Source organism: Candidatus Methanoperedens sp., from assembly GCA_012026795.1.
GTDB lineage: Archaea > Halobacteriota > Methanosarcinia > Methanosarcinales > Methanoperedenaceae > Methanoperedens.
In genome coordinates, this window is sequence record VEPM01000015.1 from 1 (window position 1) to 98,009 (window position 98,009).

General features: G+C 41.4%; 83 protein-coding genes and 1 rRNA gene. 50 read left to right on the plus strand and 34 right to left on the minus strand.

Going from position 1 to position 98,009, the window contains the following annotated elements; translation table 11 throughout:
- The first annotated feature begins 228 nt into the window (after positions 1–228).
- Positions 229–350: ribosomal RNA gene (gene rrf / locus FIB07_08525) — 5S ribosomal RNA — on the plus strand.
- Positions 351–395: 45 nt separating this feature from the next.
- Here rrf and FIB07_08530 read toward each other — a convergent pair.
- The 3 genes from FIB07_08530 to FIB07_08540 all read right to left on the minus strand — a co-directional run bounded on the left by FIB07_08530 (position 396) and on the right by FIB07_08540 (position 1,974).
- Complete coding sequence (locus tag FIB07_08530; GenBank protein NJD52896.1) at positions 396–1,058, minus strand: YkgJ family cysteine cluster protein; 663 nt, start codon at positions 1,056–1,058, stop codon at positions 396–398.
- Between the two features lie 83 nt (positions 1,059–1,141).
- Positions 1,142–1,780: a hypothetical protein gene (locus tag FIB07_08535; protein NJD52897.1), complete on the minus strand. Its 639-nt coding sequence runs from the start codon at positions 1,778–1,780 to the stop codon at positions 1,142–1,144.
- The gene (locus FIB07_08540; GenBank protein NJD52898.1) at positions 1,777–1,974 is read right to left on the minus strand and encodes a hypothetical protein; all 198 of its coding nucleotides are present in this window, start codon (positions 1,972–1,974) and stop codon (positions 1,777–1,779) included. Before FIB07_08540 ends, FIB07_08535 begins: the two co-directional genes overlap by 4 nt.
- 83 nt (positions 1,975–2,057) lie before the next feature.
- Between FIB07_08540 and FIB07_08545 the strand changes: the two genes are divergently transcribed.
- Entirely contained in the window at positions 2,058–2,519 is a 462-nt protein-coding gene (locus FIB07_08545; GenBank protein NJD52899.1) for a hypothetical protein, read from the plus strand.
- Between the two features lie 467 nt (positions 2,520–2,986).
- Here the strand turns inward: FIB07_08545 and FIB07_08550 are convergent, their stop codons facing one another.
- The 3 genes from FIB07_08550 to FIB07_08560 all read right to left on the minus strand — a co-directional run bounded on the left by FIB07_08550 (position 2,987) and on the right by FIB07_08560 (position 4,277).
- Positions 2,987–3,469, minus strand: coding sequence for a hypothetical protein (locus tag FIB07_08550; protein NJD52900.1), 483 nt, complete (start codon positions 3,467–3,469; stop codon positions 2,987–2,989).
- 1 nt (position 3,470) lies between these two features.
- Positions 3,471–3,779, minus strand: a complete 309-nt coding sequence (locus tag FIB07_08555; GenBank protein NJD52901.1) for a ribbon-helix-helix protein, CopG family — start codon at positions 3,777–3,779, stop codon at positions 3,471–3,473.
- Positions 3,780–4,025: 246 nt separating this feature from the next.
- On the minus strand, positions 4,026–4,277 hold the full coding sequence (locus tag FIB07_08560; protein NJD52902.1) for a hypothetical protein: 252 nt from the start codon (positions 4,275–4,277) through the stop codon (positions 4,026–4,028).
- A gap of 174 nt (positions 4,278–4,451) precedes the next feature.
- Between FIB07_08560 and FIB07_08565 the strand changes: the two genes are divergently transcribed.
- A complete protein-coding gene (locus FIB07_08565; protein NJD52903.1) occupies positions 4,452–5,084 on the plus strand; it encodes a class I SAM-dependent methyltransferase in 633 nt (210 codons plus the stop codon).
- A gap of 67 nt (positions 5,085–5,151) precedes the next feature.
- Here the strand turns inward: FIB07_08565 and FIB07_08570 are convergent, their stop codons facing one another.
- From FIB07_08570 to FIB07_08580, 3 genes are read right to left on the minus strand one after another with little or no spacing between them, the layout of a single operon-like run.
- On the minus strand, positions 5,152–5,406 hold the full coding sequence (locus tag FIB07_08570) for a nucleotidyltransferase domain-containing protein (GenBank protein ID NJD52904.1): 255 nt from the start codon (positions 5,404–5,406) through the stop codon (positions 5,152–5,154).
- On the minus strand, positions 5,396–5,629 hold the full coding sequence (locus FIB07_08575) for a type II toxin-antitoxin system HicA family toxin (GenBank protein ID NJD52905.1): 234 nt from the start codon (positions 5,627–5,629) through the stop codon (positions 5,396–5,398). Before FIB07_08575 ends, FIB07_08570 begins: the two co-directional genes overlap by 11 nt.
- The gene (locus tag FIB07_08580) at positions 5,626–5,853 is read right to left on the minus strand and encodes a type II toxin-antitoxin system HicB family antitoxin (GenBank protein ID NJD52906.1); all 228 of its coding nucleotides are present in this window, start codon (positions 5,851–5,853) and stop codon (positions 5,626–5,628) included. Before FIB07_08580 ends, FIB07_08575 begins: the two co-directional genes overlap by 4 nt.
- An 881-nt stretch (positions 5,854–6,734) precedes the next feature.
- Between FIB07_08580 and FIB07_08585 the strand changes: the two genes are divergently transcribed.
- Complete coding sequence (locus tag FIB07_08585; GenBank protein NJD52907.1) at positions 6,735–7,001, plus strand: hypothetical protein; 267 nt, start codon at positions 6,735–6,737, stop codon at positions 6,999–7,001.
- On the opposite strand, the gene FIB07_08590 is transcribed toward FIB07_08585, so the two are convergent.
- Positions 6,964–7,422 carry a hypothetical protein gene (locus FIB07_08590; protein ID NJD52908.1) on the minus strand — a complete coding sequence of 153 codons (459 nt, stop codon included), beginning with the start codon at positions 7,420–7,422 and terminating at the stop codon, positions 6,964–6,966. The two genes, FIB07_08585 and FIB07_08590, sit on opposite strands and share 38 nt — an antisense overlap.
- Positions 7,423–7,513: 91 nt before the next feature.
- Entirely contained in the window at positions 7,514–7,735 is a 222-nt protein-coding gene (locus FIB07_08595; protein ID NJD52909.1) for a DUF4158 domain-containing protein, read from the minus strand.
- A gap of 555 nt (positions 7,736–8,290) precedes the next feature.
- On the opposite strand from FIB07_08595, the gene aspS reads away from it, so the two are divergent.
- From aspS to FIB07_08620, 5 genes are all read left to right on the plus strand, one after another.
- Positions 8,291–9,589: an aspartate--tRNA(Asn) ligase gene (gene aspS / locus FIB07_08600; GenBank protein NJD52910.1), complete on the plus strand. Its 1,299-nt coding sequence runs from the start codon at positions 8,291–8,293 to the stop codon at positions 9,587–9,589.
- A gap of 95 nt (positions 9,590–9,684) precedes the next feature.
- Positions 9,685–10,371 carry a hypothetical protein gene (locus tag FIB07_08605; GenBank protein NJD52911.1) on the plus strand — a complete coding sequence of 229 codons (687 nt, stop codon included), beginning with the start codon at positions 9,685–9,687 and terminating at the stop codon, positions 10,369–10,371.
- A complete protein-coding gene (gene smc, locus FIB07_08610; GenBank protein ID NJD52912.1) occupies positions 10,371–13,883 on the plus strand; it encodes a chromosome segregation protein SMC in 3,513 nt (1,170 codons plus the stop codon). The genes FIB07_08605 and smc overlap by 1 nt, the downstream gene beginning before the upstream one ends.
- 169 nt (positions 13,884–14,052) lie before the next feature.
- A complete protein-coding gene (locus FIB07_08615; GenBank protein NJD52913.1) occupies positions 14,053–14,277 on the plus strand; it encodes an antitoxin in 225 nt (74 codons plus the stop codon).
- The gene (locus FIB07_08620) at positions 14,274–14,657 is read left to right on the plus strand and encodes a type II toxin-antitoxin system VapC family toxin (GenBank protein NJD52914.1); all 384 of its coding nucleotides are present in this window, start codon (positions 14,274–14,276) and stop codon (positions 14,655–14,657) included. Before FIB07_08615 ends, FIB07_08620 begins: the two co-directional genes overlap by 4 nt.
- A 56-nt stretch (positions 14,658–14,713) precedes the next feature.
- Here the strand turns inward: FIB07_08620 and afpA are convergent, their stop codons facing one another.
- Both afpA and FIB07_08630 read right to left on the minus strand, forming a co-directional pair.
- Positions 14,714–15,271 (minus strand): archaeoflavoprotein AfpA, encoded by a 558-nt coding sequence (gene afpA, locus FIB07_08625; protein ID NJD52915.1) that lies wholly within the window; start codon positions 15,269–15,271, stop codon positions 14,714–14,716.
- An 80-nt stretch (positions 15,272–15,351) separates the two neighbouring features.
- Positions 15,352–15,780: a peptidylprolyl isomerase gene (locus FIB07_08630; GenBank protein ID NJD52916.1), complete on the minus strand. Its 429-nt coding sequence runs from the start codon at positions 15,778–15,780 to the stop codon at positions 15,352–15,354.
- A 283-nt stretch (positions 15,781–16,063) separates the two neighbouring features.
- Between FIB07_08630 and FIB07_08635 the strand changes: the two genes are divergently transcribed.
- From FIB07_08635 to FIB07_08645, 3 genes are all read left to right on the plus strand, one after another.
- Positions 16,064–23,635, plus strand: coding sequence for a hypothetical protein (locus tag FIB07_08635; protein NJD52917.1), 7,572 nt, complete (start codon positions 16,064–16,066; stop codon positions 23,633–23,635).
- A 290-nt stretch (positions 23,636–23,925) separates the two neighbouring features.
- Positions 23,926–33,099 (plus strand): hypothetical protein, encoded by a 9,174-nt coding sequence (locus tag FIB07_08640; GenBank protein NJD52918.1) that lies wholly within the window; start codon positions 23,926–23,928, stop codon positions 33,097–33,099.
- 118 nt (positions 33,100–33,217) lie between these two features.
- On the plus strand, positions 33,218–33,538 hold the full coding sequence (locus FIB07_08645) for a DUF2551 domain-containing protein (GenBank protein NJD52919.1): 321 nt from the start codon (positions 33,218–33,220) through the stop codon (positions 33,536–33,538).
- On the opposite strand, the gene FIB07_08650 is transcribed toward FIB07_08645, so the two are convergent.
- Genes FIB07_08650 through FIB07_08670 form a run of 5 tightly spaced genes read right to left on the minus strand, consistent with a single transcriptional unit; the run spans position 33,525 to position 37,503 of the window.
- Positions 33,525–34,064: a TIGR00295 family protein gene (locus FIB07_08650; GenBank protein NJD52920.1), complete on the minus strand. Its 540-nt coding sequence runs from the start codon at positions 34,062–34,064 to the stop codon at positions 33,525–33,527. The genes FIB07_08645 and FIB07_08650 overlap by 14 nt on opposite strands.
- A complete protein-coding gene (locus FIB07_08655) occupies positions 34,061–34,579 on the minus strand; it encodes a transcription factor (protein NJD52921.1) in 519 nt (172 codons plus the stop codon). Before FIB07_08655 ends, FIB07_08650 begins: the two co-directional genes overlap by 4 nt.
- A gap of 35 nt (positions 34,580–34,614) precedes the next feature.
- The gene (locus FIB07_08660; GenBank protein NJD52922.1) at positions 34,615–35,718 is read right to left on the minus strand and encodes an ATP-grasp domain-containing protein; all 1,104 of its coding nucleotides are present in this window, start codon (positions 35,716–35,718) and stop codon (positions 34,615–34,617) included.
- The gene (locus tag FIB07_08665; GenBank protein NJD52923.1) at positions 35,715–36,248 is read right to left on the minus strand and encodes a tRNA (cytidine(56)-2'-O)-methyltransferase; all 534 of its coding nucleotides are present in this window, start codon (positions 36,246–36,248) and stop codon (positions 35,715–35,717) included. Before FIB07_08665 ends, FIB07_08660 begins: the two co-directional genes overlap by 4 nt.
- A gap of 28 nt (positions 36,249–36,276) precedes the next feature.
- On the minus strand, positions 36,277–37,503 hold the full coding sequence (locus FIB07_08670; GenBank protein NJD52924.1) for a hypothetical protein: 1,227 nt from the start codon (positions 37,501–37,503) through the stop codon (positions 36,277–36,279).
- Between the two features lie 460 nt (positions 37,504–37,963).
- Here FIB07_08670 and FIB07_08675 point away from each other — a divergent pair, with 460 nt between their 5' ends.
- The 4 genes from FIB07_08675 (at position 37,964) to FIB07_08690 (ending at position 44,600) form a co-directional block, all read left to right on the plus strand.
- On the plus strand, positions 37,964–41,737 hold the full coding sequence (locus FIB07_08675; protein ID NJD52925.1) for a PAS domain S-box protein: 3,774 nt from the start codon (positions 37,964–37,966) through the stop codon (positions 41,735–41,737).
- Positions 41,738–41,847: 110 nt separating this feature from the next.
- Positions 41,848–42,261 (plus strand): sirohydrochlorin nickelochelatase, encoded by a 414-nt coding sequence (cfbA, locus tag FIB07_08680; protein NJD52926.1) that lies wholly within the window; start codon positions 41,848–41,850, stop codon positions 42,259–42,261.
- Positions 42,261–43,640 (plus strand): coenzyme F430 synthase, encoded by a 1,380-nt coding sequence (gene cfbE / locus FIB07_08685; GenBank protein ID NJD52927.1) that lies wholly within the window; start codon positions 42,261–42,263, stop codon positions 43,638–43,640. Before cfbA ends, cfbE begins: the two co-directional genes overlap by 1 nt.
- A 39-nt stretch (positions 43,641–43,679) precedes the next feature.
- Positions 43,680–44,600, plus strand: a complete 921-nt coding sequence (locus FIB07_08690) for a deoxyhypusine synthase (protein NJD52928.1) — start codon at positions 43,680–43,682, stop codon at positions 44,598–44,600.
- Positions 44,601–44,614: 14 nt separating this feature from the next.
- On the opposite strand, the gene FIB07_08695 is transcribed toward FIB07_08690, so the two are convergent.
- A complete protein-coding gene (locus FIB07_08695) occupies positions 44,615–45,166 on the minus strand; it encodes a glycerophosphodiester phosphodiesterase (protein NJD52929.1) in 552 nt (183 codons plus the stop codon).
- 100 nt (positions 45,167–45,266) lie between these two features.
- On the opposite strand from FIB07_08695, the gene FIB07_08700 reads away from it, so the two are divergent.
- The 4 genes from FIB07_08700 (at position 45,267) to FIB07_08715 (ending at position 49,366) form a co-directional block, all read left to right on the plus strand.
- Positions 45,267–45,695, plus strand: a complete 429-nt coding sequence (locus tag FIB07_08700) for a DUF61 family protein (protein ID NJD52930.1) — start codon at positions 45,267–45,269, stop codon at positions 45,693–45,695.
- A gap of 343 nt (positions 45,696–46,038) precedes the next feature.
- Positions 46,039–47,370 (plus strand): type I glutamate--ammonia ligase, encoded by a 1,332-nt coding sequence (glnA, locus tag FIB07_08705; GenBank protein NJD52931.1) that lies wholly within the window; start codon positions 46,039–46,041, stop codon positions 47,368–47,370.
- A gap of 23 nt (positions 47,371–47,393) precedes the next feature.
- Positions 47,394–48,389 (plus strand): DUF128 domain-containing protein, encoded by a 996-nt coding sequence (locus FIB07_08710; protein ID NJD52932.1) that lies wholly within the window; start codon positions 47,394–47,396, stop codon positions 48,387–48,389.
- Between the two features lie 2 nt (positions 48,390–48,391).
- Complete coding sequence (locus FIB07_08715; protein NJD52933.1) at positions 48,392–49,366, plus strand: radical SAM protein; 975 nt, start codon at positions 48,392–48,394, stop codon at positions 49,364–49,366.
- A gap of 82 nt (positions 49,367–49,448) precedes the next feature.
- Here FIB07_08715 and FIB07_08720 read toward each other — a convergent pair whose 3' ends face one another.
- Positions 49,449–51,728 carry a PAS domain S-box protein gene (locus FIB07_08720; protein ID NJD52934.1) on the minus strand — a complete coding sequence of 760 codons (2,280 nt, stop codon included), beginning with the start codon at positions 51,726–51,728 and terminating at the stop codon, positions 49,449–49,451.
- Between the two features lie 365 nt (positions 51,729–52,093).
- Between FIB07_08720 and FIB07_08725 the strand changes: the two genes are divergently transcribed.
- Positions 52,094–52,513, plus strand: a complete 420-nt coding sequence (locus FIB07_08725) for a M67 family metallopeptidase (GenBank protein ID NJD52935.1) — start codon at positions 52,094–52,096, stop codon at positions 52,511–52,513.
- A gap of 44 nt (positions 52,514–52,557) precedes the next feature.
- Here FIB07_08725 and FIB07_08730 read toward each other — a convergent pair whose 3' ends face one another.
- Together FIB07_08730 and FIB07_08735 are read right to left on the minus strand one after the other, a co-directional pair.
- A complete protein-coding gene (locus FIB07_08730; GenBank protein NJD52936.1) occupies positions 52,558–54,012 on the minus strand; it encodes an ATP-binding protein in 1,455 nt (484 codons plus the stop codon).
- Between the two features lie 335 nt (positions 54,013–54,347).
- Positions 54,348–55,748 (minus strand): hypothetical protein, encoded by a 1,401-nt coding sequence (locus FIB07_08735; GenBank protein NJD52937.1) that lies wholly within the window; start codon positions 55,746–55,748, stop codon positions 54,348–54,350.
- A gap of 61 nt (positions 55,749–55,809) precedes the next feature.
- On the opposite strand from FIB07_08735, the gene FIB07_08740 reads away from it, so the two are divergent.
- From FIB07_08740 to FIB07_08750, 3 genes are all read left to right on the plus strand, one after another.
- Positions 55,810–56,442 carry a YggS family pyridoxal phosphate-dependent enzyme gene (locus tag FIB07_08740; protein NJD52938.1) on the plus strand — a complete coding sequence of 211 codons (633 nt, stop codon included), beginning with the start codon at positions 55,810–55,812 and terminating at the stop codon, positions 56,440–56,442.
- A complete protein-coding gene (gene mqnE / locus FIB07_08745) occupies positions 56,442–57,533 on the plus strand; it encodes an aminofutalosine synthase MqnE (GenBank protein ID NJD52939.1) in 1,092 nt (363 codons plus the stop codon). Before FIB07_08740 ends, mqnE begins: the two co-directional genes overlap by 1 nt.
- A gap of 192 nt (positions 57,534–57,725) precedes the next feature.
- A complete protein-coding gene (locus FIB07_08750) occupies positions 57,726–57,935 on the plus strand; it encodes a TRAM domain-containing protein (GenBank protein NJD52940.1) in 210 nt (69 codons plus the stop codon).
- Between the two features lie 19 nt (positions 57,936–57,954).
- On the opposite strand, the gene FIB07_08755 is transcribed toward FIB07_08750, so the two are convergent.
- The gene (locus FIB07_08755; GenBank protein NJD52941.1) at positions 57,955–60,147 is read right to left on the minus strand and encodes an ATP-dependent DNA helicase; all 2,193 of its coding nucleotides are present in this window, start codon (positions 60,145–60,147) and stop codon (positions 57,955–57,957) included.
- A gap of 199 nt (positions 60,148–60,346) precedes the next feature.
- Between FIB07_08755 and FIB07_08760 the strand changes: the two genes are divergently transcribed.
- The 7 genes from FIB07_08760 (at position 60,347) to FIB07_08790 (ending at position 66,863) form a co-directional block, all read left to right on the plus strand.
- Positions 60,347–60,775 carry a DUF356 domain-containing protein gene (locus FIB07_08760; GenBank protein NJD52942.1) on the plus strand — a complete coding sequence of 143 codons (429 nt, stop codon included), beginning with the start codon at positions 60,347–60,349 and terminating at the stop codon, positions 60,773–60,775.
- A 231-nt stretch (positions 60,776–61,006) separates the two neighbouring features.
- Positions 61,007–61,384, plus strand: coding sequence for a tRNA CCA-pyrophosphorylase (locus tag FIB07_08765; GenBank protein NJD52943.1), 378 nt, complete (start codon positions 61,007–61,009; stop codon positions 61,382–61,384).
- Positions 61,384–62,682: a formylmethanofuran dehydrogenase subunit B gene (locus tag FIB07_08770; protein ID NJD52944.1), complete on the plus strand. Its 1,299-nt coding sequence runs from the start codon at positions 61,384–61,386 to the stop codon at positions 62,680–62,682. Before FIB07_08765 ends, FIB07_08770 begins: the two co-directional genes overlap by 1 nt.
- 1 nt (position 62,683) lies before the next feature.
- A complete protein-coding gene (locus tag FIB07_08775; protein ID NJD52945.1) occupies positions 62,684–64,396 on the plus strand; it encodes a formylmethanofuran dehydrogenase subunit A in 1,713 nt (570 codons plus the stop codon).
- A gap of 1 nt (position 64,397) precedes the next feature.
- Positions 64,398–65,156: a formylmethanofuran dehydrogenase subunit C gene (locus FIB07_08780; protein NJD52946.1), complete on the plus strand. Its 759-nt coding sequence runs from the start codon at positions 64,398–64,400 to the stop codon at positions 65,154–65,156.
- 348 nt (positions 65,157–65,504) lie between these two features.
- Entirely contained in the window at positions 65,505–66,317 is an 813-nt protein-coding gene (locus FIB07_08785; protein NJD52947.1) for a hypothetical protein, read from the plus strand.
- Between the two features lie 99 nt (positions 66,318–66,416).
- Positions 66,417–66,863 (plus strand): carboxymuconolactone decarboxylase family protein, encoded by a 447-nt coding sequence (locus FIB07_08790; protein NJD52948.1) that lies wholly within the window; start codon positions 66,417–66,419, stop codon positions 66,861–66,863.
- A gap of 175 nt (positions 66,864–67,038) precedes the next feature.
- On the opposite strand, the gene FIB07_08795 is transcribed toward FIB07_08790, so the two are convergent.
- Positions 67,039–68,268 carry a methanogenesis marker radical SAM protein gene (locus tag FIB07_08795; GenBank protein ID NJD52949.1) on the minus strand — a complete coding sequence of 410 codons (1,230 nt, stop codon included), beginning with the start codon at positions 68,266–68,268 and terminating at the stop codon, positions 67,039–67,041.
- Between the two features lie 85 nt (positions 68,269–68,353).
- Between FIB07_08795 and FIB07_08800 the strand changes: the two genes are divergently transcribed.
- From FIB07_08800 to FIB07_08825, 6 genes are all read left to right on the plus strand, one after another.
- Positions 68,354–68,665 (plus strand): DUF2098 domain-containing protein, encoded by a 312-nt coding sequence (locus FIB07_08800; protein ID NJD52950.1) that lies wholly within the window; start codon positions 68,354–68,356, stop codon positions 68,663–68,665.
- Positions 68,666–68,964: 299 nt separating this feature from the next.
- Positions 68,965–70,269 carry a coenzyme-B sulfoethylthiotransferase subunit beta gene (mcrB, locus tag FIB07_08805; GenBank protein NJD52951.1) on the plus strand — a complete coding sequence of 435 codons (1,305 nt, stop codon included), beginning with the start codon at positions 68,965–68,967 and terminating at the stop codon, positions 70,267–70,269.
- 14 nt (positions 70,270–70,283) lie between these two features.
- Positions 70,284–70,805, plus strand: coding sequence for a methyl-coenzyme M reductase operon protein D (mcrD, locus tag FIB07_08810; GenBank protein NJD52952.1), 522 nt, complete (start codon positions 70,284–70,286; stop codon positions 70,803–70,805).
- Positions 70,806–70,860: 55 nt separating this feature from the next.
- A complete protein-coding gene (mcrG, locus tag FIB07_08815) occupies positions 70,861–71,610 on the plus strand; it encodes a coenzyme-B sulfoethylthiotransferase subunit gamma (protein NJD52953.1) in 750 nt (249 codons plus the stop codon).
- Between the two features lie 10 nt (positions 71,611–71,620).
- The gene (gene mcrA / locus FIB07_08820) at positions 71,621–73,309 is read left to right on the plus strand and encodes a coenzyme-B sulfoethylthiotransferase subunit alpha (protein NJD52954.1); all 1,689 of its coding nucleotides are present in this window, start codon (positions 71,621–71,623) and stop codon (positions 73,307–73,309) included.
- A 110-nt stretch (positions 73,310–73,419) separates the two neighbouring features.
- On the plus strand, positions 73,420–73,677 hold the full coding sequence (locus FIB07_08825; GenBank protein NJD52955.1) for a hypothetical protein: 258 nt from the start codon (positions 73,420–73,422) through the stop codon (positions 73,675–73,677).
- A 75-nt stretch (positions 73,678–73,752) separates the two neighbouring features.
- Here the strand turns inward: FIB07_08825 and FIB07_08830 are convergent, their stop codons facing one another.
- On the minus strand, positions 73,753–74,061 hold the full coding sequence (locus tag FIB07_08830; protein NJD52956.1) for a hypothetical protein: 309 nt from the start codon (positions 74,059–74,061) through the stop codon (positions 73,753–73,755).
- A 128-nt stretch (positions 74,062–74,189) separates the two neighbouring features.
- Between FIB07_08830 and FIB07_08835 the strand changes: the two genes are divergently transcribed.
- Together FIB07_08835 and FIB07_08840 are read left to right on the plus strand one after the other, a co-directional pair.
- A complete protein-coding gene (locus tag FIB07_08835; protein ID NJD52957.1) occupies positions 74,190–76,352 on the plus strand; it encodes a radical SAM protein in 2,163 nt (720 codons plus the stop codon).
- A 66-nt stretch (positions 76,353–76,418) separates the two neighbouring features.
- Positions 76,419–78,224, plus strand: a complete 1,806-nt coding sequence (locus FIB07_08840) for a KamA family radical SAM protein (protein NJD52958.1) — start codon at positions 76,419–76,421, stop codon at positions 78,222–78,224.
- On the opposite strand, the gene FIB07_08845 is transcribed toward FIB07_08840, so the two are convergent.
- Entirely contained in the window at positions 78,205–79,947 is a 1,743-nt protein-coding gene (locus FIB07_08845; GenBank protein NJD52959.1) for a CBS domain-containing protein, read from the minus strand. The genes FIB07_08840 and FIB07_08845 overlap by 20 nt on opposite strands.
- Before the next feature lie 133 nt (positions 79,948–80,080).
- Between FIB07_08845 and FIB07_08850 the strand changes: the two genes are divergently transcribed.
- A complete protein-coding gene (locus tag FIB07_08850; GenBank protein ID NJD52960.1) occupies positions 80,081–81,133 on the plus strand; it encodes a mechanosensitive ion channel family protein in 1,053 nt (350 codons plus the stop codon).
- 250 nt (positions 81,134–81,383) lie between these two features.
- On the opposite strand, the gene FIB07_08855 is transcribed toward FIB07_08850, so the two are convergent.
- Positions 81,384–81,644 carry a MarR family transcriptional regulator gene (locus FIB07_08855; protein NJD52961.1) on the minus strand — a complete coding sequence of 87 codons (261 nt, stop codon included), beginning with the start codon at positions 81,642–81,644 and terminating at the stop codon, positions 81,384–81,386.
- A 478-nt stretch (positions 81,645–82,122) separates the two neighbouring features.
- Between FIB07_08855 and FIB07_08860 the strand changes: the two genes are divergently transcribed.
- From FIB07_08860 to FIB07_08885, 6 genes are all read left to right on the plus strand, one after another.
- The gene (locus tag FIB07_08860; GenBank protein ID NJD52962.1) at positions 82,123–82,854 is read left to right on the plus strand and encodes a tetrahydromethanopterin S-methyltransferase subunit D; all 732 of its coding nucleotides are present in this window, start codon (positions 82,123–82,125) and stop codon (positions 82,852–82,854) included.
- Between the two features lie 139 nt (positions 82,855–82,993).
- Positions 82,994–84,124, plus strand: a complete 1,131-nt coding sequence (locus FIB07_08865; protein ID NJD52963.1) for a DUF1646 domain-containing protein — start codon at positions 82,994–82,996, stop codon at positions 84,122–84,124.
- 357 nt (positions 84,125–84,481) lie between these two features.
- Complete coding sequence (locus FIB07_08870) at positions 84,482–85,342, plus strand: universal stress protein (protein ID NJD52964.1); 861 nt, start codon at positions 84,482–84,484, stop codon at positions 85,340–85,342.
- A 25-nt stretch (positions 85,343–85,367) separates the two neighbouring features.
- Positions 85,368–86,618 carry a hypothetical protein gene (locus tag FIB07_08875; protein NJD52965.1) on the plus strand — a complete coding sequence of 417 codons (1,251 nt, stop codon included), beginning with the start codon at positions 85,368–85,370 and terminating at the stop codon, positions 86,616–86,618.
- A 34-nt stretch (positions 86,619–86,652) separates the two neighbouring features.
- Positions 86,653–87,591: a calcium/sodium antiporter gene (locus tag FIB07_08880; protein NJD52966.1), complete on the plus strand. Its 939-nt coding sequence runs from the start codon at positions 86,653–86,655 to the stop codon at positions 87,589–87,591.
- A 70-nt stretch (positions 87,592–87,661) separates the two neighbouring features.
- Positions 87,662–88,255, plus strand: coding sequence for a DUF1614 domain-containing protein (locus FIB07_08885; GenBank protein ID NJD52967.1), 594 nt, complete (start codon positions 87,662–87,664; stop codon positions 88,253–88,255).
- Between the two features lie 19 nt (positions 88,256–88,274).
- On the opposite strand, the gene FIB07_08890 is transcribed toward FIB07_08885, so the two are convergent.
- From FIB07_08890 to FIB07_08900, 3 genes are read right to left on the minus strand one after another with little or no spacing between them, the layout of a single operon-like run.
- Positions 88,275–88,853, minus strand: a complete 579-nt coding sequence (locus FIB07_08890) for a TrkH family potassium uptake protein (GenBank protein NJD52968.1) — start codon at positions 88,851–88,853, stop codon at positions 88,275–88,277.
- On the minus strand, positions 88,795–89,403 hold the full coding sequence (locus tag FIB07_08895; GenBank protein NJD52969.1) for a hypothetical protein: 609 nt from the start codon (positions 89,401–89,403) through the stop codon (positions 88,795–88,797). Before FIB07_08895 ends, FIB07_08890 begins: the two co-directional genes overlap by 59 nt.
- Entirely contained in the window at positions 89,295–89,597 is a 303-nt protein-coding gene (locus tag FIB07_08900; GenBank protein ID NJD52970.1) for a hypothetical protein, read from the minus strand. The genes FIB07_08895 and FIB07_08900 overlap by 109 nt, the downstream gene beginning before the upstream one ends.
- 251 nt (positions 89,598–89,848) lie before the next feature.
- Between FIB07_08900 and FIB07_08905 the strand changes: the two genes are divergently transcribed.
- From FIB07_08905 to FIB07_08915, 3 genes are read left to right on the plus strand one after another with little or no spacing between them, the layout of a single operon-like run.
- Positions 89,849–90,709 carry a universal stress protein gene (locus FIB07_08905; protein ID NJD52971.1) on the plus strand — a complete coding sequence of 287 codons (861 nt, stop codon included), beginning with the start codon at positions 89,849–89,851 and terminating at the stop codon, positions 90,707–90,709.
- A gap of 23 nt (positions 90,710–90,732) precedes the next feature.
- Positions 90,733–91,104 carry a hypothetical protein gene (locus FIB07_08910; GenBank protein ID NJD52972.1) on the plus strand — a complete coding sequence of 124 codons (372 nt, stop codon included), beginning with the start codon at positions 90,733–90,735 and terminating at the stop codon, positions 91,102–91,104.
- Entirely contained in the window at positions 90,957–91,322 is a 366-nt protein-coding gene (locus FIB07_08915) for a hypothetical protein (GenBank protein NJD52973.1), read from the plus strand. Before FIB07_08910 ends, FIB07_08915 begins: the two co-directional genes overlap by 148 nt.
- Before the next feature lies 1 nt (position 91,323).
- Here FIB07_08915 and FIB07_08920 read toward each other — a convergent pair whose 3' ends face one another.
- Genes FIB07_08920 through FIB07_08930 form a run of 3 tightly spaced genes read right to left on the minus strand, consistent with a single transcriptional unit; the run spans position 91,324 to position 95,513 of the window.
- On the minus strand, positions 91,324–93,300 hold the full coding sequence (locus FIB07_08920; GenBank protein ID NJD52974.1) for a 4Fe-4S dicluster domain-containing protein: 1,977 nt from the start codon (positions 93,298–93,300) through the stop codon (positions 91,324–91,326).
- A gap of 3 nt (positions 93,301–93,303) precedes the next feature.
- Positions 93,304–94,665, minus strand: a complete 1,362-nt coding sequence (locus FIB07_08925) for a 4Fe-4S dicluster domain-containing protein (GenBank protein NJD52975.1) — start codon at positions 94,663–94,665, stop codon at positions 93,304–93,306.
- 35 nt (positions 94,666–94,700) lie between these two features.
- Positions 94,701–95,513 carry an electron transfer flavoprotein subunit beta/FixA family protein gene (locus tag FIB07_08930; GenBank protein ID NJD52976.1) on the minus strand — a complete coding sequence of 271 codons (813 nt, stop codon included), beginning with the start codon at positions 95,511–95,513 and terminating at the stop codon, positions 94,701–94,703.
- 323 nt (positions 95,514–95,836) lie between these two features.
- Here FIB07_08930 and FIB07_08935 point away from each other — a divergent pair, with 323 nt between their 5' ends.
- The gene (locus FIB07_08935) at positions 95,837–96,511 is read left to right on the plus strand and encodes an HAD family phosphatase (protein ID NJD52977.1); all 675 of its coding nucleotides are present in this window, start codon (positions 95,837–95,839) and stop codon (positions 96,509–96,511) included.
- On the opposite strand, the gene FIB07_08940 is transcribed toward FIB07_08935, so the two are convergent.
- A complete protein-coding gene (locus FIB07_08940) occupies positions 96,478–97,758 on the minus strand; it encodes an ATP-binding protein (GenBank protein NJD52978.1) in 1,281 nt (426 codons plus the stop codon). The two genes, FIB07_08935 and FIB07_08940, sit on opposite strands and share 34 nt — an antisense overlap.
- Positions 97,759–98,009 lie beyond the last annotated feature (251 nt).

Here is a 98,009-nt window from a genome sequence, read left to right on the forward strand (position 1 = left end):
CTTGAAACCTCACCTAAAAAGAGACCTCTTAAGGACTCTCGTAAAAGACGAGTTTGATAGAGTCGGGGTGTAAGCACCAAGGTGACGAGGTGTTCAGCCCGTCGACTACTAACGTCCAGGCTAGATTTTGCTTCACTGCATTCGGGCGATATCCAGGATTGCGCATTTTATACATGGTCTTAATCAGTCCCCGGACTTAAGCCCGGGGTCTTTACCGTCATAAGCGAGTATAGCGGCCAAAGCGGCGGGGAAACACCTGTACCCATTCCGAACACAGAAGTTAAGCCTGTCAACGTTTTACACTGTACTAAGATGTGCGAACTCTCGGGAACTGTAAAAAGTCGCTATGCTCACTTATTTCAATTAAATTTTTTAAAAAATTATATAATATAGTATTAAAATATTGATATTCTACATTTTGTAATATTTTCACCATCAAAAACAATTACATTACCAGAAAAATTATCAGGCAGCGACTTCATACTGTCAATATTTAACTTTAACTTATCCCCTATTTGTTTTATTATTCGGATATAGCTACGAAGTTTCTCAATCTCATAATGCTTTAGAGCCCTGCTAATTTTCAAGGCATTTTCATGTACCGTTATTTCCTTTAAATTATTGCAATACATAATTTCAATTCCGCTCTCACCCATAAAAAAAGGATAACATCTACATATCAATGGACGACAACTGTATATAGTGCACAGGCCATTCCTGTAAAATACGCAACTATTCCCATTATCTTTTCTGCGCTTAAGAATCCATCCCACCACAACATTCTCCTTCTCTAAAACACATGAATATATATCCGGTTCTGCCACTTCATCCCATTTGCACCCGGTCATTTTGATTATGCGCCTTATATCGCTCGGAAAGATCGATATCGCATTGGAAGGGCGTAGAATATTCTCAGTAATCCTGATATTGAAATTCCTGCAACAGCACCATCCACAGCAGGCGCAGGCAAAACCGGATTTCTCAATTTCAGGGATAAGCGATGAGGAGGGCGTATGGACAAGGCGATCTATCCTTCTGCGCAGAGAAATAATATCCATGGATAGACATTAGAGAAGAGGAATATTAATGCTATGGCCTCAATAGGACTTCTGATTTATTTAATAAATTATATATCACTATTTTATCCTCCAAGGGCTATGACAACGGCTGTAATTGCAATGCCGACAGCCAGCATAATAACACCAGTCTGAAACCTGCTTCTCCCCACATAGCCTCCCCACCTGTAGCCGATGGCAAATAGCATGATAAAACCAATAATGCGGGAAAGTCTTAATGCCCAGGTGTCATCAAGAAACAAAAACGGTAAAAGGGGAGGTATCCCTGAAATGAAAACAAGTGTGCCAGCGGCGATCCCCCCGAGAATATCCTCCTTTGTCGCATGCGTATGATTCTCGACTGGCTTAAGGCGAATCAGAATGTGTTGTGCTACTTCATGTCTTTCGCGTTCACTCAGGGTATCCACGATCGTGCCTTCAAGCTCTTCTTTTACCTTTCTGAGATCGCATCCTTCCCCTGTGCATGTGGAAGCTTCCTGTGCAGCCAGCGCAATCCTGCCTCTCTCAAGGAGGCTGCCGTATACATAAATTATACCGTCCACAAGCCCCCATGCAATGCATGCGCCTATCCCGGCACTGATAATTGCCATTCTGGAACCTGTTGCGAGCTCTACCGTTCCTATTATTGTCAGCACCATGATTAGCCCGAAAAGTATCTCAGAATGACGGTCTGAAGGCGAAAGAAGAGAGCGAAATTTCATCATATTGATGCACTACTGCGCCTGGAATAATAATGGCTGCGTTTTTCAGGGAGGGCCATATCCTGCATTTTTGAAATCCGGCTTAAACTTCCTGAAATCGTAAAAGGAGCAAAGCCTGATAGGGCAGGAGGTGATGTTGCGGCTTTTATGAATGCAATGGCATCCAGAGCTGATAAAGTAGTAGAGACCAATATCATTTATGAAGTTTTGAAATCCGAAATTAAATCGTAACATTCAAATAGAATAATCCATACCAAAGGGTTTTGTGGTGATATAATATATGAATTTAAAAGTAGCACTATTATTTCTGTTAACATTGATAATTCTTGTAGGAATACCTGAGACTTTTGCACTATCTCAGTATGTTACAAATCTCAGTGAAGTGTATGGCAATGGCTCATGTAATACTTGCCATCTTAATGGCGCAAGCGACGGACCACGTACCGCTTACGGAATATTATTTGAGAACCAGCCGAACCATGCTAATGATCCCGGTGCAGCCCTGAGAGTTATTGGAGCACCAACCACAAACCAAAGCCCGGTTATCACACCGACCCCGGCAGCCACAAATCTGGTGAACAATATCACAGACATAGACGAAGCAAATGAAGACGAAACAAATACAACGGAAATTTCAGATGAAATTCCAGTATCGACTACTAAGTCATCATCTGGATTTGGATTAGTAATGGCTATAATGGTCGTCCTATCGGTAATATATCTATCTGGAAAAAGAAGGTAAAATAAGAGAAACATACTGCTGATCTTTTAAAGTTCTACGTATCTCTTTTATCACAAATTCATTTACAGAAAGTGATATCAATCCTCGAAAAAAATATAGAAAATCACTGACGATCTTATCACCCTCAAGCCAGAGGTCTACATTTTCTTTTTCCCCATGGCTCGGTCAATCTCCTCAGGTATCCCTATCATACGCCTTCCTCCGCTTACGGTGACCTTATGTTTGAAATCGCCGGTCTGCGGAATTTATTTGCGATCTCAAGGGATTTTTCGCTTGAATCGGCATCCAGTTATTCCTCTTTGCACACCGGACAGCGTGAGCCGGTAAGACCGGTTATTACTATCTCTCTTCCATCCACTGTTGTGGAAACTATGAAAGCAATCTGGATGTTTCTGCTTTCCTGGTTCCATCCCCACAATGTGTATCTTATATCTCCATACTCATCGGTTTTCTGTTTATACTACAATTCAGAAGCGTTCGATTTTTTCTCGTGCCCAAAGATAAAGTTCCAGGCTCATTCTAAAGTCTCCCGAAGATAGTTTACTGATTGTCTCTAAAGCGAGCTCCCTTGTTATTTTCTTAGTTCCTGCGGCAGCAACAATAAGTCCAAGTAAACCGGTGAACTTTAATCCTTTTGATTCAGCAAACCTTCTCGCATTTGCTTCATCAAGAATAAGCCGATCATTAGCTTGCGCTGCAAGGAATAGACTTGCTTCCCCCACATCCAGCCCATATTTTCTAAACTCTTTTGGCTTCCCTTTGTAATCAATAATATTGATCCAGCGATTAATAGCATCTTTAAAAACTTCCGTCTCCGGAAAATCTTCCCTGAGAATTTCTTCCTTAATTACTGTAGTGATATATATCTCTTTGAAAATAATCTCAAGTATGTTGAGTTTGCCTATCTTTGCCAGAGCGATGAGGGTGGATGAATCAATGAGTACACGCATTTTATAGCCAGTTTTTTGCCTCTATTACATCCCTTTCGCTCTCTTCTACAGTTTGCTTAAAAAAGGGAATACCTCTTTGGGCCAGGTATTTTGCCATCTGCTGTATAGATACATTGGAAAATTCTGCTGCTCTGCATAATGAAAATTCTTCATCAATGTATTTCTCCATAGCAATTTTCATACGCAATTCTTTGATACCCCCGTCTATTATCCTTCGTATAACTTCAGATCTTGATGAACTGAGCATTTGCGCAAGTTCATTCAAATCCTTCATGTTTTTTTCATCGATTCGTATCTGTACACTTTCCATGATTGTACATTGTAATTATGTGTAATTAATTTTTTCGTTTTGGGTATTTAGGTGTAGATTTTAGCCTGCTTGAATATTTTGATTATATTTATTAAACCGAAAGATGTTCCTTTATTTCGCAGACGGTTTCTTGGGTGCGCAGAAATCGAATCGCCCACTGTCAACCGGGAATGTGACCGCGATCATAAAGCGCTGGGCTGGGACAGCAGGGAACCTAAAACGTGCATATTTCAAATTCCAATGCCATTATTTACAGCCTTTTTCTTTCCAGTCTTTGTCATACTTAAAGCCCCAGGAAGTCCACATAACTCCGAGAATCACTGTCGCCACGAGTAAGGCAATCAGAATAACAGCAATCTGCTGAAAAAGGCTGAAGGATGAAGCGAAAAATGCAACATAAATTATTGCAAAAATCAACAAGCCAAAGAAAACTATTATTGATACAACGACTCTTGATGTGAGTCCGGGTGGAGTTTCCAGATTTTCATTCCCATTCATATTCAATATACCTCCCAATTTCGGTTGATGGTTAACCACTTCCCTCTTATGATTAATACTTAATTCTGATACCTTATAAAAGTAACTCAAATCTATTTTTTCAAAACAGTTATTTATTCGTGATATAATTGTATTAAGAATGATACTTTCCGCTAAATACGCGGGGGAATAAAGATGAACACCTCAATTAAAGAACACTGGAATGAAATTTATGAGGCATTGGATCCGGATGAGCTAACCTGGTATGAAGAAATTCCTGAACCGTCTATAAAATTACTATCCAGATGCAATATTAATAAAGATGAACCTATATTAGATGTGGGAACAGGCGCATCAACATTTATTGATTATCTTGTTGACCAGGGATTTAAAAATATCATTGCTGCTGATATCAGTGAAATAGCTCTGGACAAGCTGAAAGAACGATTGGGTAAAGAAAAAGCCTCCTTAGTGAAATGGATCGTGGATGATATTACCCGGCCAATCCATATCCAGAATTTAAGAGATGTTGCGGTGTGGCACGACAGGGCGGTTTTACATTTCTTATTAGAAGAAGACCAGCAGCAAACATATTTATCCACACTGAAAAAAGTGATCAAAAAAGGCGGTTATGTTATTATCGCTGCTTTTTCATTAAAGGGGGCAAAAAAATGCAGCGGTCTGGATGTTAAGAATTATGACCAGGATATGCTTGCGAAATTCCTGGGAGAGGATTTCAGGTTGCTTGAATATTTTGATTATACTTATTATATGCCTTCGGGTAAGCCGAGGCCGTATGTATATGCTTTATTCCAGAACAGGTGTTAATTCCTAATCGGAATATATAATATTGTTCTATTTCATCGGAATACAATCGCGCTTTCCGGTATTTGAATCATTTGCCGAATAGTATTTTATGATGTCGATAAAAGATATTCATAATAACAGAATTTGCCACACCCATGGCATTTACCAGTTTTTCACCTGTATAAATAAGGAGATCAAAAATCCCGTGTCTGTCAAGATCAAGAATGATCACATCCCTTTTGCGCCAGTCCTGGGGAAGTTCATCTGCAATAATAAGAACATCAAAGTCTGAATATTTCTTTGCTGTTCCACTTGCGCGAGAACCAAAGAGTTCATATTTCATTCCTCAATTTCTCGTAATCTTCTCTTGATAATTCAACCTGTCTCATTATTTCTTTGATAAGCCCAATACTAAGTTCTTCGTTTCCATGAACCGATACTACAGTTCTCCTGCCATCGGAATGAACATATCTGACATGGCTTCCCACCTGATGGATTTTCTTAAAACCGAGCTTTTCTAGAATTTTACACATCTCCTTTCCAGAAACGGGAAGGAGCCTTGTCATACTTTGACCTCTAACTGCGCCACTCCAATGAATTTTAATGGTGTAATTTCTTCTTCCCTGTCGGCTTCAATGCAAACCTGTATCGCTTCTTTAATGCGCTCCATAGCCTGGTCTATGGTCTTACCCTGCGTATAACAACCTCTGATGTCGGGTGCTTTTACAATATACATGCCATCCTCATCTTGTTCGATGATCACACTGAAGTTTAACAATTTATGTTTCATGTCAATCTAAGGAGTACTTATGCGATTGGTATTTAAATATGATTCGAGATGAACCAATTTTCATTGATGCAAATGGTTTCCATATGATAAATATGCGATGATCATTTCCGCTTTATCTTGAAACTACGCTAAAACATAATGCGATCCTCATATGTATGGATGATAAAGATTTCTTAATGAGAATAAAAGGAAAGGGTGGGATAAAAGTATGTCACCCAAAAGATTTCCCTTAAAGTAAGGTATTCTTACCGGCCTGCGGTGTGGCATGACAGGGCAGTTTTACATTTCTTATTGGAAGAAGACCAGCAGCAAATGTATTATCTACCCTTAAAAAGGTGATTGAAAAAGGCGGTTATTATCGCCGCATTTTCATTAACGGGAGCAAAAAAATGCAGCGGCTTGGATGTTAAAATTATGACCAGAATATGCTTGCAGAATTCCTGGGAGAGGATTTTAGGCTGCTTGAATATTTTGATTATACTTATTATATGCCTTCGGGTAAGCCGAGGCCGTATGTATATACTTTGTTTCAGAACAAGGGATGAGCGTGCCGCTATTTTCTGAAAGGGTATGATAAAAACCAAAAGAATCGCTGATTTATACGCAGTTTTTAACAGGCATTTACAAGAAAACAATAGCCTAAAGACGAGATTATCAACTCTCTCTTATATTGTCTATAATGGTTCCATAAATGAGCTATGAACGATTATTTTCTTAGGGGAAGGTTTAGATTTTTGGATTGTGCCGTTCAAGTATAAGCAACATAGAAACATTTAAACCCAAATAGTAATTTATTCACATGTTTTAGGATTGAACCATTATTGATTTCAATAATAGAATGGTTGTAATAATGTAAATTCTTACGTACTAGGAGAGAAATAATGATGGCTAAAAATATAAGAGAAAGTAAAAAACAAAAATCTGAACCCAAGAAAAATAATGATCCAACTGATAATCAAAAACCTTGTGAGAAAAAGGATGATGGTTGGGGCAAACCCACCCCTACAGAAAAAATAGAGCATAATAAGTGGGTGCCTATTCAGACTGTACAACTGCAGGAGCATAAAGCACTAAATCATACAGCTCTTGAGTCAGAGAATGAAAAAGAACTCAGAAATGGAAGAAGACAGAAAGTGAATAGAGAATAAGTAAAAATACACTAAAGCCTAATGCATATATTGCATGTCTGAGATCTTTTGCTTTGGAGTTTGCAGCCATCCTTAAGGTATTTTCCGATACTGCTATAGTATCAATTATACCTTTTAACTGGTGTTCTTTTTCCCTATTTTTTATATCATTAACTAAATTACTGGTTGAAACTGCTTCGGTATATCTCGTTTTTATTGTAAAAACGCAAAATAAAATAGTGACCAAAAAAGAAAGAGCGGTCAATAAAAAAATAATTGTACTTATTTTTCCAGAATCTGCCGATTTCATAAGGAAAGTGATCAAAATGCCAGTAATTGTTATTATTCCTAGGACCTTAGTATCAATATCCTTGAAGCGATTAGCCTCACTTTCCAAATTTTTACAAGCAACTATTAGCAAAGCATCTTCAAAATCCTTCATAACAATTTAATTAACATTTAGAGTAATAAATCTTTGTAAGGGTATCGCCACGATTCGTCCGTAAAGTACCAATAAGACATTAATTAAATAATTATCTCACCATATCTTTATTGAGCTTATATTCCTCATATAAAATAACATTACTCCATGCAATTGGACTAATGTGAGAAAGCAGCATAATATCAATACCAACTTGATAAGCAAATCCCAGTTTGTTCTGCATTCCTCTATTTTCATTGACCCTTTTGATATCACTATCAGACAATTTTGCAACTTGAGCTAACTGTTCCTGTGTAAAACGTGGTTTGTTCATAGGAAAGTCGTGTAGTACCAAACCCATTAAAAAAAGCAGTGGTTACGAGTTTGAGGCGGAAATCACTCAAGACAGAACAAAAATAGGGAAGATCGCTAAGCTTAGCTGCAATTTATTGCTTGGTGAATACAAGCTCAATAATAATATCATATGATAATTATTTAATTACTGTCTTATGGACACTTTACAGACGAATCGTAGTGGTACTCTTAATATCTATATTTTTAGATCCATAAATTACTCAACAACATTTTCATAACTAACTGCATATAAGGCTAAATTAGATGCAAAATACTTTCTTTATTCTTTTACAATGAACCCATTCCGCGGAAGAAGGGATTTTCAAATACTTCGTCTATGAAAATAAGTTACATATTTAAAAACCTATGAATAATATATAATTTATATTTATACTCTCTGGATTTTTATAAGTAATAAGAATTTCGTCTGTTTTATTACCAGATATTAACATCAGATTACTCTCTCCAGGCACTTCTTCGCCTCACTTCCCGATATATTAATAATCCTCCTGCTCATTAAAGCCCCCTGATACCAATGATAAGAACTCATTACTCAAACCAGATAACCCCGGAAATGAACGCAAACACAGTCACCGTTTGCGGATGGGCGCATGAGATACGCGATCTTGGCGGGATTATGTTCCTTGTTGTGAGGGACAGGGAAGGACTTATACAGGTCACGCTTTTTAAGAAAGCTATTGATAAGGATGTGCTTGAGATCGTTAAAGGCATAAGCCGCGAATCGGTCGTTTGTGTTACTGGAACTGTCAAGAAAGAGGCAAAAGCGCCAAATGGCTATGAAATAGTCCCGACAGCCGTTACTGTACTTGGAAAAGCCGAATCACCGCTGCCTATGGATACTACAGGCAAAGTGGAGGCAGATCTTGATACCCGCCTGGATGTGCGCTTTATGGACGTGCGCCGCCTCAGGACAACATCTATATTCCGCCTTCGCAACCTTCTTCTGAAAAGTATCCGCGAATATCTTGACAGGGAAGGTTTTGTGGAGATCACAACCCCAAAAGTAGTAGCTACAGCCACTGAAGGAGGAACAGCGCTTTTCCCGATCACTTATTTTGAACGCGAGGCATTCCTTAACCAGAGCCCGCAATTATTCAAGCAGCTTATGATGTCTGGAGGACTTGACCGCGTTTATGAGATAGGCCCGATTTTCCGGGCAGAGGAACATGATACAAGAAAACACCTGAATGAAGCTACATCTATTGATATTGAAGCAAGTTTTGTTGACAACGAAGATGTAATGGTGATACTTGAGAACCTCGTAAATTATGTTTACAAATACATTGCGGAAAATGGCCAGGTCTATTTGAAAAACCTGGGAGTTGAAATAAAAATACCGCAGCTTCCTTTTAAACGGATAACCTATACTGAAGCCGTTAAGATCGCAAAAGACAATGGCGAACAGATCGAATGGGGCGACGACCTTTCCACTGAATCCGAACACTCAATAGGAAAAACGATCGGTGAGCATTATTTCATCACTGACTGGCCTTCTAAGATCAAACCATTCTATGCTTTGCCGTATGAAGATAAACCCGAATTATGCAGGGCATTTGATATGATGCATCCGCGCATGGAGTTATCCTCAGGGGCGCAGCGCGTTCATGATCCTGGATTATTACGTGAACGGATTACTGCCCAGGGACTTAATGCCGATGGTTTTGATTTCTACCTCAAGGCTTTCAAATACGGCATGCCGCCCCATTCCGGCTGGGGAGTCGGGGCAGAACGCCTGCTAATGACAATGCTGGGGATTGAAAATATACGCGAAGTCGTATTATTCCCGCGGGACAGAAGGCGTTTATCTCCATAAATTATTTAACTTAAAAGTATGTTTATAATGCGAAGAGTCAAGATTTACCAAAAACTATTTGACCATTTTGACCGTTAAGAGAAAGAGGGATTAAGATGAGCACTGAAAGGGATATCATAATAGAGAGGCTTGAACAAAAACTGGCTGCCAGGGATAAAGAGTTCACACAAATGCAGGAAGCATTGCGGGAGTCCATTGTCATTGAAATGGAAAAACGTTTTACTGATAAAATAAAGCTCCGGGAATCGACACTTGAAGACCTGAGGACAAAATTTGGCGAAAAGATCAATGAGATAATCCAGATGAATAAATCCCTGCGGGATTCGGTCATGGAGAAAAAAAGCACTGAAACAAGCACACTGCGTAACTATGAGACCCGTATGGAACGAATGGAACGCAGGCTCATCGAGCTTAATAGCGCTTATGATGGTGTCATGAAAGAGCTTCTTGACCAGAAATCAATAATCCAGGAATTAAGACCTCCCAAACCGGAGGTAAGGGTAAGACAGGAGGCCAGGCCAAAAGAAGAAACAAAACGTAAAGAAGAGGCAAAGCCTGCTGAAAAGGAAAGGCCAAAGACCCAATATATCATAGCAGATAATTATGTTCCCAGGGAAAAAAGAAAACAAGCACCAATAATTGAAGCTGACGAAAAGCCAATTGATGCTGATGAAAAGGCAAGAGAACAGCAGAAAGAACAATTTAAGAAACCGGCATCAAAGAAAAGTGAAAAGATAATGGAAGGAGTGGAAATAAGCGAGACCTTGAGAAGAGGTAAATAGTGCATATCAAAGAGATAGAGCTTCAAAATTTCAAATCCTTTGGAAAAAAAGTAAAAATACCTTTCTTTGATGATTTCACGACCATTTCCGGCCCGAACGGAAGTGGTAAATCAAATATAGTCGATAGTATCCTGTTCTGTCTTGGCCTCTCAAATTCCAGGGTTTTGCGGGCTGAGAAACTTACAGATCTTATATTTAATGGTGATACAAAAGTAAAAAGGGATTTTGCCCAGGTCACTATCCGTTTTGACAATACCGACAGGGAAATGCCTGTGGATTCAGACATTATCGAAATAACCCGCAAGATTAGACGCACGGAATCAGGTTATTACAGTTATTATTATTTCAATGAAAAAGCAGTAAGCTTAAATGATATCCATAATTACCTTTCAAAAGCAAAGATAACGCCGGAATGTTATAATGTGGTCATGCAGGGAGATGTCACAGCTATAATCGAAATGACCCAGACTGAGCGGCGAAAAATCATAGATGAGATAGCAGGCGTTGCTGAGTTCGATGAGAAAAAAGACCAGGCTCTGAATGAACTGGATATCGTCCGTGAGAGAATTGAACGGGTGGACATCATTCTTGCTGAAGTCGATGACCAGATGAGTAAACTAAGGCAGGAACGCGACCAGGCTTTAAAATACCAGTCGCTTCGTGATGAAAAAAGAAAATATGAAGGTTATATTCTTCTTGCAAGGCAAAAAGATGCGAAAAAGGAACTGGAAAGACTTGGCGGGGAATTGCAGGATAAAGAGACAAAAAAAATAGATGTCATAAAACAGATTGAAGATCGCAAAAAGGAGCTTCTTGATATCGAAGAAAATCTTTCAACATTAAATTCTCTAATAGTCCAGAAAGGCGAGAACGAACAGATAACCCTCAGGAAAGAGATCGAAACAATAAGGGGTGAAATATCCCGCTGCATGAGCGCGATCGAACTTGCGGAAAATGAGATAAATGATATCGACTCCCGGAAAAGGAAAGCTTTCCTTGATGTAGATGTTGTCCAGGGTAATATAAAGGAATTTGATGCCAGACTGAAAGAAGAGACCCAGCGCAATGAAACCATTAAAGGAGAAATCAGCAATAAAAATACACAACTTCTTATTTTAAAGAGCAAGATATCGGAAGTTGATGCAAAGTTTGTTGAGATCCGCGACAGGCTAACAGCCGCAAAACTTGGTCTTGAGACCCTGAAGAATGAAAAAAATGAACTGATGCGGGAAGAAGACCGCCTGCTTGATTCTGCGCGCAGGAAGTCATCAGAAAGCAGGGACAGGGAGCTTGAGATTGAGGATGCCGTATCCAAGATGAAGTCTGCTGGTCTTGATGCTACAAATGCAAAGGCGGGAATCGAAGAAATAAGTGGCAAGAAACGCGAGCTTTCGCGCGACCTGATCGATCTTGAGAAAAACAGGGTGCAGATAAAAAGTGTGATTTCAGACATTGAAAATACCCTCAGGACGTTCCACCAGGAGTATGCAAAATCAGAGGCAAGGATCAGGGCTGCTGCTGAGATCAGTTACAGCGGGCCTGTTGATGCAATCCTGAGCGCCCGGAAGAACAGGGAATTGCCGGGTATTTATGGCACAATAGCAGAACTTGGCAAAGTGGATAAGAAATATTCTGTTGCCCTTGAGATAGCAGCAGGCGCGCGTTTACAATCCGTTGTGGTTGATTCTGATGAAGATGCCGCCCGGGCGATCAATTACCTGAAAGAACGGCGCCTTGGCAGGGTGACATTCCTTCCCCTTAACAAGATGGAAGTAGCGCAAAAAATGTCAAAAACAGAAAAAGAAGGCATTATCGATTATGCTATCAACCTCGTGAATTATGATGCAAAGTTTGACCCCGCGTTCTGGTATGTATTCCGGGATACCCTTGTTTCGGAAAATCTCACGACTGCAAGGCGGCTTATGGGAAATAAGCGGTTGGTGACTCTTGATGGTGAACTCCTGGAAAAAGGCGGGGCAATGACAGGCGGTTCGATAAAATCAAGGCTCTCGTTTGCAAGCGGTGAAGAAGACAATATCAAGAAAATCGCAGAGCAGATATCAGAATACGAAGGCAGGCGAAAATCCGCTGTAAAGAAACTTGAAACACTGGAAGAACATCTTTCAGGGATCAGGTCAGAATCTGCTGGTTTTGATAATGAGGTCACAAGGTTAAAGATGCAATTAGCTGAAATCGAGGGACGCGGCACCCGTTTAACTGAAGTGATCGAAACGAGGAACAGGGAACTTAAGGAGATCGAAGCTGCCCGCATAAAGATCAAAAGTGATATGGATAATGTGGAAAGCCAGAAACGAGAGAAAGATGCAGCGATCAATACGATACTTGAAGAAATTGGTAAGATCGAATTGTTGCTAAAAGGTTCTGAGGTTCCTGAACTTAACAACAGGGCAACACAGGTCGAAGAGGAGATCCAGAGGCTTGAGAGCAGGATCAGGGATATTGAAGCAGGGATCAATGCAGTAACACTTGAGCGTAAATATGCACAGACAAAGATCGATGAGACCCGTCAGAGGCTTCTGGAACTTGATACAAAGAAAGAAGAACACCGCTTGAAGGTCAATGGCTTGAAGGAAAACATCAAGTCTTTTGAATCAGACCTGGATCTTAAGAGATCAAGGGAAAAAGAATTGGGCGGGGAACTCCTGGAGCTTCAGGATAAAAGGGCGCTGGTACAGAAAGAACACTTATCCTTGAAGGACAGGCTAATGGATGCCGAAAGGCTGAAAATCGATATTGACAGGAATTTGCAGGCATTATATTCCACGAAAGACGCATTGACAGAGCAGATTATCAGGCTTGATAATGAAATTGCAGGGCTTGGAATAGAACGAAATGAAGAGATACCGTCATCTGAAGCGATCACCCAGAGATTACAGGCGCTTACAAGGGCGATGGAGAAACTTGAACCTGTGAATATGAGGGCGATCGATGAGTATAACGAGGTGGAGAACAGGCAAAAAGACCTTAAATCAAGACGTGACATACTGTTCAATGAAAGGGAAGAACTGTTGATCCGCATTAAGAAATATGAGGAACTCAAGAAAGAATCATTCATGGAGACTTTTAATGGTGTCAATGAGCAATTCAAGCAGGTCTTTGCAGAATTATCCGAGGGAACAGGCTCGTTATTCCTTGAAAAACCTGATGAGCCATTCACAGGCGGATTAACAATAAAAGCCCAGCCCTCTGAAAAGACATTACAGCGCCTTGAAGCCATGTCCGGCGGCGAGAAGAGCCTGACTGCATTATCGCTGCTTTTTGCTATCCAGCAATACAGGCCAGCGCCTTTTTATGCGTTTGATGAGATTGATATGTTCCTTGATGGCGTAAACGCTGAAAGGGTGGCAAGGCGCATCCAGAAATCCGCAGGCAATGCGCAGTTCATAGTAGTGTCGCTGAGAAAACCAATGATAGAGGCAGCCAAACGCACCATCGGGGTTGCGATGCAGGAGAATAACATATCGAGTGTAACGGGGATCAAGTTGAATTGATATTATAGAATTAATAAGGTTGCCAGGACCATTCATTGAGAACTCGCTAAAAAAATAAAAACCCAGTCATCCGAGAAGACATTACAGCGCCTTTTTACGCATTTGATGAGATCGATATGTTCCTGGATGGCGTAAATTATAAATACACGTAAGAATACACTTAATTTCAATGTCACATAAAACACTTACAATTTCAGAAGAAGCTTATGAGGCACTGGCAGATCTCAAAAAAGAAGGGGAGAGCTTTACTGAGCTTATTAAGCGCATTACCCAACCTTTCAGGAAGAAGAAACTGAGCGAATTTGCAGGTATCATAAAAGATGAAGATTTTGAAAGAGCAGCGCTTGAAATAAGGCACCTGAAGAGTAAAAAATTAAACAAGGTAAAACTATGACCGTTCTGGATACAAATTTTTTAATAGATTTACTCAAAGACAAGCCGGGCACTTCAGAAATAGCGGATTCCATAGAGCATCCAAAAACAACAACGATAAATGCATTTGAATTATATTATGGAGCAAATAGTTCTGCAAGACCGGAAGAAAATATTTCAAAAATCAACTATTTACTAAAATCCATAGTTGTACTCGAATTTGATAAAAATGCTGCTTTGAAAGCAGGAAATATTCAGGCAAAATTAATGAAACTGGGAAAGCCAATAGACCCTTATGATGTTCTTATAGCAGGTATTGTCATGGCAAATAATGAAGAGATTATGACCCGGGATATTAATCATTTCAATCGCATACCAGGTCTTAGATTTAGGTCATGGTAGTTCCTTTTCCCGAAGCGTCTTCTGCCGCCTGCCCGGGTTCATTTATTGGCTTGGAATTATTTCTTGCTCTCGATATGTTTTTGCACTATCTCTCTTATTTCATCCGGATTCCTGAGCACAGTTATCCCCCTCATTTTCCGCAGTTTCTCCACGGCATCAAGATCAATATCCCGCATCGTAAGCGTCAATTTCTTGCCTCCGGGCAGGTCTGTGACAATATCCCCCTTAGTCTGGTCAGCCGGGAAAATATATACAGGCACTTTTGCTTTCATAGCCTGGGCAGCAGCGTTTGAGAGCAGGGTATCCGATATTCCTGCTGCGATTTTTGCCACTGTATTGGAAGTGGAGGGTGTGATTATGATAAAATCATACTTCCCGAGCTGCAAATCCCCCACAAGGAAGGGGACATTGGGGGATTTTTCAGAATACGTTCTGGGAAAACTCGTTTTTAAGTCATTAAAGAGCTTGTACCATTTTACGACCATCTCGCCTGCCTGGGAAAGAAACACCCTGACATCAAGGTCATATTCAAGCGTCAGCTCTTTCATTATATCGAAGCTTTCTTTGAGATAATCGCCGCAGCCTGTTATTCCCCATGCGATTTTTATAGTCATATAAATAATAAATATTTAAAGAACCGCAGATGAACGCAGATGAACGCAGATTTGTTCATCAGGCATCTGCGAAATTAAGGTTATTGTATTGTGACTTTTATGATCTTGTCGCCTTTTTTGATGCTTTCGACCACGTTCTGGCCTTCTGTTACCTGTCCGAACACAGAATGTTTCCCATCAAGGTGGGGTTGTGGTGCTTCTGTGATAAAGAACTGGCTCCCCCCGGTATTCGGACCTGCATTAGCCATAGATACAGCACCTTTTGTGTGTTTTAATTTTGGATGAAATTCATCACGTATCATATACCCCGGACCGCCTGTTCCATCTCCTTTAGGACACCCGCCCTGAATCATAAAACCGCGTATGACCCTGTGGAACGTAAGCCCGTTATAGAACCCTTTTTGGGCAAGATCTATGAAGTTCTTTGTAGTGATCGGTGCTTCTGATTCCTTAAGTTCGAATTTTATAATTCCCTTCGTGGTCTCTAAGATTGCAGTTCTGTTTGCCATATTTATCCTTGTAGCTTAGTGGAGGTCATGGTATAATTGCTTTTTGCCGGGACTGCATATCGGGAAAATTTAAGGTTACCGGAAAGCTGCATAACGTTTTTTCGAAAGATTTAAGTAATAAAAGAATATTGATAATAATCAATAACTTACGTGAAAAACGGGGAAAACGGGATTTAACCAGACAGAGATTATCCGGATTAAGAAAACGGGATTTAACCAGACAGGGATTATCCAGATCAGGAAAACGGGGATTGACCAGCAACGGGGAAATCCAAAAACATGCATGAGCCCATGCAAGACCGATAATAAATTAGTAGAGGATAGGATAGGTATGATAGCTAAATCAGTATATAAAATCTCGTATCGAATAAATATAAATAATATATATACAAAATTTTATCTTTATGCATTATTGATATTCCTTTTATCAATAACCCTTATGCTGGCCATTAATCCATCATCAGCAGCCCCGGCTTCAACCGGGGATAAATGGAAGATAGTTTTTGACCAGGGTACTGATCTGCCATATAATTATTCGGCTTCATTCAGGCCAAAGATATGGCTTTATAACCAGGCTGATATCCCTGTATCAAGTGGTGTCACAGTCTCCTACAGTTATGTTAATGTCAATACAGGAGGCACAATATCAAGCGGAACCGCTACGAGTAATGGGGACGGCTCATATACCGGCGGTACCATCAACATGCCTTCCAACGATAAGAATTATATAAACATAAAATTTTCCGTTCCTCAGAATTCCAATATAATTTCAGAGCAGCATGTGGTGTTTGCAGGTACGGTAGAAGCATCAAAAGGAGCTATCTGGAAGATTGTTCCTTTCAACACTTCATCTGGTCCTTCATGGGACCGCAACCAGAAGCAGAATATATACATTATCCTGTACTCGGATGCCCGGACGCCCATAAAAAACCAGCAGGAACAGCCAACCATAACTATAAAAAATTCAGCCGGTACAGTAGTCAATAGCAGTTCCATGACATACCTGGATAACGGTATATATAATTATACCCTGCCTGCCAGTTCAATAACTTCAGACGGAGAATACTATTTTGAAATAACCAGCAGATGGTCATCCAGGAAAGTAACAGGCGGAAAGTCAAGATACACAACCGCGATAGCAGGATTCAATATCGAAGCTGTGGGAAACCAGGGGGATGAATCACCTCCAGATTTACTTAACTGGAAACAGACCCCTAATTTCCCAACCCCGATCGATAATGTAACATTAAGCGCAGAGGTTTTTGATAATGTGAATGTCTCTTCAGTTACAACTTATTACAGTGTAAATAACGGTACTATACAAACAATACCGGTGGAAAATGGTATGTTTACTTACCGGGGCATAATCAGCAGATATTTGATGGAAGACCATATCAGATATTGGATCTCGGCAAGCGACGGGATTAATATGAAGAACAGCTCAATAAATGATTATGTAGTGACTGAACCTGCAGGAAGCCCGAATACCTCATTTTCATACATGAACCATCCTGTTTACTACTTTGGTTATTCGAGAGCAGGAACTGCAAACGATGCAGGCGGGGACACCGGTTATGATGGGACATGGACGAGCGGTGAAAAAGATGGCGTTTATTATATGCAGGCAAATCCCCAGGTATATACATTTTTCAGGGACATGACCACGATCAAAATAAAAACAATGATCCTTGACTCAAAGGGTAAGCCTGTCCGGGGTCTTAAGAATGTGAAAGCATGGCTCCAGGAGAATAAAACCCAGCCATCCGGCGCGAGAAATGCGAATAAGACCATGACAGAAGTTGAAGGTGAGGATGGAATATACATTGCTGCATGGGAAGGGTCCCCTGCAATGAGTGGCACATCGGTAACATGGAATGATGATGCAAAAGTCATCTGGGGAAAATACGACAGCGGACAAATATACAGTGCGTATGTGGACTTTAATAATGATAGTGTGGCGGATGAGAATATCACCTGGCTTGCATATACTTTCATGGATACATTCGTAGGTTCTTCCCAGGATGGAAAAGGTCTGCATGGCAGCAATATCGAAGCTTCAAACAATTGCGGCAGGGCATGCCATCAGGGCATGGTGGGCTCAACAAGCAGGGTGGATGCAGAACCCACCTGTCCGGACTGTCATGGTGTTGAAAAGACAGCAAATGGAGGTTCATGGCCAATTTCCGGGAATACTGATGCTACCGACAGGATACTATACGGCAATAGCTCATCTCACTCACGATTAAATACATCAGGGAATTCCACTTATTGCGGTGACGAATCATGCCATAATTCTCTATGGGGAGCAACTCCGGTCAACCCTGCGCCAATACCAGGATACAATCCAGGCGATCCTCTTGAAAATATGTTCAACAACTCAGGCTATCCGGTGCCTGCGCAATGCGGTGAATGTCATACATACAAAAACGGCACAATACCTTCAGTTGACGGGCATAATGCGATGATAAATTGTAAGTTCTGCCATGGTTCATATCACAGGCAGCACAGGATAACGGATTACATTACTTCTCCTGTAAAGGATGATGTAATAAGGGGAACTCCCGGCTATGTTGGAACAGGAGGAGAGAATGGAAGCGGGAACTATGCAGGAAACTGCTATAAGGACTGCCATAAGACACAGGTCGAGCATTCGCTCGTGGGAAGACAGGGAAATCCGGTAAATGAGATAGTACCATGTGATGAATGCCATAAGAATTTTGATAAAGCATCCATGCATCTTGATGATGTTGGACCTTATGATGATAGGGATACCTGCGGGGGATGCCACCAGGTGAATGAAACAATAACGCATAACGTATCTTATTCGATGAATCCGCCAGTAGTCACAGATCCGGTACGACATTCTGAGAACATTATCGGGAATAAATGGAACAGGACAGGGACGCGTCCCTTCTGGTCTGAATATGAGAACTCGTGCAGGTTCTGCCACGGCAGGTCATACAATGATGCATACGGTCTTGGCAGGAATCTGGATCATATGGGTACAAACAGTATAAACGGTACCATCAATTCCACAAGTTATTGGTGTGCGTCATGTCATGTTGATACATACAGGAGTGGGAATACTACATTTGATGACATGGTCAAAACTTATAATGACTCCTTTGGAGTAGTTCCTCCTGAGATCACAGGAAATGCCACCTGGAAGTCAGATCGAAATGGTTATATTGACCATCAAGCGCGGGAGTTTACTGACAGGAACAATTCAAGCACATTTTCAGATGATATATGTTATGAATGCCATGGCCGCCTTGCAAATAGTACATCTATGACAGTTTTCATGCATAATGTCGATCTTGGCCAGGCCAGGGGAGCCGGGCCGGACTGCATAAGCTGTCATGATACTGGCAAAACAGAATCAGGATATCACATAAATAATACTGCAATGAGCACAGGTGTCCATGCCAATCTCAATACGAACGCCACAAATACATCGTGGGTGCCTGCAGCCAACAAGAAATGCTGGGGATGCCATGATTCAAACGGGACCCAGCCTTCTAATACCAGTAAGGGAAGCAGGTTCGATAACCCATACAAATGCTATGAATGCCATAATTCAACGAACAAGCCCTACGCCAGTGTAAGTAATGCGCCGAACGTGAGTGAACATTTTAAGGGCGGTACCAGTATAAGGGCAGCAACAGCGGCGACTGACAATTCATCATCCTGCATAGTATGCCATAATATTACAGAGATGAAGGTGACGTATTCTGAGGACGATATATATAATTCCAATTATTCATTCCCATCCCATTATGGTAAGAAAAGAACTGATCTTCGGATATGGGATTCGGGAAAATCAGCAAACTGTAGCTACTGCCACCAGAACTCAAGCACAGCCTTTTCAGGAGCAATGGTAAATGAAGCACACACATCCATCCAGAACCACACAAATGCCAGCTCACCGACCTGTTATAACTCAACCTGCCACAACACAGGATGGATACACAATTCGTCATTGGCAAAGCCAGATATGACATTGCCCAACACCACATTCTGTCAGAACTGCCATGCAGACAAACAGAAACATAACAATATACAGGACTGCAGCAACTGTCATATCAACACAAGCAGCAGCGATACCATTCATCCTATAAAGTTCATCCAGACTACTGGCACATATGATACAACAATTACCCAGGCAGCCAACTGTACGGACTGCCACCAGGCGGAATTGCCGGGATTTACAGCAGCCCCGATAATCCCGGCTACGTTGAAACACAGCTCAAATATTTCCAATGGTACAATATGGGGGATATTCTGGACATCCGGATCAGATTCATGTTATTATTGCCATAGTAATACAAAACACAATGCGACCGCACTTGGCAGGATAAACGCTCTCAATAACTCTAACAACATCAGGAATGGTAACCTGAATACTACGGGCTGGTGTGCGGACTGCCATTACAATGCGTCGTTTAATACCAATTACATAGGCGATCAGTGGAATCCCATCCCGCCGCTCATCACTTTCAATAATGCGGGTAAAAGCGGATGGGTAGACCACAGTGACTTCCTGAACAGCGGTTACAATGACAGCAACTGCAGGACCTGCCATGCCCTGAACGGGCCTTACGGGGCTACAACATTGAATTATTCGCATAGTTTTGACGCGGGTACGTCAGGAGGTGTGAACTGCACTTCATGCCATAATATTGGCGGTTCGGCAAAGCATGACGTTGATATTGCCAGTATGAACAACGGCGCCCATGCCAGCCTGAACAATCGCTCGCAGTTTACCGGAGGCAATGCCACAAACAGGAAATGCTGGGCATGTCACGGGACCCTGAACTCAAATGGTTTTGCCAATGAAATCGACCAGCCAGCCACATCACACAATACCACAATATACCAGAACCCCAGGGATTGTCCTGATTGTCACAATAACCTTCAATCAAACTCCAATTTCAGCGCACCACAGGTCGCAGAACACAGAGAGGGCGCTCCTTTCGTACCAACAACAGGAACAGGATGTTCCCTGTGCCACAACAATAGCCTTACTGTTATCAATGAGAACGATGGCTTCGGGATCACAAATCCCCGGGAGGCCGCAGCATCCCATTACCTGAACGATGCAAACATTAACCTGATGACCGCCAATAACCATAGCAACGACTGCAGGTGGTGCCATATTCTCAACAATGCTTCACAGGATTGGGGAACACCTTTTGACCCGGCAGGAAGCTCAAAATATGTCCATACCTCACAAAACGTTGCGCAGAATTCCAATTGTTATCTATGCCACGGAGACTTGTCATTGTCTGTTAAACTACACGACCCAGGGATAACCGGAGGAAGTGCGGGAGATAATTGTATAGGGTGTCACACTAACGATACTTTACCATACCCTGCAATCGATCTCACATCATTCACAAATCACAGGAACGTAAACCTCACGAACGGCACTGGCAACCTGGACAATAACGATTGCACAACATGTCACTATAACAGCACAAACATGACCAGAGTCCTGACAAGATCATGTGAAGACTGCCACACAAGCGGTAATTACAATGCAACGGTCATAAGCAACCATAAACAGGGTGGAGCGAACATCACCACAGCAGCATACTGTTCAGGCTGCCATAACAACAGCGTGAGCCAGTACAAATATAGCCAGAATGCAAGTGTTAGCCACTATGGCACAAGAACCGGCCTGATCCCCACAGCGGACTGCACTAACTGCCACAAGGACCCAGCAAACGCCAGTCTCTGGGGCAATGCAACAGATCCGGCCCATAGCGGCACATTCCCGCACAGTATCGCAAATACTCCAGGAGAAGACTGCTATGCATGCCATAATTCTGCTGCCGACTTCCATAACGTCAGTATTTCGAAACCCTCAGTCTCCTCAGTAACATGCCTCGACTGCCATAAGACTACAGCCATCATGGCACACAAGAAGATCGATTCTGGCGTGATTGCATCCGGGAGCCACAAAGACAGGGCATGTGAGAACTGCCACGCCAACGCAACAGACAATAACATGGACAGCTATTCCTTCACTACCGATCCGGCAAAGACATGTACAGACTGCCACACAGGATCGGGAAACTTCAGTGCACCATTAGTAGCAGAACATAACCAGGAAGCACAGCAGATTCTGACCCTCGCAGCATGTACCACATGCCATAGCAACGGCGGCATGTATTTCTCCAACACTGGAACCAACGGTACAGGCAGCGCAATAACACATTACATAAAAGACGTAACAAATACATCAACAAGTCCGTACCAGCACAATGGCCCGATCAATACCTCGAATTGTATCGACTGCCATAATGGTGCATACACCAATAACTCAAGCTGGGGCTCCCCTGTCAACATCACAACAAGTTCAAAGAGAATACATATCGAAACCCTGACAGACCAGTGCGACCAGTGCCATAAAGACAGTACAGTCTCAAGCCTGTCCTTGGTGGATTTCCATAATGCAAGCGTTCAAACGATATCCATGGATAATTGTCTCTCCTGCCATGATACTGGCGGTCAGTATAATACCAGAGTCGATTCGGCATCCCTTGGCATGCATGGAAATATCAACAACACCGATGGTGGAATTACGAATGCTGATTGCGCGACATGCCATTACGATACCACTGATATGGGTTCAAATTATACTGTCCAGGCCGGTGTAAATGTCCGAGTCTGCAATGACTGCCACATGAACCAGAATGTTACCTCACCAATGGTCAGTGAGCACTATCCCGGTGCTAATATTAATGTAACCACAATGAATTGTGAGAACTGCCACAGCAACAGTTTGAATATTCCCAATCCGAATTCGAGTGTAAATACAGCAATGGGAAATGTTACACATTACGGTACAACAACAGACCTTATAACACCAAGCGCAGGAGCTTACAATACCGCATGCAATAACTGCCACAACAGCGCTGTGAATAAGACCGGCTATGGTGTGGTGAATAAGCAGGTAACCGTACCTCATACGGGCGCAGGTACATGTAACGAGTGCCATGTAGATGGCAGTGCATCTGACCTGCATAATAGTTCACTTGGAATGCCGGTAACTGTATCATGCATTGCCTGCCACACAACATATGCATCAAAATATAATTCATCGAACCTTACAGGAACGCCCATGGACGATTATTCAACATGTGGTGGTGGAAATTGCCATGGCACCGATATTTCAGGCAGCCTGGATACCCTGGCAAGGCATAATGTTAGCAGGACCTTTGCAGGTACAGGAGGTTCTACAAATACGGTGTATCTGAATAATAATATTTTACTTACCATCACAAAAGGAACTCCTGTTGAAATAACATCCATGATCAATGATGCAAATGGTGCTGCTTCGCGTGTTGGTGGAGCTGAATATTATCTCGATGTTGATCCTGGCCGGGGTAAAGGAATACCTATGTCAGCAGCAGACGGCCTGTATGATGCAACCAGAGGAAACTGGGAGAATGTAATAGCAACACTTGATACAGGCAACCTCTCAGACGGTAACCATACTATATTTGTCAGGGGTGTTGATATCGGTAAACAGTGGAGCACTCCAAAGAATGCAACGCTAGTTGTCCAGTCCCTGGGATATATCAACGTGACAGTAACAAGCGTAGACGGGCCTGTAGTAAATGCAGATGTATGGATAGATAGCGAAGATATCAAGAAAACAGATATTAACGGTAGCTATTTATTTGCAGTACCAGCCGGAACATACAATGTTACAGTTAGCAAACAGCCCACACACAACGACAATACAAGTACGGGTGTGGTTGTTACACAGGGCAACACAACTCCATTACCGGTATATCTCCAGAAAAAACCGACAGGAACAATCAGCGGCACAGTTACGGATGCATGAGAAAAATCCAAAATCAACATTGTAGCCTATATAGGCTACAGATAAATATCAGGAATCGTTCATCATAATGCTCATTTCATGGAAACGTAGCCTGTAAAACCCGGAATCTCAAGTAAATAAGAACCTTTCGAAAGGTTTATGGTAGAAAAAACTATTGGTATTAATAATAAAAATAGTAAAACGTAGATAAAAACGAAAGAAGGGAAAAACGGGATTAGTTGAGCGGATATCCAATATATTTGCATTAGCTTATATGTTCTAAATTATAGGATAGCAAGGAGAATAGAATAATGGCATCATCAAATGGTTTCAGTCTGGAAATTAGTATTAATAAAGAATATAAAACTGTTTTTCAGCCCGTTAAATCATGTATTATTTTGATTTCAGTTTTAATTATATTGCTTATGAGCAGCGTGGCAAGCGCAGCAGTATACAGGTGGGTTCCAGGAAGCGGGGTAGAGATCGCAACTGGTATCACTACGGACTGGGGTCCATGCGGAACAAACCCTCTTACCAATAGGACAACATTACTTACAGATAACCCGGCTTCAGGCTGCGGCAGTAACAGCATAACGTCTGATATAGCAGATCCCATTGGAGAAACATATCCCCTGGTAGAAATGTTCTTCAATACAGCATATTCCCGGGATACTAATGTTACGGGTGACTGGTATTTTGGAAGAATACACCACGCTGGAATAACCCCCACAACATATACATTCTATCTGATATATGCACTTCCCGATGGCACTAAAATCACCCTGCCGGGAACCGGAAGCTTGACTATAAGCAGTTCCTCCGATCAAAATTATAATGTCTCTTTAGCACAGATAAACGGAGTAGTCCCAAAAGATGCCAAGCTTGGCTTGAAAATCACAAAATCAGTGCAATGGGCAAGATATCTCTGGTTTGGGGATATGGCAGCCAACGGGGGTGTCGCATCGGGATATTTTTCTGTCACCGAAACACTTCCGGGTGAACAAAAATACTCTTTATCAGGTTATATAACCAGCGGCGGTGCTCCTATTGAGGGCGTATCAGTCCGGGCCAATACCGGCCAGTCTGATACTACGGACTCCCAGGGATATTATCTTTTAACAGAATTACCTAATGGCTCATATGTAATCGACGCCAGCCTCCCTGGTTACGTTCCCACCTCTACGAATGCCACAATAAACGGGGCAAATAGGATCAATGTTAATATATCACTGTCACAAGAACCCAAATATCTCTTATCAGGATATGTAAAAGACCAGTCCACAGGGGATGCAATAGCTGATGCATTGGTCACAACAGATACGGATATGTTCACCAACACAAGCGTGACAGGTTACTACAGCTTCCTTCTGAATAACGGCACTTACTTGATAACAGCCAGTAAGTCAGGTTATTACGATGCCTTTGTTGAGAGAACAGTAAATGGGGTGCCAGGGAATAATTCTAATATTTCGATCACTTCACGTCTCCCTGTAGTTTCTAAAATTTTAGTAGCCACGAACCGCTATGTAATACTGGATGACCCGATAGATAATTCAAAAACAGCGCAAACTTCAGCAAATTTTTCACTCCCGCCCAATACCGGCTGGAGTACATCCAATAATCAGTGGAGCGGAACACAAACACAGATCAAAGGTTTTGCATTATTGGTAGATACAAAAGGAAACCCTGTTAATAATACAAACGTTACTTTTACTTTATCGAACTGGAATAACGCAACTTCCGAAACCTCACCTGTGATCACGACAGATGCAAACGGAATAGCAAATTATACATTCGATATGAACGCCCGGAACTATTATGGTAATTGGAACATTATTGTCAATGCATCCGGGAAATCAGAATCCTCCGGCTTTATTTATAACTGGTGGGGATGTAACTCCGGAACCGGCTGTAACCAGAATCATGGAACGGATTCGCCCGGAACCGGAAGCTCTTCGATACAGAACTCGCCTTACACACTGGGACGGGAAACTATTACATATAATTCAAACCATAGGACTATTTCTAACATTCAAAGCAATAATAATTGTGTGGGATGTCACAGGTCATACGGTGGTACAGGCGGGGGAACCTCATTTACAGGACAGCCCACAAAGACCTCTGATGTTCATACAACAGATACATGTTCTTCATGTCATAGTTTAATTTCAACTCATAATAGCAATTCACAGATCAAATCATGCACTGATTGCCATACAAGGACAGACCTTTCGAAAAAGGGCACAATGGCAGGTTCACCTCTCAGGAGCAATTACTCTGTGGCATCATCAGGACACAATCCCAATTCTACAATCCCTTGTATAATATGCCACGGTCCTATGCATAATATTTCAAAACCCGATAAGACCCAGAAGTTAATAAGGAACAATGATACGGAATCAAGCCAGTGTATCATATGCCATGCAAGTTATACCACACATAATGCCAGCAATTCAGGAGGTTTGAATTGCACGTTATGCCACAGCGACGATATTCATGCAATCCAGGTACTGGGGCAGGATGGTTCATATGTAACATATAACAAAGCCAATCCGAATAATGCCAGCGGGAACTGCACTAATTGCCACCAGAACACAACATATTTCAATACCCTGAAATCGCAACCAAAAGCAGGTAACTATTCAGGAAGAAACCCATCCTTCATAAGGAACCCGCAGCTTCACAGCGACGCTCTTGATGCCGGCATAAGATACGGCAACTACTGGTGGATGCAGAACCAGGATGCTTCATGCAGATACTGTCACGGCAAGACAATGCACGATTCTGTTGCTATCGGGACACCATCTCTTTTTAAAGGCAATAACATAATCAATTCCACGATCGCAGATACAACATGGTGCGCTTCCTGCCATTATCCGGGCTATGTGGAATATTCGAACATGACCGCTGCATTCATTAAGAGTGGTGCGAACGTGCCCCCATCAATAATAAAAGGTTCGAACTATTATGTCAAAGGACGTGACCATTCCGTAGATCCCGGCTTTAATGACAGCAACTGCTATACATGTCATAATGGGAGTACACCTTATACAAAAATAACGCCATTTATGCACGAAGTATATATCGGCGGTGGAGGGCCGGATTGTCTTTCCTGCCATGAGATCGGAAGTGCAGGATCAGTACTGCATGTAAATAATTCAGCAATGAAACTTTCATTCCATTCAAACCTGAACAATAACTCTGTTAATCTATATGGTGTTTCTGCGGAAAACAAGAAGTGCTGGGGATGCCACCAGACAGACGGCATCCAGCCTGGTAATACCAGTATGGGTGACAGGTTCAGTTCACCATATACCTGCTATGACTGTCATAAGAACGACGGTAAACCATATCCGAATGTCGAAAATGCAGGAAGCGTGACCAATCATATCGATGTTGATTCTATTATCACCCGGATATATACTCATAATGCAACATGCACAACCTGCCATAACAATAGCGTGAACCTGAACGATGCAAAGATCACAGATCCAAGAATTGTTTCCGAAAAAGAAAGTGTATCTCATTATGGTTCAAAACAATCGCTTGTGGAATCAATAGGGGATTCGAGCACGCAGGGATGCACATATTGCCATTATAATACGACGAACAGGGCTAAATGGGGTAATGCGCATGATCCAAGATTGAATCCGGTGAAGCCGCATACTGCGACCAAGAACGACCAGTGTTATATCTGTCATATCCAGGGTGAACTGCCTGCTGATTTCCACAGTGAATCAATGTATTATGCCGGAAATGGCAAAATAGTCCTGGCAACTAACAGGTATGTGATACTTGATGATCCTAATCCGGGAAAAGCAGAAACAACTGCCGGATTTTCCACTCCACGTAATAATTGGAACTCCAACTACTGGTCAGGCAAGAACACAAGGATTAATGCAACAGCGTTATTTATTGACAGGCACGGAATCCCGCAGTCAGGATCAATAATAAGTTTTACAATATACTGGCCAAATGGGACAGCACTGGCAACGATCAATAGTTCCACAAACCCAAATGGACTGGCTAATTTCAGCTATGATATGAATAACAGGAATTATTATGGGAACTGGAAGATAGAAGCTTCCAGCGGAAGTGTGAAAGCCAATATTACCTTTATGTATAATTGGTGGGGCTGCTCTGTATGTCATGGGTCTGAAAATCCCGGGAGCGGAACTCCTTCTTTAGCAAATTCACCTTATCTATCCGGAAGGGACGTGATTACCAATAGGGAGTTTGATCACCGTGATTCCAGTGTAAAATGCACGTATTGCCACTCTTCATATGATGGCGTACCCGGTGGCGCGGCCTTTACTACCCGGAAAAATAATCCTTCGGATGTTCACAGGAATCTCTCCTGCAATAATGCAAACTGTCACGGTAGTTTCTCACAGCATGGTACCAACCAGCGGATCAATTCATGTTATAATGCAGCATGCCATAACAGGACAGATATAACAAGAAAAGGCACACTTAATGGAGTAAATCTTGATACGGCCCTTAGCATTTATTCTTATGACAATGCTTCATCATTTAATTCCACATTCCATACCCCCAATTCTACTGTTCCATGTATGATTTGTCATGGTCCGATGCACAGTATTACAAAAGCCGATCCTGCACAGCGGTTTATTAAGAATAATGATACGGAATATAACAACTGTATTGCCTGCCACCAGGATCAGGTAAGGCATAATAACAGTGTGAACTGTCCTGTATGCCATAGTGATGATGTACATGCTATCAAGGTTTTAGCACAAAATGCGACTTATGTGACATTGGATCATAATAATCCGAATCCGGCAAGAGGTAACTGCACAAACTGTCACCAGAATTCAAGCTTCTTTAATATTTTAATGTCCCAACCGACTGCGGGAAACTATACCGGAAGGCAATCACCTGTTATCAGGACACCAGTGGAACATAGTGAAGATACCAGGGCGGGAAATATATGGACAGATGAGGGTTACTGGATTCATAATGACCAGGTTTCCTGGTGTGCATACTGCCATAATAATGAAATGCATGCCATAAGCACTCTTGGAAAAATCAAGATGTTCAATGGAGATAATATAGTAAATTCAACTATTGGCAATACCACATGGTGCGCTTCATGTCACTGGCAGGGTTATTCGAATGATTCGACTAAATATATCGACATGGTGGATACATTCACTGGTTATTTACTCCCTGTACCTCCCGAAATTACAGGGCATGCGTTATATGCGCCAACAGGCAAACCGGGGTATTTCAATCATACTCTCTCCACATACTCCGACCAGGACTGCAAGTCCTGTCACAGCACACTTGGTCCGGGTGCAAAAATAACCGAGTTTACACATAATGTTCGTAAGGGCCAGAGCGGAGGTCGGAACTGTACCTCATGCCATTATGAAGGCAGTCCGACAGCGCCAAATGTAGATATAGTCAACATGGGACTCGGCGCCCATGCCAGCCTGAATAATTTTTCTCAATATACAGGCGGCAACATCACGAACAGGAAGTGCTGGGCATGTCATGGGACATTGAATGCAAATGGTTTTGCCAATGAAAGTGATCAGCCTGTCGACTCGCATAATATATCCATATACAAGAATCCCAGGGGGTGCCCCGGCTGCCATAATAACAACCAGATAAATTCTAATCTAAGAGCGCCCCAGGTCGCAGAACACAGGGAGAGATCTCCGGTAATCCCGACAAATGGTACAGGATGTTCATTATGCCACAATAACAGTCTTACTACTATTAATGAGAACGACGGGTTTGGCATATCAGGAGGCAATGCACAAAACGCAACAGCTTCCCATTATCTGAAAGACGCCAATATTAACCTTATGACTGCCACCAATCACAGTAATGATTGCAGGTGGTGTCATATCCTGAACAATGGATCTACGAACTGGGGAACACCGTTTAACCCGAAGAACAGCACAAAATACACTCACTCTGATGAAAATGTAGCGCAGAATTCAAATTGTTATGCCTGCCATGGCAGCCTGTCATCATCGGTCAGGCTTCATGATTCCGGGATCACAGGTGGTGCTCAGGGTGCACCGAACTGTCTCTCATGTCACTATGCCGGCAGTCAGTATCCCAACATCGATATTAACGCAGCCGGTATCAGTGTTCATTCCGGGATGAATAGCTATAATGCAACTTCAAAGGGGTATGCTCCTATCGTTGGGGCATGCTGGGCATGCCACGATAGCGATGGCAATGTCACCAGCGGACATCCTGATAAAAAGGACACACCCAAAGTTTGTGATGATTGCCACGTACAGGGAGGAGCATATTATTCACAATCTGCTGGCTGGGGCGGCCTGACTGTAAATGAGCATTTCAGGGGCGGCACGGATATAAAAGCCGGAAATGCAAGCTCCAATATCGCTTCATGTATAAACTGTCATGAAAATGTAAGTGAGATGATCCTAAACAACGATGACCCTGATACCGGATCATTCGCAGGCGATGGAATGCGCCTCAACGGGGGTAACAGAAGTTATTACCATTATGGCCGGCCCAGGACTGATTTGCGAGGTGTGGATATTTATTTAAATCCGATTGCAAATTGTATATATTGTCACAGGAATGATACTACAGCATTTGAAGGAGCAATGCTGGATCCGGATCAAAATAAATATGTTAATGAACATTCGGATGAACCTAATAATCCTTCCTGTTCTTCTGATAGCTGTCACTCGAAGGGCTGGATCCATAACAGTACCATGACAAAACCGGTTATTAATAATAATGCGTACTGTGGCGAAGGTTGCCACTCAACTAAAACGTCACACAACAGGACTGACTTCTACTGCTGGTATTGTCACCAGGACCCCAGTAATCCGAATAAGACAAATCAAAAGGCTCCTCATGGAATGATGTATCCGAAGACAGATGGAAGTTTCTTAATGTATAATAGGTCTGCATCAAATGCGAATTGTACAACATGCCATATTGATGACCTGGTAAATACAACTTTAAAACCTGTAAAAATACCCTCCCTGAGCCATTCAACAGATCCGGATTCCGGGAAAAAATGGGGCAACTACTGGGATAATACTTCTAAGTTAACCGCCTGCCAGTATTGCCACCAGAGTTCACTTCATTCGTATCAAGATTCTTTAATAGGCAACATTTCGTCAATAAAAGGAACAAATACTTATAAGAATCCTGACTTTGCAAATTCCACATGGTGTGCTAATTGCCACTATGCAGGAGAACCGGAATATAAAGGCAACTTACTAAATCCGGTTCCGCCTGAAATAACAAATTCAAGCCTGGTTGGGAGTGATGGAACAGTCTTCTATAATCATTCTGGCTTTAGCAATTATAATGATAGCAAATGCAGAGTGTGCCATGCTTTGTCAGGTTCTTATCTTGCAACATCTATGAACTACTCTCATAATCTCGGTGAAGGCTCAATGGGAGGAGTAAATTGCACTTCCTGTCATAATACAGGCGGTATAGCTGGTCGGAAGATTGATGCAGTTAGTATGGATAGCAGCTATCATGCAAACCTGAACAACCGTTCACAGTACACCGGAGGTAATATGTCAAACAGGAAATGCTGGGCATGTCATGGTACTTTGAATGCAGACGGCTATGCCAATGAGAGCGATCAGCCTGCTGGAGAACACAACAATACGATGTTTAAGAATCCAAGAAAATGTCCGGACTGCCATGATAATACCCAATCAAGTTCAAATTTCGGCGCGCTGCAGGTGGTCGAGCATCAATCATCATCTCCTGATGTTATAACTGCTGGTGTAAAGTGCTCAATATGCCATAACAATAGCCTGGCATCAATGAATGAGCCAGATGGATTCGGTATAAATGGAGGGGATCCGCAAAATGCAAGCGTTAGCCATTATGGCACGAAGACAGCTTTAATATCAACACAGAATTGCATATTATGTCATAACGGACAATATACAGGTAACTTTAGCTGGGGAACCCCTGTCAATATTAGCACAAGTCCAAAGATGCCACATATCCAGAATCAGACAAGCGAGTGTGACCTGTGTCATAATGACGGAACAGTATCCAGCCTGGCCCTTGTTGACTTCCATAACTCAAGTATCAAAGAAGGAAGTGCAGATAGCTGTATTGCATGTCACGATGTTAGCAGTACGTCATCAGCAAAAACAAGAATAGACTCAGCAGCCATTGGTATGCACAGGAATCTGAACAGGACAGACGGAAACAACAACCTGACAAACAGTGATTGTGAGACATGCCATTACAACACGGATAACATGAATGCAACTTACAAAGTTCTGCCGGGAGTTAATGTTCTTCTTTGCAATGAATGCCACCTGGGTCAGAACTCATCAAGGAAAGTGAACGAGCACTATCCCGGTGCTAATATTAATGTAACCACAATGAATTGTGAGAACTGCCACAGCAACAGTTTGAATATTCCGGATTCGAATTCAACAGTTAATACAACAATGGGAAATGTTACACATTACGGTACAACAGCGAACCTTGTAACACCAAGCGCAGGAGTTTACAATACCGCATGCAATAACTGCCACAACAGCGCTGCGAATAAGAGCAGCTATGGTGTGGTGAATAAGCAGGTAACCGTATCCCATACGGGCGCAGGTACATGTGAAAAGTGCCACATAGATGGCAGCGCATCTGACCTGCATAATAGTTCGCTTGCTATGCCGGTAACTGTATCATGTAAATCATGCCACACAACATATGCGTCAAAATATAATGCATCGAACCTTACAAATACGGCTATGGGCGGTTCCGGTTATACAACATGCGGTGGTGGAAGTTGCCACGGCACCGATATTTCAGGCAGCCTGGATACCCTGGCAAGGCATAATGTTGACAGGACATATCCGGGTACAGGAGGTTCTACCAATACAGTCTATCTGAATAACAATGTTTCACTTAGCGTCACAAAAGGAACTCCTGTTGAAATAACATCCATGATCAACGATGCAAATGGTGCTGCTTCACGTGTTGGTGGAGCTGAGTATTATATCGATACAGATCCTGGCCAGGGCAAAGGAATTCCTATGACGGCAGCGGACGGCCTTTATGATGCAAGGCAAGGAAGCTGGGAGAGTGTAATAGCAACACTTGATACAGGCAGCCTCCCGGACGGGAATCACACAATATATGTCCGCGGCGTGGATATCGGTAAACAGTGGAGCACTCCAAAGAATGCAACGTTAGTTGTCCAGTCCCTTGGATATATCAACGTGACAGTAACAAGCGTAGACGGGCCTGTAGTAAATGCAGACGTCTGGATAGATAGCGCAGATATCAAGAAAACGGATATTAACGGTAGCTATTTATTTGCAGTACCAGCCGGAACATACAGTGTTACAGTTAGCAAACAGCCCACGCATAACGACAATACAAGCACGGGTGTGGTTGTTACCCAGGGCAATACAACTTCAGTACAGGTATATCTCCAGAAGAAACCAACAGGAATAATTAGCGGTACAATTACGAATGTATAAATACAAAGAAAACCTGAACATTGTGTATTATATGCTATAGATTATACATTATTGAGTTTATGTAGAAAAGTATATATATTATAAAAGAGGTTTTTTAGTATAGATAAGGGATATAGGAATGGACTCACTAAAGGTACGAATAAAAAGAAGGCTTGAAGTGTATCTTGAGCTTGATATTGATGGTATCAGGAAATTCATAATCGATATCCTGTTACGATTAAAAAGACTTACTGTTGACCAATTGTTTAAAGAGTTGAATAAGAAATTCAAGATCTCATTCAGCGCTGTTGCTTCAACATTGGGCTATATTCACTCAAAACTGGGGATACTGCACGCGTACAAGGAATCATATAAAACGCCAATAGTATATTCTTTAAAGGAAGAGTATGTGGATATTGTAGAGAATGTATTGAACAAAAGTGCAGCTAAACCATCATAGCTGATATTTCATTGTTTAATACGATAAAACGATCGATAACTCTTTCTTCCAGCTTTTTTTTCCTTAAATTCAGGATAAGTTCGTCAATTGTCCCGATCTCTTTGCCGAAAATAAGGTTGTCTGCGTGAGCAACGATTTTCTCTTCAATAGTCACAGGCATATAATCCTTTTCAGGAAGTCCAAGACCTTTTGCTTCTTCTCTGGGAATCCCTGCGCCGATATGCCGTTCAATGATCTTTACTAATTTTTCATCAAGATCGTTCTCAAGTGCAATTTTAGCACCTGCTACAGCATGACCTATGCCATGCGTCTTTGACCGTCCAATATCATGAAGCAAAGCCCCCGTGAAAACAGCGTCAATGTCGATCTGTACCGGTTGCTTCTCGTGAATTGATTTGTGTGCGGCATTTTCCCGGATATTCAGGGCAATTTTTTTTGCGTAATCCGCTACAGCCTTGCAATGTTCGATAACATCAGCAGAGCATCCTGATCTTATCAATAAATCAATCGCATCTTTTTCATTCAAGCAACTGCACCCGAAGAGGAAGTCAGTTCTTCAAGCTTAATGATCCTTTGTTTTAATGCATCTATTACAGGTTCATTCTCCTCGAAGATCAATTCACCACCACAAAAAGGGCATTTGAATTCCATCTCGGCCGCTATTTCAAACAGGAACCTCCCATCCTGCTTTTCACAGATATAAAATACTTTATCTTCTTCATATTCAAGTTTTGTCTTGAGGTTCTTTAAAAGCTTCTTAGCTTCAAGTTCGAGCTGGCGGTTTAAATTACTCAGGTCAAGTCTCCAGAGGTATGTCAACCAGCCGCTGTCCGTATCCCTTTCCCTGCGGTAACTGGCAAGCCTGTTCTCATATAATATGAAAAGGGTACGCCGAACAATATTCAATAAAACACCGGTAGCCTGGGCTATCTTTTCATCCGTAACCTCACCTGCGGGCATATTCGCAACTACTTTATACCCTTCCTCACCTACAAGATTTATTAGATAGCCTTTAATAACGGGATCGTTTAAATCAACCAGAAAATTCACCACATTATTAATGTTTTATTATGACTTTAAACTTCCGTTCTTCTTTTAATCAATTCGCAGGATTGTCTGATTTTATCAAGAACTGTCATACGGGTCCGGGATGTTGCAAGTAAAGTCATTACGGGCTCATCAGGATGGATCGTGAGTCCCTGCCTGGGAATATCGGCCGCTCCACCTTTATCCATGCATTTTATAAGAATATCCGAGATTTCTTTTGTGATCATCAACTCCTTTTCTGCAAAAATAATGGCCTTTGCAGCAAAACACCTGGATTCTCTTATTTCAGGAAGTTCCCCTTCAAATGATTTTACATGCGCATCGAAAATGTTCAATCCGGTTGAAAGCTCAACGGTATCAAGACTTCCCTGGAAACGCGGATTTATCTCAATGACCTGTGTGCCTTTATCGGTCACAATGAAATCAACACCGTTAGAACCCCTGAGCTTGAATTCAACAGCGATCTGCTCTGCATATTGCATCATTTCTTCTTTGAATTTTGTATGGAATGGCGTGATATTACCGCAATATGCAAATGGCACTCCTGTCAGCCACGGCAGACCTATTAGCTGTTCATTCAGAGCAACAACCGCTGCATCATCCCCTGTGCTTATTAATGAGGCACTGCAGGGTATCCCTTCAATGAATTCCTGGGCTAGGAAATCATGTGTGTCAAAATAATCTTTGAAATGGTTCATTCCAGCTTCGTTCCTGACCAGAATATTTCTCATACCTCCCGATCCCACAACAGGTTTGATCATAAGCGGAAAACCTAGTTCATCTGCTTTATCGATCGGTTTTGTCTCCGGGTGGGGTATTCCCAATGAATCCAGTTTCTCAGGCAGTTTTGATTTATCCCCGGCTTCCCCTGCGATTTTCGGTGTGTTATTCAATGTATTTTTCAAATCCAGGGTTTCAAAACCCGATCCAGTGATTATTGCATCAACATCCCCGAAGGATTCAACCATTTGCTTTAATTCTGACGTATTTTCAAGAAGCTGCGCCTTATTTGCGCATTTTTGCATATCCACATCCCCAAAAAGGTCAAGTGCATAAACAATATATCCTGCTTTTTTTGCAGAGCAGGCGATATTTCGGACGCTGTTGCCGATAATGAGGACTTTCCTGATCATTTTAATTTGCTTACTACCTCTTTTCCAACTTTGTGCGGAATTATTTGACGTTCCCCGCCCGGAAATTGCGTCATCAGTGCGTCTTTACCTGATGCAGCCTGTAGCCTGTCAAGCGTTATTGCAAGGGCCGCAACCTCGGAATGCGGCTGGTTCCCCACGCCAATATTCCAGTCAGCAAGTCCGTATAATTCGGGCGGGACTTTTTCAGCGCCCACCACGATCATCAGGGCATCGGCTGTAATTTCAGGTATTGCATCGGGAAGATTAATACCATACATGGTAAGATGAATTACCTTTCCCCCATCATCTTTCCATTTTTTTATCTCGCTTTTCCAGCCTGTGATCCTCCTGACATAGAATGTGCCGCCCCAGCTGGCTACTGCTTCTTGCAGGCTTTTTTCAATGCCGCTGTCATCAGAATCAAGGAGCATTCCCTCGGCCCCCAGGGCGCGGGCAGTAAGTGCTACATGAGTGGTTATTCTCTGGTCCCTCTGGATGCGGTGGCCGAGCCGCAATATAACAATTCGCATAAGGTGAGGTGAATATACGTTCTGGGATTTAAATTATATCTTTGATTTTTATAAGCCAGGCATCACTATTACCTGCCCCATACGGCTCTGTAGAGCCGGCGAGGATATAACTGTTATCGGAGGTCTCCTTAATAGAGTAACCTGTTTTTAGGTTATATTTATCCATCTCTATCCCTTCCAATACTTTTTTCCACTGGAGGTTTCCATTCGCATCCGTCTTTATCAACCAATCATGTATCTTATCAGTATCATATTTAGCGGAGCTTACAAAGATATAACCCCCATCCGAGGTTTGCCGGATGGAGGAATAAAAAGGTCCCCAGGATTGTCCGAGATTTCTGTTCCACTGCTCATTACCGCTTGCATTGCTTTTTATTAGCCATATATTATAGTTATCACTGTTAAACAGCCTGATGCCTCCATTTAATCCTTCAATCAGATATCCTCCATCTCTGGTCAGTACAATAGACTTCGCTCCTTCCCTTTCTCCCCACCATCCATATGTTTTTTCCCATTGCTGGATGTCATTGGTATCCATCTTTATGACCATGGCGTCAGAGTCACCATAATCCATTAGAGGAATACTTGGCAGGGGATAATAACTATATGAAAGAAACGTATTACCAGCCAGAACATAACCACCATCAAAGGTCTGCCGCACAGACCATAGCTGAAACTCATGGTTTGTTTTTAATGTTAAGTTCCACTGCTCATTACCGCTTTGATCAACTTTTATAAGTCGTGAGTTCCACCAGGGCGAATTATTTGTTGGCGCTTCAACCGCAGCGAGGATGGAACCTCCATCTGAGGTCTCATTCATATCAGTAAAAAAAGTGACATTTTTAACTATAAGTGTCCTGTTCCATTGTTCCTGTCCGCCAGCATCAATTTTCCTCATCCGGAAATCACTGAGATTTGATATACCTCTGAGGATATAACCTCCATCCGGGGTAGTGGAAACCTTTCGTATCAATTCTGCTGGATATGTTCTGTTCCATTGTTCCTGCCCATAACGATCAGTTTTTATGAGCCAGGCATATTGATGACTGCTGTTGTCTTTGGAGTATGTCAAGCCTGCTATAATATAACCATCGTCAGGTGTTTGCTCAACATAGAAGGATTCATCCCAGTATGGTCCTCCAAAAGTCCTGTCCCATTCTACTATGGGAACTGCATCCGAGCCATTTGTAAGTATTAATAAGAGTGCTGTTATTACAAAAGAATGCGCCAGGATTGATGTTTTTCTCGAAATCATTTTACTATTATGTTTTTATTATGTTAATTATTCTATATATAAATAGCGATTATCTATATGATAATATACTATCTGTTCATATTATTGACTGGCAGAAATGCACATAAAATTTCGAGGTTGATCATGAATCCCCTGGCATAGGGAGAAAGTTAATGTCACTAAATGCCCGCCGAATCTATCAGGAAGGAATAGGCACAGAGAGAATTCTCTTGACTATTGAAGATATCACTGAACGCAAGCTGATAGCAGACCGATGAATTGTTATTATTAAAACAACAATATATATATATATATATATATATATTATACTATAAGCGTCATGTTAATATAAGAACTCATCCTAAGAGTTAATAAATCAATGCCTATAAACTGATTCAAGCAAGGTGGGAGATAGACGATTACATCTAAACCTGGAAAACCGGAAAAACCAGAAACTCTGCGCAAGCAGGCAGAGAGAGCATTGAAAGGTCATGCTATAGACCTGAAGAAGCTATCGACAGATGATGTCCAATATCTAGTTCACGAACTGCAAGTGCACCAGATCGAGCTTGAGATACAGAACGCACAACTTCGAAATACACAGAGTGAACTTGAAGAATCACGCAACAGGTATTCTGACCTGTATGATTTCGCTCCCATTGGTTATTTTACTTTTGATAAAAAAGGGCGAATCATAGAAGTAAACCTCACCGGCACCAATAAATTAGGCATAGAGAGAAGATTTTTAATCAATAAACTGTTTTCTCTTTATATAGCTTTTAGCAGTAGGGATGTATTTTATCAACACCTGCATAAGGTTTTTAGAACCAATACCAGTCAAACTTGTGAAATTAAACTTGTAGATAAGAATAAAAATCAGTTTGATACTCGATTGGAGAGCCTGGCAGTACAGGATAGCAAGGGTAACTTCAACCAGTGTCGAACAGCGATAATAGATATCACAGAACTTAAGAAAGCAGAAGAAAAATTGCAAAGAGCGCACGATGAATTAGAGGTACGGGTAGAGGAGCGGACAGCGGAACTTGCACACACCAATGAGGATTTACGTGCCGAGGTTGCAGAGCGCAAGCGGGCTGAGGAAGCGCTGAGGGAGAGTGAGGAGCGCTACCGCGGGATCATAGAGACAGCCGAAGAGGGCATTGCCACTCATGAGCCCGATGGGACCATTACCTATGTCAATCGGCGCATGGCCGATATGCTGGGCTATTCGCCCGAGGAGATCATCGGAAGGTCGAGCCTCGACTTCGTGGATGACGAAGAGAAGAAGAAGGTAATTCAGGCACGTGAAAGTCTGAAGGAACGCGGCAATCTCGACGTCGAACGGAAATTGTGCCGGAAGGATGGCTCTATCCTATGGACGATAAGCAACCTCTCTCCCCAACGAGACGTGGCCGGCAACCTCATTGGCTACCTGGCAATGCACACCGACATCACCGAGCGCAAGCGAGCTGAAGAGGCTCTCATAAAGAGCGAAGCCAGCTTGGTTGAGGCGCAGCGAATGGCAAGGATCGGAAGTTGGGAATGGGATATCAAGACTGATGAGGTGCGTTGGTCTGATGAAATGTATACTATCTTTGGAGTAGATAAGAAATCTTTTATCCCGAATATTACTTCATTCACAGGTTTTATCCATGCGGATGACCTGCCATCCGTAACAGGCGTTATGGAACAGTTAACATCAGAGGGCGGTTCTGGCAGCATCGATTTCCGCACAGTCCTATCCGATGGCTCGATACGGTTTGTACATGCTGAGGGTGAAATAGTAGCTTTCGACGAATCAGGAAAACCATCTTTAATGATTGGCATAGATCAGGACATTACGGAGCGTAAGCGAGCTGAGAAGGCTGTAGAAGAAAGCGAAAAGAAATATCGCGTACTTACTGAGAACACGCCTGGAATCATCCAGCGGTTCGATCGGAATCTGAGAATCTTGTACATCAACCCTCAAGTGGAGGAGGCAACCGGAATACATCCGGAAAAGTTCATTGGAAAAACCAATGAAGAACTTGGAATGCCTCCGGAGCTGTGTACACTCTGGAAAGATCTTTTCCACAAAGTCGAAGCATCGAAACAACCGCAGGAACTTGCTTTTGATTTTCCAGGCCTGAAGGGTATCAAAGCGTATTTGTTGAAGGTTATTCCTGAGTTTGCTTCAGATGGTTCCGTCGAATCGTTCCTTGGAATCTCAACTGACATCACGGAGCGCAAGCGGGCTGAGGAGGCGCTGCAAAAGGCGCACGATGAGTTAGAACAGCGCATTCAGGAACGAACAGCAGAACTTAATGATGCTAATAAAACATTACTGGCTGAAATAGAAGAACGCGAGCGGGCCGAGCAGGCAACACAGGAAGCTCATAAATATGCTACGAACATCGTAGAAACATTACATGAATCTCTTTTAGTTTTAGATACAGAATTGCGAGTGAAGATAGCTAACCAGACCTTTTACAAGACATTCAAGGCCACACCGGAGGAAACTGAAGGGAAATTGATCTATGAACTTGGGAACCATCAGTGGGATGTTCCCAAACTGCGAAAGCTGCTTGAAGAAATCATACCCAAAGACAATCAGTTCCATGATTTCGAGATTGACTACGAATTCCCGGATATAGGGCGAAAAACAATGCTGCTCAATTCCAAAAAACTCTATCAAGAAGGCAATAGCGCAGAGACTATTCTTCTCGCAATTGAGGATATTACCGAGCGCAAGCAGGCAGAGGAGAAAATAAGAGAGCAAGCCAAACTTCTTGATAATGCACAGGAGGCTATAGAAGTCCAAAACTTAGAGCACAGACTCATCTACTGGAATAAAGGCGCTGAGCGTCTATATGGGTGGACAGAAGAGGAAGCTATAGGCAAAAATCCTGTCGTGTTTCTGTTTAAAGATAAAGAAGAGCCACCTCAGCTAATTTCCGCAAAAAGGCTTGTGCTTGAGAAGGGAGAGTGGACAGGCGAGTTGCAGCAGGTAACGAAAGATAGTAGAGAGGTAATTGTTGAAAGTCACTGGACTCTTATATATGATAGCGAGGGTAAACCGAAATCGATACTTATCATCAACACTGACATCACTGAAAAGAAGATGTTAGAGGTGCACTTATTACGAGCACAGCGAATGGAAAGTATCGGCGTTCTTGCAGGAGGTATAGCACATAACCTCAACAATTTACTGACGCCGATGATGATGTCGCTGCATACGTTAAAGCAAAAGTTCAAAGATGAGCAGAGCCAGAAATTGCTTACTATTCTTGAAAATAATTCCCAGCGCAGTGCTGATTTAATAAAGCAGGTGCTGTCATACTCACGGGGTGTAGAGGGTGAACGCGCTCCTCTTCATATAGCAAACATCGTATCTGAAATTGAGAAAATTGTAAAAGAAATATTTCCAAGAAACACTGAAATCCGAACTGATATACCAATTGATATCTGGACCATATCCGGAGACATAACACAATTGCACCAGGTTATAATGAATTTGTGCGTGAATGCACGTGATGCTATGCCGGATGGCGGTATTCTGAGAATATCTGCTGAAAATTTCGTGATTGATGAAAATTACAAGAATGTGCACGCTGAAGCTAAAGTCGGTTCTTACGTTGCCATTTCCGTTTCGGATACTGGAATCGGTATTCCCCCAAAAATAGTTGACAGAATTTTCGAACCGTTCTTCACGACAAAGGAGTTTGGTAAAGGAACAGGACTTGGCCTATCAACAGTACTTGCGATTGTGAAGAGCCATGGGGGATTTATAAACGTGGAAAGCGAGGTTGGAGCCGGAACTACCTTCAGGGTATATTTGCCAGCGATTAAGACCGAAAATGAAATGCAAAATGTAGAGGAGCAGCAGCTTGAATTGCCCAGCGGCCATGGGGAATTGGTTCTCGTTGCTGAGGACGAAGATTCAGTTCGTGAGGTTACTGTCTCGATATTAGAAATACATGGGTATGAAGTTCTTGCAGCCAATGATGGTTCACAGGCAGTAGCATTGTATGCTCAAAATAAGGATAAAATCAATGTTGTTTTAATGGACATGATGATGCCTGTTATGGATGGTCATGCAAGCATCCGGGCAATTCGTAAAATTAATCCTGAAGTCAAAATTATAGCAGTTAGCGGATTAGCAGAGAAAGATAAACTTGCTAAAATTGAGAGCACTCGTGCACAAACTCTTTTACCAAAGCCTTACACTGCTGATAGATTGTTGAAAACTATGCATGAGGTTTTAAGCGCAGGATAGTCACCCCAAACTTATATGGTGTACGATTTGGACAAGGTAATCCAAAAGTGTTATATGAAACCACACCATAAAAACCCAAAATCAACTATCACGATCAAATGAGGATTTTTATGACTGAAAAAATTGGAATACTTGCACTCGGACATGGAAGCAGACACCCGCATAATAAAGAGGTAGTCAGTGGAGTTGCTGAACTGATCGCTAAAAAATATAAGAATGTTGTGGTCAGGATCGGCTTTATGAATATGAACACCCCGACAATGAAGGAAGGGCTTGATGGTTTCAAAGGGACGGGAGTTTCTAAGATAGTGGCTGTTCCCATTTTCCTGGCTCATGGCGTGCATACGATGGAAGATATCCCCCAGATACTTGGTATAAGCAGGGATTCGCGAAAAACCATGATAAAAATTGATGGAAAAGATGTGGCGCTTATTTATTCAGACCCTCTGGGTGTTGATGAACTGGTCGCAGATCTGGCATACAAGAGGGTTAACGAGGCCATTTCCTCGAATTTTAATAATTGATGCTATTTAATAATTCATCCAGAATAGCTGTACTTGACCTGACCCATGGCGGGGCTGTAATAGCCAGGAAATTAAGGAAAATCACCGGATCAGTGACTGCTATAGATGTGTACAGGAAGCTCGGTCATGAATTATTGGATGAACTTGAAAATGAGGATATAAAAACTTCAAGGGAATCCTTGAAAGCATCGGATTTTGATTTTATGGTAGCCCCGGTGCATCTTGATTCTAATTATCCGATGCTTATAGACGCATCAGCGAATAAGATCCCTGTTTTATCCCATCATCAGGCAGTCGGGCAGATTTTATCAGTATCAGGATACGACCTGAAGAACAGGACACTTATCGAACTGACCGGCACAAAAGCCAAAACAAGCACTGCAATCCTGCTGGCAGATATTTTATCAAAGAGAAAAAAAGTAGTGTCACATACAAGCAGGGGTCTTGAGGACTGGAGTACAGGGATAATAATCAGGAAAGGATTAAGCATAACACCGGCAAGCATCCTGACCGCTCTTGATGCTGTTCATGAGGCAGGGATTGAATTCGATGTGTTCATATCCGAGATCTCACTTGGAGGGACAGGTTCAGCCGATGTCGGTATAATTACAACTATTGCCAATGATTATAAGATCGCCAACAATACAAAGCTTGCAAGTGAAGCTAAACGCAGGATGATACTTGATGCCAGACCCGGAAGCGTGCTTGTTGTAAATAATGATGCTTTGAGGTTCTTCGGGGCATGCAGGAGGGATATTAATGTTATCTCATTTACTGATTCAATCAATGCTTCATGCAATGTTTATTATGAGAGCATGGACCGCAAAGGCGGAACAATAGCCTATTTCCTTGGAGATAAACACGGCAGGATCCGTATCCGGGAAGCGGCAGATTACGATATAACTTCTTATAAAACCGCCTTTGTATGTGCAACTGCTGCTGCTCTTGCCCTGGATATCGATCCCCTGGCAATTGAGCGCACATTGCTGGAATTTAGAGGTGCAGAAGGGCGAATGAAGAGGAAAAACCTTGACGGAAGGATACTGATCGACAACTCAAACTCAGGAATGGATATCAGGACAGCCGAAATAGCGCTTGGTTATTCAAAAAACGAGGGCAAAAGAATTGTCATGGTGCTTGGTGAAGAAGCAAAAGAAGTTTGCGAAGGACTTGATCCATCGGGTGTTGACCGATTTATCCATAAGCATATAAATGGACTTGCTGCCATCATACTTGTTGGGGAAAGGATGAAACAATTCGTTGAAACTGACCCGGCAAAAATCCATCATGCAAATGATCTGCCAGGCGGGATCGAGCTTGCAAAATCATTGACAGAGGAAAAAGATATTATTTTATCCTGTGTAAAGTGTTTCAGGTAAAGCGGTAAATCTAAACAATCAAAAGATAACTACTACAATATGGAGCTAAATAAACCAATCATTCCCGCAAGAATAACAGAAAATATGTCTGTTAGCGAGCTTGTAAACTCTTTTTCAGGCTGTGCTTTCGGTGCAGGCCGCATTTATGAGGCTGTTGACATATACCGGGAAATGATAAATGATAAGGATTGCACAAAATTCTTCGGCCTTGCAGGTGCGATGGTTCCTGCGGGTATGAGGCATATTGTAAGCGACATAATACGGGGCCGGGAAATAGACATTCTTGTTAGCACAGGCGCTAACCTTGTTCACGATATAATAGAATCCCTGGGACTTCATCATTATAAGGGAACTGATGTAACAGATGATATCCAGTTAAAACACGATGCCGTCAACCGTATATATGATGTGTTCCTGCCTGAACACCATTTCACTGATCTTGAAGAGAAGATGCAATCAATTTTCAAAGAGATCCCGGAGAAGCTTTCGATTACCGAACTTCTCTCGCATATCGGTAAAAGGCTTGATGACGAGAACTCAATATTAAAAAGTGCATACGATATGGGTGTGCCCGTATATTGTCCTGCCATACAGGATTCTATTATCGGATTGCAGGCATGGCTGTATAAGCAGACAAGGCAATTGAATGTGGATGTGTTTGCCGATATGAGGGGATTGATCGACAGGTGCTATGAGGCAAAACGCGCCGGAGTTGTTATAATCGGCGGCGGTGTACCCAAGAATTTCATTTTGCAATCCATGCTCGTTACCCCGCGTTCTTTTGATTATGCTATACAGCTCACCATGGACAGGCCTGAGACAGGCGGACTTTCAGGCGCAACACTTGATGAGGCGCGCTCATGGGGTAAGATCGGGGAAAATGCAAGGTCAGTGACAGTATATTCTGATGCGACTATCACGCTTCCAATAATCGTGGCTGCTGCAAAAAAGAGAAATTAAAAATCAGATAAAGATCAAATAATCTTGTTCTCTCCCATTAATTTCTGGGTAGCTATCCACAAACATATGACTGTAAAAGGATAGGTCACAAGACCACCCACACCGGCCAGAGCCCCGCCGATACCATTGATCACGAGCAGGATAACCCCAAGTATTATCGAGAATTGAAAATTTTCTCTTCCGATCCTGTAGCTCTTCTTGAGTGAATCTATACCCCCCAGTTTCTCGCTGATCGCGATCGGAATGGCATACTGGAAAAGGAATATTAGTATCATCCCGGGGATAAAAAGAAGAATAAGTCCAACCAGTACCGCCAGGCCGCCGATAATAACAATCACCCAGCTTACGGCGAAATAATCAAAACCTTTGAAAACATCTTTTATTTCCACTTCTTCCCCTTTGATTATTTTCCTTCCCATTATATAGAGACCGAATAGCAGTGGAGGGGCTGTGATTATGAGAATCGAACCTATTGCTGCGACCACTGCTGCAACAATAAATACAGCGAATTGTTTCTTGTAAATATCAAAACCTTCATTTAATATGTCTTCTACCTTAAAATTCAAATGACCAACTCTGAGTTAATATCATCTTCAATAAAATATATAGTTTATCCAGATTGTAATATTCAATTGAAATGTAACAATTAAAGCAGTCAGATTATTCATGTTCAACGAAGACAATTTTGAGAAAAAGATCTCCATGAAGTTCATACAGACGCTGAACAGGCATCTTCCAACAAAAAGGAGAACGCTCAAGGAACTTCTTGCCGAAGACAGGCCAAACATAAAAAACCTGGACAATTCAACTCATTCATTTGACAAAAAAGAACTTGAAAAGATCGCTTTCATGATACCTGAATGGGAGCATGATAAACTGAGACTTCCCATATACCTTGAAATGTCCTCTTCAATGGAAAGAGGCACTATTAAGGTTTCGGGAAGGATAGATTGCATGGTAGTAAACAGAGTCCTGTATGAAGAAGGAGAGATCAGGAAAAAGGAAACTAAGGACTCGATGGTTTTCTACTATCCCCACCTCAGGAAAGTACGAAAAGAGCTTCCAACAACAACACAATTCATGTTTACGATGTAATTAATAGAAAACTATATAAGCCTGCAAACGGTAGCCTATAGTCGGTCAATACATATCCTCATTTGAGTTATCTCAAGTTGGGTAAAAACATTGTAAATGTTGTTTCATTGTAAGCGAATCTGAAAAACCGGATGAGGATATGTGGGACCATAAAATCAAAGGAGAAAAGAAAATGGTAAAATCAATAAAGGATAGGCTTCCGGCTTCGGGTATCATGAAAAGGCAAAATTGGCAAAGCGGGAAAGGTAAAATGGATTTAATCATAGCACAGAATGATTTATAATAACAGATAGTAATAAAGTGAAAAAGATACGAAAAGTGAAAGGATAAGAAAAGATAAGTGATGAATATGGTAATTACAAATGAAGATATATTAAGATCAATAGATGAAAACCAGGTCAGGTTTTTAAGACTCCAGTTTGTTGACATTGGCGGGATGGTTAAGAACGTGGGAATACCCGTATCACAGGCAGAAAAAGCACTTACATCAGGAATAGCATTTGACGGCTCTTCGATCGAAGGATTTGTCAGGATAGAAGAATCTGATATGATCCTGAAACCTGATAATAACACTTATATGATCCTTCCATGGGATATTAACGGCGGAAAGGTGGCACGGATAATATGCGATGTTTACAGGCCGGATGGAAAGCCCTTTGAAGGCGACCCTCGCTATGTCTTAAAGAGGGCAATACAGGCAGCTGCCAAAAAAGGTTTTGTAATGAACACCGGGCCTGAGCTTGAATTCTTTTTCTTCAAGAGAAAAGACGGGCAGGCAACCGTTATCCCCCATGACTTCGGAGGCTATTTTGACTTTCCTCCCATAGACCAGGCTGAAGAGATACGGCAGAATATAGTAGTAGCCCTTGAGAACATGGACTTCAACATTGAAGCTTCACATCACGAGGTTTCCATAGGGCAGCATGAGATAGATTTCAAATACAGCGACGCGTTAAAGACGGCGGATAATGTCATTACCTTCAAGTTTGTTACCAAGACCATCGCGCAGAAAAATGATTTGCATGCATCTTTCATGCCAAAACCAATCTTTGGTATTAATGGCTCAGGTATGCATACAAATATCTCCTTATTTAAGAATGGAAAAAATGCATTCTATGATGAATCAAAGGATATGCAAGTCAGCGATACTTTAAGATATTTCGTTGGCGGCCTGAAAAAACACGTCAAGTCGTTTACTGCTGTCACAAATCCCATTGTTAACAGTTATAAGAGGATCGTTCCGGGTTATGAAGCCCCGGTGTACATCGCATGGTCAGGGGCCAACCGCTCATCCATGATACGCATACCCGCAGCAAGAGGCATGAGCACCCGAATCGAACTCAGGAGCCCTGACCCGTCATGCAACCCGTATCTATCCTTTGCTGTGATCCTGATGTCAGGACTTGACGGTATTGAAAACAAGATCGATCCGGGCGAACCAACAACACTCAACCTGTTCCATCTTGATGATGAAGGACGCAAAAATCATGGGATCGAATCCCTTCCAGGCAGTCTTAAAGAAGCGCTTGATAACCTTGAAACCGACGATGTAGTGAAAGATGCACTCGGAGAACATGTCTATGAAGATTTCATGAGACTTGGAAGGGCAGAATGGGATGCATACAGGATAAGCGTACATGACTGGGAAATTAACCGCTACCTGAATATTATATAAGCAGGAGACATATTACAGGACGAATGAACACAACAACTATAGACTCAATGGTTCAAAGAAAACTCATAGAGATACTGCGGATACTCCATGAGAACCAGGAGCCCATAGGTGCGCGGCTTATTGCTGACAGGATGAATGATCGCGGATACCCCATTGGAGAAAGGGGTGTCCGTTATCACCTGCGCATCCTTGATGAACGCGGTCTCACGAAACGCCAGGGTTATGATGGAAGGATAATCACCGAGCGCGGGACAAAGGAGCTTGGAAATGCACTGGTCGGGGACAGGATGGGTTTTATTATAACAAGAATTGAGAAACTCATTTACGATACTACTTTTGATCTTAAGACCGGGCAGGGAAATGTGATCGTTAATACCTCGATCGTCGATGAAAAAGATCTTGATAAAACTCTTGAGGTCATGCAGCATGTGATAAGTGAGGGTTATTGTTTCAGTCCTTTTGTAAAAATAATGGAGGAAGAGACTTCCAATCCTGATATCAATATCAATATTCCCAAAGGCAAAATTGGAATTGCCACTATGTGCAGCATAACGATAGACGGGGTTTTGCTAAAAAACGGTATTCCTGTTACTCCGAAATACGGAGGATTACTGGATGTGAAAAACAGGAAGCCAACAGGTTTTGAGGATATTATTGTTTATAATGGTACATCTATTGACCCTATGAAGATCTTTATCTCAAGGAAAATGACACATGTGCTTGATGCTGTTGATACGGGTTCTGGAAGACTTCTTGCAAACCTGCGTGAAATCCCGATGTCATCTGTCATGGAAGCTCAAAAAGTTTTGAAATCTGCAATGAGTATAGGGATCGCGGATATTACCCGGATCGGGGAACCAGGAATGTCGGTACTCAATGCCCCTGTTGATTCGGGAAAAGTGGGAGTTGTAGTTTATGCCGGAACGAATATAATGGCAGCTGTTGAGGAAAGCGGAATTAATGTAGCTACATTTCCGATATCGGCGATCATGGATTTCAAGGAATTGAAAGCACTATGAAAATGAATGCGCAAATCAAGGCTGAACTCATTTCTATCGGTGCAATTGATATTGACCCGTCAATTCTGGGAAGGCTGACCATCCCGACAGCAGGACCGGGCGCAGGCGGCAAGGCTTTTTTCTTCAAATCAGGCGGTCACCGTGTGCGGCTCGTTGTAGATGAAGGCTCACCTCTTCGCGCGATAAGAGATAATGGCGAGATCGTAATCCTTAAAGGCGGAAGAGAGTTCGTGAGAGGAACTATCGAGGAAGAACTCATCCACTGTCCTGAGCAGGCATATATTACGATGAGCGAGCGCTGCATTTACGATTGTAAATTCTGCCCTGTCCCGAAATTGAATGGAAAGGTCAAATCTTCAGAGGAATTGCTGGCGCTTGTGGAAGAAGCCTTTAAATTGGGGAAGATGAAAGGAATTTCCCTGACATCAGGGGTTGAAGTGTCACCTGAAAAAGAAGTGGAACGCGCGGCAGAGCTTGTTAAGGAACTGAAAAAATACAATGTCCCGATAGGTGTTTCTGTCTATCCAACAAAGGATTCATCCCGCATATTGAAAGAGGCGGGAGCAAGTGAAGTTAAATATAATGTTGAGACCATGGACAGGGAACTTTATGAAAAATACTGCAAGAAGCCTCCGCTTGATTTCACAATCGAGTGCCTGAAAGATGCCGTTAAGATTTTCGGGAAAAACAACGTTTATACGAACTTTATTGCTGGCCTCGGGGAGACAGACGAAACAATTGAAAAGAATTATGAGGAACTTGCTAAAATGGGCGTGATCCCCATAATCCGGGCTGTGGGTGTACATCCCCTGCGCTTTGGTGAACTGGAGGCCGAGCGCCCGACTGCGCAAAGGCTGCTCAAGCTTGCGAAAATGTCACGCAGGATACTTGATAAATACGGGCTTGACGCGAGTGTTGCGAAAACGATGTGCCTGCCGTGTACGGGATGCGACCTGAATCCGCATGTTGATTTATGATTAAGGGTGTAATTCCCATTAAGATGACTGATTTTAATATATATAGAACTTAAAGGATATTCGATAATTTCAGCAGCGTTCTCTATTTTGTATTCAGGACATCATATATGGTATTCAATAATTTTTCAGCAGTGTAAGGCTTCATTAAAAAAGCTTGTACTTGAATATCATCAGTTTTTGCAGTCTTATCCTTCTCTGTTAATCCACTTACTGCAATAATCTTAACTTCAGGATTGGTTTTATACAATTCCTGAATGCTCACCGGTCCATCCATAACAGGCATCATCATATCCATAAGAACAAGTTTGATTTCTTCCCCGTGCTGCGAGTATAATGCAATAGCTTCTTTTCCATCATTGGCTGTTATTACTCTATACCCGTATGTTTCTAATGTTTTCCTGGTTATCTCACGAATCTGGTCTTCATCATCGACAACCAGAATCGACTCTCCATGCCCTGCTGGCAGTTCATGTTGATGCTCTTGTGCTTTTATTGTTTCAGCTGTTGTAATAGCAGGCAAATAGACTTTAAATGCAGTCCCTTTTCCAACTTCGCTATATGCTGTTATAAATCCGCTGTGGCTTTTCACAATCCCAAGAGCTACAGAAAGACCAAGCCCTGTGCCTTTTCCAGGTTCTTTTGTGGTAAAAAATGGTTCAAAAATCCTGTCCAGTATACCGGGTGGAATTCCAGTTCCGGTATCAGATACCGTGATGACAATATAGGGACCGATTTTCGCATCAATATTGATATGAGCATAGTCTTCATCAATGAGAATATTTTCAGCACAGAAGCGAAGTATTCCACCGTCTGGCATCGCATCACGTGCATTTACGCAGAGGTTCATTAAGATCTGATGCAATTGTGTGGAATCCCCGGAGATATTCCAGATGGCTTTAGGTATATCGGTTCTGATGTCAATATTTCTTGGGAAAGTCTCTTTTGCTATTTGCCTTATTTCCGATATAAGTTGTACTACTTGAAGAGTATTGCGTTCCCCCTCAACGCCTTTTGCAAATGACATCACTTGTTTCATCAAATCAGCCCCACGGTGCGTACTTCTTTTGATTGTACTGAGCAACCTCAGGCTATCTTTATCTGTTAATTGTTCTTGTAATAGTTCCTGCGAAAGCATTATTGGTGTCAGCACATTATTGATATCATGCGCTATGCCGCTGGCGAGAGTACCTATGCTTTCCATCCGCTGCGCCCGGAGCAATTGCGACTCAAGCAGCTTCTTTTGTGTTATATCCTTCACAGTCCCCATGCTTGCCACCCTGCCGCGAAAAGTAATAAATCCAAAGTTCATATTGACGATTATTCTGGTTCTCCCGTTCTTGTGCATCATATGGAATTCGTATTCTTTAGGGATATCCTCCCCTGCCTGCCTTCGACGATAATTATCTACAACCATCTCTAAATCATCGGGTGCAATAAGTTCTCTGAAGTCTTTCCCGATAACCTCTTCCACTGTGTAACCGCCCACGCTGGCAAATGATTCATTGGCAAATTGAACCTTATCGTCCTGAATAATAAAAACGCCATCCTGGATGTTATCTATTAACATCCGATATTTTTCTTCGCTTTCCCGAAGCTTCTCATCCGCACGCTTATGATCGGCAGCACCTTCTATATTAAAAATGTTCACAATTTTCCAGAGAGACCAGGCAATTCCAACCGCAATTAAAGCGCGGAAAATTTGAACAGGAATGCCAAACGAGGAAATAAACCACACAGTATTTATTGCCGAAGCCGGATAAAAGTTCCCTTGTGGGACTATCCAGCCTCCCAATATCGCATAAAGTCCAAATAATAAACTGATAAGAATAAAATATTTTTCAACTTTTGCTTCTCTCAATTTATTAGCTTCACTCTTGTAATATGAGAGAAATCCGATAGCACTTAAAATCGCACCTGGAAAGCCCAAAAAGTATCTTGACGAAATATTCCAGGTATCAAAAGATGCTGCTCCGGATAATACTGGCAACCCAACGAATAAAAGCGCTATTGTAAATGGAAACCAGATGCCGAGTCTTTTTCTCTCACCGATATTAATCATTTGATAACCGAATAAAAAGAGAAATAAGAAGGAGATAAATAAAGCCGAAGCTCCAAGAATTCTCAGGAAAAAAAGTTCCCCTTTAATAAGCATAAACATATCCATAAATTCGTTTATTCCATGAATAAAGCCAAACCAACCCAGAAGCCATAAAATATTACGCAATTTAAATTCGCTCTGTTTGGTAACCCGAAGCTGCATGAAGATAATAATCCCAAGGATTGCAAAAGCAAATCCATATATAAAGAAGACAGCATCCAGGTTTGTACTAAAGAAGTCAGTTAACATTATGCTATCCTCCATAACTTGGTAGATTTCTCAGATTTAATTATCATCGTTTTTTGCTCTTTTTTCACTTAGCTCACATCTTGAGATAGATAATAATTCTAACCAACCATTCTTCGCCTGGATCAATTTTTTAGTTGATTTTTCATAATTGATTTCTGCTAATATTTAAAAATAACGAAAAAAACTTATTTTTATCCCTGCATGGTGGCAGCAGGATTTGTACGATACGGCATGGAATAGAGAACATTTTTATTCATCTGAATATATAAAACAGCAGATAAAAAAAAATCAATCAAAGGTTTCAAGGAGGTGCTGGTAACCACTCATTAGGCACTTATCAAAAAAAATATATATGATACTGCATATTCGTATATTTTGCTTTGATTATTGAAACTCTTATGATTAAGGAATTAGAAATACCACGCACAGAGCTTGATTTGATTCAGGCGGAACTTGAAGCCAACAAACCATATGAAGCCTGCGGGATACTGATAGGTACTATCAATGGAACTACCACAAATGTGGAAAAAGCGCTTCCCATAACAAATATCAAGCGTACTCACAGGAGCTTTGAGCTTGACCCACAGCAGTTCTATAATGCCTGGAACGAGGCTGAAAAAAATGGCCGGGAGGTCGTGGGAGTTTATCATACCCATCCGGTCTCTAGTGCTGTTCCTTCGCTCTGGGACAGGGAAACAATGGAAAACGCTCCCTCAGTATGGCTTATTGCAGGGGCTGATGGGATGAGGGCTTATGTGTGGGAGGGCGGCTTGAAAACGATAAAAATAATGGAAGTATAGGCATTTTCCCTGGGGGGAAACTATTTCAATTAGTTTTCCTGTAACTAATATTCTGTCCATTGAGATTTGAAATCCCCAAGATCAAAAACCAGATAGCCTTTTTCCCTGAGTTTTTCTTTGTCATCAATACTTTTCCCGATGATCCCAAAATATTCAACTCTGTCTTTTACTTTCCACGGAACAAGCCTTGACTTCTTTTTTAAGATATCCAGGATTTTCCGGGCTTCACTGGATTTAAGCTCCTGCCACTTACATTCAATAAAAAGACTTTCCATTGAAGTTTCATTCAGGGCAACGAGGTCGATTTCTAATGTTTTTTTTCCGTCCTCGCCAGGAATATTACCCCACCATCTGCCTATTTTATCAAATCTGAAGGGAAGAGAGCCTGCATAATTCTTTTTCACACAAAAATCTCTTGATATGTCCTCAAAAGCTCCTCCTATAAATGCCCCATAATTCTGGGAAAATATCTTTTTTAACTCATCGACTCTCCCCTGCTCATAGTATGATTCATAACGTTTTATAAATGCAAACCAGAATTTCAGAAAATTATCATTCAGTCTGTAGACTCCAAGTCTTGATTTTCGCGGATCCTCGGTTATTGGAGTTTCCCTGCGAACAAGCTCATATTCGTTTCGGAGAATGTCAAGATATCGGGAAGCTGTGCCACTTTTACCCTCAAATATGTTTGCGATTTCACCAACAGTGGTCTTCCCTGAAGCGATCGCTTCAAGAATCGAAAAATATATTTTGTATTCCCCGCCGAACTCGCTTATCAAAACTGCTTTTCCTTCATCTTTCAAAACAGGCATTCTCTGGTCGAAAAACATAGTATTTATAACATTTTCAAAATCAAGGGTTTTTAAAAGGTCTATATATTCATAATATTTCGGCACGCCGCCAAAAACTGCATAGAATTTGATATTTTCCGAAATATCCTTAACACCAATATCATAAAGCATCTGCATTACCGTGCTTATATCCATAGGGGGAAGTTTCATCATGATATCGGCGCGACCATATAGAGGGTAAGAATAATCGCCAAGTATTTTTTTCATCATTGAAAAACTTGAGCCGCTGACTAGAACCGATACATTTTTTGCTTTATGTTTATACTCATCGATCAATTTCTGGAAATCAGAGTAGATGCTCTTTTCCATATAATAAAAATTCTGGAACTCATCAAAAAAAATATATTTTTTTGTATCAAATAAGTATCTTAGCAAGTCCTGTACAGCAGTGAACTTTGGTATTTTTTCACTTTGTGAAAGCTCATCAAGAAATAAATCCACAGTCTTATCTTTCGGAACGAAAACGTATGCATACTCTTTGCCTGTCATGAACTCCTGGACAAGTCGAGTTTTGCCGATCCTGCGCCGTCCGTAGATGACTATGAATTTGAAACCTCCAGTTGATGTGAGTTTCTTCAGCAGGGAGAGTTCTTCCAGGCGGTCGTAAAATTTCAAATTAGTATACATGGTATGTAATATACATGGCATGTATTTAATATTTTACCATCTCAATTTGAAATTTCGAACTTCATACGAATAGTTGTTCTGCAAGCCTCAAAAAGATATATTTATAATTATTCTGTTTATCTACCACTGAGTCAAGTTTCTTATTTTCTTTTCCGGAGAATTTCGTACTTTTTTCGGGAGTTTTCAACATGAATCCTCAATATATGTCACTTATTTTTAATTCAACAATGTTGAAAAAGATATTAAGCTTTAAATATTCATGCATCTAAAAAAATTAATATAATAATTATTATAATCCTCTTTTAAGTTCTGTTTTATGCTTCCCAGAGAGAAAAAATAAGGAAATTTGTGGGCTTTTATCCCATCGCCCTCTCCAGCCCCTCCATTGCGGTCTTATTCAACCGCTTCGCAATATCCTCTGTCTTTCCCTCTGAAAAAACCCTCACCTTTGGTTCTGTCCCGCTTGCCCTCACAAGGAACCAGCCATCTGCGTAATCCACGCGCACGCCATCTATATCGGACATCCTCTCATAGTCCTTCGGTATCTCGCTCTTTAGCCTCTCAAGTATCGTGTCTGTATTCGTGCCAGCAGGCAGAGTCTTTGCATCCTTTATCTGGTGATATTTCGGATAAGTTGCAACAAGTTCTGAAAAGGTCATTTTTTCCTTCGATAAGATCCCTGCCATCACTCCTGCAAGCATTGGACCCTCGCGGCTCCACTCGATTAGCACCGAGCCATGTTCCTCAAGCCCGACCTGCGCGCCGCATAAAAGTTTTGCCTGCGCCAGATACGGTTCACCAACAGGTGTAAATATAACTTCTGCGCCCAGATTCTTTGCCACATCTTTTATGAGATTTGAGAATGCGATCGTCACAGCGATCTTCTTATCTTTATCCTTGCATTGTCTCAGTAAATGGTCAGCTAATATTGCAGCAGAAACATCTCCCTGTACGAATTTTCCGTTCTCATCAACAAACGCAGTCCTGTCACCATCTCCATCATGCGCAACACCCAGACTTGCGCCTTCCTTGACCACGAGCTTTTTGAGTTTCTCAAGATTTGCATCCGTAGGCTCGGGATTTCTCTCCCTGAACATGCCGTCATATTTACAATTGAATCTTACCACTTCAAATCCCAGGGCTTCAAGTGTCTCCGGCGTCACGGTTGATGCCGATCCACCCCCGCCATCGACCACTATTTTCATTGGCATTACCGGGAACATATTTTTGACATACCGGACAATATGGGCGCGATACCTGTCGCTTGCTCCAGTGTCATTCAATCGTTTCCCTTTTTTTGCTTCTGGTTTCAAATCCCCAAAATATATTTTCTCAAGAGCAAGATCTTCTTCAGGTGAAAATCCCATGCCGCTTTTACTTAAACATTTCATGCCATTATATTCAGGAGGATTATGCGATGCCGTGATCATTACACCTGCATCAGCCTGCCTTCCAACTTCAAGTGACAGCGCATTCGGGGTAATGATCCCCAGGGTGAGCGCATTGCAGCCCTGTTCTATTATCCCTTCGATAAGCGCTTCTTCAAGCATGGGAGATGATATCCTGGGATCTTTCCCTATTGCTATTATTTTTCCGGTGCCCAGGTAATCGGCAAGAGCTGCACCGGTACGTTTTGCTTTTTCAGCTCCCATCCCTTCGTTTACCACACCACGGAAGCCGAATGTCCCGAATAATTTTTTTTGTTTTCGGATCATTTTATAATCATCAAATTTCGACGTAAAATTTTCGCATGACATGCGTTCAAATTTGTTTTGAATATATTAAATACTTTGATAATTTATTAGTTAATCTGGTTATATGGACGAAATACAAACTAAAGTGCTAAAATTAATCAACTCCTACAGGGATATTTCAATTCTTGCAGTTACAAAAACAAGAACATTAGATGAAATAAACTCTGCAATCGGTGCGGGTATCATGCACATAGGCGAGAACTATGTAGAAGAGGCATATGAGAAATACCCGCATATAACTTCAGTGAATGTAAAAAAACATTTCATCGGGCATCTCCAGAGTAACAAAGCCAGAAGAGCTGTCGAAATATTTGATGTGATCCAGACCGTTGACTCGATAAAACTCCTGGAAAAGATCGACAGCTCTGGTAGGAAAATAGATGTTATGTTCCAGGTGAATACTTCCCCGGATTCTAATTATCATGGCGTTTATTTTGAAGAATTTGATGAATTCTATAAAAAGGTCTTGGAATTACAACTTCAAAATGTAAATATCACAGGTCTTATGACCATTGCATCAAAGAATGATCCCAGGGCTTGTTTTAAAAGACTTTATAATATTAAACAAAAAACAAAGCTGGATGTCGTATTATCTATGGGTATGAGTAATGATTATAAAATTGCTATTGAAGAAGGCGCGACAATGATCAGGTTGGGTACAAAAATATTTGGGAAAAGACGAACATGGAGAATTTGATGGAAGATCTATCAACGATAATAAATAAAGTACAATCATCAGAGGAACTTAGTTTTGATGATGGTTTGCTTCTTATGAAATCAAGAAATCTGTCACTTATCGGTGCACTTGCTGACAATGTCAGGAAAAAAACAGCTGGCGATCAGGTCATGTTCGTTACGAACTGCCATATAAACTACAGTAATGTATGTAATTCAAAATGCAAGTTCTGTGCATATTTCAGGGAAGAAGGGCAAAACGGGGCTTTCACACTGAGTATTGATGAGATAATGGAAAAGGCGCAAAAGGCATCAAACATGGGTGCAACTGAACTTCATATAGTTGGATCGCTTAATCCCGGGTTACCGTTTGAATATTATGAGGAGATCCTTATAAAGATCCATGAAAAATATCCATTATTATCACTGAAAGCATATACCGCTGTTGAGATAGCGCATCTGTCCCGGATCTCAGGAATGAGTGTAAGAGAAGTTTTATTGCGACTTAAAAAAGCAGGTCTCACAGGTCTTCCGGGAGGCGGCGGGGAGATATTTAATGAAAAAACAAGACAACAGGTATGTCCGGATAAAATCAGCGGGAAAATTTGGCTCAAAGTCATGGAAACAGCACATGGCCTGGGAATAAGAAGCAATGCCACCATGCTTTACGGTCATATTGAGACCAATGAGGATATCGTTGATCATATCATGAGGATAAGGAAATTGCAGAAAAGAACACATGGATTCCAGGCATTCATACCATTAAGATTTCATCCTGACAATACATATCTTCAAAAAAACGGGATCGTAACAGAAGGACCCACAGGATTCGATGACCTTAAAACAATCGCTGTAGCACGTCTCTTGTTGAATGGATATATCAATAACATAAAAAGTTACTGGGTGATGCTGGGTGAAAAAATGTCACAGATCGCCCTTTCCTACGGCGCTAACGATATTGACGGAACTGTCATGGAAGAGCGTATCACGCATGCAGCAGGGGGCGCTGCGCCTGAGTATATGCCAAAGGACAGGCTCATTCATTTGATCAGGAATGCAGGAAGGATACCGGTTGAAAGGACTTCCAATTATGAGATAATCCGGGAATATTAAATCCCCTATAATACATTTGTCGCAACCGGATTTGATTTGTTTTTACCAAAGTCTTATATATTCTAAAGACAGTTAGAATTAAGATTACTGGCTGTTCTGGCAGCATCATTTACGGCAGTTAAATGTTCATTCTATTTTCTGCAGTTATGTTTGCCCTAGCAGACGGTAATTTAATGTAAGGATGTGTAAAACTTGAGTGAATATCAGGAAAAAGTTGCTCCGGTAAAAGTCGGAGAAAGCTATGATGTATCGATTGATGATATTGCAAAAGAAGGCGACGGGATTGCCAGAGTAGAAGGCTTCGTCATCTTCGTACCGCAGACAAAAGTCGGCGATAAAGTAAAGATAACAGTCAATAAAGTAATGCGCAAATTCGCGATCGCAGAAAAGGTGGCAGAATAATTTTATTCTGCTTTTGCTTTTAATTATAATTTTTTGTTGGTTTTTGCTGCATTTTTCTTATATCATTAAAAAAGTTCATCAGTGAATACTTGACGCGTTCAGGTTCCACATCTATGATCTCTGCTCTTTCTTCTTCAGGGAAGAATTTGAACACTGAATATTTTCCATAACGCTTACCGGATGTGGACGTATAACGCCCATCAAGCAGCACGCGCGCTCCATAATCGCCTGGCGAGCGGACCACACGCCCCAGAGCCTGCCGTATCTTCCTGATCGTGGGGATCTCGATGGCATATTCCCAGCCGTGCCCGAATTCTGCGTCATACGCGGATTCTACGGCGCGTGTACGGTCATTGAGGGCAGGATACCCAACACCCACGATGACAACTGTCCTTCCCCGGTCATTCTTGTAATCAACTCCTTCTGTTAGCGTTCCCCACATATAGGATATCAGCACGGCTTTCTTCCCTGATTCGCCCAGCCTGAAAAATTCCTCCCTGATCTGCTGCGCCGAAACTCCTACTTCATCAAGGAATACCGGATTATCGCATTTTATCCGGTTCTTATACTGGGTTGCTTCATAAAAGCTCGGGAAAAATATAATCACGTTCCCGTCAGATTGTTCAATTATATCAGTAAGGACTTTTGTGATCACTTCTTTTGTCTGCGGGCTGTCCCTGTCCTTTGAAAATAAAGCAGGAACAGATACTGCTATGGTAAGGCGCTTTTCTTTCGGGAAAGTCAGGCCGAAAGATAATTCAAATGTAGGTCGTGAAATGCCGAGTGTGGCTTTAATCGTTTCAAAAGGCGCAAGTGTCGCTGACATAAGGATCGCACTATGAACCGAATTGAATAATGGCGCAGTGACATTTTTAGGAATACAGGTGAATAATTCAAGCCTCCCTGATATCTCGGAATTCTGGCGCTTTACGTTCAGGATCGGGTAATAGCTTTTATCTTTTGAGAATTTAACGTAATTCGAAAGAAAGATTGCAGTGATCAGGCTGCTGCATGTTTTTTTGATCGGGCTTTTCCCTTCATTGAATTGTTTTTCATAAAATGCATCAATAATCAGTCCGAAACTCCTCAGACGTTCGATAGTCTCGTCGAGCTTTTTAATTCCTGCCTTCTCAAAAGCCAGCATTAGTTTCTCACGGAACATATCAGTACGCTCCTGCGGATCTGCGATCCTCAGATCATACCAGTCCCTGCCTACTCTTTCACGTTCCCCGAACTTTTTATCAAGAATGATATTATATGTTGATCGTATTGTATCAAGGAGAACCTGGAGCAATATTTGAACATCCGCTTCCACTGAAGCTGCCTCGTTCCCTTTGACCTCATCAAGCGCCCTTTTTAAAGTAAATTCGGTAAGCGTCATGGATGAATGGGAGCGTGCAGCGGATTCGATATTGTGCGCTTCATCAAAAATGGTAATAACATCAGCAAGACCTTTATCCAGCCACCCAAGTACATTTGTGCGGATATCCTCATTAAGAAAATGATGGTAATTGCATATCAAAAGGTCGGCTTCTTTCATATAGCGTTTTAGCAGTTCATACCCGCATGTATCATTTGATAAAGCCCAGTCTGCCACCTCTTCAGGTGTGCGCACACCATCGAATAGCCACCCGCGGAAATTATCCGTGTCACTTTTAAGTAATTTATGAAGATAGTCGCAGGAGTTTTTCCTTGTATCATGGAGCTGTCTTTCTTCCTTATCAAATTCCTGGCTCAATTCCCTTTGAATTTGTATGAGGCTTGTATCCTTATCCCGTTTTATCTTGTCCCTGATAGACTGCATTTCGTTTTTCAATTGCCCGATATCTTTTTCCTGCTCCGTTAATTTATAGGTATTATCCCTTAGCAAACTGCATGTGTCATAATCCATGTCCGGCTTTGGACACATCAGCATTTTACCTTTAAGGACAACAACTTTTAATTCTGGCTGTTTCTTTTTTATTTCACGTGCCTCTTCAATGAATTGGGCCATCTGCTGGTGGACATTCGTAGCAATAACTACTGTTTTTTTCTCAGTTTTCGCGATATGAAGAGCAGGAGCAAGGGAACTCAGGGTTTTACCGGTACCGCATGCCCCTTCGAATAAAATCACATGTTTTTTTATCAGAGCATCATGAATGGCCTGCATCGCTTCCAGTTGATTCGGATAGCATAATTTTTTGGGAAAATAGCGAAGAAAGTCCTGTTTCATCGGCGACCATAAGATTCGATATAATATAAACAGTACGATTGCAGGATTGAATCTGGAATTTATTTCCGGTCATAACAAAACTATTTTTGGTTATATGAAAAGTATTTTTGTTTATAGTAAAAGACCCAGTAGCACGAAAATGGTCTTTAGTTAGCACCAGTATTTATATCAGTACCACTACGAAGTAAGTATTATAAAAATGGATACGATAACAAATAAGGGGGAAAAAATGAATTCAATGGCCGTAGTTAGAGCAGATGACGCATCGAAAGTGAAAATAGCGCTATATGACCTTGTCAGGTATGCAAATTTGACATTTTCAGACCAGGCAAGGAAATTGGAACCGACTTTTGCAGATAACATTCTTACGCACATAATGAAAAGTCCGCTAAGAGGCTGTTGTTCATCTGCTGCGATAGTTCCTCTTGAAGACCAGGCAAGCGTTGCAATTGGAAGACTTCGAAAAATACATCCGCCTGCGCATGTTATAATTGTAAGCCCGAGGCATGAAATATACCATGAATTAGTAAATTATGTAGATATATTGCCAGAGATAGATGTTAATTTTGAGCAGAATTTCGGGTTTGAAGGAGTCCGTGAAACTGTGAAAGAAACTGTAGAAGCATGAATAGATATTCAATAATTTTTTGATTTTTATTCATTGCTTTTTTATTTAGTTGGAATTCTGTTATTTTCGGATTTTGTTATTTTCTTTTGATTTTGCTTTATGGGACTACGCTAACAAAACCATGAATTCCATCCCTGCTGCCCTTGTTGTGTTTAAGAAAACATAATGAAAACATAAAGAAATGTTTAATACCCCGAAATTCTATCCTCTAATAATAAAAGAGTGTATAAGATGACATTAAATGCAATACTCATAACTGGAAGAACAATAAATCAGGGAGCAACTATCGAGAATAAAACTTCTTCGGACTACCAGGAAGCAACTGCTTATTGTGAATTGAACCCAAAGGATATAGGTATCCTGGGAATAAGCCCAGGAAGCCGCGTATTGGTTAAAACAGATCATGGTGATGTGGTTGTGAAATTGAAAGAAAATAAAGGAAATCCCGATGGGATAGCTTTTATCCCCATGGGTCCGTGGGCAAATGCAGTAGTCGATCCGGATACCAAGGGCTGCGGAATGCCGGGATTCAAAGGTATTCCTGCTCTGATAGAGCCTACGGACAAAAAAGTATTATTAATGAAAGAATTGATCGCGAGGTATAAGTAATGACAATAATAACAGATGCACTCTGCCCTTTTTGCGGCTGCCTGTGCGATGACCTGACAATCGTTGTGGAAGATAACAAAATAACCGATGTTAAACAGGCATGCAAACTTGGCGCGGCTAAAATAATGGGACATCACAGGATAAAAACTCCCATGATAAGGAAAGACAAAAATTCCGAGTTCAAGGAGGTATCTTATGAAGAGGCAATCAACGAAGCTGCAAATATCCTTTCAAATTCAAAAAGACCTCTTTTGTACGGATGGGCATCAGCGGTGTGTGAAGTCCACAAGAAAGGCATTCTTCTTGCTGAGGAACTTGGCGCAATTATTGACAACACAGCAACAGTGTGTCATGCCCCGTCAACTCTTGCAGTTCATGAAAAGGGTCTTCCGTCAGCCACCCTTGGCCAGGTAAAGAACAGAGCGGATGTTATTGTATTCTGGGGGAGCAATCCGGTACATGCCCATCCCAGGCACATGGGACGTTATTCTGTTTTTGCAAAAGGATTATTCTCTGAAAAAGGGAGAAAAGGACGCAAAGTTATTGTAGCGGATGTGCGGAAAACAGACACTGCTAACATGGCTGATGAATTCGTACAATTAGAGCAGGGCAGTGATTACCTTGTGGTTTCGGCTCTCCGGGCAATACTTTCAGGACATGCGGATGTTGTGCCTGAATCGGTTGGAGGTGTTCCGAAAGAGCAGCTTTCAAAACTTGTGGATATATTAAAAACAGGAAAATTTGTCGCGATTTTCTTTGGAATGGGACTTACCCAGAGCAAATCACGGTATAAGAACATTGATAATGCCATCTCTTTAGTAACAGAGTTGAATGCATTTACAAAATGCGTTATTACGCCTATGCGGGGCCACTATAATGTTACAGGATTCGGAAATGTGTGCGCATGGGAGACAGGTTATGCAACCGCCGTTGATTTTGCGCGCGGCGCTCCTTATTACAATCCCGGTGAGACAGCGGCGAACGATGTGCTCACAAGGAAAGAAACAGATGCGGCAATGATAATAGCAGGTGATGCAGGCGCTCATTTCCCGGCTGATTCAGTCCGCCATCTGGCAAGAATTCCGGTCGTACAGATCGATCCTTATTGGAATCCCACGACAGAAGTAGCAAATGTTGTCATCCCTGTAGCAATTTGCGGCGTAGAGGTAGAAGGTACTGCATACAGGATGGACGGCGTATCACTAAGGATGAGAAAAATGGTTGAGCCCACACATCTGCCTGATACCGAGGTCCTTGAAAAAATAACAGAACGAGTGAAAGTATTGAGGGGTGAATAAAATGGAACTTCTTATAAAAAACGGTTCGGTTTATGACCCGTCTAATGGGATAAATGGTGATAAGGCCGATATCTCCATAAAAGACGGGAAAATAGTAGATAAGGTAAGCAGCAAAGCCACAGTGATAGATGCCGGCGGAAGGCTTGTAATGGCAGGCGGCGTAGATGCGCATTCGCATATCGCAGGTGCAAAGGTCAATGTGGGAAGAATAATGCGTCCTGAAGATACGCGATCAGGGATAAAACCCAGGACAAAGATAACAAGACCAACTACAGGTTATACTGTGCCAAATGTCTATGCGATGGGATACCGCTATGCCCAGATGGGTTATACAACTGTCTTTGAGGCAGCGCAGGCAATAATGAAAGCGCGCCATACCCATGAAGAGCTCGAAGAAATTCCCATTATCGACAAAGGCGCTCTTACGTTATTTGGTAGCAACTGGCCCACAATGGACTTTGTGCGGGAGAAGAATATGGATAAACTGGCTGCTTATATATCATGGGGTCTTCTTGCAAGCCGTGGATTCGGTGTTAAATGCGTAAACCCGGGCGGAGGCGAGATGTGGGGCTTTGGCAAGAACGTTACAGGTCTTGATGATGTTGTCCCGAATTTTGACGTAACCCCAAAGGATATAATAGTGTCACTGATGAAGGCCAATGAGATGCTGGGACTGCCGCATTCGGTGCATCTGCATTGCAACAACCTTGGAAAGCCCGGTAATTACAGGACAACGCTTGCAAGCATGGAACTTGCAAACCAGGTCAAAGCCAGCAGGGACAGGCAGGTGTTGCATGTTACCCACCTGTTGTTTAATTCAATGGGCGGAACGAACTGGGGCGATTTTGAATCAAAAGCTGATGAAGTAGCCAATTATCTTAACAATCACGATAATGTAACGGGTGATATGGGACAGATGATATTTGGCAGCGCGACTACCATGACCGCAGATGGCCCTGTGCAGTATGCAAATGCAAAATTACTGCATGCAAAATGGGGCAACGGTGATGTTGAACTTGAAGATGCATCAGGTGTTGTACCATTATATTATGTCAAGCAGGTATCGGTTTATGCTATCATGTGGGCTACAGGGCTTGAACTCGGTTTGCTTACAAAAGACCCGTACAAGATGCTTTTGACCACAGACCATCCCAATGGCGGGCCTTTTGTGAATTATGCGGAGGTCATTGCACTTCTTATGAGCAACAAGAAGCGCCAGGAAGAAATAAAGACAGTTCATGAAGCTGTTCACTCAAAAACAAGGCTTCCGGGAATTGATCGTGAGCTTGATTTCAGTGAGATCGCAATAATGACAAGGGCTGGCACTGCAAAGGTGCTCGGGCTTCTTGATACAAAAGGTCATCTCGGAGCTGGCGCAGATGCCGATGTTTGCATATACGACATCATACCTGACCAGATCGATCCGTCAGTTGAACATGCAAAAATAAAGAGCGCGTTCTCATCTGCCGCATATACAATAAAAGGCGGGCAGGTTGTTGTAAAGGACGGCCAGATCACAGCTACGCCAATGGGAAGGACATACTGGGTGGATGCAAAGGTTCCGGAGGAACATACAAACGAGATGATGAAGGACATAGTTAAGAAATTCAAGAATTATTACTCTATACAGCTTGCAAATTATATGGTACAGGATGAATATCTTACTCATCCTGAAGTTGTGAAAGCAGGAGCGATACAGGTCGAGGTGAGCTGAAATGCAAACAGTTACTATAAAACCAAAGAAAGAGATCAGGATTTCAACTGAAGCAGAGAATATCTCACCTGATAAATTCGCCGGAAAAACAGAAGCAGAGATCCAATCCATGGAGGCATGGTTTGGAAACAAAAAGACGACCATCGGTGAGCTTTTCTCAGTCAAGGTGGAAGGTTCCGGGCCGGCAGCAGATACAAAAATCGTGATGGAAGGCGATTTTTCCCGGGTTAAGAGAATCGGGGAAGGAATGACAGCCGGACTCATAATTATCAATGGCAACGTGGATATGCACCTTGGCGCAAAGATGAGCGGCGGGAAGATATCAGTAAAGGGAAATGTTGACTCATGGGCTGGAAGGGAAATGAAAGGCGGCGAGTTGATCGTGGAAGGAAATGCTGCTTATTACCTTGGCGCCGGATATCGCGGTGAGAGCTGCGGTATGCGCGGCGGGAAAATCACTGTAATGGGAAATGCCCTTGATTTTGTTGGCGAGCATATGTGCGGCGGCGAGATCATTGTTATGGGCAATACAGGAATTCTCCCCGGATTGAGCAACAATGGCGGCAAGATCGTGATCGGAGGCAATACCAGCCGTCCGGGCAGCGAGATGTCCAAGGGAACGATAATCGTTAATGGGACAGTGGATGAGATGATGCCTGTATTCAAGCTTGAAGGCAACGAAGCAGTTGATGGAGTGACGTATAAGAAATATACCGGTGATGTTATAGGTAATGGAAAAGGATTGCTTTATGTAAAATAAGCATCATTCGGTTTTTATTTTTTCTTTGCATATTTCGCGGGTTGACACCGGCACAAGAATCACGGATGGCGCTCTTGACCCGTCGCGTAATGAAGGCTCGGAGTGGAACGCAATGGCATCAGAGTATGCTCAGTTTCGTCTGTCAAAATCCAGAAGGGTTTTTTCGTCGTCTTCGCTAATATAGAATAAGTGTGAAACTAATCATGAACCTCCTAAGGTTCATAGATACTGTATGAAAAATTTCGTTTTTTCATACGAAGTATAAACACATAAAATTACTGTGAAATCTTAACTGTAAATATTATTGTTTTCTATCTTGGTTCAAATAATCTTTAACTCAGGTTTAATATGATGAGGGACTATCATGACTTTGATAGAATGCTTGATGATATGTCGAATAGACTATTGATACTTAGAAAAAGAGGTTTTAAAACATTTTATGACCACCCTTATGAAACAATAATATTATCTTTCGTAATTTCTATTGTATTTAAAAAATTTTTTAATAATTTAAGTATTGATAATAACTTGTATTATTTAATATTAAGTTCAATTTTTCAAGGAATGTTTTCAATTTTGGCATTGGCTGGCCTATTTATTATTTTTAAAACAGAACAATTATCTAATGACATCTCGAAAAGTTATGATATTATTAATCATGATGCGTCTCATTTGTATAACTTTAAACTTAGGAATTTGTGTGGTTCCATATTTACACAGAAAGACTTCTTAGCCATCCGGGAATTATTATCCAATAGAGATAAGAAAGAAACAGAAGAAAATTTAAATAAGATAACTGATAAAATTAAAAATGAAATAAAAATATTTGAGCAAGAAAAAGGAAGCGAAAAATATTGTCTTGAAATAAGACAATATAAGCTAGTTTTGGATGATTATTCAAAAAATATAACGCTTATTTTTAAATGTGAATCCTTAAAATCTGATCTAATAAAATTTTTCAAATTGCCATTATTTCATGGGATGTTAATAATTATCTTAGCAGTATATTTTTTGCCTTTGATCGATTGGAAATCCAATCTGTCATTTCACATTCCAATTACTATAATTATTGGAACATCTGTTTTTCATACTATTATTGTAGTACTAGAAATATTGTATTTAATTAATATGGCAATGTGGGGGAAAATTGAAAATAGTTAGATATTTTATTTAGACCAAACTGCCAACACAAATTGCCATCGTCATCTCAAATACAAATGTTTATTTACTTTAGAATTTAAATCGTTTTATTAGAGCCCCATGGAACTTAAGAAAATAGATAAGATCCTTAATAAGGAACCAAAAGAAGCAGCTGAAGAATTATTGAAAGAGGTTGAAAAAGCATATGGTGAGGTACCTTATATCCTTAATTTCATGAGGCAATCGCCGGAGTTACTGGTCACTAAAGTGCTTTATGATAATGAAATAATCCGGGAATTTAAACGGATGGATGCAAAAACAATAGAGCTTATATCCATAGGGGTTTCGGCAGCTTTGAGATGTGACCATTGCCTGAAAATGCATATCAGGGTGGCGCAGAGGCTTGGGGTTTCAAAAGAGGAGATATTTGATGCGATATTGATCGCAGGGACATTATCCAATGCAGCAGTCCTTGCCGAAGGCACACGCGCGATTGATTCGGAAAAGCAGAATATAGCTGAAAAAGAAAAATGTGAGGTTTGCGGGATACCTGAAGAAAAAATTTAGACAGGATCGACAGGATTTACAGGATTAACTATATAAATCGTATCCTGTCGATCCTGTAATCCTGTCAAAATGATTATGCGCCTTTTTTATGCCGTGCAATTTGATTAATACGCCTCTGCTTAATTATTTTTAAATAGCAAATTTATTTCTGTCTTGTGTGAAATAAGGGATATATCTATACTTTCGGTTTTGTCCCGATAACATTTATCGACTGGATAAGTTCGGTGAAAGCTTCTATTTCTTTTGAAATAACTTCCTCTTTCGTCATTGAAATGCTCATCTCACCGTCAACAGTGAGCATATCAGGCCCTCTTCTTACTAGCCTTTCTTTCCCGTCCATGGCCAGTATTTTCTTGATCTCAGGATCATGAACAAATGCCCTTCCGGGGAAAAATACCGTTTCCTTTATTTGTGATAAATCCAGTGCTTTTATATCATCGATGGTAATAAGGCAGCCAATATCCTTTTTCACTGGAATGACATTTACGAGCCCGCCGAGTTTATCGAAAATCTCCCTTAATAATGGCGCTGCAACTTCGCTTGTTATGATCGTTGCTTCTTTTGTTATTTTGGGTAATTTTAATAATGCTTCGGGTTCATTACGTATTGCAAATGGCGATCCTGTTTCAGGATCATAAAGGGGAGTGCCGGTTACCCGGAAATCAAATTTGCTGTTAATGTCGTCAACTATCGATTTGAACTCAAGGATGGTGTGGGAGGTGATTCCTTCTATTACAGGGGAATTATTAAGAATCAGCCCATGTTCGTTTTCATTGGCAAACCGCATAAGTATGAGCCCTTTTACTCCCATTTCTTCAAGATCTTTGCAGGTTTTCAGGAGGACATCTCTGTCATTTACTCCCGGAATAAGTACTGTTGCCGCATAAACATCACACTTTCCTGCAAGAATACGAAGTGCAGAAAGTGAATCTTCGGGTGTCTTATCATTCATGTATTTTCGCCGTAATTCAGGATCTGTTGCGAAAACCGTAAATGTGACTTCATTTACACCATGGTCTATGAAGAACAAAGCATCATCCTTATTCATGCCTTTTCCGCTTGTATATCCAAGATGTATTGGTTTTTTATATTGTGATAGGAATTCTATAAGGGGTTTAAGTTCAGGATAACAACTTACATCCCCTCCTCCGCTAACATTGAATTTTGTTACATTCTTATTGAAAAAAACCGATTGTTTGACTTCCTGCGCGACCATGGGCATGGATTTAAAACTTGAATATCCTTCCTTGACGCTTTTTGTGCAGTAATTGCATCCCTTCTGGAATGGCATGCAATGCTTGCAGCCAAATGCGGGGATTCCGGTTACACCTTTAAAATAGCAATATCTACAAAAACCCCGGCAGTCAAGACCGGGACGCCCTCCGATGTCAGCAAGAATTTCCATGTCCTCACGAAATGCCAGATGGTATATAAACTTATTCCCAGGATAACCACAATGATTAATTACAATAAATGCATATTAGGAGTAGATGAGCGAGATAAAGGTAACAGATATGTCTGGAAATCCTTTACAGATAGGGAATTTTGTAGAATACGTAAATACAGGTACGAAAGGTAATGTTACTGAGATCATTTCAGATAATGAAGGTACGTGGGCGCTTATCGATAAGACTGATCTTTACTATAAAACAGAAGTTCTGAGAAGAATAACAGTAGTAAAAGATGAAGAAATCGGGGAGAAAATATTTTCCCGCGAGGAAATCAATGAAGTTCTGGAAAAGCAGAAAGAAGCATCCAAACTAGCTGAGATGAGCGATACAAGCCTGGAGAGTGGCGGATAAAATATATAGACAAATTGTCTGGAGTATATTGTATAAGCATGAAGCGACGCCATCATTTATTTTATAATGTTTTATCATGATCGATTCGTAAACTTTAAGTACTTTAGGGGAATTGGTAGGTGTCGCAAGGGATTGTAATGGTTGTTCGATACAATAAAACACAACATGGCCGGAATAAATAGAGCATAATTGACTTATTTTGGGTTCTATATTCTGTCATGTTGCAGTCGCTCGTTTGTTGTATCGCTTCCAAGTGAGCAATTTCTTGGAAATAAACAAAAATTAGGAGGTAAATAAACGTGGCTGACACAATAGACCTATATAGCGACAGAGGAGCAAAACTCAAATCAGGCGTCGACATAAACGACATAAGCCCAATGAGGAATGCCGCTATCAAATCAATAGTCACCGGTATAAAGCGAACAGCAGCCGTTGACTTAGCAGGAATCGAGAAAACCTTAGCAACATCCGCAATCGGTGGCAAAGGCAGAAAGATCCCCGGCAGAGAAATGAAATTAGACATCGTAAAGAATGCAGCAGCTATCCAGAAAGCAGTTACCGAAATGGTACAGGTTGACAGCGGAGATGACACCGTTGTAAAAGCATTAAATGGTGGAAAACAGTTAATCGTCCAGGTTCCATCCGTAAGAATCGATGTTGCAGCAGAGTATGTATCATCATTAACCTGCACAGCATCAGCAGTAACCCAGGCATTAGTAAGCCAGTTCAATATTGGTATGTTCGATGCCCCAACCGTCAAGTCCGCAGTCTGGGGACAGTATCCACAGACACTTGATATGGTAGGCGGAAATGTAAAATCAATCGTCGAAATCCCACAGAAAGATGAAGGATTTGGCTATACATTAAGAAACGTCATGGCAAACCACCTTGCAGCAGTATGCAAGAAAAACGCAATGAACACAGCAGCACTGTGCTCAATCCTTGAGAATACAGGTGTATTCGAAATGGGTGACGGAATCGGCAACCAGACAAGACACAGATTACTTGCATTCTCACACCAGGGCTTAAACGCCAACAACATGGTGTATGGAACAGTAAAAGCCCAGGGCAAGACCGGTACAATCGGTACAGTTGTCCATGCATGTGTCGAAAAGGCAATTGCAGATAAAGTAATCAGCGCAGATAAGAAATTCGCATCTGGCTATACAACATACAAGACCAATGATGTCGGAAAATGGAATGCATACTGTGCAGCAGGAACACTCGCAGCAACACTCGTTAACTGCGGCGCTCAGAGAGCCCCACAGGCAGTATCCTCAGTATTGCTGTACTTCCAGGACCTCATTGAGAAAGAGACCTCACTCCCAGGTTGTGACTTCGGTAAAGTACAGGGCGCAGCAGTCGGATTCTCCTTCTTCTCACACTCCATCTATGGTGGCGGTGGACCAGGAGTCTTCAACGGCAACCACGTAGTTACCAGACACTCAAAGGGTCTCGCAGTACCATGCGTAGCAGCAGCAGTTGCTCTTGACGCAGGTGTTCAGGTATACAGCCCAGAGAAGACCTCAGGATTAGTAGGAGATGTCTTCAGCGCGGTAGACGAATTCAGAGAGCCAATCAAGGCAGTAGCAGGAGCCGTATAAATTCGGAGAATTGAATGGCAAAAGCTGCTTCAGTCACGGGTAAACCAATCCAGATCAAAATATTTCCGCAGAGATTATTACAGCCAGAGACTGCTGAAAGACTCTTAAATGAGATCGATCACGTCAAAGGAGTAATAAGAATGCTAATCGGTGGAAAAAATTTGCCCCGGAAGGTCACATGCGGACCTGGAACCGGAACAGATGTCAACCACCCGAATATGGAGATAATCCATGTCGGAGATTGTGCATTCGAATTGCATGTCATGGTAGGCGAGGTAATAGTCGAACTAGAAGATGAAAGCACAAAGGAAGAACTAAGAAATGCGTGCGAGCGAACGCTACCATTTTCCTTTGAATTCAAACAGGGTTTCTTCATAAAGAAGAAAGCTACTTTGACTGATTACGGTAAGTATGGATTCAAAAGCAAGACTGATGAAAGCATCAATCTTGAAGACGAACGAATACTCGGCCTGATGGACCCGCATGCAAAACCGGAAAATAGCCTCTGTGTTATTAATTCAGAGGAAGAGAAATGATTAGTTTATTCAGGGAGCAGAAAGAACCGATTCAAATCAATTAGGAGGAAAAAATATGGCATATAAACCACAATATTATCCTGGCAGCACCTCAGTTGCTAAGAATAGAAGAAAATTTATGTCAGATGATGTAGAGAAAATGCGTGATATTTCTGATGAAGATTTAACAGCATTACTCGGTCATAGGGCACCAGGTTCCGATTACCCGAGCACACATCCACCACTCTCAGAGATTGGTGAACCAGCATGCCCGGTAAGAGAAGTCGTTGAACCAACACCAGGCGCAGCAGCCGGCGACAGAATGAGATATGTACAGTTCGCTGACTCAATGTATAACGGTCCAGCAGTACCATACTGGAGATCGTACCATGCAGCCATCAATTTCAGAGGAGTCGACCCAGGTACATTATCTGGCAGACAAGTCAATGAAATGAGAGAGAGAGATATGGAAGAGTACGCCAAGAGACAGTCGGAAACCGAAATCACTGACTGGGGTCTTGCAGGCATGAGAGGCTGTACAGTTCACGGTCACTCCCTCAGATTACAGGAAGACGGCGTAATGTTCGATATGTTGGACAGGCGCAGACTTGAGGGCGGCGTCATTGTAAGTGACAAAGACCAGGTCGGCGTACCAATTGACAGAAAAGTCAACCTTGGAAAACCAATGAGCGAAGCAGAAGCAGCAAAGAGAACCACCATCTATAGAGTGGACAATGTTGCATTCAGAAGCGATAAAGAAGTTATTGAACATGTTCAGAGAGTCTGGGAATTAAGAACCAAATATGGGTTCGTCCCAAAGGCGTGAGGTGAGCTAAATGGCAGTAAGATTCCAAAAAGCAATGGAAACAAAATATACTAAAGAATGGGGCACTAATAAGAACAAGGGCGGTAAAATAACCGATAAGAAGACCAAATACCTCAGACTTGGCTATCAGCAGAACCCAAGAAAGGTAGAAATGGCAAAGTGCGGAGCAGCAATCACCAAGAAGAGAGGATTGCAGGCTTATGACCCCAAGTTGCACTTAGCAGGTATCCCCATGGGTCAGAGACAGTTGACCCCATACACAATATCTGGAACAGATATCGTATGCGATGGTGACGACCTTCACTTCGTCAACAATGCAGCAATGCAGCAGGAATGGGACGACATCAGAAGATCATGCGTCGTAGGTCTTGACCTCGCACATGAAGTTCTTGAGAAGAGATTAGGCAAGGAAGTTACACCTGAGACAATCAACTACTACCTTGAAGTTTTGAACCACGCAATGCCTGGAGCAGCAATTGTCCAGGAACACATGGTTGAAACACACCCGGCATTAGTAGATGACTGCTATGTGAAAATATTCACAGGTGATGAAACCCTTCAGGATGAAGTAGATAAGCAGTTCGTTATCAACATTGACAACGAATTCCCAGAAAACCAGGCAAAACAGGTCAAAGCAGCAGTAGGCAAGACCTCCTGGCAGGCAGTACACATCCCAACCATCGTCACAAGAACTGAAGATGGACCAGGAACAAGCCGCTGGATGGCAATGCAGGTCGGTATGACCTTTATCAGCGCATATCATATGTGCGCCGGTGAAGCAGCAGTCGGAGAACTTGCATTCACAGCCAAACACGCAGGACTTGTCGAAATGGGTGACATGATCCCGGCACGCAGAGCAAGAGGTCCAAATGAGCCAGGAGGATTATCCTTCGGTCATATGGCAGATATCGTCCAGACAAACAGAAAGGGTCCAGAAGATCCAGTCAATGTAGTATTGCAGACTGCAAGCGCAGCCACAATGTTATATGACCAGATCTGGCTCGGTGGCTACATGTCAGGTGGCGTCGGATTCACAATGTATGCAACACCAGCATACACCAATGATATCGTCGATGACTTCCTGTACTGGGCAGACGAATATGCATCAAAGAAATATGGCGGTCGCGGAAAGGCAAAAGCCACAATCGACACCGTAAAAGACATCGCTACAGAATCAACACTGTACAGTCTTGAAGCATACGAGAAATATCCGACCACACTGGAAGACCACTTCGGCGGTTCACAGCGCGCAACAGTCTGTTCAATAGCAGCAGGCGGCGCAACAGCTCTGGCAACAGGCCACAGCCAGGCCGGTCTCTCCGCATGGTATCTGTCCATGTACCTCCACAAAGAGGCACACGGCAGACTTGGATTCTTCGGGTATGACCTGCAGGATCAGTGCGGCGCAACCAACGTGTTCTCAATTGCCTCAGATGAAGGCTGCATAGGCGAATGCAGAGGCGCAAACTACCCCAACTACGCAATGAACGTAGGTCACCAGGGTGGATACACCTCAGTAGTAGCAGCAGCTCACGCAGGCAAGGACGCCTTCTGCGTCAATCCATTGGTCAAAGTCTGCTTCGCAGATGAATTGATCAACTTTGACTTCGCAGATCCAAGGGGCGCATTCGGCAAGGCAGCACTCAGAGAATGGGACCGCTGCGCCGGTGAGAGAGCATTCGTTATCCCAGCAAAGTAAACATTGTTAAGTAGGCTAAATGCCTACTTTCTCTATTTTTTTTTTGGGATGCGAAAATTAAAAGGAAATATTTATAACATAGTTTGAGATTTATGGTGATGTGATTTAAAATGGCAGAAGCAAAAGGAGAAATAAAAAGAACGCCCAAAGTACCAGGTATAGTGAAATGCATGTATTGTGACGGGACTGGAAAACATCAGGGCCAGACCTGTATTGTTTGCGGCGGAAAAGGAGAAGTAGAAGTTGTAGACTCATCCCGAAAATGCCAGTGGTGCAAGGGAAGAGGTTATTTGATGCAGGGTATACCATGCACGAATTGCGGCGGAACAGGATACACAAGACCACTTGGTAAAGAGCGCCTGTTTTAGGATTATAAAGGGTAGGGGTTAATCCCCCTGATCTTTATCAAATAATTGCGATTTTTTTAAAATCAATATAAAAAGTTATTTCTTATAATTATACATTTCACTCATTTTTTTATAAATATAATCATGTGCATTATTTACTGAATCGAGTTCTCCTCTTAATATAAGAAGATTATCATCCTCTACATCTATAGTCTTTACTGAACATTTCCTGGTTGTCACTTCCAGATTGAATGTATCCATTACTTCCATGATGAGTTTATAAGGAATTCCCGGAGGTAAAACCAGATCATATAATCCTTCTAATGCTGTCTCGTCTTCAGTTTTTGAATTTTCGTCTTCTTCAACAAATTCATCGCCAATATTTTTAGTATCATTATCATTCATTTTGGATCACTTAACATCAAATCATTATCAAATCAAATAAAGTTTGTGGTAAATAATATGAATATTACGGGAAAAATGTGGGCGACGAAACAGTTTTATCCTAATTATCCCTATTCACCTCACATATTATGCTTACAAAATTACTCTTCCCACCCCAGTGGATACCAACACAGCCTTATTTGAGCCTCCCATCGTTAACCGCTTTCTTAAAAGCCAATAACTGCAATGTTTCCCAGATAGACATCAATGCTTCTTTTTTTGATAATCTTCTAAGTAAAAAAGGGCTTCAGGGTTACTATGATAAAGCGCAAACAAAATTTCATGAACTTGAATCAAAAAAAGAATTATCTTCTGAACTCCAGAAACAATACGCTGCTTTGGGTAGTTCTATTCTTTTTGGAAATTACGTTATTAATAGTGTTGAGGATGCTAAAAACATCATAAAAAACAAAGAAGATTTTTATGATATAGAAAAACTATTCAATGCTTTTAAGGTTCTTGAACTTGGACTTAAACTTGCATCATCTGCTTATTATCCTTCAAATCTTACTTTTCATTCGTATGATATGCGGCATTCATGCAGAAAAAGTTCGGATGTTCTTGAAGCTATAAATGACAGGAAAGAAAATATTTTCATTGAATATTTTGAAAAATACACACTTCAGGAAGTACTTGAAGGGAATCCGGGGCTAATAGGTATCTCAATAATAAATATAAGCCAGCTAATACCGGGATTAACACTTGCAAATCTTATTAAAAAAGCCGACCCGAAAATACATATTAATATCGGGGGAAGTGTTTTCACGCGTCTTGTAGATGAAATAAGCCAAACAAAAGATCTTTTTTCTGTGTTTGACAGCGTGATAGTCCATGAGGGAGAGACTGCCCTTTTAAATCTTATCAAACACCTGGAAAATGAATTTGATATCAGGGATATTCCCAATCTAATTTATAAAAAAGGTCCGGAGATCATAGTAAACAGGCTCAGTTCCAGCGGGGAAGACATCAATTTATTACCCACCCCATGCTTTGATGGTCTCCCGCTTGATAAGTATTTATCACCCGAACTTATCATTCCTGTTCTTTCATCAAGAGGGTGTTACTGGAACAGATGCACTTTTTGCGACCACGGGTTTGGTTATTCAGGTAAATACAGGCCAAGGGACGTTGAGCTTCTTTTTAACGACATCAAGACATTGAATAATAAACATAAAACCAAATTTTTTACTTTCCAGGATGAAGGTTTGTCCACAAAAATAATCGGGGCATTATCAGACAGGATAATCAATGAAAAATTGGACATTTCCTGGCTTGCAGATTCAAGATTTGAATCCTCTTTTTCCCACGAACTTGGCAATAAGCTCTCTTATGCAGGTTGTAAGATGCTTTATTTCGGCCTGGAATCAGCCAGCGAGAGGATTCTTAAGTGCATGGATAAAGGAATCAAAAAAGAGAATGTATTGAAAATTTGCAAGTTTTGCAAGGAGTCTGGCATCTGGGCGCACCTTTTCCTGATATTCGGTTTTCCTACTGAAACCCGCACTGAGGCAAGAGAAACCATGGATTTTATTTTGCATAACAGCGACAAGATCCGTTCCCTGTCTTTCGGGAGTTTCCAGCTCACAAAGCATTCAAAAGTATATGAAAATCCTGATAATTTCAACATCTCCAAAATATACAAAGATGATACTATTGACCTGTCTTTATGGTATGATTGCGATATCTCGGCAGGATTATCGAAAAAAGATGCAGAAGGCGTAATTCAGGAATTCTATACAAAACTTGCTCATAAATATCCGGATTTGCCTATCTGGAGCAATCTTGACCGGGAGCATCTTTTCCTGTACATTGCCCATTACAGGGAATCTAATAATAAAGTAGCTGATCTATCCGGATTGATCAGGGCGATACAGAACAGGAAAAAGACCGTGAATAAATCTATAAAAAATGATTCTCACCCTGTCCTGAATGAAGGCGTCTTTATCGGGACTTTCAGTTTTAACCTGGCGCAGATAATCCATTCCGGCCTTAGAGGAAATGGAAGTAAACGAAACCTTCAAAAAGAAAAAGTGAATATTTTATTTGATATAGATAATAACAGGATTTTTACGATTTCTGATCTTGCCAGGGATATCCTGGATAAGAGCAATGGGGAATCAACAATATCTGAAATAATTGATCATATCAAAGAAAAATACCAAATCCCCAATATCGAAGCTGAATCTAAATGTAATAGCTTTTTGAATGGATTGGTAGAAAAAAATATTATCACAGATCAGAAAGATTTATAATATATAAGAAAAAAGCATTTGAAAATACCAGTTAAAAAGTATAAAGACAACAAATACCGGGGAAGTATGAAAAAATTACTGGAATATGATAAATTAAAACTAATAGAAACATTATGGGAATACGACCCTGAAATTTTCAGGATTCTCAAATCAAGCAATAAACTGCATGAAGCACGGAACAGGCTTTTTGATCACCTGAACGATTTAGAAAGGCATCTTTTCAACGTCTATTCTGATAAACATTTTAAAGATAAAAATATTCTTGAGAGAAATAATGCAAAGGAGTGCATAAGGGTTTTTAAAAATGTCATTAGAACAGAAAATGAGGACATTACAAATTATTCCGCTTTGAATTCATTATACAGGGTTGCAAAGAAAAAAGCAAAATCCGAAAGCTTAGATGTTGGTTTTTTCTTAGAATTTATTAATCTTTTCAAAGGTATTAACTGCGAGTCAGGAATATATGCGGAAAAGGAAGTTCCAATATTCTTGAGCCTGAGCGGGCATACTGCTGCACTTGAACGCATGAAAACACTTGACGAGTATTCTTCAAATATTGAAAATTATTTCCTACGGTATAAAACAGGAATGGATCTGATCGAGGAAAGAAAGAATAATAAAAAATCCATCCTGGATTTTTTTAATGCTACTGACAAGGATTGGCAGAATTACTACTGGCATATTGAAAATATAATTTCGGATATTGATACTTTACTGGATCTTGTAAGATTGAGTGATAATGAGTTAAGAGGGCTTGAATGCGCAAGAAAAAACTGCATACCTTTTCAGATCACTCCCCATTATCTCTCGCTTTTTGACAGGGAAAACTCAGGGAAATATGACCATGCAATAAGAGCACAGGTTCTTCCAAGTGAGAATTACTGCTGGAATTATATGCTAAGCAAAGATAATAGCACGAACCTTGATTTTATGGATGAAAAATCCACAAGTCCTATTCAAGGAATAACCCGAAGGTATCCGCAGATACTTATTCTCAAACCCTTTGATTCATGCCCGCAGATATGTGTTTATTGCCAGAGGAACTGGGAAATAACAGATATCAAGGATGCTGTTTTCTCACGGGAGTCAATGAAGAATGCTCTGGATTGGATATCTAATAACAAAAACATAAAAGAAGTACTGATCACTGGCGGAGATCCGTTAACGCTTGATGACGTTTCGATTGATTGGTTATTGTCTGAAATTTCAGGAATCGGCCATATTGAAAGGATCAGGATTGGCACGAGGATCATTGTTACAATGCCTCAAAGGATCACAGGTGAACTCATCGAAATATTTGACAAATACTATGAGTTGGGGAGAAGGGAATTATGCATCGTAACACATTTTGAACATCCGACCGAGCTCACTCCTGATACCCTGGAAGCTATTAAGAAGATCAAGAAACTCGGTATCAACATGTACAACCAGCAGGTTTTTACATATTATAATAGCAAAAAATATGAATCGAGTTTCTTAAGAACAGTATTAAAAAAATCGGGAATTGACCCATATTACACTTTCAATACTAAAGGAAAAGATGAAACAATAGATTATCGTGTACCCATTGCAAGGATAGAACAGGAAAGAGAAGAGGAGGCAAGATTCCTGCCGGGAATGGTGCGAACGGACGAGCCGGTTTTCAATGTCCCGAGGCTTGGGAAATCATATCTTCGCTCATGGCAGGACCATGAGGTAATAATGATCATGGAAGATGGAAGAAGAGTTTACCGTTTCTATCCATGGGAATCTAAATACGCCTTTGTTGAACCGTATAATTATACAGATGTTTCGATCTTTGAGTATCTTAAAAGGTTGAAAGATGATAATGAAAATGTTGATGATTATTCATCTATATGGTATTATTTCTAATTGAACTCAAATTTGCATGAGCCTTTATAATATCTAATTTTGTAACAAGCCCGACGAGTTTTGCAGCATCATCGTTTTCCACTACAAGTAATCGTCCGATCTTACTATTGAGAAGTTTCAAAAGAGCAGACTCAAGTGAATCTTCCGGTTTTACCACTATAAGTTTTGTTGACATAACCTCTTTTGCTGTAGTTGTTTTTCTTGCATCCGGCGATACTTTCTCTGCATCCTCAAATGTGATTATACCCACAAGTTTGTTATCATCAACGACTGGAAAACCAGTGTAACCGTATTTATGTATGAGATCAAGCACTTCGTGGATGCTCACAGATGATTTGATGGTAACAATATTTATGCTCATTGCATCTTCCACTTTAGCCCGCCCGAGTATATCCACCGTCATCTCCCTCCTGTGCGCGGGGGAAGAAGCACGGTTATCTACCTGTTTTTCGTAAATCGTCCATTTGCCTGATAGGACATAAGCCAGGGTCGATGCTACCATCAGCGGAGCAAGCAGGTTATAATTCCCCGTCATCTCTGATATCATCACGATCGCTGCTATGGGAACTTTTGCAACCCCGGCAAGCATCGCACCCATTCCCACGACAACATAAGCGCCAGGTTGGGAAATGATATCCGGGAATATAAGGTTCATTATCTGGCCAAAAGCCCCTCCTATCATTGCACCTATGACAAGGGAAGGTGCAAAAACACCGCCGCTTCCGCCAGATGATAATGTAAATGAGGTTGCAAGAATTTTTAAAATAACAAGTACCATCATGACAGCTATTGACATCCTTACAAGATTACCGTTCATTGTTATCTGGACCCATCCGTAACCTATCCCCAGGACTTGTGGGAAAAACATTGCCATGATTCCTACAAGTAGTCCACCGATAGCTGGTTTGAGATATGATTTAATTTTCATGGGCTTGAAAATACGATCTCGCAAGCCATAGAAAATGATCACAAATAATATTGCTGTTGCGGCGCTCAGGATACCGAGAATGCCATAAAATATGAGTTCCGTGGGCGTTGTAAATTTAAAATCCGGAGTCGTAAATACGCCTCCCCAGCCAAAGAAAGATGAAAATATGGAATATGCGATTGTAGATGAGATGAATGCAGGAACAAGACCCTCTGTTTCCATGTCCCTCTTATAGAGTACTTCTATTGCGAATATTGATCCTCCAAGAGGCGCTTTGAATATGCTGCCAATACCTGCCGCCATACCACAGATGACCATTATTCTCCTGTCACGGTCGCTCAATTTAAAAAATGTGGCAAGCGTAGAACCAAAACCAGCACCTATCTGGGTGATAGGCCCTTCACTTCCCGAGCTCCCCCCGGAGCCGATGGTTATCATTGATGTAATCGCTTTGGTGAGCGGAACTCTTTTCCTGATAAAACCTCGTTTATTATTATAAGCATCAATAACGGCATCAGTGCCATGCCCCTGCGCCTCCGGGGAGTAAGTATGGATTATAATGCCTGCAATTAATCCGCCAGCTGCCGGCAATAAGAAAAGAAGCCATTTTACTCCTGTTGCAGGGTGATTGAATAATGAAGTTTCTCCATCAGGTAAAGGGGGATAATAACCGCCTATACTTCCAAGAACATAATTTGAAACTATGTCCAATCCAAGATAGAACAAAATTGCCCCGAAACCTGAAATAATACCTATAAGAATACTCAATAAAGTCCATCTCTGGACCTGTTTCAGTTCAAGGTCTTTTAAAAATTCATTAAGTTTCAAGTTCGGATCATCAACCTATTAGTCATAATAATTATGCTTATCATACTTAAAATTAGATGTAAACAATACATTAATATGAAAACACCGAATAACTCACATTATGGTTTTTGATATATCCGGAATTTCGACTTACACTATTGCAAACAATTCAGTGAACGATTATTTAATATCTTTAATTATTTTTATAGTATCCATCGTTGTTTTAAGGATTTTCAAATATATTATCTTGAGAAAACTTAAAGAAATATTTGCTAAAACCGCAACTGAATATGATGATCTTGTTGTAAAAGTTATCGATGCGTTTGGCTGGCCGTTCTATGTATTGATATCCACATATGTCGCTTTTTATTTTATTGTAATACCAGATGGTTTACGGACATTCGTGTATTATCTGATAATAGTTCTTGGTACCTATTATGCAATCAAAGGTGTTCAAACTCTTGTCGATTACAGCACGCATAAAATGATAGTAAAAAAACAGGAAGAAGGTGGTGATGAAGAAAGGGGAACTGACACATCTGTAATAGATCTTCTGGGCAGGCTCCTGAAAAGTTTTTTGTGGATCATGGCAACAATCTTTATTATTTCGAACCTGGGATACAATGTTTCAACCTTAATAGCCGGGCTGGGGATCGGAGGTCTGGCAATTGCCATAGCTTTGCAAAACATTTTAAGTGATATATTTGCCTCTTTTTCTATATATTTTGATAAACCCTTCCAGGCCGGGGATTTCATTACATTTGCAGATGAGAGCGGAACGGTGAAAAGGATAGGATTAAAATCCACACGCATCCAGACACTGCATGGCGAAGAACTGATAGTATCAAACAAGCAATTAATAGAATCAAAGGTGCACAACCATAAGCGAATGGAACTGCGAAGAGTCGTTTTTAATCTTGGTATTGCATACGGAACACCAAATGAAAAACTTGAAAAAATCCCTGTGATAATTAAGAAGATAATTGATAATATCAAGGTGATAAAATTTGACAGAGTTCATTTAGTTAAATTCGGAGATTTCAGCCTGGTTTTTGAAATAGTTTATTATGTGAAAACTCGTGATTACAGTAAACATACGGATGTTCGGCATGTGATAAACATGGCTATAAATGAACAGTTTTCAAAAGAGGGAATTGAGATTCGAAGGAATTGAGGGCGTATCCAGCTCAAACGATTTTGATCAAAAAATAAAATTACATATAATCACTAACAAGTTATAACAAATTCGAAAGATTTATAATACTTGAAACTTATTGTTCTTCAAATGGATTCATTATCAGGAGAATAATATGGAAAAATCAATAGAAACGTTTATTGGACCAGTAATGTTTTTTGTATTGGCAGGAATATTCTATTTTATTGTAGAATTGAGAATCAAATTGCTTAAGTGCAGAATTTAATCTTCAATTATTTGCTAAAAGATTATTTTTCTTGAGGTTTTCAAATACCTCAGTTCCTTTATCTGTTAAAATAAACTTTTTCCAGGTTTTTTTTCCGGGGGTCAGTGACTGGATCAGTCCTCGCTCTTCCAGTTCCCGCATTGCGTAACTGATGTTCTGTAATGATCTATCGGTCGAATCTGCTATATCGGATGCCTGTATCATCCTTTTTTCGTGCATCATTTTTAATACAACCACTCTTCTTTCCACTCCCAATACCCACATTGTCAATTCATCAATATTGATTATTCCCAGAATAAATAATTTGAGCAGTTTTTTATTAAAATCGGATGAGCATTCCAATTGGTTCCTAATTTTTTCCTCCTGTGATTGCTGTTGCTGGATTGAATTAGCTTCAATACCCACACAAGACTTATTGAATTGAAATTCGCTTTTTGTGGGAAGAGGCATTATGGCTGCAATGGAAACTGATATCAATAATACTAGTACCAGGATTCGAATGCTTTTATGGGACCTTTCATTACCTTTCATACTCTTTGCATTGAATTATTTTGCATGCGTATTATGTTTTCTATGGATTATATATAATTACTAACAAGTTGTAACAAATTCGAAAGATTTATAACATTTGATAATTATTGTTCGTAGAACAGGTCTATCATTCACGTTGGTTCTATGTGGTGATTACTGTAAAAAATTGGAGGATAAAATATATGCAATCAGAAAAAAGGAGTGAATTGAAATGGTAGATATTTCATTACTCTCTCCCGAAATAATGATGGACATTCTATTAATAGCCATCAGCGGCACTCTTATTTGTATAGGTGTGCACTTTGTACCAGTGGGAGGCGCCCCGGCGGCAATGGCACAGGCTACTGGAATAGGAACAGGCACCGTGGAACTCGCAGCAGGTTCAGGGCTTGTCGGCCTGATAACAGGGGCTTATATGTATGCAAATGTTGAGAACGCGCCAATGGCTTTAGTACTGGCTGCGGGAGCAGTTGGCTCCATGATAATGATATCAAGTGCAATGATAGCTGCCACTTTAATATATGCCTATGGCGTTGGAGTGCCTTTTTCTTCGGCACAGGTAAAAAAAGATCCGATAACAGGAGACAGCCAGGACATATATATGTCTAAAGGGACCCAGGGACAGGGAATTCCAACCGTATGTTTTGTCAGTGGAGTAATCGGGGCTGCGCTTGGCGGCATTGGAGGGGCGCTCATATATTATGTTCTTGTTGGAATATACGGTCAATTGATCAGTGCAACAAGCGCCGCCGCAGTTGCGGGTGTATTTACCATGGGTGTTTTCTATGTTAATGCAGTTGTCCCATCTTATGGCGTAGGCGGAACAATAGAAGGATTCCATGACCCCAAATTCAGGCGCGTTCTTCCAAAAGATGCCCTGACAAGCTTTATTGTGAGCCTTGTCCTTGGTGTCGTAGCAATATTAATTTCAACGGGAATGTAACATGATACTTTCTGAAGAAATATCTGCACTGAAGGAAAGGGAGTACTTGTTTTAATTCATGGAACGAGGGGCATAATATTGTGACAGCTATAATCGTATTCTATAACAACCGGTCAAAAATAGGTCCAACAGAGGTACAATGAGCTTTGAATTCAGCTCAACAGTTGCAGGCGGATTATTGGCAATTTTCCTTATTGTCCTGCTTGGCCCATTTCTGATCAAAAAAATCGAACATAACCTTGAGGTATTCCTTTTCTCAATGGGTGTTCTGGCAGTAACAGTAAACTCCTTCTTCCTGAAAGTATCACCCGGCGCCGAATCCGGGGTTGAGGGAACTTTGCCTAACTGGAACTTTCATCTGATCGAAAAAGCACTTGTCGATCCTGTTGAAATATCGCTTGCTGTGTTATTTGCAGGGCTTATTTTCCATTATGGGCGAGGGCACATACGCGCCTTAATGCAGAGAATACTGGCAAGAATACCGCTTAAGATTGTGGTATTTGCAGTAATCGTGGTTCTCGGTCTGCTTTCAAGTGTTATCACTGCCATCATTGCTGCGCTTCTGCTTGTTGAGATAATTAGCGCATTGAAGCTTAATCGTAAGACAATGGTAAATCTGACAATAATCGCCTGCTTTGCAATTGGCCTTGGCGCCGCACTTACTCCTATCGGTGAACCACTTTCTACAATAGTTATAAAGACAAAGATGAAGGAAAGTTTCTTCTATCTTTTCGATTTGCTTGGAAAATATATAATACCAGGAGTCCTGGCGTTCGGCATAGTAGGTGTTTTCTTCGCTTCTAAAAAAGAAGTACCCACAGATGATGCCGTAGTTACAGATGATGTTCACGAAAGAATAAACGATGTGCTTATCAGGGCAGCAAAGGTGTATGTGTTCGTAATGGCCCTTGTTCTTCTCGGAACTGGCTTTACACCGATCATTGAATGGTATGTAACAAAAATGGCAGGTGAAGCTCTTTACTGGGTGAATATGGTATCAGCTATCCTTGATAATGCTACTCTTGCGGCTGCCGAAGTCGATCCTTCCATGATTATCCCTGGCGCACCCGACCCGGCGATCAAGATCAAAAGTGTCTTGATGGGATTGCTTGTATCAGGCGGTATGCTCATCCCAGGAAATATACCCAATATTATAGCTGCCAACAAGCTTGGGATTACAAGCAAGGAATGGGCAAGGCTTGGGGTTCCTCTGGGTCTTGTAGCGATGCTGGTATATTTCATAATACTCTATGCGCCGAATTATATCTGACTATTAGTTAAACATGGTCTCTCGCAAATCTGCAAGATATGTGGCTGCGGGTTTCCGGAACAGTTTCAGGAACAAGATGAGAATCAAACTGGAAAAAGAACATGAAAATAGAATTCATTGAGAAAATAAAGGAATTGGGAATAGGAGCGTATATCATAGCTATAGGCGTATTCTTTATTCTTTTGATGATAGGGTGGTTAATTTATAATATTTTTATTTCTTCTAAAGGTTAGGCATCATAAAATTTTTTCAATTTTTCAATTGAAAAAACTCCTATAACAACTGGTGCCTAACCGGAATTTTAATAAAGATATTTCCTGACATTAAATTAGAAATAATAAAATAAGTGAGGATAAAATGTTCGAAAAAGTTTTATTTCCAACAGATTTTTCAGAGTATGCACAGAAGACCCTTGAGTGCATTGGTGAGATTCCCGGTATAAAAGAATTGATGCTTTTGCATGTAGTTGATGCGACGCATCCTTCAAAGCGAGGATGGACACATGGACCGCATATCGAGAATACAAAAATTCTCATGGGAGAGAAAAAAGAATACCTCAATAGTCTCGGTTTGAAAGTACAGACAAAACTGGATGTGATAACAGAAGGTGATGTATCCAGAGTGATCCTGGAAACGGCGGAAAAAGAAAAAGTTTCTTTGATCGTAATGGGAGCACGTGGAAAAAGCCCAATAAAGGATTTTCTTCTTGGAAGCACCTCTGCAAACGTAGTGCGTCATGCAAAGACCAGCCTTCTGATCATGCGCTATAAACTGGTGAAAGACTTAGAAGGAGTAAAACATGAAAAATTCTGCCCGATGATTTTCTCAAAAGTGCTTTTACCGACTGATTTTTCTGAATTTGCAGGGGACACGGTCTCTTTTATAAAAAATATAAAAGAGATTAAAGACATTGATCTCCTGAATGTAGTTAGCAAAGGTGAAACTGAGGAAGAAATAGAAGAAAATGTTAATGAGGCCAAAAAAAGGCTTGTTGATATCAAAGAGGAGATTGGACAGGCAGGTTTTATGGTGAAGGATCACGTTAGAGTTGGGAATGTTCCGGAGGAAATAATCTCAACAGCAGAGGATGAAAATGTATCACTAATAGCGATGAGCCCGCACGGGAAAGGCTGGATCAGGGAATTATTGGTAGGAAGTACAACCTGTGCAGTAGTAAGAAGGGCAAATAGACCTGTTCTGGTAGTGAGAGCGAAGTAAAAAAGATTCGTTGACTAAGCTTCCAATGATATCGAGACGAAAAGCAGGTCTGGTGCTTGGACCTGTACTTTTTTTATTCATTCTCCTCTCAGACATAGAAGGAATACCCTGGGAAGCTAAATCAATAGCAGCAAGCACTGCATGGATAGCATGCTGGTGGTTGACGGAAGCGATTCCCATACCTGCAACTTCGCTTCTTCCAATAATTCTTTTTCCTTTGATTGGGGCTCTTGAGGTTGGAGAGGTTACAGCAGAGTATGGAAACAAGATAATATTCCTCCTGATAGGGGGATTTTTCATTGCTATTGCCATGGAGAAATGGGGACTTCATATCAGGATTGCGCTTCACATCATCAGAACTATCGGAACAAGTCCCAGAAAAACAATAGCAGGATTCATGGCTGCCACAGCTTTCATTTCCGCATGGATCAGCAATACTGCGACTGCCATGATGATGGTGCCAATAGCCACAGCGATCATATATCAGGCTTCAAAGGCAGGAGAAGATAAAAATTTTAACACGACTATCATTCTCTCGATAGCTTATGCAGCCTCAATAGGAGGAATTGCCACTCTCATCGGTACTACCCCTAATCTAATATTTGCTGGTATTTATCGCACATTTTACTCATCTAAGATAACTTTCCTCCAGTGGGCTTATTTTGGCTTTCTGCTGGCATTTTTTATATTATTTATATGCTGGATATATCTGGTATATATTGCATATCCTCCGAGAATTAAAGCACTCGGAGATGGAATAACTGATGAGATTGCCAGGCTTGGAAAAATTACCATTCAAGAAAGAAGGGCTTCTGATATGGAAAGACACGATAAAGCTTCCATGGGATCTGGTGCTTTTGCTTGGAGGAGGATTAGCCATAGCCAAGGGTTTTATAGAAACGGGCTTAGATGCGGGGATAGAGCAGCAGCTTCTTTTTCTGAAAGATATGCCTTCAGTTGTAATAATACTGGCTGTTGTCACGCTCACACTCTTCATGACAGAAATAACCTCAAACACCGCTACTGCTACAATTATACTGCCAGTGGCAGCTTCCCTTGCTGCAGCGCTGGGTATTGTGCCTCTGGGACTAATGATCGCCGCAGCCATATCCTCTTCGCTTGCTTTCATGCTGCCGGTGGCTACGCCGCCCAATGCCATAGTGTTCGGTACAGGATATGTGACTGTACCACAAATGGCAAAGGCTGGATTCTGGATGAATATATTGTGCATAGCGATCATAACATTATTTGTGGTATTGGAACTTCTATGATATGACTGATTTGATAATACGAATATATGGGGTATAATAATGCTAACCGAATCGATTAAGTTTCTAATATTTTTCATTATTTCAATCCCTATTATTATAAAATCCAGCGATATTTTCACTGAAGGAGCCTCAAAACTAGCCAAGATTCTCGGAGTTTCCGATTTTGTCATCGGGATTACTGTTGTTGCGCTGGGAACCTCACTGCCAGAACTGGTTTCTGATATATATGCATCGTACATCGATCATGGTCAAATAGCGGTCGGGGATATCATCGGGAGCAATATCACCAATATCGCCCTGATCCTTGGTCTGACCTGTATCATTAAACCGCTTGTGATAAAATACACTGAAATCTATAGCGGCTGGATACATCTTATCATACTGGCTTTTGCATCTGTGTTCTTACTGGCCGCGGATGGTATTGGGAGGATCGGCGGAACCGCCTTTATAACCGCATACGTTTTTTATCTAAAGCATGCAATTAACACATACAGGGAAATAGGTGTTGAATCTATTGGAAAAAATGGCTTCATTAAAAATATTTTAGAAGTTCTTATAGGACTTGTTGGCATACTCATAGGAGCAAGGATTCTTGTAAATTCTATAATCGGACTCTCCGTGGCTTATGGTATATCAGAATATCTTATTGCTCTTTTGCTCATGTCTTTTGGGACTTCTTTGCCTGAACTTTTTGTTTCGGTTTCAGCTGCGAGCAAAGGATACATGACAATGGCGCTTGGGAATATTATTGGAAGCAATGTCGCTAATATCCTGTGGGTTCTTGGGGTTGCAGCTATTATCAGGCCAATTAATATAGCTCCTGAACTTATTTTAATTCAAGTTTTATTTATGCTGGTGCTATCTCTATTACTAATCATTTTTAAGAAGTCAGGATATGTGATCGACAGAAGAGAAGGAGCTACTTTTTTGGTAATATATGTTATTTTTGTTATTGTAAGCGTAGCTTCCGGGGGATGATTTTAAACAACTGGAAGTTTAGCTATGTTATAACAAATAGAATGTACAAAAAGAGGAGAAGGTTGGTCGAATGTCATATCAAACACATCCAGGGATAAGAGCGTCATTTATTGTTTTTTTATTCTTTGTCCTGGTATTGGTTTTAATATTTGTAAGCTTAAATATATTCGGCACTGCTTTTCGAAAACTGGGATTTCCTCCTGAGTATTCGGTCTATTTCCTCTTTTTATCGCTACTTGGAAGTAACGTGAACTTTCCTGTTAAAGTAGAGAAAACCAGCATAGCCGTTAACCTAGGGGGCGCTGTTATTCCAATAGTTATGTCAGGATTTCTGTCCACGATGGTTAGCCCCGTCGATGTGATAATAGGAGTTCTGATCATGACTTTCTTTATCCATAGTATAGCAAGACCGGTGGTAGGAAGAGGAATAGCGATCCATGTTTTAATTCCTCCATTTCTGGCTGCTGCGACAGCTCTCATGATCTCTCCTCAAGATGCCCCTATGATAGCTTATATCTCAGGCACGATCGGATGTTTAATCGGTGTTGACCTGCTTAATTTGAAAAAAATCGCTGATTTGGATGTGCCGGTTATTTCGATCGGAGGAGCCGGGACATTTGATGCAATATTTCTAACAGGTTTGATATCTGTGCTGTTGGCATAAGTGTGGGAAAGGCGCTCTATCAACGGATTTTTGTCATTGTAACAAGAATTGGAAGTATCTCAACTCTTCCGACTACCATTAAAATTGAGAGCGCAAGTTTCAAATGCATATCAAGGGCTATGGATACGATTCCTGCTGATAATCCCGATGTAGCAAAAGCGGAAACTGCCTCGAACATCGAATCGACCAGTCCGAAGCCGGAGAATGCGAGAAGCGCTCCTGTGACAATCACAAGGATAGACGAAAGAAGAATGAATACAAGGTTTGTTAAGATATCTTCTTTATCGTAATCTTTACCGTCGAATTCGATTTTTTCATACTTTTTCCCGATAGAAGAACCGATAGCAAAAGGAATTGACTTTAAAAAAAGAGCAAGACGGAAGATTTTGATTCCACCCGCTGTGGAGAAACTCATTCCGCCCAGGAACATCAGGACAATAAACAGAAACTTTGCTTTTTCGGGAATTATGCTGAAATTTATTGTGGAGAAACCTGTACCAGTGGATGCGCTAAGAACGTGGAATATTATAGTAAATATATCAAGCGGATAAACAGCCCGTACAGCCACCACGCCAATAGCAGAGATGATAATAAACATCCAGAATTCCTTTGAGAACCATCATAACAATAACGATCAGTGATACGGGAAATGCGGTATATGGTGAAAAATCAGCTATTGGAGAAAAGCCGCCTGTCATGAGCGAACTCAGCACAACTGAGATTGTATTTGCTATGTCTGTTAAGCCCAAAATGTATATTATTGCGGAGAAAAGAAGGATGTACACTGTATATACTACAAGAATCGACGCTAAGGATTGTTTAATACTATCAGTCACGCGCATAAAGTTCATAACTCTTGACATATTGTCCAGCGTCTTACCATTGTAGAAGAACGCAAGGAGTATGAACACGATGCCTAATCCACCTATGAGGTGCGTGAAACTGCGATAGAACATGAGCGAGCGCGGAAGAGCATCCGGATCTGTTATAAGCGAAAAGCCAGTGGTAGTATACCCTGAGATACTCTCAAAAAAACTGTTCACGAATCGCACAGTGAGGCTTGAATCATTGAATATATTGAGCCAGAAGTATGGAACCGCGCCAATAATACCCAGTATAAAAAAACACCTGTAAGAAGAATGCAGGATTGACGGAAATCAAGCTCCTCACGCATAGAGAGGGCGTTTAGAGAAAAACCAGAGAAAAAGAATGCAAAACTGGTTATGAACAATGAGATTATTGCCTGCGTTTCATTATAAACGAATCCCATGACAATGGGGAAAGCGACTAAGATCCCTGCAACCTGCATGACAAGCCCCATGTTCGCAAGAACTGGAAACATATCCTATAACTTTACATGAATACATATATAGTTTATCTACTTATTATAATCATGAGAATTTTGTTTTCATTATGAACAAAACAAGACAAGGGTATTAGCAATAATCAGTTAAATAAGTTATAGATTCAACGAATTATTGATGATAGGATGGCTAATATATAATATTTTTATTTCTTCTAAAGGTTATCCAGGATTTAAATCAATTAGATTGAAATACAAGAAGTTAGAAATAATGATATAGGGAGGATAAAATGTTCGAAAAAGTTCTATTTCCGACAGATTTTTCAGAGTATGCACAGAAGACTCTTGAATGCATTGGTGAAATTCCGGAGATAAAAGAATTGATGCTTTTGCATGTAGTGGATGCCACACATCCTTCAAAACGAGGATGGACTCATGGGCCGCATATAGAGAATACAAAAATTCTCATGGAAGAGAAGAAAAATTACATCGAGAGTATGGGATTGAAAGTGAAAACAAAAGTGGATGTTATAACAGAAGGTGATGTTTCCAGAGCGATTCTGGAAGCTGCGGAAAAAGAAAAAGTTTCTTTGATCGTAATGGGTGCGCGTGGAAAAAGCCCAATAAAGGATCTTCTTCTTGGAAGCACTTCTGCAAACGTAGTGCGTCATGCAAAGACCAACCTTCTTATCATGCGCTATAAATTGGTGAAAGACCTGGAAGGAGTAAAACATGAAAAATTCTGCACGATGATTTTCTCAAAAGTGCTTTTGCCAACTGATTTTTCTGAGCCTGCAAAAAAGACAATATCATTTATCAAAGGAATAAAGGATATTAAAGAAGTTGTTCTTCTGAGTGTTGTTAGTAAAGGGGAGACAGAGGAGGAAATAGAAGAAAATGTCAATGAGACTAAAAGTAAGCTTGGCGATATCAGAGATGATTTCGGACGAGCAGGTTTCAATGTGAAAGATCATGTTCGTGTGGGAAACCTGCCCGAGGAAATAATCTCAACGGCCGAGGATAATGATGTATCACTGATAGCAATGAGCCCACATGGGAAAGGTTGGTTCAGGGAATTATTGGTAGGTAGCACTACCTGTGCAGTTGTGAGGAGAGCAAATAGGCCTGTTCTGGTAGTGAGGGTCAAGTAAAAACAGCACATTTTAGACTTCAGATGATCTCAAGACAAAAAGCAGGTCTGGTGGTTGGGCCTGTACTTTTTTTATTAATACTTCTCTCAGATATAGAAGGACTGTCCTGGGAAGCAAAATCAATAGCTGCGAGCACTGCCTGGATTGCGTGCTGGTGGCTGACGGAGGCAATATCGATTCCTGCCACTTCAATGCTGCCGATAATTCTTTTTCCGCTTCTTGGGGCGCTTGAGGTTGTAATGGTTACATCAGAGTACGGGAATCAGATAATCTTCCTGGTAATCGGGGGATTTTTCATTGCAATCGGCATGGAGAGGCGCTTGGGAATATTATTGGAAGCAATGTTGCAAATATCCTGTGGGTTCTTGGTTTTGCAGCTATTATCAAACCGATAAATATAGCCCCTGAAGTAATTCTTATTCAAATTTCATTTATGATCATACTCTCGGTATTACTGATAATTTTCAAAAAATCAGGATATGTGATAGACAGGAAAGAAGGGGCTATTTTTCTGGGAATATATATTGTTTTTGTTCTTGTCAGCGTAGCTTTTGGGTGTTCAAGGATCAAGGCCCCATTTATCGTTTTATTATTCATGACACTGCTAACATAGGTCACTTCAATGCTGCGCTTACGATCTCGGCAAGATCAAGCACCTGTACTTTATCATCGGCTTTGATGCCTTTTATCCCGTCTTCAAACATGGTCATGCAGTATGGGCAGCACACGCAAATCGTCTTTGGATCTTTTTTCATAGCCTCCTCGACCCGCTCAATATTGATCAGTTTTCCTGTAGCTTCTTCCATCCACATTCGTCCGCCTCCGGCGCCGCAGCAAAAAGACCTGTCTTTGTGTCGTTCCATTTCGATCGGCGCCTGGCCTGTTATAGAAGCAATAACATTTCGCGGCGCTTCATATATCCCATTATAGCGTCCCAGATAACATGAGTCATGGAATACGAGATTTCCAAAATCCTTTGCATCATCTAACTTCAGCTTACCCGATTTTATCATATCATTTATCAGATCAGTATGATGAACAACTTCCAGTTCCATGCCATACTGTCGGTAATCGTTCTTGAAGGTGTTATAGCAATGCGGACACTGGGTAATAATCTTCTTTATGCCCTTCTCATTAAATAAACGGATATTTTCCTGGGTCATGCTATCAAAAACAAATTCATTACCAAGACGGCGCATGCTGTCGCCGCAGCACAACTCTTCTTTTCCCAGGAGACCCCATGAAATGCCGCTGTCATTCAGGATTTTTGATATTGCCTGGGACACTTTTTTGCTGCGTGCATCGAAAGAGCCAAAGCATCCGACATAAAATAAATATTCGGTCTTACCAGGTTCAAAAAGCTTAACATCCAGATCAGCCGCCCATTTTGCTCGATCTCCAGGTGCAATACCCCAGGGATTACTGCGCTGCTCTATATTCTCAAAAAGTGCAATTAATTCCTCAGGTACTTTTGCTTTCATCTCTACAAGATTTCGGCGCATCTGGACGATTTCTACAACATGCTCAATAAATACCGGACAAACTTCCATGCATGCCCCACAGGTCGTACAATCCCAGAGAGCTTGTTCTGCAACACTGCCTTCTTTTCCACTTCCGATCAAAGGTATTACCGTTTCTTCATTTCTTATTATCCCTGGGCCATTTACCAGCAGGTTGACCTTCATATTCAGGATAATCAGCCTGGGGTCTAACACCTTACCCGTATTTGTAGCCGGGCAGTTATCCGTGCAGCGGCCGCACTCGGTACAGGAATATGAATCAGTTAAGTTTTTCCAGGTAAATTGGTCAATTCTCCCGACACCAAATTCATTTCCCTTTTTGAACTCTTCCCTGGGCTGGGTGTTGACCTTCGTGAGGCTTCTAAGATATACGTTCGGTATACCTGTCAGGATATGCATGTGCTTGCTGTAAGGCAGGTAATTCAGGAAACCCAGCAGCACAATTGCGTGGAGCCACCAGAAAGCATCTATATATCCATTCAGGCTTCCTGCAGGAACTTTTGAAAAAAAAGCGGAAGCTACAAAATTAGATACAGGCATGAAAGAGGCTGCTTCTTCAGTACCCTGTGCTATCTCACCTGCATGCAAACCGAAAAAGGCGAGCATAAGTAAGGCGATCAGGCCGAGAATTATAAAAGCATCCATGCTCCTGGCTTCAATGTACCAGGGAGGAAATGCCAGGCGGCGGATGACCGCGATAGAAACGGCCAGCAGGGCAAGAGCTGATGCAATCTCTATCAAAAAAGCCAGGGGATGATACATGCCGGGCGGAAGCAATGAGAAACTGATTGAATCCGGGAACAATCCCTCAAGCAGGAATTCTATATTGGCTATCAATAATAACATGAAAGACCAGAAAAGAACAAGATGGTTCCAGCCAAAACGATATCCGTGGGAAACAGTGCATCTTTGCCCAAATGCGTAATACAGAACGCCCTCTATACGCTTACCGATATTGTTGAAACGGCTTTCCGGCCTGCCAAGCAAAAGCAGGCGAAAACGCCTATAGCAGCTCCACAAAAAAAGCGCTATGGCGGCTGCAAAAATAATTGTACTGATATTAATCAACATAACTTACTCCTTCCCGATAATATTTTCTGATCCTGATATGGAACATATCTTGCCTGTATGTAATTCCCTTATATAATCGATAATGGCCGGAACTACCTTGAATACATCACCCACGATACCATAGGTTGCAACCTCAAATATCGGGGCATTTTTATCCAGGTTGATAGCGATTATGACATCCGAATTTTGCATCCCGACCAGGTGCTGGATAGCGCCGCTGATGCCGCATGCGATATAAATTTTAGGTCTTACGGTTTTGCCTGTTTGGCCAACCTGGCGTTCTGCGCCCATCCAGCCCGCTTCAACCACAGCGCGCGAACAACCAACTACGCCGCCAAGCTCATCAGCAAGCTCCTGCAACATCCCGAAATTCTCCTTTGCCTGCATTCCTCTGCCCCCTGCAACTATGACATCTGCTGCCGCAAGGTCACACTCCGCTCTCTGGTCTTTGATAATTTCCAGCACCTTGACAGCAACATCATCTTCTTTGATCGCAAAAAATTCACGGACTATCTCACCCGTGTGCGATGTATCCTTACAGGGTAAAGGCATCACATGTGGTCGCACCGTGGACATTTGCGGCCTTGTCCGTTCTGTAAGGATCGTTGCCATTATATTGCCGCCAAAAGCCGGACGTGTTTGCAACAAAAAACCTTTTTCATCTACATCAAGACCCGTACAATCCGCGGTCAGGCCGGTGTTCAGTTTTGTAGCAACTGCGCCTGCAAGGTCTCTTCCAAGACCTGTAGCGCCCATAAGTAATATTTCGGGTTTGTACTTTTTCACCAGGTAACAGATGGCCTTATTATAAGTCTCGGTGCGGTAATAATGAAATACGGGAGCATCCAGTAAATAAACACGGGAAGCACCATACGCAAAAGACTCCTGGCACAGATGCTCTACTTTATCGCCGATTACTATGGAGCAAAGTTCAACGCCCAAGGTTTTAGCCAGCTTCGCGCCAGCGCCCAGCAATTCCCATGAAACGGTAGCAGGCTCGCCTTCGGTATGTTCCACAAAAATCCATACCCCTCTGTATTCTTTGATATGGGCCGTTGCTGCGGCTTCTTCAATACTGACTTCTTTTGTGCCAGTTCCCTTTGCGGATGCAGCTATCTGCTCAAGGATTTTCTTTTCCTCGGGTGTATAAAAAATCTCAAGGGCCTGGGCAGGGCAAACCTTGATACATCTGCGACAGCCAATGCACTTTTCCAGGTTGATGACAGGCTCGCCTTTATCATTCATTTCTATGGCATCTTCGGGGCAGGAACTCTGGCAGCGCGCTCCGCAAGCGATGCATTTTCCCGGGATAAGTTTAGCTATGCCGCGTGGTTTGCGTATCTTTTTCTCTCCTTCTTCATCCATAAACTTGTGCCTCTACAGTATTTAACTCATGTCTCCTATAAATTCAGGATATTTTTCTCTTTAAGCCTTTCGACCAATAATCTGGCAGAAGCCTTTGGATCTTTGACCCCATCCCCGATTATCTCCCCTTTCTCTCTCTGGGGCGAAAAGATTTTCCGCACCTGTGTAGCAGAACCCTTAAGGCCGATAGTATCTTCTCTAAGTCCTATCTCTTTGTTGTTCCATAATGTCACGGGAGCATCCCGTGCAAAAAGGCGCATAGGCACTTTCGGATAACGCGGACGGTTTATTTCCCGGAGCACCGAGATCATTGAAGGAAGCGGGGCTTCAACTATTTCGTGCCTGCCTTCCAGCCTGCGGCTGACTCTTATTTTTTTTGCTTTCAAATCCACATTTTCAATATGGTCTATAAGGGTCAATTGTGAATAACCTAACCTGGTTGCAATACCAGGCCCGACCTGCGCTGTGTCCCCATCAATGGTCTGCCTGCCGCAAATTACCATTGCCACTTCTTCTTTTGTACCAAGCTTCCTGATGGCTTCGGCCAGAACCATACTGGTTGCAAGAGTATCTGCTCCTCCAAAAGCCCTGTCGCTTAAAAGTATTACCTCATCAGCCCCAAGGGAAAGGGCTTTTCGCAGTGTAACTTCTGTATTTGGAGGCCCCATGGAAATAACCGCTATGCGAAAGCCGTATTTTTCTTTAAGCCTGAGACTTTCTTCCAGGGCATAGGTATCAAACGGATTTATTATGAACGGTACACCCTCTCTTATCAAAGTACCGGTGACCGGGTCAACTTTTACCTGGGTAGTATCCGGTACCTGTTTTACACATGTAACGATTAACATTTTAAATTATCCCTCAGCATATACTTATATTCTTTATACAACCATAAAAATTATTGCTTCCTTAATATCAATTTGCCTCCCTGTTTCAGGTCAAGCATGCTCCTTGTATTGTAATCTTATCAGGTCTTAATGAGTGCATGGTATTCTCTCATAATCTAATGTTCCCCGTTTTTAATATCATAATAATACTTATAATGTATAAAAGTATCTATATATCGTAATAATCAGTGCATAAAAAAGAAGGAAAAAGTTAAGGTTAATGGAAGTGTGTAAAAAGCGGGACGTCAAATATTGTCGTTGAATATACGGGATGTTAAGGAATGATTCTAAAAGCAGTGATTTTTGATATGGATGGTGTGCTTATTGATTCTATGCCCTATCATGCGGATGCATGGATAGCTGTTTTTGCAAGGGTGGGTATTAAAGTCAAGAGGGATGATATCTATAAGATGGAAGGTTCAAACCATGTTGGAATAATCAGGATGGTATTTGAAAAAGTAGGACGGATACCTGAACCTGAGGACTTTGATAAACTTGCAGAGGAAAAAAAGAAGATATTTTCAAAAATCAACAAGGCGACTGTTTTTGAAGGAATATATGAATTGATCGACGACTTAAAAAACAAATATGATCTTGCGGTCGTATCCGGCTCTGATAAAACAGTTGTCAAAGAGTTAATTGAGTACTTTTTCCCGGATATATTTTCTGTAATGGTGACAGGAAACGATGTTATTGAGGGAAAGCCATCGCCCCTGCCTTATTTAAAAGCTGTTGAAATGCTAAAAGTCAGAAAAGATGAATGTATCGTTATCGAAAATGCGCCCCTGGGTGTTGAATCTGCAAAAAGGGCGGGCCTGTACTGTATAGCAATCCCAACGTACGTGGAACCGGAATTATTGGAGGATGCAGATATTGTGCTTCCAGACCATGCAAGGTTGAAAGAATGTATATCGAAATTTGACATTCAATTTAAAAGCCATTTCCACATGGGCAAGTAATTTATGATCTTTCCATTTTTTTCAATACTTTTCTCCTCATCTTCCGTTAAAATAATTCCTTCATTAACATCAAGTTCCTCCATAGCATATTCCAACGCCCTTTCTTCGCGCCTCTGCGTAACGTCGTTCCTTACATCCCATGCGACCTGGATAAGCTCTGTGATTTTTTGGCCAGCTTTTACTACAAAATCAACTTCATAACCATCCTGGTTCTTCCAGTAGTAAACATCAATATTGCGTCGCTTAAGTTCAACGAAAACAACCGTCTCCGCAAGCCTTCCTGTGTCATTAGAAAAACGCAGACAGACGGCATTCCTGATGCCCGTATCCACAGGGTATGTTTTTTTATTCTGCTTGAACTGTGTCTTCAATTTGAATGAAAAAATGGGAAGGTCATGTATCAAAAGGGATTCTTTCAGATAGCCGATATATTTCTCAGCAGTCTCAACAGCAGTGTCAGTAGCTTTCGCCACGCTGTTACTTGAGTATTGCGCTCCGGGATTTGTCAGTAAAAAGCGGCATATCTTGTCTGTTATCTCAAAGGTTGCACCATATCTGGAAGAAATATCCCTTGCAAGAATGTCATTGTAAAGCATAGTGAGCACCTGTTTTCGTCCGAAATCATCGAGTCCTGCTGTTTCAGGAAAGCCCCCGGCTTCAAGATATGCGCTCAGGTAATGGAGTAGCTTGTCTTTATTGTAAGCCAGGTATTCAGGACTGAAATCCTCCCACCCTCTTTTTTTTAGATATTCCCTGAAGGAAAAAGGTGTAGCTCCAAAGGTTATATGCCTGCCTGTCAGGACTCTTCCCATATCCTGTGAAAGCAGGCTTGCAGATGAGCCTGAAATGAATATTCTCCGGAATTTTTTTGTGTCGTAAAGCGTCCTTACCCAGCGTTCCCATCCTGCTTTTTGCTGTATCTCATCAAGGAATATGTGGGAAGTATCAGGATTTATTTTAAATATCTCCTTCTGGAGTTCGGGAAATGTGGCAGCATTTATTGATGGGTCATCGAAGTTCAGGAACATGATGTCCTTTGCCCGCACTCCCTGGGAGGTCAGATGCTCTGCCACCTGATAGAGAATAGTGGTCTTGCCGCACCGCCTGACCCCTATTATGTCTTTTATGTGGGGAGTGCCGAGGCTTTTGATGATGTCATCTGTTATGTCTCTTCTGATACCAGTGAGAGATGGAGGCATCTTTTGTGCCCACCATGGGTTCCATGAACGGATGGATTGATCGAGCATGATAGATTGTTTCTGGCGGGGGAGGTTATATATGTTTCGATGAATGTCGAGGATTTTTAAGGAGTTGATTAGATTTTTGTTGAGGAAAGTATAAAATTATCTTATGGTGAGAAATAGTTGGCATATGTGAATTCAATAAATCATATATTTATCCCACATTCCGCACATGGTGCCCGTTGATTTTATATAATCAAAATAAGAATCAACCGGCATGGAATATTCGAGTAAAAACATTGATCACCTTGGTATAG

Bases quoted from the DNA above. Each gene is read 5' to 3' on its own strand.
- FIB07_08530 (NJD52896.1), bottom strand. From the start codon at position 1,058: ATGGATATTATTTCTCTGCGCAGAAGGATAGATCGCCTTGTCCATACG.
- FIB07_08535 (NJD52897.1), bottom strand. From the start codon at position 1,780: ATGATGAAATTTCGCTCTCTTCTTTCGCCTTCAGACCGTCATTCTGAG.
- FIB07_08540 (NJD52898.1), bottom strand. From the start codon at position 1,974: ATGATATTGGTCTCTACTACTTTATCAGCTCTGGATGCCATTGCATTC.
- FIB07_08545 (NJD52899.1), top strand. From the start codon at position 2,058: ATGAATTTAAAAGTAGCACTATTATTTCTGTTAACATTGATAATTCTT.
- FIB07_08550 (NJD52900.1), bottom strand. From the start codon at position 3,469: ATGCGTGTACTCATTGATTCATCCACCCTCATCGCTCTGGCAAAGATA.
- FIB07_08555 (NJD52901.1), bottom strand. From the start codon at position 3,779: ATGGAAAGTGTACAGATACGAATCGATGAAAAAAACATGAAGGATTTG.
- FIB07_08560 (NJD52902.1), bottom strand. From the start codon at position 4,277: ATGAATGGGAATGAAAATCTGGAAACTCCACCCGGACTCACATCAAGA.
- FIB07_08565 (NJD52903.1), top strand. From the start codon at position 4,452: ATGAACACCTCAATTAAAGAACACTGGAATGAAATTTATGAGGCATTG.
- FIB07_08570 (NJD52904.1), bottom strand. From the start codon at position 5,406: ATGAAATATGAACTCTTTGGTTCTCGCGCAAGTGGAACAGCAAAGAAA.
- FIB07_08575 (NJD52905.1), bottom strand. From the start codon at position 5,629: ATGACAAGGCTCCTTCCCGTTTCTGGAAAGGAGATGTGTAAAATTCTA.
- FIB07_08580 (NJD52906.1), bottom strand. From the start codon at position 5,853: ATGAAACATAAATTGTTAAACTTCAGTGTGATCATCGAACAAGATGAG.
- FIB07_08585 (NJD52907.1), top strand. From the start codon at position 6,735: ATGATGGCTAAAAATATAAGAGAAAGTAAAAAACAAAAATCTGAACCC.
- FIB07_08590 (NJD52908.1), bottom strand. From the start codon at position 7,422: ATGAAGGATTTTGAAGATGCTTTGCTAATAGTTGCTTGTAAAAATTTG.
- FIB07_08595 (NJD52909.1), bottom strand. From the start codon at position 7,735: ATGAACAAACCACGTTTTACACAGGAACAGTTAGCTCAAGTTGCAAAA.
- aspS (NJD52910.1), top strand. From the start codon at position 8,291: ATGATAAGAACTCATTACTCAAACCAGATAACCCCGGAAATGAACGCA.
- FIB07_08605 (NJD52911.1), top strand. From the start codon at position 9,685: ATGAGCACTGAAAGGGATATCATAATAGAGAGGCTTGAACAAAAACTG.
- FIB07_08615 (NJD52913.1), top strand. From the start codon at position 14,053: ATGTCACATAAAACACTTACAATTTCAGAAGAAGCTTATGAGGCACTG.
- FIB07_08620 (NJD52914.1), top strand. From the start codon at position 14,274: ATGACCGTTCTGGATACAAATTTTTTAATAGATTTACTCAAAGACAAG.
- afpA (NJD52915.1), bottom strand. From the start codon at position 15,271: ATGACTATAAAAATCGCATGGGGAATAACAGGCTGCGGCGATTATCTC.
- FIB07_08630 (NJD52916.1), bottom strand. From the start codon at position 15,780: ATGGCAAACAGAACTGCAATCTTAGAGACCACGAAGGGAATTATAAAA.
- FIB07_08635 (NJD52917.1), top strand. From the start codon at position 16,064: ATGAGCCCATGCAAGACCGATAATAAATTAGTAGAGGATAGGATAGGT.
- FIB07_08640 (NJD52918.1), top strand. From the start codon at position 23,926: ATGGCATCATCAAATGGTTTCAGTCTGGAAATTAGTATTAATAAAGAA.
- FIB07_08645 (NJD52919.1), top strand. From the start codon at position 33,218: ATGGACTCACTAAAGGTACGAATAAAAAGAAGGCTTGAAGTGTATCTT.
- FIB07_08660 (NJD52922.1), bottom strand. From the start codon at position 35,718: ATGATCAGGAAAGTCCTCATTATCGGCAACAGCGTCCGAAATATCGCC.
- FIB07_08665 (NJD52923.1), bottom strand. From the start codon at position 36,248: ATGCGAATTGTTATATTGCGGCTCGGCCACCGCATCCAGAGGGACCAG.
- FIB07_08670 (NJD52924.1), bottom strand. From the start codon at position 37,503: ATGATTTCGAGAAAAACATCAATCCTGGCGCATTCTTTTGTAATAACA.
- cfbA (NJD52926.1), top strand. From the start codon at position 41,848: ATGACTGAAAAAATTGGAATACTTGCACTCGGACATGGAAGCAGACAC.
- cfbE (NJD52927.1), top strand. From the start codon at position 42,261: ATGCTATTTAATAATTCATCCAGAATAGCTGTACTTGACCTGACCCAT.
- FIB07_08690 (NJD52928.1), top strand. From the start codon at position 43,680: ATGGAGCTAAATAAACCAATCATTCCCGCAAGAATAACAGAAAATATG.
- FIB07_08700 (NJD52930.1), top strand. From the start codon at position 45,267: ATGTTCAACGAAGACAATTTTGAGAAAAAGATCTCCATGAAGTTCATA.
- glnA (NJD52931.1), top strand. From the start codon at position 46,039: ATGAATATGGTAATTACAAATGAAGATATATTAAGATCAATAGATGAA.
- FIB07_08710 (NJD52932.1), top strand. From the start codon at position 47,394: ATGAACACAACAACTATAGACTCAATGGTTCAAAGAAAACTCATAGAG.
- FIB07_08715 (NJD52933.1), top strand. From the start codon at position 48,392: ATGAATGCGCAAATCAAGGCTGAACTCATTTCTATCGGTGCAATTGAT.
- FIB07_08720 (NJD52934.1), bottom strand. From the start codon at position 51,728: ATGGAGGATAGCATAATGTTAACTGACTTCTTTAGTACAAACCTGGAT.
- FIB07_08730 (NJD52936.1), bottom strand. From the start codon at position 54,012: ATGCCATGTATATTACATACCATGTATACTAATTTGAAATTTTACGAC.
- FIB07_08735 (NJD52937.1), bottom strand. From the start codon at position 55,748: ATGTCATGCGAAAATTTTACGTCGAAATTTGATGATTATAAAATGATC.
- FIB07_08740 (NJD52938.1), top strand. From the start codon at position 55,810: ATGGACGAAATACAAACTAAAGTGCTAAAATTAATCAACTCCTACAGG.
- mqnE (NJD52939.1), top strand. From the start codon at position 56,442: ATGGAAGATCTATCAACGATAATAAATAAAGTACAATCATCAGAGGAA.
- FIB07_08755 (NJD52941.1), bottom strand. From the start codon at position 60,147: ATGAAACAGGACTTTCTTCGCTATTTTCCCAAAAAATTATGCTATCCG.
- FIB07_08760 (NJD52942.1), top strand. From the start codon at position 60,347: ATGGATACGATAACAAATAAGGGGGAAAAAATGAATTCAATGGCCGTA.
- FIB07_08765 (NJD52943.1), top strand. From the start codon at position 61,007: ATGACATTAAATGCAATACTCATAACTGGAAGAACAATAAATCAGGGA.
- FIB07_08770 (NJD52944.1), top strand. From the start codon at position 61,384: ATGACAATAATAACAGATGCACTCTGCCCTTTTTGCGGCTGCCTGTGC.
- FIB07_08775 (NJD52945.1), top strand. From the start codon at position 62,684: ATGGAACTTCTTATAAAAAACGGTTCGGTTTATGACCCGTCTAATGGG.
- FIB07_08780 (NJD52946.1), top strand. From the start codon at position 64,398: ATGCAAACAGTTACTATAAAACCAAAGAAAGAGATCAGGATTTCAACT.
- FIB07_08785 (NJD52947.1), top strand. From the start codon at position 65,505: ATGATGAGGGACTATCATGACTTTGATAGAATGCTTGATGATATGTCG.
- FIB07_08790 (NJD52948.1), top strand. From the start codon at position 66,417: ATGGAACTTAAGAAAATAGATAAGATCCTTAATAAGGAACCAAAAGAA.
- FIB07_08795 (NJD52949.1), bottom strand. From the start codon at position 68,268: ATGGAAATTCTTGCTGACATCGGAGGGCGTCCCGGTCTTGACTGCCGG.
- FIB07_08800 (NJD52950.1), top strand. From the start codon at position 68,354: ATGAGCGAGATAAAGGTAACAGATATGTCTGGAAATCCTTTACAGATA.
- mcrD (NJD52952.1), top strand. From the start codon at position 70,284: ATGGCAAAAGCTGCTTCAGTCACGGGTAAACCAATCCAGATCAAAATA.
- mcrG (NJD52953.1), top strand. From the start codon at position 70,861: ATGGCATATAAACCACAATATTATCCTGGCAGCACCTCAGTTGCTAAG.
- mcrA (NJD52954.1), top strand. From the start codon at position 71,621: ATGGCAGTAAGATTCCAAAAAGCAATGGAAACAAAATATACTAAAGAA.
- FIB07_08825 (NJD52955.1), top strand. From the start codon at position 73,420: ATGGCAGAAGCAAAAGGAGAAATAAAAAGAACGCCCAAAGTACCAGGT.
- FIB07_08830 (NJD52956.1), bottom strand. From the start codon at position 74,061: ATGAATGATAATGATACTAAAAATATTGGCGATGAATTTGTTGAAGAA.
- FIB07_08835 (NJD52957.1), top strand. From the start codon at position 74,190: ATGCTTACAAAATTACTCTTCCCACCCCAGTGGATACCAACACAGCCT.
- FIB07_08840 (NJD52958.1), top strand. From the start codon at position 76,419: ATGAAAAAATTACTGGAATATGATAAATTAAAACTAATAGAAACATTA.
- FIB07_08850 (NJD52960.1), top strand. From the start codon at position 80,081: ATGGTTTTTGATATATCCGGAATTTCGACTTACACTATTGCAAACAAT.
- FIB07_08855 (NJD52961.1), bottom strand. From the start codon at position 81,644: ATGTGGGTATTGGGAGTGGAAAGAAGAGTGGTTGTATTAAAAATGATG.
- FIB07_08860 (NJD52962.1), top strand. From the start codon at position 82,123: ATGGTAGATATTTCATTACTCTCTCCCGAAATAATGATGGACATTCTA.
- FIB07_08865 (NJD52963.1), top strand. From the start codon at position 82,994: ATGAGCTTTGAATTCAGCTCAACAGTTGCAGGCGGATTATTGGCAATT.
- FIB07_08870 (NJD52964.1), top strand. From the start codon at position 84,482: ATGTTCGAAAAAGTTTTATTTCCAACAGATTTTTCAGAGTATGCACAG.
- FIB07_08875 (NJD52965.1), top strand. From the start codon at position 85,368: ATGATATCGAGACGAAAAGCAGGTCTGGTGCTTGGACCTGTACTTTTT.
- FIB07_08880 (NJD52966.1), top strand. From the start codon at position 86,653: ATGCTAACCGAATCGATTAAGTTTCTAATATTTTTCATTATTTCAATC.
- FIB07_08885 (NJD52967.1), top strand. From the start codon at position 87,662: ATGTCATATCAAACACATCCAGGGATAAGAGCGTCATTTATTGTTTTT.
- FIB07_08890 (NJD52968.1), bottom strand. From the start codon at position 88,853: ATGTTTATTATCATCTCTGCTATTGGCGTGGTGGCTGTACGGGCTGTT.
- FIB07_08900 (NJD52970.1), bottom strand. From the start codon at position 89,597: ATGTTTCCAGTTCTTGCGAACATGGGGCTTGTCATGCAGGTTGCAGGG.
- FIB07_08905 (NJD52971.1), top strand. From the start codon at position 89,849: ATGTTCGAAAAAGTTCTATTTCCGACAGATTTTTCAGAGTATGCACAG.
- FIB07_08910 (NJD52972.1), top strand. From the start codon at position 90,733: ATGATCTCAAGACAAAAAGCAGGTCTGGTGGTTGGGCCTGTACTTTTT.
- FIB07_08920 (NJD52974.1), bottom strand. From the start codon at position 93,300: ATGTTGATTAATATCAGTACAATTATTTTTGCAGCCGCCATAGCGCTT.
- FIB07_08925 (NJD52975.1), bottom strand. From the start codon at position 94,665: ATGGATGAAGAAGGAGAGAAAAAGATACGCAAACCACGCGGCATAGCT.
- FIB07_08930 (NJD52976.1), bottom strand. From the start codon at position 95,513: ATGTTAATCGTTACATGTGTAAAACAGGTACCGGATACTACCCAGGTA.
- FIB07_08940 (NJD52978.1), bottom strand. From the start codon at position 97,758: ATGCTCGATCAATCCATCCGTTCATGGAACCCATGGTGGGCACAAAAG.